This is a genomic window from Nitratireductor mangrovi, from assembly GCF_007922615.2.
Lineage (GTDB): Bacteria > Pseudomonadota > Alphaproteobacteria > Rhizobiales > Rhizobiaceae > Mangrovimarina > Mangrovimarina mangrovi.
The window spans coordinates 3,379,761-3,493,209 of record NZ_CP042301.2 but is presented as its reverse complement, the minus strand read 5'-3'; the positions used below and the strand labels follow the sequence as shown (position 1 = coordinate 3,493,209).

Genomic DNA, 113,449 nt, shown 5'->3' with positions numbered 1-113,449 from the left:
TGACCAGAGCACGCAGCGTCGCTGGCGGCACGGTGGCCACGTCGGCGCCGATCAGTGCGGCCTGCTTCACGTGGTTCACGGTGCGGATCGAGGCCGCGAGGATTTCGGTCTTGAAATCGTAATTGTCGTAGATCGTGCGGATCTCCGAGATCAGTTCCATGCCGTCGATGCCCATGTCGTCGATGCGGCCGATGAAGGGCGAGATGAAGGTTGCGCCCGCCTTGGCGGCCAGCAGCGCCTGGTTGGCGGCGAAGCACAGCGTCACATTGACCTTGCGGCCGTCCGAGGTGAGCGCCTTGCAGGCCTTCAGCCCGTCGAAGGTCAGTGGCACCTTGATGCAGATATTGTCGGCGATCTTCGAAAGAACCGCTGCCTCTTTCATCATGGCGTCGTATTCGGTGGCGGTCACTTCGGCGGAAACGGGACCGTCGACGATGTCGCAGATTTCCTTGGTCACCTCGATGATGTCGCGGCCCGCCTTCATGATCAGCGACGGGTTGGTGGTGACGCCGTCGAGCAGGCCGAGCGCGTTGAGCTCGCTGATCTCCTTGACGTCGGCGGTGTCGACAAAGAACTTCATTTCCGGTCTCCTCGGGCCTATTTCCTAGGGCGGCGGCTGGTCCCGCGCGTGTCGGACTTTGCTCTAGACCAAAGTCGAGGCAAGGTCACGACCGATGAAGCAAGATTCGCCGGTCCGGCGTGTCGTACCGGTGCTGGTGCCGGTGCCGACGGAAACGCCCTATTCCTACGCCGTGCCGGATGGCGAAAGCGTTCGCCCCGGCGCCATCGTGCGCGTGCCGCTTGGACCGCGCGAGGTGGCCGGCATCGTCGGCAGGGGGACCGGCGGCGATGTCGATCCGGCGAAGCTGCGATCGATCTCGGCCATCTTCGATTGCCCGCCTCTCGGCGACGACGCGTTGCGCTTCATCGAATGGATCGCCGCCTACACGCTGACGCCGCCCGGCCTGGTGGCGCGCATGTTCCTGCGCGCGCCGGCTGCACTCGATCCTGAACCGCTGATCGAGGGAATAGTCCGTACCGAGCTGCGGCCCGACCGCATGACGGCGGCCCGCCATCGCGTGCTCGAACTCGCCGAGCCCGGCGCGGCCTGGACGCGCCCGGGGCTGGCGCGTGCAGCGGGTGTTTCGTCCACGGTCATCGACGGGCTGAAGGCACAAGGGGTCTTCGAGGACGTGCTTCTGCCACCGCGTCCGGTGGTCGCCGAGCCCGATACCGGCTTTGCCGTTCCCGAACTCACCCCCGACCAGAGCGCGGCCGCGCGCACCATGCGGGAGCGCGTCGAGGCCGGCGGCTTTTCAGTGACGCTGATCGACGGTGTCACCGGCTCCGGCAAGACGGAAGCCTATTTCGAGGCGGTGGCGGCAGCGCTCGACAAGGGGCGGCAGGTGCTCATCCTCTTACCCGAGATCGCGCTCACCCACGCCTTCCTGGAGCGTTTCCAGGACCGGTTCGGAACCAAGCCGGCCGAATGGCACTCCGACGTCGCCCCGCGCATGCGCGAGCGTGTCTGGCGGCAGGTCGCCGAAAGGAGCGTCAAGGTGGTGGCCGGCGCCCGCTCGGCGCTGTTCCTGCCATTTGCCGATCTCGGCCTGATCGTCGTCGACGAGGAACACGATCCCTCCTACAAGCAGGAGGAACGCGTCTGCTACAATGCGCGCGACATGGCCGTGGTGCGCGGCCATATCGGCGGCTTCCCGGTGATTCTTGCTTCGGCGACCCCATCGCTTGAAAGCCGCGTCAACGCTCTTCAGGACCGCTATGGACGCGTGCTGCTGCCGGCGCGTTTCGCCGATGCCTCGCTGCCGGAACTCGCGACCATCGACATGCGCAAGGCGCCGCCGGTGCGTGGGGGGTTCCTGTCGCCGCTCCTGATCGAGGCGGTGGCAAAGACACTCGATCGTGGCGAGCAGGCGCTGCTCTTTCTCAACCGTCGCGGCTACGCGCCTTTGACCTTGTGCCGCGTCTGCGGCCACCGCTTCCAATGCCCGGACTGTTCGAGCTGGCTGGTCGAGCATCGGTTTCGCGGCCAGATTGTCTGCCATCAGTGCGGCCATGCCGAGCCGCGTCCCGAGGCCTGCCCCTCATGCGGCGCGCTCGACCATCTGGTCGCCTGCGGTCCAGGCGTGGAGCGCATCGCCGAGGAGGTGGTCGCGCATTTTCCCGACGCGCGTTCGATCGTGCTTTCCTCCGACCTGCTTGGCGGCGTGCGGCGGCTTAGGCTCGAGCTCGAAGCGATTGCCAAGGGCGAGGCCGACATCGTCATCGGCACGCAACTGGTCGCCAAGGGGCACAACTTTCCCAACATGACGCTCGTCGGCGTCGTCGATGCCGATCTGGGGCTCGCCAATGGCGATCCGCGCGCCGCCGAGCGCACCTTCCAGCTCCTGTCGCAGGTCACCGGCCGGGCCGGGCGGACCGGCAAGAAAAGCCGCGGCCTGCTGCAGACCTACCAGCCAGAGCACCCGGTGATGCGGGCGATCGTTTCCGGCGACGCGGAAGCCTTCTACGAGCGCGAAACCGCCGAGCGCGAACGCGCCGGCCTGCCGCCCTTCGGCCGGCTGGCCGGGATCATCGTCAGCGCAGTGTCACGCGGCGAGGCCGAAGGCCACGCCAGGGCGCTCCGCCGTGCAGCACCCGCCAATGCCGACATCCAGGTGTTGGGGCCCGCCGAGGCGCCACTGGCTTTGATCGGGGGGCGTTACCGGTTCCGGCTGCTTGTCCATGGTGGCAAGCGCGCCGATCTGCAGTCTTTTGCGCGCGCCATGCTTGCGGCCGCCCCCAGGCCGCGCGGCTCGGTGCGGGTGCAGGTCGACATCGATCCGCAGAGCTTTCTTTGAGTTCGAACGAGGAAGAGCCCATGCAACGGCTCGAGGTCGTGCCGCGACTGTTCCCGCTGGTCGAAAACGGCGACAAGCGCTCGACCATACGCTGGCGCGAGCCGCCGATCGTCCCTGGTTACATGTGCTACGTCTGCGCCGGCGATCCGGACCGAACGGTGGTCGTCTGGGTGACGCGCATCACCTCCATGCCGCTCCGCAACGCGGCCGCTTTCGTGGGACGGCAGGACGAATGGCCCGATCAGGTCATGCTCGCCGGCATGCGCGAACACTACCCCGGCATCGAACTCGATGACGAGGTGCAGGTGATCGAGCATCTGACACCGGCGGAGACACGGGCGCGGCCGGGCTTTCCGGCGGCGGATGACCGCTGAGGCCTGCGGAAATCGGTCCGGACGTCGCCGCTGCCGCGGGTGCGGCTTGAATTGCTCCCAGCTTCTGTCACGCTTGCCGATGTTTCGGGAGGGGATTTCATGACGCGTTTCCTTGCAACGTCGGCGGCCGCGTTGCTGACGACAATGTCCGCCATGGCGCAGCCCAGCGTGATCACCGACATTCACTGGCCCTATATCGACAGCTATTGCACCTTCTGGCGCCTGGGCCATCGCTTCGATTTCAACGATCCGGAAAGCTGGCGCTTTGTGTTCTTCACACAGAAGGACGGCTTGCACGAGCCTTATGCCGAAACCGGGTTCGCCGCGATCGGTCACCAGTTGCGCCAACTCGAGCTCGTCTCGCGCGAGGAAACGCCAGCGGGCGAGACACGGCACTACCGCAGCCTCGGCGAGGCGCCGCACGACGTTGTCGTCACCATGAAGGCGGGCGAGGAAGGGTACGAGTCAACCGGCTACGCCGGCTCCATCGCCGTCAGCGGACCTTACGGGGAGGAGACGGTGGCGTTCGAGGGCGATTGCGGCGCCTAAGAGCAATTCCAGGAAAAGTGGAAACCGGTTTTCCGTCCGGAATTGCGCAGAAACGAGCGGTCAGAGCCGTTCGACGATTCCGTGAAACGATGAACCGCTCTATGTGAGAGAACGCGATCGCACGCCGGGCCGATTCGCTTAGTCATCGGGTACCAGATCGGGATTGTAGACAGCCTCCCAGAGATGGCCGTCGGGGTCGGCGAAATAGCCGGCATAGCCGCCCCAGAAGGTTTCTTGTGCCGGCTTCACGATCCTGGCGCCGGCGGCCTCGGCCTGTTTCATGACCGCGTCGACCTCCGCTGCGCTGGCGGTATTGTGGCCCAGGGTGAATTCGGTCGGGCTCGCAGAGGAGATATCGATGCCCGCGTCATGCGCAATGCTCTTGCGCGGGAAGAGGGCGAGCCTGAGGCTCGGGCCGAGGTCGATGAACACCACCTCGCCATGCTCGAACTCGGCGCCAACGATGCCGTCAGTCTTCAATCCCATGCCGTCGCGATAGAAGCGCAGCGACTTCTCCAGATCGTCGACGCCGATGGTGATCACGTTCAGCCTCGGTTTCATGGATCGTCGTCCTCCGTTTGTGTTTTCAGTTGTCGCGACTGTTTGCCGGAACATAGGCAACGCGACAGCTTGCGACGCAGCGGCTATCCTCTCGCACGATTCGATGTGGAGGGGATGCCGTGGATTTCGCTTTTCCGATGCCGGTCAGCCAGGGTGAGTGGCTCGCCTGGAGTTCGGCGATCGTCACCGTCCTGATCGGGCTGGTGTTGCTGTTCGCGCCGCGCCTGTCGCTGCGGATCTTGCGTCTGGAGACGACCGCGGCACATCCCGAAGCCCTTTCGGAGCCACGCGCGACGATGTCCGGCTTCTATCTCGGCGTCGGCATCTGCGCGATCCTGCTGGCACAGCCGCTCATCTACATGACGCTCGGCGTTTCCTGGCTGCTGACCGCGTTCGGGCGGCTGATCTCGATCCTGTCCGACAAGGGCAATACGCTCTACAACTGGTTCAGCCTGATCGTCGAACTGGTGCTGGCCGGCCTGCCGCTGGCCTTCGTTTTCGGATTCGTGCCCTAGCCGGCGAGGCGCTGTCGCAAAGTGCGCACGGATGCGACAAAAGTGCCGGGAAGGCTGACGTTGCGGGTTGTTGCGAGTCCCGGAAGCGTGTGCTAGACGGCAAGCGACTTTCGGCCGGGGGATGCGGCGTGACCGCCTTCGTGGTTGGAATTAATCAATAAGGTCAAAGATTTAGCCGGCATCGTCCGCTTGCGCAGAAATCTTGCGGCCTTCCCAGGAAGAGAAGACCGTTCGTGGCACAGTCTACTTCACCCGTTTCCGATGTCGCCGAGCGCTATGCCGGATCGCTTTTCGACCTGGCGCTCGAGGCCAAGTCGGTCGAGCAGGTGGAGAACGACCTTACCGGTTTCGAGGCGATGCTCGCCGACAGCGACGATCTGCAGCGGCTGATCACCAGCCCGGTCTTTTCGGCGGACGACCAGTTCAAGGCGATGTCGGCCATCGTCGCCAAGGCCGGGCTGACGGGCCTCGTCGCCAATTTTCTGCGCGTCGTTGCCCGGAACCGCCGGCTCTTCGCCATCCCCGGCATCATCAAGGCCTTCCGCCGCATCGCTGCCGAGCAGCGCGGCGAGATCGCCGCCGAGGTAACGTCCGCGCACGACCTGACGGCCGCGCAGCGCAAGGAACTCGAAGCGACGCTCAAGGGTGTGGCCGGCAAGGATGTCGCCATCAACCTGACCGTCGATCCCTCCTTGCTCGGCGGTCTCATCGTCAGGATTGGTTCGCGCCAGATCGACACGTCGCTCAAGACAAAACTCAATTCGCTCAAGCTTGCACTGAAAGAGGTCGGCTGATGGATATCCGGGCCGCGGAAATCTCCGCAATTCTGAAGGACCAGATCAAGAATTTCGGCAAGGAAGCCGAAGTCTCAGAGGTTGGTCAGGTTCTCTCCGTCGGTGACGGCATTGCGCGCGTCTACGGCCTCGACAATGTCCAGGCTGGCGAGATGGTCGAGTTCCCCGGTGGCATCCGCGGCATGGCGCTGAACCTCGAAAGCGACAATGTCGGCGTCGTCATCTTCGGCAACGACCGCGACATCAAGGAAGGTGACACCGTCAAGCGGACCGGCGCCATCGTCGACGTGCCGGTCGGTCCCGGCCTGCTCGGCCGCGTCGTCGATGCACTCGGCAACCCGATCGACGGCAAGGGCCCGATCGAGGCTGCCGAACGCCGCCGCGTCGACGTCAAGGCGCCCGGCATCATTCCGCGCAAGTCGGTTCATGAGCCGATGTCGACCGGCCTCAAGGCGATCGACGCGCTGATCCCGATCGGCCGCGGCCAGCGTGAGCTGATCATCGGCGACCGCCAGACCGGCAAGACCGCGATCGTGCTCGACACCTTCCTCAACCAGAAGCCGCTCAATGACGGCGACGACGAAAGCCTCAAGCTCTATTGCGTCTACGTCGCTGTCGGCCAGAAGCGCTCGACCGTGGCGCAGTTCGTCAAGGTGCTCGAGGAGCGCGGTGCGCTCGAATATTCCGTGGTGATCGCGGCGACCGCCTCCGACCCGGCGCCGATGCAGTTCCTGGCGCCGTTCGCCGGCTGCGCCATGGGCGAATATTTCCGCGACAACGGCAAGCATGCCGTGATCGCCTATGACGATCTTTCCAAGCAGGCCGTCGCCTACCGCCAGATGTCGCTGCTCCTGCGCCGTCCGCCCGGCCGCGAAGCCTATCCGGGCGACGTCTTCTACCTGCATTCGCGCCTGCTCGAGCGCGCCGCCAAGATGAACGACGACAACGGTTCGGGTTCGCTCACCGCGCTGCCGGTCATCGAAACCCAGGCGAACGACGTTTCGGCCTACATCCCGACCAACGTGATCTCGATCACCGACGGCCAGATCTTCCTCGAGACCAACCTGTTCTTCCAGGGCATCCGCCCGGCCGTGAACGTCGGCCTGTCGGTGTCGCGTGTCGGATCGTCGGCGCAGGTCAAGGCGATGAAGCAGGTCGCCGGCTCGATCAAGGGCGAGCTTGCCCAGTATCGCGAAATGGCCGCCTTCGCACAGTTTGGCTCCGACCTCGACGCGGCGACGCAGCGCCTGCTCAATCGTGGTGCGCGCCTGACCGAGCTTCTGAAGCAGCCGCAGTTCTCGCCGCTCAAGACCGAGGAGCAGGTCGCGGTGATCTTCGCCGGCGTCAACGGCTATCTCGACAAGCTCGCCCTGGCGAATGTCGGCCGCTTCGAACAGGGGCTGCTCACGCATCTTCGCACCGAAGGCAAGAGCGTGCTGGAGGCGATCCGCAAGGAGAAGGCGCTGTCGGACGACCTGCGCGACAAGCTGAAAGCCGAGATCGACGCCTTCGCCAAGAACTTCGCCTGAGGCTGACGGAACAACGTCATGGCGTCACTCAAGGACCTCCGCAACCGCATCGCCTCGGTGAAGGCGACGCAGAAGATCACCAAGGCGATGCAGATGGTCGCCGCGGCGAAGCTGCGTCGCGCCCAGGAAGCTGCGGAAGCCGCGCGGCCCTATTCGGAGCGCATGGCCACCGTTCTCGCCAATATCTCCAATGCGGTGTCGGGCACCGATGCGCCGCCCCTGATGACCGGGACCGGCAAGGACGAGACGCATCTGCTCGTGGTTTGCACGGCCGAGCGCGGCCTGTGCGGCTCCTTCAACTCGCAGATATCGCGCCTGGCGCGCGAGCATGTGCGCAAGCTCCTCAACGAGGGCAAGACGGTCAAGATCATCTGCGTCGGCAAGAAGGGTTTCGATATCCTGCGCCGCGACTACGCGAAGCTGATCATCGACCGGGTTGACCTTCGCGAAGCCAAGAAGATCGGCTTCGAACACGCCGACGCGGTCGCCAGGAAGGTGATCGGCATGTTCGAGGCGGGCGAGTTCGACATCTGCACGCTGTTTTATTCGCAGTTCAAGTCGGTCATCAGCCAGATCCCGACCGCGCAGCAGATCATCCCGGCCAAGCCGGCGGCGGCAGCCGACGACAAGGCCGATGGTGGCGCCGTCTACGAATACGAGCCGGAGGCGGCCGAGCTTCTCGACGACCTCATCCCGCGCAACATCGCCGTTCAGATATTCTCGGCGCTGCTTGAGAACGCGGCCGGCGAGATGGGCGCCAAGATGAGCGCCATGGACAACGCGACGCGGAATGCCGGTGACATGATCAACAAGCTGACGATCACCTACAACCGTCAGCGCCAGGCGCAGATCACCAAGGAACTGATCGAGATCATTTCGGGCGCGGAAGCGCTCTAGGCCTCCGGAAAGCGGACAGCGCACCGGCGGCAGGAACACAAGGACGAAGAGGCACACGACGATGGCGAAAGCAGCGACCCCCAAGAAGACGACGGCCGCATCCGCCTCCAAGGCGGCGGCCAAGCCCGCCGCGGCGAAGAAGCCGGCGGCCAAGCCCGCCGCGGCCAGCAAGACGTCCGCGCCGCGCAAGGCGAGCGGTGCGACCGGTCAGGTGCGTCAGGTGATCGGCGCCGTCGTCGACGTTTCGTTCGAAGGCGATCTGCCGCCCATCCTCAACGCGCTCGAGGCCGACAATCAGGGCATGCGCCTGGTGCTCGAGGTCGCCCAGCATCTCGGCGAGAACACCGTGCGCTGCATCGCCATGGACACCACCGAGGGCCTGGTGCGCGGCCAGGAAGTGCGCGACACCGGCAACCCGATCGCGGTTCCGGTCGGCGACGCCACGCTCGGCCGCATCATGAACGTGGTCGGCGAGGCCATCGACGAGGCTGGCCCGGTCAAGGGCGAAGGCACCCGCGCCATCCACCAGCCGGCACCCGAATATGTCGACCAGTCGACGGAGGCCGAAATCCTGGTGACCGGCATCAAGGTCGTCGACCTTCTGGCGCCCTACGCCAAGGGCGGCAAGATCGGCCTGTTCGGCGGCGCCGGCGTCGGCAAGACCGTTCTGATCCAGGAACTCATCAACAACGTCGCCAAGGCGCATGGCGGCTATTCGGTGTTCGCCGGCGTCGGCGAGCGCACGCGCGAGGGCAACGACCTCTATCACGAGATGATCGAGTCCGGCGTGAACAAGGACCCGCACAAGAACAACGGTTCGACCGAAGGCTCCAAATGCGCCCTGGTGTTCGGCCAGATGAACGAGCCGCCCGGCGCCCGCGCCCGTGTCGGCCTGACCGGCCTCACCGTCGCCGAACATTTCCGCGACCAGGGCCAGGACGTGCTGTTCTTCGTCGACAACATCTTCCGCTTCACCCAGGCGGGCTCGGAAGTGTCGGCGCTGCTCGGCCGCATTCCTTCGGCCGTCGGCTATCAGCCGACGCTCGCCACCGACATGGGTGCCCTTCAGGAGCGCATCACCACCACCCAGAAGGGCTCGATCACGTCGGTTCAGGCGATCTACGTTCCGGCCGACGACCTGACCGACCCTGCGCCGGCGACGTCGTTCGCCCACCTCGACGCCACCACGGTGCTGTCGCGCGCGATTTCGGAAAAGGGTATCTACCCGGCCGTCGATCCGCTCGATTCGACCTCGCGCATGCTCGACCCGCGCATCGTCGGCGACGAGCATTACGAAGTCGCACGCCGGGTGCAGGAGATCCTCCAGCGCTACAAGTCGCTGCAGGACATCATCGCCATCCTGGGCATGGACGAGCTTTCGGAAGAGGACAAGCTGACGGTGGCCCGCGCCCGCAAGATCGAGCGCTTCCTGTCGCAGCCGTTCTTCGTGGCCGAAGTGTTCACCGGCAAGTCGGGCAAGTTCGTCGACCTCGCCGACACCATCAAGAGCTTCAAGGGTCTGTGCGACGGCGAATACGACCACCTGCCGGAAGCTGCCTTCTACATGGTCGGCTCGATCGAGGAAGCCGTCGAGCAGGGCAAGAAGCTGGCCGCCGAGGCCGCCTGACCCGTTGGTGCTTTGGGCGGAAGTCGCTAAACATTTCGCCTGGGATGGCGGGCTGCGCGACATTATTGTGCCGGGCAGCTCGGTTGTGGACTGGGACAGGTTCCTTCAGGCCATGGCCAACGGATCTTGGACGTATTGCTGCTACCGCAACGGCGAACTTGGTATCTTACCTGGGAGCACAGCGGAGGTTGACCACGACATCGCCCATGCGATGATTGTTGATGTCCTGGACAAGGGACTGAAATGTCATTTCTGGACCGATGGCGAGATCGAATTGGACTTCGTACCGACAGACATATCTGGCCAACCTGCTCTGGATCAGCTGAAGGAGTTCTGTTTCTGGTTGGCCGCAACGGTGGGGAAGCCGGTTCGAGTAACCGAAGAAAATGACCCGGACGCGCCCATTTTGGAGTTTCGGCCGGACAAGAGCGCAGAGTATCTGGGAAAAGAGCTTTAGCCATGGCTGAATCCTTCAAGTTCGAACTCGTCTCGCCCGAGCGGCTCCTTGTTTCCGAGGAGGTCGAATCGGTCATCGTGCCCGGTGCCGAGGGCGAGATGACGGTGATGGCGAAACACGCCCCGGTGATGACCACGGTCAAGCCGGGCGTGGTCACGGTGAAGACGGCGTCCGGCAAATCCGACCGCTATGTCGTTTTCGGCGGGTTTGCCGACATCCTGCCGGAATCCTGCACGCTGCTCGCCGAATCGGCGACCCGAGTCGACGAAATCGACCGCGAGGAACTCGCCCGCCGCATCCAGGACGCGCGCGAGGACGTCGCCGACGCCAAGGATGAGGCCGCGAAGACCAAGGCCGAAGCCTATCTGGGGCAACTCACCACGCTCGAAGGCGCGATCCTGCCGGCGTGAAGGAACGGTACGTTTCGGGAATGCGGAAGCCGGGCGCACAGCCCGGCTTTTTTGTTGACGGAACGATAGGCAGCCGAAGACCGTTGTCCGGTTGCAATCGGGACAAGGTTGGAACTCATGAAAATCGTCATCGGCGCGATACTTTTTGCCTCCGGAATGTCCGTGGCCCATGCCCAGGGTCCCACGGCGGCGGCAAACATGATCGATCCGGCCGAAGCCGAGGCCGGCACGGTCAGCTTCGAGACGACGCGTTCAGGAACGCTGCGCATCATTGTCGAGATGATCGGACTTCCGCCCGGTCCGCACGGGCTTCACCTTCACGAGACCGGACAATGCACCGTCGGGGACGGCTTCAAATCGGCGGGCGGGCACATCGCGGGCGACCGCGCGCATGGCATCAATGCCGAGCATGGCCCTCATCCCGGTGATCTGCCCAATGTCTATGTCGCTGAAAACGGCGTGCTCAAGGTCGAGTTCTTCACCGACCGTGTCTCGCTGGAAGACGGTGCGCATCCTTTGCTGGACGGCGACGGGACTGCCGTGATCGTGCACTCCGACCCCGACGACTACGCGAGCCAGCCTTCCGGCGACGCCGGCGACCGCATCGCCTGTGGGGTCGTCAGGCGGTAAGCCGGAGCCGGTTTCGACGCTCTAAAAAAAAGCTGTTGATCTTCCAGTGACTGGAAGGTCTATCTGTGTTTGGCCTGAAGAATTTTCTCTCCCGACGGAGCACGACCACAGATGGCCCACGACACCCACAGCCACCAACATACAGGGGCGGCGTGCTGCGCCGATCACACCGGGCCGGAAGCCGGAAAGGTGGTCCGCGACCCCGTTTGCGGCATGACCGTCGATCCCTCGGCCGGCAAGCCGAGCGTCGAGCATGACGGCCATGTTTTCCATTTCTGCAGCACCGGTTGCCAAGCGAAGTTCAAAAAGTCGCCCGAAGCCTTCGTCGAGGCAACCGACCCGGTCTGCGGCATGAAGGTCGACCGCGCGAGCGCGGAGCATTTTTGTCGCCATGCCGGCGAGGGTTTCTATTTCTGCTCCGCACGCTGCAAGCAGAAGTTCGAGGCCGATCCGGAAAGCTATCTCGGCGACCGGCCGGCGCCCGAGCCAATGCCTGCCGGTACGCAATACACCTGTCCGATGCATCCGGAGATCGTGCGTGACGCGCCCGGCTCCTGTCCCAAATGCGGCATGGCGCTGGAACCGATGGGCGTGCCCACCGGCGAGGAGGGACCGAACCCGGAACTGGTCGACTTCACGCGCAGGCTGTGGGTCAGCGCCGGACTGGCGCTGCCGCTGCTCGTCATCGCCATGGGACCGATGGTCGGCTTGCCGGTCCGCGACTGGCTTGGCGAGCGGGTTGCCGTCTGGGCCGAACTGGCGCTGGCGACGCCTGTGGTCCTGTGGGCGGCGATACCGTTCTTCGAGCGCGGCTGGCAGTCGATCGAGAACCGCAGCCCCAACATGTGGACGCTGATCGCGATCGGGGTCGGCACCGCCTATCTCCACAGTGTCGTCGCCACCCTTTTCCCCGGCATCTTTCCGCACCAGTTCCGCGGCCATGGCGGCGCGGTGCCGGTCTATTTCGAGGCCTCCGCGGTCATCGTCGCGCTGGTCTTCGTCGGCCAGGTGCTGGAACTCAAGGCGCGCGAACGCACGGGCTCGGCAATCCGCGCCCTGCTCGACCTGTCGCCGAAGACGGCGCGACGCATCGCAGACGATGGTACGGAAAGCGACGTGCCGCTCGACGAAGTGGTCGCAGGCGACCGGCTACGCGTACGGCCGGGCGACGGCGTGCCGGTCGACGGCACCGTGGCCGAGGGCCGCTCCTCGGTCGATGAATCGATGATCACCGGCGAGCCGGTACCGGTGGAGAAGGTGGAGGGCGACACGGTTACCGGCGGAACGCTCAACAAGAACGGCACCCTCGTGATCACTGCCGACAAGGTCGGCGCCGAAACCATGCTGTCGCGGATCGTCGAGATGGTCGCCAAGGCGCAGCGTTCGCGCGCGCCGATCCAGGGGCTGGCCGATCGCGTGTCGTTCTATTTCGTCCCCACGGTCGTGCTGGTCGCGATCGCGGCCTTTGTCGTCTGGGCCCTCTTTGGCCCTTCGCCCTCAATGATCTTCGCCATCGTCTCGGCGGTCTCGGTGCTGATCATCGCCTGCCCATGCGCCCTGGGGCTGGCAACGCCGATGTCGATCATGACGGCGACGGGCAGGGGCGCGCAGGCCGGCGTGCTGATCAGGGATGCGGAAGCGCTCGAGCGCTTCGCCAGCGTAGACACGCTGATCGTCGACAAGACCGGGACCCTGACCGAAGGCCGGCCGAAGCTCACCGACGTGGCCACTGCCGAAGGTTTTTCCGAGGACGATGTCCTCGTGCGTGCAGGAAGCCTGGAAAAAGGGTCGGAACATCCGTTGGCCGAAGCGATCGTGGCCGGCGCCACGGAGCGCAACATCGACCTGAAACAGGCAACCGATTTCGACGCGGTGACGGGCAAGGGCGTGCGCGGCAAGGTCGACGGTCGCGAGGTCGCGCTCGGCAACCGGGCGATGATGGACGACCTCGGGATCGACGTCGGTGCGCTGGCCGAAAAGGCCGATGCGCTCGCTGGCGAAGGCAAGACGGCGATGTTCGTTGCTATCAATGGTCGAGCGGCCGGCCTCCTCGCCGTCGCCGATCCGATCAAGGCGACCACGGCGGACGCCATTCGCGACCTGCATGAAAGCGGCCTCAGGATCATCATGGCGACCGGCGACAACGAACGCACGGCGCAAGCTGTAGCCGGGAAACTCGGCATCGATGACGTTCGGGCCGGAATGCTGCCCGAGGACAAGCAGCGGCTGGTCGAGGAACTGCGCGCCGGCGGCGCCAGAGTCGCGGTCGCCGGCGACGGCGTCAATGATGCGCCGGCGCTGGCCGCCGCCGATGTCGGCATTGCAATGGGCACGGGCGCCGACGTGGCGATGGAGAGTGCAGGCATCACGCTGGTCAAGGGCGATCTGACCGGCATCGTGCGCGCCCGTACCCTGGCGCAAGCCACCATCCGAAACATCCGCCAGAACCTTTTCTTCGCCTTCGCCTACAACGCGCTTGGCGTGCCGGTGGCGGCGGGCGTGCTCTACCCGGTCTTCGGCACGCTGTTGTCGCCGATGATCGCGGCCGCCGCCATGAGCCTCTCTTCGGTGTCCGTCATCGGCAACGCGCTGCGGCTAAGGACGCTCTCGTTGAAATGAACAGCACAGGTGTCTGGAAAGTTTCCGGCCAAACGGAAGGGTGATGACATGAACATCGGACATGCGGCCGAACGCTCGGGCCTGCCGGCGAAGACGATCCGCTACTACGAGGATATCGGGCTTCTGAAGCCGGACCGGTCCGGCAATGGCTATCGCGACTATTCGACGTCGGACGTGCACAGGCTGCGCTTTCTGCAAAGGGCACGCGGGCTCGGCTTCTCGGTCGCCGAATGTCGGCAATTGCTGTCGCTCTACAATGACCGCGAGCGCGAAAGCGCCGACGTCAAGACTATCGCGAAAGCCAAGCTCACCGAGATTGATCGCAAGATCGCAGAGCTGAAAGGGCTACGCGACGCGCTGAGCCATCTCGTCGCCCATTGCCATGGCGACGAGCGGCCGGAGTGCCCGATCATCGACGAACTGGCCGGCGCCTAGGCAACGGCCAGCATCCAGACGACGAAAAGCCGCACCGTCAGGCGAGGTGCGCGAAGGCGGCCAGCACCTCGTCGTAGACGCTGCGCTTGAACGGCACCACGAGGTTCGGCAGGTCGCGCATCGGCTTCCAGGCCCAGGCGTCGAACTCGGCCTCGTGGCCCCCGGGCGGCGGGTTGATGCGGATTTCGTCGTCGTCGCCCTCGAAGCGGAAGGCAAACCATTTCTGGGTTTGGCCGCGAAACTTGCCCTTGAGCGCGATGCCGACAAGGTGTGCCGGCAGGTCGTAGTTGATCCAGCGCGGCGCCTCGGCGACGAGCGAAACCGTCTTGATGCCGGTTTCTTCGTAGAGCTCGCGGCGGGCGGCTGGCAACGGTTCCTCGCCCTTGTCGATGCCGCCTTGCGGCATTTGCCAGAGCTTTTGCGAACCGCTCATCTCGCTGTCGGTTTCGTGGATGCGACGGCCGGCCCAGACCAGCCCGTCGCGGTTCAGCACCATGATGCCGACGCAAGGCCGGTATGGCAGGGTTTGAGGGTCCACCAGACGGGTCTTGTCGCCCAATGCGTCATTCCTTCTCGGGATCGTTGGCAAGGGCGGAGACCGGGACGATCTCGATGCCGCGCCTCTTGGCCTCGGCAACCCACGACGTCACCGCATCGATGGTGACATCGAAGGCCGAGCCGGTGCCGAGCGCAAAGCCGCGGGCGCGGGCGGTGCGCTCCAGCTCGTCGAGCTTTTCAAGGATCTTGCCACGCTCGCGCTCTTGGTCGATCGGCGTATCGCCTTGCGCGTAGGGAACCCTGCTTGCCGTGGCGAGGTCATTGGCCAGGCTGCGCGCCGAGGTGCCGTCGTCGAGATAAAGCAGGCCGCGTGCGCCGAGTTCGCGCATCACCGGCGCAAAGGAGTCGCGATCGGCCGTGAATCGCGCGCCCATATAATTCATCACCCCGACATAGTTGGTGGTGCGCGCCAGGACGAAGTGCAGATTGTCGATGTTCTGCCCGGCTGTCGCCTGCGTGGTGAGCGTGCTGCGGCCGGGATTGATGTTCGGGTAGTCGAAGGGTTCCAGCGGCAGTTGCATCAAGAGCTCGTGCCCTTGCCTGCGCGCCGCCTGCATCCAGCGGCCGATCGAGTTGCCTTGCGGCGAGAAGGCCAGCGTCACCTCTGGCGGCAGCTTGTCGATCGCGGCCTGGGTGCCGGTCTGCGACAGCGCCAGCCCGCCGATGACGATCGCGACCCGCGCGCCGCGCGCGCCGGACCAGGGACGCGCATAGACATCGACCGGGCGGCGCCCGTCGGCACCCCTGATCGGCAGCGGACCGTGCGCGGACTGTTCGAGCAGGGCGCGGTCGGGCAGGTGGGCCACCCGCAGGTCCTGGCCGAGCGCCGACGGATCGCGGATGACGATCACGTTCTGGCTCGAATCCTCGTCCGGCACGCGAATGATCGACGGCGCTGCCGGCGCAGTCCGTTCCGGCGGCTCCGTGTTCGTCGCTAGTTCCTTGGGCTGGGGCGCCGGCTGGTCTGCCGGCGTCGAGGCGACTTCAGGCTCGGGCTGGCGCCACGGGGCGGGCTGGAGTGCGATCACGCCGCCTGCGGCCAGCACGGCGCCGGCAAGCAGGACGCCGCCGACGCGCCCGGGGCCCGGCAACATACCCGCCGCCCGCGGCGCTACTTCGCGCGCGGGCCGGTCCTGTCCGAGCGGGCGTTCGATCTGCTTGTCGAGTGGCAAGCTGAGAGCCTCTCCAGAATGACATGCGATCCGGTCGAAACGCGAAACCGGGAGAGACGGCCCGCGCATCGAAATGCGCGGGCCCCTACTGGCTACTGGTTGAGGACGGCCTGGTCCGGATTGGGCGGGAAGGCCGGATCGGTCTTCACGCCGCGCAGCAGGTCGAGAGCATAGGCCAGCTGGACGTCGTCCTTGGGCTCCGGCGGCACATAGGCGGCCGAACCCGAACCCTCGTCGCTTTCCTCGTCGCCCTTGATGTGGCCACGCAGCTCCGATTCACCGCGGGTCACGTCGCGGCCCAGCAGTTCGTCGGGCAGCGGCTGCTCGACACGGATGTCGGGCGAAATGCCCTTGCCCTGGATCGACTTGCCTGCGGGCGTGTAATAAAGCGCCGTCGTCAGCCGCAGGGCGCCATTCTCGGCCAGCGGAATGATCGTCTGCACCGAGCCCTTGCCGAACGAGCGGGTGCCGAGGATCGTCGCCCGGCGATGATCCTGCAGCGCGCCGGCTACGATCTCGGACGCGCTGGCCGAACCGCCATTGACGAGCACGATCACCGGCTTGCCGCCGACCAGATCGCCGGGTCGGGCGTCGAAGCGGGTGACATCCTTGGGATCACGCCCGCGGGTCGACACGATCTCGCCGCGGTCGAGGAAGGAATCAGACACGCTGACCGCCTGATCGAGCAGGCCGCCAGGGTTGAGCCGCAGATCGAGCACGTAGCCCTTGAGCTTGTCGGCGGGCACCTCTTCCTGGATGCCGGTGATCGCCGACTGAAGGTCGTCGAAGGTCTTCTCGGTAAAGGAAGTGATCTTCAGGTAGCCGACGTCCTCCTCGACGCGCGACTTGACCGCCTTCACCTTGATGATGTCGCGGATGATGGTGATCTTGATCGGCTCGACGGCGCCCTCGCGCAGGATGGTCAATTCGATCGGGGTGTTGACGCCGCCGCGCATCCTGTCGACCGCATCCGCGAGCGAAAGGCCGCGCACGTCCTCGCCGTCGATTTCGGCGATCAGGTCGCCGGCCAGCACCCCGGCGCGCGAGGCGGGCGTGTCGTCGATCGGCGTGATGACCTTGACGAGTTCGTTCTCCATCGTGACCTCGATGCCGAGGCCGCCAAACTCGCCCTTGGTCTGGACGCGCATGTCCTTGGCGTCGTCCGGATTGAGATAGGAGGAATGCGGGTCAAGCGAGGCCAGCATGCCGTTGATGGCGCTCTCGACCAGGTTGCGATCTTCCGGCGGGGTCACGTACTGGGCCCGCACGCGCTCGAAGATATCGCCAAACACGGCGAGGTAGCGGTAGGTGTCCGACCCTGCCGCGATCGCGGAGGAGCCGGCGGGGCCGTATACGACGCTCATTGCGGAGGCGCCCATCAGGGCGCCGGCAAGAAGAAGCGACAACCTACGAATCATTTTCAGTCCTTCCAGAACGCCGCTTCGCCCACCATGGGGCGGGATCGACGGGTTTGCCATCTTTTCGGAACTCTATGTAGAGCTCCGGCCCGGAACCTGCACTGCCCAGCGCCGCAGCGCTTGCCACTCTGGCTTCGCCCATTGCTCCGACCGGTTCTCCGGCGAGGACCGACTGCCCGAGCGACACGCTGATCCTGCCCATGCCCGCAAGAACGATATGATAACCGTCGCCAACATCCAGTATCAAGAGTTGCCCATAGGATCGGAAGGGTCCCGCGTACAAAATCACGCCTTCGGCAGGCGCTGTGACGATAGAATTGGATTGTGTTTGAACCGTGTCTCCGGCCATGTGGCCGCCCAGCCCATCCTCCTCGCCAAAGCGCCTGACGACGGCTCCGGCGACCGGCAGCGAGACATTTCCTTCAAGGCTTTCAAAGGGTAGGCCGGCTTGCAGACGGTTGGCCTCCGGCACCGGACGCCCCGCCGCCTCCGCTTCGCGGCGAGCGCGCTCGGCTTCGGCCTGGCGGGCGGCCGTGGCCGCCTCGCGCACGCTCACGATCTCGGTCTCGATCGAGGCGATCAACTCTTTGAGACTGCCGGCGCGCGCGGCAAGCGCCGCGGCCTGTTCGCGTTCCTCGGCGAGCGATGATTCGGTCTTGCGCAGGAGGCGAGCCTTCTCTTCCAGAAGCAGCGCCAGGCGTTGCTTCTCCGCCGCCTGATCCTGGACGGTGGCAAACAGGCGTTCGCGCTCGGCCTGGATCGCGTCGCGCAGCGAGGCGAGTTCCCTGAGGTCGCCGAGCAGGATTTCCGTCTCGGCGCGCAATTCAGGCACCACCGCGCCCAGAACGATCGCGCTGCGCACCGAGGCCAGCGCATCTTCGGGACGCACGAGGATGGCCGGTGGCGGGTTCAGGCCCATGCGCTGCAACGCGCCGAGAACCTCGGCCAGGACGCCGCGGCGGGCATGGAGCGAAAGGCGGATCGCTTCTTCCTGATCCTTCAGCGCCGTCAGCCGCGCCTCGATCTCCGCGATGTCGTTGGTGAGCTTGCGCTCGGTCTTGGCGGCCTGGATCAGCGCAGCGGTGACGGCCGCATTGTCCTTGCGCATGGAGGCAACCTCGCCCTGCAGTTCGGCGAGGCGCTCATTGGACAAGGTCATCTGACGCAGGATCTGCTGATACTCGCTGTTGCGCTGCTCCTGCCGGCGCTCCAGGGCGCCGACGTCCTGGGCTGCGGCCGGCAGAGCCGGCAATCCGGCGGTCAGCGCGATCGCCAATGTGACGCAAAGCTGCGGCAGTCTCCGATCCGGCCGGCCCCCTCTTGGCGTCATCCTGCGATCTCGTTCGATCATTCGCGTACGGTCGTGCGAACAGAATCAGCACACCGCACTAGTCACTGCTATCTCAATCTGTGCAGCCAATTTGTCAAAAAAACGCGCGGCCGTGGGCTCATGCGCGGTGATAGGGGTGACCGGACAGGATGGTGGCGGCGCGATAGAGTTGCTCGGCGATCATGATGCGAACGAGCTGATGCGGCCAGGTCAGTGCGCCGAGCGACATCACCAGCGCAGCGTCACCCCTCAGTTCCGGCGCATGGCCGTCATGGCCGCCGATGGCGATCATCACCGAGCGCTGGCCGTCGTCGCGGTACCTGGCGAGCCAGCCGGCGAACTCTTGCGAGCCCGGGTTATTGCCGCGCTCATCGAGAAGCACCAGCGCGGTCCCGCCGCCGAGATGGGTGATCAGTCGCGCAGCCTCCTCGCGCCGCCGTTCGTCGGCGCTGCCGGCACGGCTTTCCGGCGCCTCGGTCACGCCGGCCCATTCGAGGCCGAGCGGCGGCCCGGCCTTGCTGAAGCGATCGAAGTAGCGGTCTGCAAGCTCCCGTTCGGGGCCGGCTTTCATCCGGCCCACCGCGTGAACGGCAATCCGCATCGCCCTGACGGCCGGCTAGTGGACCGTTTCGTCCTCGAGATCGGGAGCCTGCCACATCTTTTCGATGTTGTAGAACTCGCGTACCTCGGGGCGGAAGACGTGGACGATGATGTCCCCGGCGTCGATGAGCACCCAGTCGGCGCTGCCCAGGCCCTCGACGCGGGCATTGCCCAGGCCGGCATCCTTCAGCGCCTTGATCAGGTGATCGGAAACGGCCCCGACATGGCGGTTCGAGCGGCCCGACGCAACGACCATGTAGTCGCCGAGGCTCGATTTTCCCTGGATGTCGATGGAGACGATGTTTTCGGCCTTGGAGTCTTCCAGAGATTCAAGGACGGTTTTCAAGGCGTGGGATTGACCATCTCGGCTCATCCCAGCCGGCGAAGGCATGATCTCAGCCTTCTTGCCCAGTGCTGTTCTCAGTGTCTTTCCTTTCGCAACAAGAACAACCGCACCGCGTGAATCACGCGACATACCGAAGATAGGCATTAACCCTTAACACTTTCAAGACATGCCGGCGGGCCGTCCTTCACCGGCTTCCTGCTCCTCGGCGGAGGGATAGGCCAGTTCCGCCGCCGGCGGCGCCTGAGCGGAGAGCGGCGCGAAATCGCCGCTTTCGGCCGCCGGAACGGCCTGTGCCTGGGTCAGGCGCCAGACGACGAAGGCGCAATAGACCGCCGCAATCGCTATGGCGATGAAGATGAAGGCGCCGGTGCCGGTGAATGCGGTGAGCGCGGTTGCAACGCCCGGTATCACGAAGCCGGAAAGCGACCAGGCAAACAGCATGGTGCTCGACAGGAGCACGAGATCGTCCTTTTCGGCGCGGTCGTTGGCGTGCGCGCTGGCGATCGAGTAGATCGATTCCGTCGCGCCGCTCCATACCATGTAGACGGCTATCATCCACAACAGTACCGATCCGTCCGCGCCCGTCGCAAGCAGTCCGGCGCCGATCACGATCAGCGACGCGGCGACCAGCACGTAGCGGCGGTCGGTACGGTCCGAAATCCAGCCGAGCGGCAGCTGGAACAGCAAGGTGCCGAGCGGCATGGCGAACAGGAGCAGTGCGACCTGATCCTTGCCGAAGCCGATCGCCGTGGCGTGGATCGGCGCGAAGCCGGCGACCATCATCGACAGGCCGCCGACCGCGAGCATGCCGGCAAGGCCGACCGGCGAGATCTGCCAGGCGCGGCGCAGGGCGATCGTGGCGATGGGCGGCGGTGGCGGCGTGCGCAGCCGCGTCAGCCCCACCGGAATGATCGACAGGGCTCCGAAGGCGATCGCCACTACCGGCGCGGCGTTGGTCATGGCGTCGATATGGCTGAGCAGATAGGATCCGACGCCGAGGCCTACGACGTAAGCCACGTAGAAGAAGGCGGTCACCCGGCCGCGAATGTGGTTTTCGACAACGTCGTTGAGCCAGCTCTGGGCGACGATGAACAGGCCGGAGATGGCGAAGCCGTAGAGCGCCCGCGCCGGGATCCAGAGCCAGGGATCGACCCGAATGCTGACGACGACACAGGACAGGATGATCAGCGCCGAAAAGGTCATGAACACGCGTGCGTGGCCGACCCGGCTCACCATGCGCCCGGTGAGGAAACAGCCGGCCATGCCGCCTGCCGAAAGCCCGGTCAGGATCAGGCCGGCCCAGCTCGGCGGAAAGCCTTCGGCGCCCAGCCTGACCGGCACGAAGGCAAACATCAGCCCGTTGCCGATCGCCACCAGCGCCATCGACAGGATAATGCTGGCGATCGCGATCACTGGCGCGGATTGCACCGGTTCGACGATCGCGGCGGGTTCCGCTTCGGTCGGCGTGGCAAGCGTCATGACGTGATGAGAATGTCGCTTTTGCAGGCCGCGAAAGGCGACGAAAACGGCAGAAACTGTCCGGAAGTGGACGGCTCTTCGCCGGCATGCCGCTTGGATGCCGCCGCGCCTTTGGGTTGGCGGGCGCTTCAGTCTTCGTCGCGCCGTGCCTGCCTGAGCGCGGTCGAGGAAAGCGATGAGCGCGGACCGTGGATGAAGGTCCAGGCCGGCGGCCGCAGCCGGGCAAGCAGCGGTGCCTCGTCCTCGTCGACGCGGGCGCGGCTATAGGCCTTGGCCATTACCGACGACAGGAAGGACAGGGTCGAGCCCGGCCGGTCGACCACGGCGATCGGCATCAGTTCCATGATGTCGCGCCAGCGCTGCCAGCGATGGAAGCTTGCCAGGCTGTCGGCGCCCATGATCCAGACGAAGTCGACGCCGCGATTGCGCGAGGTGACCAGTTCGAGCGTGTCCGCGGTGTAGCGGATGCGATGCGCGGCCTCGAAGGCGGTGACCTTGATGCGCGGGTCCGGCGTGATCTTCTCCGACAAAGCAAGGCGCTGTGCGAGCGGGGCAAGTTCGCCTGCGTCCTTCAACGGGTTGCCGGGCGTGACCAGCCACCAGAGCTGGTCGAGCTGCAGCCGGCGAATGGTGATTTCGGCCACCAGCGCATGGCCGGCATGCGGGGGATTGAAGGAACCGCCGAAGATGCCGACCGCCATGCCGCGCTCGACATAGGGCATGCGCAGGTAGCGGGCATCGACGCCCGCGTACTGGCCTGCGGTGTCGGTCAAGGCCGGATCTGGCCGGTACCGCGCACGCGGTATTTGAACGAAGTGAGTTGCTCGACGCCGACCGGTCCGCGCGCGTGCATCTTGCCGGTGGCAATGCCGATCTCGGCTCCCATGCCGAACTCGCCGCCATCGGCGAACTGGGTCGAGGCGTTGTGGAGCAGGATCGCCGAATCGATCTCGTTGAAGAAGCGCTCGACGGCTTGCGCGTCCTCGGCCACGATCGCCTCGGTATGGTGGGAGGAATGCGTCTCGATGTGGTCGATCGCCGCTTCGATGCCATCGACCAGCTTCACCGAGATGATGGCGTCGAGATACTCGGTGGACCAGTCTTCCTCGCTTGCGGGCTGCGCCGCCAGGAAATGGGCCCGCGCGGCGCCGTCTGCGCGGATTTCGCAGCCGGCGTCGGCCAGCGCCTGCATGATCGGCACCAGATGGGTCTCGGCGGCGGCACGGTCGATCAACAGCGTCTCGGCTGCGCCGCAAATGCCGGTGCGGCGCATCTTGGCATTAACGGCTATGTCGCGCGCCATGTCGAGATCGGCGGAGCGATCGATGTAGAGGTGGCAGATGCCTTCCAGATGGGCGAAGACCGGTACGCGGGCCTCGGCCTGCACGCGGCCGACCAGGCCCTTGCCGCCGCGCGGCACGATCACGTCGATGGCACCATCGAGCCCGGCCAGCATCTCGCCGACGGCCGCGCGATCGGTCACCGGCACCAGCTGGATCGTCGTCTCGGGCAGGCCCGCGGACTTCAGCCCGCGCGCCAGGCAGGCATGGATCGCCGCCGAGGAATTGGCCGAATCCGAGCCGCCGCGCAGGATCACGGCGTTGCCGGCCTTGAGGCACAGGGCGCCGGCATCGGCCGTTACGTTGGGGCGGCTTTCGAAGATGACGCCGATGACGCCCAGGGGGGTGCGCACGCGCTCGATCTTGAGGCCGTTCGGCCGCTCCCAGGCGGCGATCACGTCGCCCACCGGGTCCTTCAGCGCCGCGATGGCGCGCAGCCCGTCGGCCATGGACCGTATCCGCCCCGGATCGAGGCGCAGCCGGTCCATGAAGGCGGCGGAAAGATTGTTCTGCTCACCATTGGCGATGTCGATGGCGTTGGCGGCAAGAATTCTGGCCTCGTCCCCGACAAGCGCGTCGGCCATGGCCTCGAGCGCAGCATCCTTCTGGGCAGTGCTCGCCAGGGCCAGCGGACGCGCCGCGGCGCGGGCGTCGCGGCCCATCTCCAGCATCAGGGCGTGAATATCGAGCGCGCTGGCGTCGTTGGTCTTGAGCATGGCTGCAGCCCTACCCGCGGGCCTCCTGTTGCGCCGGCGCCTCCGGGGTCACCACCAGATCGTCGCGGTGGATCATCGCCGCCCGCGCCTGGTAGCCGAGCACACCGGCAATGTCGGCACTTTTCAGTCCGGCGATCTTTACGGCATCGGCGGCGTCATAGGCAACCAGCCCGCGCGCGATCTCGCGTCCGTCGGGCGCGACGACGGCAACCGTGTCGCCGCGCGAAAATGCCCCTTCGACGCCACGCACGCCAGCCGGCAGCAGCGACTTGCCGCCACGCAGCGCACCGACCGCCCCTTCATCGACCGTCAGCCGGCCGGCCGGCTCGAGCTGGCCGGCGATCCAGGTCTTGTAGCCGCGCACCGGGCTGGCCGAGGGGCGAAAGAAGGTCGCGCGTTCGCCGCGGTCGATGGCGGCCAGCGGATTGAGGCGGGTGCCGGCGGCGATGACCATGGCAGTGCCGGCCCGGGTCGCGATCTTGCCGGCGTCGAGCTTGGTGCGCATGCCGCCCCGCGACAGCTCGGAAGCGGCGTCGCCGGCCATGCTCTCGATCTCCGGTGTGATCGCCTCAACGACCGGAATGAAGCGCGCTTCGGGATCGCGCGCCGGCGGCGCGGTGTAGAGCCCGTCAATGTCGGAAAGCAGCACCAGAAGATCGGCCTGCATCATGGTGGCCACGCGCGCCGCCAGCCGGTCGTTGTCGCCGTAGCGGATCTCCGACGTCGCCACCGTGTCGTTCTCGTTGATCACGGGGATCGATTTCAGCTTCAGGAGCGTGGACATCGTGGCGCGCGCATTGAGATAACGTCGGCGTTCTTCGGTGTCGCCAAGGGTCACCAGCACCTGGCCCGAGGTCAGGCCCAGCCGCCCGAGCGCCTCCGACCAGGCGCCGGCCAGCGCGATCTGGCCGACGGCGGCGGCGGCCTGGCTTTCCTCGAGCTTCAGCGCGCGACGGCCGAGCCCGAGCATCGAACGGCCGAGCGCGATGGCGCCGGAGGAAACGACACAGACCTCGACGTCCTTGCGCGCCAGCGTGGCGATGTCGTCGCAGAGCGAGGCGAGCCAGTCGCGTTTCAGGCCCTGCTGGCGATCGACCAGCAGCGCCGACCCCACCTTCACCGCAATGCGGCGATAGGCCGAAAGCGGGCCCAGGGCCATCACGCTTCTCCCGGTCGCCAGCGCGGATCGGGCGCCGTGTCCGCCCCGGCGTCAGCGGCTCGCGCCTGTTCGATGACGGCCATCAGGTCGCGCAGCACCCTTTCCACACCTTCCCTGGTCGCCGAGGAAAGCGTCAGCGGCTCGCGGCCGGCCGCTTCGCGCAGGGCGCCGAGCCTGGTCGTCCGCTCGTCGCCATCCACGACATCAGCCTGCGACAGCACCACGATCTCGGGTTTTTCCGCCAGGCCGTGGCCGTAGGCCTCGATCTCTCCGCGCACGGTCAGATAGGCGGCTGCGACGTCCTCCTCGCGTGCCGACACCAGGTGCAGGATGACGCGGGTGCGCTCGACATGGCCGAGGAAGCGGTCGCCGATGCCCGCGCCCTGATGCGCGCCCTCGATCAGGCCCGGAATGTCGGCAATGACGAATTCGCGGGCGTCGATCCGCGCCACACCGAGGCCCGGATGCAGCGTCGTGAACGGATAGTCGGCGATTTTCGGCTTGGCCGCGGTAACGGTCGCCAGGAATGTCGATTTGCCGGCATTCGGCAGGCCGACCAGCCCGGCATCGGCGATCAGCTTCAGCCTGAGCCAGATGGTCTTTTCCTCGCCGGGCAGGCCGGGGTTGGCGCGCCGCGGCGCCTGATTGGTCGAACTCTTGAAATGGGTGTTGCCGAAGCCGCCATTGCCGCCGCCTGCGAGCTTGAAGCGCTGGCCGGCCTCGGTCAGGTCGCAGATGAGCGTCTCATTGTCCTCTTCGAAGACCTGGGTCCCGACCGGCACCTTCAGGACGGCGTCGGCGCCGCCGGCTCCGGTGCGGTTGCGGCCCATGCCGTGCATGCCGGTCTTGGCCTTGAAATGCTGCTGGTAGCGGTAGTCGATCAGCGTGTTGAGGCCTTCCACCGCCTCGACCCACACATCGCCGCCCCGGCCGCCGTCGCCGCCGTCGGGGCCGCCGAATTCGAGATATTTCTCGCGGCGGAACGAGACCGATCCGGCGCCGCCGTCGCCCGATCTTATGTAGACCTTGGCCTGATCGAGGAATTTCATCGGATTGACAGCTTGCGGTTCTATCTGCTTGTGCGGTTTGCCCCGCCTTGTCGGGCGCGAGAGCGATATCGGAAATGAGGGTTCACCGCAATCTTCGCGGGCGGTGTGCCGGGCAGGGGAGGCGTCCGCGATGAAATGTGTCACCTACAACATTCAGTACGGCATCGGCCTCGACGGGCGTTACGACCTGGCGCGCATCGCGGAGGCGGTGCGCGGTGCCGACGTCATCGCGCTGCAGGAGGTCTCCCGCAACAATCCGGACAATTCTGGCCGTGACATGGTGGCCGAACTGGCGGAGTTGCTGCCGGAGTACTTTTCGGTTTTCGAGGCACCGTTCCAGGCTGACATAGGTTCGGCGGTCGAAGGCGGCCGTGCGGTCACCCGCATGTTCCAGTTTGGCAATATGGTGCTGTCGAAGACGCCGATCCTGGCCGTGCGCAACCACCTCCTGCCGCGCCAGCGCAGCTTCGACCGGCTCAATTTGCAGCGCGGGGCGCTGGAGGCGATGATCGCGACGCCGTTCGGCCCGGTGCGCTTCTATTCCGTGCATCTCGACCATACCAGCCCGGCCGAGCGCATCAGCCAGATACGATACCTCGTTGCCAGGGCACTCGCTTATGGCACCGAGGGCGGCGCGCTGTCCGGCACCTCCGAACGGGGCTTTCCCGAGCCGCCGCATCCCGAGGATTTTGTGCTGATGGGCGATTTCAACCTGATGCCGGGTTCGCCGGAATATCTGGAGATCACCGGCATTCCGGATGTCGAGTTCGGCATCACCCATCGCAGCGGCCTGCCGGTTGACGCGGCAATCATCGGCGATCCGGATCACGCTGCCCGCGTGACCTGGCTCGACCCGAAGCGGCTCGACGACCCGGTCGGACAGCGCTGCCTCGACTATGTCTTCGTCTATGCCGGGCTGGCTGCAAGGGTGAAACGCGCCTGGGTTGACACGGAGGCTGTGGGCTCCGACCACCGCCCGGTCTGGGTGGAGTTCGGTTGAGACCTCAGCCGAACGTCATCACCGAACAGATGACGATCCCGATCAGCGCAAACCGCATCGTGAGCCCAAAAATCCTCGGGTTGATCTGCTGTGGCTTGAGAATGAGGCCGAGAACCGTGGCCAGGAGGATCACCCCGATGAATGCGAGCTTTGCGATAAACCACGGCCCCAGCGCGACAATCTGGCCGTCATAACGCAGCCAGAGCATGGCGATGCCGGTGAGGACCAGCAGGGTCAATGCAATCTGGGCGTTGAGCTGAAGCTGCTTCGCGATCGGGCCCAGGCGGGCGAGCGTGTCGGGCGAAGCCCCCGCCATTCGGCGGCCGATCAGCGGCATGGCGACGTTGGTGGCGCCACCAACGACGAGCGACGCCAGATGAATCATGAGAAGAATGCTGAAGGCGATGTCCATGTGAGGCTCCGTTGACTGCGACTGCGAGCCTGCTACAACCTCAACATTAGTTGAGGTCAAGAAATGAAATCGCCTAGGCGCGAATTGTCGGTCGGTGAGGTCTCGGCACGCAGCGGCGTCGCGGTGTCGGCGCTGCACTTCTACGAAACGAAGGGCTTGATCGGCAGCTGGCGGACTTCCGGCAATCAGCGGCGCTATCCGCCGGGCACGCTGCGGCGGGTCGGAATCATCCAGTTCGGTCAGTCGCTCGGCATTCCGTTGGCGGAAATCCGCGACGCCCTCGACGCGTTGCCGAAGGACCGGGCGCCGCTTGCCGAAGATTGGGAACGGCTCTCGCGGCAATGAGCGAACAAGCTGGACGAGCGCATCGCGCGGCTGGCGCGGCTGCGCGATGCGCTGACCGATTGCATTGGATGCGGATGCCTGTCGACGGAACATTGCCCGCTGCGCAACCCGGAGGATCGGCTGTCGCAGACGGGCAAGGGCCCCCGCCGCCTGCTCGGCGATTGAGCGCGGCGGGCGCGTCGCACCCGGCGCGTCAGGACGTCGACTGCGCCCACGTTCTGAGGCTTACCCAGGTCTTGCGGTCGAGCTGATAGCGCTCGACCGGTACTTGGCCGGCGGCGATCGAGTTCAGCATGCCCTGGCCGCAATACTGGAAGCCGCATTTGTGGATTACCCGCCGCGATGCCGAATTGACGACGCGGCAGGAGGCGTGCAGCGTGTCGATGGCGGTGGCGCGAAAGGCTAAGTCGACCAGAGCGTGCGCGGCCTCGGTGGCATAACCCCGGCCCCAATAGGGCCCGCCGATCCAGTAGCCGATTTCGAGGCCACGCGGCGTGTCGTTGAGGCCGGCGCAGCCAATGAAGGCACCGTTGTCGGCGTTGGTGACGGCGTAGGTGCAGCCGTCGTTCCGACGCCGCGTGGTGGCTACGAAGGCGCGCGCCTCCATCTCGCCGTAGGGGTGCGGCATGCGGCCGAGCATCTCGGCGATGCGGCGCTCATTGGCGAGTTCCACCAGTTCCGGCACATCGTCCTGGTGCGGCGGACGCAGCACCAGCCGCTCGGTGACCAGCACCGGGCAGTCGATGGCCCTGCTGCGACTTTCCTGCTCTTCTTCGTCATCGATCATTGTTAGTCCTCCTTGCAGGGGCTGCGTCACGCGGCGGCCTTGCGTTCAGTTTCCATGGTTCTGGCGAAGGCCGTCGCGGTCAGCCGCGTCGTCCAGGTCGGCACCTGCGCCTGGCGTGAGCGCGACCACGTCTGGCGCGCGCCGCTCACGACGAAGCCGAGCTTTTCCTGCACCCGCATCGATGCTGGATTGTCGGCAAAGACCGAGGACGAAATGGCGTGGATGCCGCGCGTCGCGAAGGCGTGCGCGATCAGTGCTCCCGCCGCTTCCGTCATGAAGCCGTGGCCATGCCATGCTTCGCCGAGCCAGTAGCCGAGCCGAGGCTCGCCCGCGTCACCTTCCAGCGACACGACGCCGATCAGGCGCTCGCGGTGGATCGTGTAGACCAGGCCGTGGGGCCTGTCGGCGAGGCCGGCGATCCAGTCCTCGGCGTCGGCCGCCCAATAGGGAAACGGCACCGGACCGAGCATGCGGGCCACGTTCCAGTTGTTGAGCCAGAGGGCGATGTCTTCGGCATCGGGCAGCGCGGGCGGCCTGAGTGTCAGGCGGCTGGTGAGCAGGACGTGCATCTGGACCTCCGGGAAACGAAAAAGGGGAGATGGTGGCCCATCTCCCCTGATCTCATTTCTGGCTATCCAGACACCGGGACCCGAGATGGGCGCCGGTGTTTTGGTGCGGAACCGGCTACTCCGCGGCTTCCATGGTCGGGTTTACCGACACATAGGTGCGACCGTTGGCTTTCTTGCGGAACGCAACCGCACCGGCCTCGAGCGCAAACAGCGTGTGGTCCTTGCCCATGCCGACATTGTCGCCCGGATGCCACTTGGTGCCGCGCTGACGCGCGATGATGTTTCCGGCGAGAACCTGCTCGCCGCCGAACTTCTTCACGCCAAGGCGCTTGGATTCGGAATCGCGACCGTTGCGCGACGAACCGCCAGCTTTCTTGTGTGCCATCTCTCTAAACTCCTTTGCGCCGCGCGGGCGCCCGAAATCCTTATGGACGCATTCGCGTCCGTTTTCAAACCCCGATCAGGCTACTTGGCCAGTTCCTTGGCCTGATCGCGCCAGTCCTTGATCTGATCGGCGCTGAACGGCATCGCCTCGTCGATGCGCGCGACGTCGTCGTCCGACAGCGCCGCGATCTGGGCGAAGGTGGTGATGCCCTGCTCCTTCAGCTGGCCGGCGGCGACCGGGCCGATGCCCTTGATCGTGGTCAGGTCGTCGGCCTCGCCCTTCGGCGCGGTGAAGAGCGGCGCGGCCGATGCCGTCGTTTCGGCCTTGGCTTCGTCCTTCTTGGGCGCGGGCTGCTTCTTGGCGGCCGGCTTTTCCTCGGTCGCCTTCGGCTCGGCAGCCTTCTTCGGCGCCGCCTTCTTCGACGGCTTGGCACCGCCGGTCAGGATCTCCGAGATGCGCACCGTGGTCAGAAGCTGCCGGTGGCCGCGCTTGCGGCGCGAATTCTGCCGGCGGCGCTTCTTGAACGCGATCACCTTCTTGCCGCGGCCCTGCTCGACGACTTCGGCGGCAACCATGGCGCCATCCACGAACGGGGCGCCCAGGGTCACGTCTTCGCCTTCGCCGACGACGAGGACATGCGGGAATTCGACGATGTCACCGGCTTCGCCGGTTACCTTTTCGACCTTCAGAAGGTCGTCTGCGGCAACGCGGTACTGCTTGCCGCCGGTTTTGATGACTGCGAACATTTCTTGCCTTTCGCTGTTCGGACCGGCTCGTTGGACGAAACGGTTTTCCGCCCGGCCGTCTTCTTTTCAGTCTGTTTCGGGTTCAAACGACAAACGGCGCGGAGGTTTTCCACGCCGGAAGCCTCGCGTCGTTAACGGAAGGGGTTGGCCAAGTCAAGCCGGGAGCGTGTTTTTCGCCGCCGCGGGCCTTGTTTCCGCAATCGACCTTCGCTATCTGTGCGCCGCGCCGTCAAACGGCGGACCACGCCCCGCGGAGAGGTGGCAGAGTGGTTGAATGCACCGCACTCGAAATGCGGCATACTCGCAAGGGTATCGGGGGTTCGAATCCCCCCCTCTCCGCCAGGTTCTCTGTCATGTTATTGTTTTTTTAGTTTTTTATCTGAAGCTGCTCAGCCCATCTTTCAGCCCCACGATCGGCTCCGGCTGACCGCGTGATCCGCCCGGCCCATCATGACGTGCCGCCAACCTGAGGCTTGGTCGGGCATCATTCGCCTCTTTGCTCGGGAACAAAGTAAAAAGCGCTGGTTCGGGTTTCCTATTGGTAGAGGAGCCTGCCAATGAAGCCTTCTACCCTGGACCCCGACATGCCCGTCGACGAAATCATGCGGCGCTGGCCCGCCACAGTCGGGGTGATGATGCGTCACGGCATGCTGTGCGTCGGTTGCCCGATCGGCGGATTTCATACCGTCACCGAGGCGTGCGAGGAGCATGGACTCGAAGAGACGGCATTCGTCTCCGAACTTCTGACGGCGATGAACGGCTGAGCCTCAGTCGCCTTTTCGGCTCTCGGCAATCAGCATCAGACGGTGCGGGTCTGTTACCGTCACCTTCCGGCGACCGCTGCGGACGATGCCGTCGCCCTCCCATGCGCTCAGGACGCGGCTGACCGTATGGAGCGTGGTCCCGGTCATCTCGGCAATGTCCTGCCGGCTGATCGGGAAATCGATCTCGACCCCGTCGGTGACCTTGCGGCCCGACTGCCGGACAAGCCGCAAAATCGTGCGCGCGATGCGCTGCTCGACCTGTTCGGTGGTCATTTCCATGACCCGTGCTTGAGTATCCTGCAGCCTCGCGCCGATCGTCTGGTAGGCGACCGCGCCGAAGGCGGGAACCTTTGCCTGCAGGTCGGGCCAGGCGCTGTTGGGCCAGGTCAGGACGACACAATCGACAGCTGCCACGGCGCTGGCCGGATAGGTGGTCCTGCCCATCGCGATGGCAATGCCGAACAACTCGCCTTCATTGATATAGCGTGCAATGACCTGATGACCCTGCGCCGACGTCCGGACCACACGGATATGGCCCGACAGGAGCAGGAAGAACCGGTCTGCTTCCTCGTCCTGCGAGAATATCTCGCTGTCCCTGGCATGCCGTGCCGAACGAGCGCCTTCGAGGATAGCGTCAAGTTCGGGACCCGACAGCCCCGCAAATGCGGGCAAGCTCGCGATCAGTGTCCGGTCAAGCCTTGCCATGGAATTCCTTCACCCGGCGGATGCTCCGCGCGGCTTTCTAGCGCCAGTTTGAGCAAGCGCAAATCTTTTAGCGGCCCGTTGTCGTAGTGAACACATACCCTCCCGAGAACAAAGGAAAGATCGATGAAAAAGCTGATTTCAATGCTCGCGCTTGGCGCGGCGGTCACCTTCACCAGCGCCGCCAGCGCCGCCGAGCACGAGGTAAAGATGCTCAACAAGGGCGAGAAGGGAGCGATGGTCTTCGAGCCCGATTTCATCCGCGCCGCGCCGGGCGACACGGTCCGCTTCGTGCCCACCGACAAGGGACACAACGCGGAGGCGATCAAGGGCATGCTTCCGGAAGGGGTTACCTCTTTCAAGGGCAAGTTCAACGAGGAGATCGTTGTCACGCTCGACAAGGAAGGCATCTACGGCATCAAATGCGCGCCGCACTACGCCATGGGAATGGTTGCGCTGATTGCCGTCGGGGAGCCCGTCAATCTCGACGAAGCCAAGGCCGTCAAGCATGCTGGCAAGGCCAAGACGGTGTTCGGCGAACTGTTCGGGCTTTCCGTCGCTGCGAAATAGCCTGGCGTAGAGCCATGGGGGCGGCGCCTCGCCGCCCCCATTCTCTCAAGGCTCCGCGTCGCGCTGGCCGGTCGGCGAAGCGATCATCGTGGCTACCGGCAGGTAGGGATGAATGGCGCCGGCAACCCGCTCGAGGCGGCGGGCAACGTCTTCGCCCGGGTTTCCGGCCTGCAGTTCCGGCGGTACCTTCCAGCCCGGATCGACACCTTCCATGTTGGGCAGTTCATGTGCGATGCCCTTGTGGCAGTCGATGCAGGTCCTCTCACCCGAGAGCAGGTAGCGCGTGTGGATTTCCGCCGCGCGCTCGGTCTGCCGCGAGAGGTCCATGGCGACTTCCGAGTGGCAGTTGCGGCATTCCAGGCTGTCATTTGCCTTGAGCCGCGCCCATTCGTGCTGTGCCAACTCGAGACGGTGGTCGAGGAACTTGCGCCGGGTATTGATAGTGCCGAAGATCTTGCCCCAGACCTCCTTCGAGGCCTGCATCTTGCGGGCGATCTTGTCGGTCCACTCATGCGGCACGTGGCAGTCCGGACATGAGGCACGTACACCCGAGCGATTGGAGAAATGCACCGTTCGCGACAACTCCTCGTAGACATTGTTCTTCATCTCATGACACGAGATGCAAAACTGCTCGGTATTGGTGAGTTCCAGGGCAGTGTTGAAGGCACCCCAGAAGATGACTCCGCCAAGGAAGCCGCCCAGCGTCAGAAAGCCGAGGCTCAACGTTGCGGCCGGTGTCGAAACGATGCTCCAGGCCCGCCAAGCCGCGGCTTTGATCCCGGCCAACATTCACTCTTCCCCCGCATGGCCGACGCCGAGTTCACTCATGTCGATGAAGGTGTTCTCGACAAGCGGCGCCGTGTCGGCCTGGGGAACATGACAAGCGGTACAGAAATAGCGGCGTGGTGACACATCAGCCAGCATCTGCCCCTCGCGCGTCATGTAGTGCGTGACGCTGATCATGGGCGCGCCGGAGCCTTGTGTGAATTCGCGCTTGTGGCAGGAAAGGCAGCGATTGGCGTTCACCGACAGCTGATAGCCTTCGATCGAATGCGGGATCACCGGCGGCTGCTCGGGATAGGCGCGCATCTTGCGCACGTCGTCCACGATCCACTTGGGCAGGGGGTCGGCCGGAACCGGTTCGGCGAAGGGCACAGGCCCGGTCAGTGGCGGAACCATCTGGGCGAGTGCAGCCCCTGCCGTCAGCATCGCGGCAGCGAGGGCCAGAAAAAGCCTGCGCCTGCTTTTCAGGCGGAAACGATCTTGACCGCGCATTTCTTGAAATCCGTCTGTTTTGAGATCGGGTCGGTGGCATCCAGCGTGCATTTGTTGATGAGTTGCGAGGCGTCGAACCACGGCACGAAGACGACGCCGCTCGGCATCCGGTTGCGTCCGCGGGTCTCGACGCGGGACCGTATCTCGCCGCGCCGCGACACGATCCGCACCTCGGCACCCTGGTTTATGCCGCGATCGCGCGCATCGGCCGCGTTCATGAACACCTTGGCGCCCGGAAAGGCCTTGTAGAGTTCCGGCACGCGCATGGTCATCGAGCCAGAATGCCAGTGCTCCAGCACCCGTCCGGTCACCAGCCACATGTCGTATTCGTCATCCGGCGACTCGGCAGGCGGTTCATAGGGCACCGCCAGGATGACCGCGCGGCCATCGGGCCGTCCATAGAACTCGACGCCAGCACCGGGCTTCACATAGGGATCGTAACCCTCTCGGAACCGCCACTTGGTCTCCTCGCCGTTGACGACCGGCCAGCGCAGCCCGCGCACCTGGTGATAGGTGTCGTAGGGTGCGAGGTCGTGGCCGTGACCGCGGCCAAAGGCGGCATATTCCTCGAAAAGGCCCTTCTGGATGTAGAAACCGAAATCATTGGCTTCCCGGTTGGCGTATTCCGCGGCGGTGTCGGACAGCGGGTAGCGGTCGACCTGGCCGTTGGCGAAGACGACGTCGAACAGGGTCTTGCCGCGATAGTCGGGATTGGCGTCGAGGATTTCTGCGGGCCAGGTCTCGTCCGTGGTGAAGCGTTTCGAAAACTCCGCCAGTTGCCAAAGGTCGGAGCGCGCCTCGCCCGGCGCGTCGACAAGCTGGTGCCACGAATGGGTGCGGCGCTCGGCATTGCCGTAGACGCCCTCCTTTTCAACCCACATGGCCGCCGGCAGGATGATGTCGGCCGCCATCGCCGTCACTGTCGGATAGGCATCCGACACGACGATCATGTTTTCGGGGTTGCGGTAGCCCGGATAGGTCTCGTTGGAGGAGTTGGGCGCCGCCTGAAGGTTGTTGTTGACCTGGATCCAGTAGAAATTGATGACACCGTCCTTGAGCATCCGATCCTGCTGGACGGCGTGGAAGCCGGGCTTGGTGTTGAGCAGCCCGTGCGGCAGCTTCCACAACTCCTCCGCATGTTCGACATGTTGAGGATTCGTGACCACCATGTCTGCCGGCAAGCGATGGGCGAAGGTGCCGACCTCGCGCGCCGTGCCGCAGGCCGAAGGCTGGCCGGTCAGCGAGAACGGCGAATTGCCCGGCTCGGATATCTTCCCTGTTAGCAGGTGCAGATTGTAGACCATCTGGTTGGCCCAGACGCCGCGCACATGCTGGTTGAACCCCATGGTCCAGAGCGACATCACCTTCTTGTCGGGGTCGGCGTAAAGGGCTGCCAGTTCCTCGAGGAAACCGGGCTCGACACCCGACAGCTCGCTTACCCTGTCGAGTGTGTATTCCGCGACATGGGCCTTGAAGGCTTCGAAATCCGACGGCTCCATGAGCCCGGGATTGCCGGCGCCGGTCGCCGCCATTTCGATGGGATCGTCCGGCCTGAGGCCGTAGCCGATGTCCGTCGCACCTTTCATGAAGGTCGCGTGCCTGGCGACGAAATCCTCGTTCACGGCGCCCGACTGGATGATGTGGTTGGCGATGTAGTTGAGAATGGCGAGGTCGGTGCCCGGCTTGAAGACGATCGGGATGTCGGCGAGGTCCATCGAACGATGCGTGAAGGTCGACAGCACCGCGCATCGCACGTGGGGATGGCCGAGCCGGCGATCGGCAAGTCGTGTCCACAGGATCGGATGCATCTCGGCCATGTTCGAGCCCCAGAGCACGAAGGCGTCGGCGTGCTCGAAATCGTCATAGCAGCCCATGGGTTCGTCGATGCCGAAGCTGCGCATGAAGGCGACCGCCGCCGAGGCCATGCAGTGACGTGCATTGGGTTCCAGATTGTTGGAGCGGAAGCCGGCGCGCATAAGCTTCGAGGCCGCATAGCCCTCCATCACCGTCCACTGGCCCGAGCCAAACATTCCGATGCCTTCCGGCCCCTTGGCGGCAAGCACCTGCTTGACCTTCGCCGCCATCGTGTCGAACGCCTCGTCCCACGACACCGGTTCGAAGTCGCCGTCCTTGGCAAAGACGCCGTTGCGCTTGCGCATCAGCGGCGTGGTCAACCGGTCGGCCCCATACATGATCTTGGACAGGAAATAGCCCTTCACGCAGTTGAGGCCGCGATTGACTTCATGCTGCATGTCGCCATGGGTAGCGACGACCTTGCCGTCCTTCACCCCGACCATGACGCCGCAGCCAGTGCCGCAGAAGCGGCAAGGTGCCTTGGACCATTTGATCGCAAGCGCTTCGACGCCGCCGGGCACCGGCTGGGCCGCAGCCGGAAGCGTGATGCCTGCGCTCGCCGCTGCCACCGCGGCGGCGTGGGCCTTCAGAAGTTCACGGCGATTGAGGTTGGTCATGGGATAGCGGCCTCCACTTCCTCCGCATGCTCGAAAACCATGTTCGCGGCGATGACGCCGTCAAGGAGCGCGATCGCAGTCAGGCGGTCGCCGAGTTCTCCCGTGCTCCGGCCCTCCATGACCACGACGATCCGACCGGCTTCATGCGCTGCGATCTCGGTGTTCGGCAGCGCGGCGATCGCCGTCATGACCTCAGCGACGACCTCCTGCCGCGCTGAAACAACCGCGCTGGAGACATGGTAGCGGCCGGTCTTCTCAGGCATCGACATCCTCTCGCGAGGTCTCGCCCGGCACCAGGGCTTCTGCCGGGCAGGCGCTCAAGCAGTCACCGCAGCGGGTGCAGGCGACGGCATCGATTTCAGGCACGAAGAGGCCGCCCAGGCGCGGGCGGAACCGGATCGCATCCTCAGGGCAGGCGTCGCGGCATACCATGCAGGTTACGCCCTGCAGGGCCAGGCAGTCGGCGGAGACGGCTGGCAGTCGGGCTGCGGTCGGCGACGATGAGCGCGGGTCCGGCAATGTTCCGCCAGTCAGGAACGCTCTGCGCGTCATGGAGGCAGCAGCGGCCAACGCTTCAACCTCCAGGAGGTCCCGGCGGACCGAAGACGATCTGCCACATCCAGACCAGAAAGCCGTAGCCACCGACCACGCCGACGGCGACGATCGGCCAGATCCCGAACGCAAGGATCAGGAAGGCAAGCAATTCTTTCCGACGTGACGGAGAGTGCGGCTCCCGCGCCGCGTTGCCACTGTCCTGGGTCATGTCCTCCTCATGGGCCTTGGACAGATGGAAGCGGGAATTCCACCAATGCGACCATGGTGCATTGGCGAACGCTAAATTTCAACAGCCAATACGGACTAACCGGCGCATTTTCAGCCAACCAGTCGCGGCCGCCACAGCATCGGGCCGTAGGTGGCTGCGAAGGTGAGGAAGGCGAGGCTCCACAGCGCGCCGCCGATCGCCAGCGTTGGCAAGTAATGCGTACCGGCCAATGGTGCGGCGACGCGGGCAAGCGCGCCGAGTGTCACCAGAACGTAGATCGCGACGGTCCAGCCGTCGGAGCGGATCACCCTGCCGGTGTGGCCGAGGCTTGCACGTGTCATGACCGCCAGCGTCATGATGCCGATCGCGCCCGCCGTCAGCGCATGAACCGCCGCACTTTGCGGAATGCCGTCCCACAAGATCGCCGCGCCCAGCAGCAGCATCGACGCGGCAAGCCAGCCATAGCCGGCATGCAGAACGAAAACAATCGGGCTGGCGATCGCGGCAAGGCCGCGCCAGCGGGCAAGACGCAGCATGAGCAAGCCTCCCGATGACACCAGCACGATTCCGGTGGCCGCCGCATGCGGCCGGGCGATCCAGAACACGAGCGCGGTTCCGGTCACAATCAGCGCCAGCTTGTCCAGACCACCGAGACTAGCGGGAAGGCGCGTTTGCCCGTTCCGGGCAAGCCAGTTTCGGGTGAAGCTCGGTACGATCCTGCCGCCGATCAGGGCGATCAGCATCGCAACCGCGCCAAGCGCCAAGCGGATGCCGAGATCGTCGGGCGCGATCGCCAGGTTTTCCCCATGGTGGAGCGCGTTGGCGATAGCGAACAGGGTGAGCATCACCGCGACCGGCGCATTGCGCCAGTTCCTGCCGGCAAGCACCTCGCGCCAGATCGCGGCAGCGAGCGCCACCGGGAACATCAGGTCGATCACCATCGCCATGACCGGATCAGGCTGGAGCAAGCAGGCAAGCCGCCCCGCGAGCCACAGCCCGGCAAGCACTGCGAGCCGACCGCCGCTCAACGGCAGGCGCCCCGTCCAGTTGGGCACGGCGGTGAGGATGAAGCCCGCGATCACCGCGGCCAGATAGCCGAACAGCATCTCGTGCACATGCCATTCAAGGCCAGCGAACGGCCCGTACGGTTCAGTTCCGGAATAGAACAGCCAAAGCCAGGCCGGGATCGCGAGCCCGGCGTGGAGCGAGGCCAGGAAAAAGAACGGGCGAAAGCCGTATTGCAGGATCGGTGGAACCGAAAGGACGCGCCCGCGGCCGTCGCGACTCGCGTCGCCTGCCGCGCGGGCACGCCGCGGGACGGAACGGTCGGTCATGATGCGGGAACCGGTCATTGCCCACCTGCCTACCCTACCGATGCGGCCCGGCCGCGCGGGCCGCCAGCCGCGCCGCGGCGGCGCCGTGCGCAGCAAAACCCTCCAGATCGTCGAACAGCCCGGCGATCTCGGCAAAGACACTCGTGTCCGGCTCGTCGGCCGAGACCTCGTCGAGTTCGCCCAACAGGGCCGTGACGATGACGATCGCGTCGCGCATCTTGCGCGCATCGTCGAGACCGGTCGCTCGCATCCGGCGCGTCTCGTCGGCACCCGCGCGGGCAAGCAGCGCATCGGCCCTGTCACGGCAAAGGCAGTCGAGGCCGGCTTCGCTGAGTTCGCGCCGCAGTCGCTCGACGACCGATGCTTCGCCTTGCAGCGACGCGCTGGCGTTTCTGCTGCGAGGCGACCAGTCCTGCCTCCTTACCGGCATGTTCCGTCTCCTGATTGAAGTGGCGTCAGATGCGTTGGGCGCTCAGCGCCCGGACGATACGGACAAGACGCGCCGGCAGCGTTTCCGGATCGTCGAGAACCAGCCGGATTCCGAGATTGTCGGGCGGCGTTCCGACCGCACAACCGCCGCTCTTGCCGTCGCGGATGAAGTCGGACATGAAGGCGCGGTGGCTGCCCTCGGCGACATGCACGCCGCAGTTTTCGGTCCGATGCAGAACGCTCTTCCGATCATCGGCGAGCGTCACACGAACGTAGCAGGTCGAAGTCCACTCCCAGACATTGCCCGAAAGGTCCTCGACGCCATTGGTGTTCGGCCCGAAATGACCGCGCGGCTTTGGGCGGGGGTCCGGCTGGCGACGATAGGCAGCCTCCTCGCGATAACGCCGGATCCAGGCGATCGCGGGATTGTCGGGATCGTCGGCCTCCGAAAACTCCTCGCCGACGAACCGCTCGCCGGCGGCGAAGGCCCATTCGGCGGCGGTCGGCAGCCGCCAGCGCTGGCCGGTCGTGGCCGCATACCAGTCGGCATAGGCAATGGCGTCGAGGAAATTCACACCGGTCACCGGGACCGAGTCTGCGTTCCCGGCAGGTCGTGCGTCCGCCGGCTTGCAGGCACCGGCATCGACGCAGCGCTGGTAGTCCGTGAGGCTGACCTGGTGACGCATGACCCTCAGGCCATCGGGGAAGGTCGCCGTTTCGACGGTGGCCGAAACCGGCCTGCCGCCAACCAGGAACTCGCCAGGCAATTGGTAGTCGATGGCTCCCGGCGCGATCATCACCGTCTCGGCGGCCGTGATCGCCGGTCCACCTTGGGACGCAGACCAGTCGGCAAGCCCAAACGCGACAGGCGCGGCCACCGCGATTGCACCGCAGATTACCTCGAGGAGATGGGACGGCATGGCGTGTCCTCCGGAGACGATGGCCCGGCAGTTGCCGGGCCATCATGGCGAGGCGAGGTCCCCTCAGTTGGTGGGGATGGGACCGGGCGCCTCGACCTGTTTCATCAGGTCGTCGCTCCATTCGCCCTCGACCACGAAGTGGGCCGTCGCGCCGAGTTCCACCGCCTCTATGAGATTGTGGTTCACATAGGCGTAGATGCCGGGCTGCAGGAAGGTGTACAGCGCCGCGCCGGCCGATCCGCCGCGGATGAACCATGTTTCAAGATCCTTGGCTGGCGGATTGGCGAACTTGCCTTCTTCCCAGACATAGTCGCCATGGCCTCCGATCAGATGAGGCCGGGTATCACGATTGGCCTGCGAATGAACGATCAACACGGTGTCGCCGACCTTCGCCTTCATCGCGTTGTCGCCGGTCAGGGCTCCCTTGGCGCCGTTGAAGACGACATGGCTCGGGATCAGGCCGCGCATGACCTCAACCGTATCGGCGTAGGAGTCGCCCGCCGATTCATAGGACTTGAAGCTGCCGTTCTCGTCCTTGGGAACGTAGAAGTCGTTTTCGCCGATGTAGAACACCTTGTCGTAGCTGACCGGCTCGCCCCTGTCGTTCTTCAAGCCTTCCCGCGGCAGGACCATGATGGTGCCGCTCATGCCGGACACGACGTGCCACGGGATCATCGCTCCCTCCGGCGCACAGTGATAGACGAACGTGCCGGTGCGGGTTGCCTTGAAGCGCAGCTTCACCTGCTCGCCAGGCATGATCAGCGTCAGGGCTCCACCACCGAGCGCGCCGGTTGCCGCGTGGAAATCGATGTTGTGCGGCATGGAGTTCGTCTCGGGGTTGACGAGCGTCAATTCGACATAGTCGCCCTCGTGGACGACCATCATCGGCCCGGGGATCGAACCGTTGAAGGTCATGCCCTGCAGCGTCGTGCCCTCGTCGTCGATGACGACGGCCTTTTCCTCGATCGGCAACACAAACTCGACGACCTTGGGACCGCCCTTGGCGACCTGGTCATGCGCATGGACGAAAGGCGGCGCGACCAGCGTCACCTTCTCGCGCGGTAGCGCCGCGATCTCGGTTTCGCCGGCGGCAGAAGCCAATGTCGGCATCGCGGCCAGCATCGCGGCCGCCGCCGCCCCCATCAGTGCCTGGCGTCGCGTGAACATCTCGGTTCTCCTTCTCGATCCGTCATTGTTGATGAACTGAACCTACGACCTGAAGGCCGAGGGCTCTTTGCTACAGAACAAACAACGAGCGGATTCAGGTGGAAGCCCGTCTCGCGATCAAAGGGGAGTTCATGCAAAGCAACGCGGGCAGATGGAGGGACGGCGTTGGGAGGGCGTCCCACCACCCCCCCCAATGGAAGCCATGATGGCCTCTTGCCCCCTCGGCGGGACTCCCGGCAAGACAATGGAGTGACGGCCAGGGCCCCTGGACCCACCCCGTCAGCCAGTCAAATGTCAGTCAGGCTCGTCGCCGTCGAGCAATATCCGCTCCGCCGCGCCATCGAGATCGTCGTACTGGCCGCTGTTGAGAGACCAAAGGAAGGCGACCAGGCCGATCGCCCCGAGAAAGAGCGCGATCGGGATGAGGATGACGAGATTGGTCATGACGCTGACCCACCTGAAGTCGCAGGCACGTGGGGCAAAGCCTCGCTGTGGAGCTGAATCCTATCGCGCGGAGCCGCAAGCCGCATGGCGTTGCCGATCACCAGCAGCGAGGAGACCGACATGGCGACAGCCGCGATCAGCGGCGTGACAAGGCCGGCAATGGCAACAGGAACGGCCAGCAGGTTGTAGACGATCGCCAGCGCAAAGTTCTGGCGGATCAGCCGGCCCGCCTTGCGCGAAATGTCGATCGCCAGCGGCACGGCCGCAAGGCTTTCACGCAGGAACACGAAATCCGCCGCGTTGCGGCCGATGTCGGCGGCCGTCGCCGGCGCCATCGAGACATGGGCGGCGGCAAGCGCTGGCGCGTCGTTAAGCCCGTCACCAACCATCAGCGTCTTTCGGCCTTCCGCGGCAAGTGCGGCGAGCCTGGCGGCCTTGTCCCCGGGCAGCACCCCTGCATCGAAACTGGAGATGGCGAGCCGATCGGCAACCGCCGCCACGGCCGCGGGTCGATCACCGGAAATCAGGCCGACATCAAGCCCGCGCGACCGGAGATCATCGACAGCGTCTTCCGCGCCTGGCCGCAGCCGCTCTTCGAAGCGGAAGACGACTCTCGCGATACCGTTGTGCGACAGAACCGTGCCCTCGTGGCCGGCGGCTTTGTCAGCCGGTCCGGCAACCGCCCAATCGGCGCGGCCGAGCCGCCAGATATCCCCCCGGCACGCTGCCTCGATCCCCCGGCCCGCCACCTCGTCAACGCTGTCGAACGCAATCGCCGCACCGTTGGAACCGGCCGCAACGATGGCCTTCGAATAAGGATGCCGCGAATGCCCGGCCATTGTCGCAGCGATCGCGAGGTCCGCGGCGTCGATGTCGGCTGTGTCGGCCAACCGCGGAACGCCGGTCGTCAGCGTGCCGGTCTTGTCGAAGACGACCGTATCGACTTCGGCCAATCGCTCCATCGCCGAGCCATCCTTGACCATCATGCCGTTCTCGAAAAGCCGGCGGGCAGCGACAACCTGCACGATCGGAACGGCGAGTCCGAGGGCGCAAGGACAGGTGATGATCAGGACCGCTATGGCGATGGTGATCGCACGGTGCCAGTCGCCGGTTGCCGCCAGCCAGCCCAGGAAAGTGACCAGAGCGGTCAGGTGGACGACCGGCGAATAGAGCGCGGAGGCGCGATCGGCGATCCGCCGGTAACGGGCGCGCCCGCCCTCGGCGGCCTCCATCATGTCCACCATTTCGGCAAGGAAGGAGTCACGTGCCGCAGCAGTCGCCTCGATGGTGAGCGGCCGCGCCAGGTTTAGCGTGCCGGCGCGTACGACGGTTCCGTGGAAAGCAGGCGACGGAGTGCTCTCCCCGGTGATGAGCGAGCAGTCGAGATCGGACTGGCCACGGAAGACGAAGCCATCGACCGGAATGCGCTCGCCTGCGGCGATCATCAGCCGCATGCCGGGCTCGATTTCCTCAAGGGGCAGATAGTCGCGCGCACCATCGTGGCGCTCGACCCTGGCGCCGCGCGGGGCGAGCTTCGCCAGCCCCGCGACCGTAGCGCGGGTGCGTTCGCGCATCACGTGGTCGAGCGTGCGACCGATGAGGAGGAAGAAGAGCAACGATACCGAGGCATCGAAATAGGCGTGCTGGCCGTGATTGATCGTCTCATAGAGGCTCATGCCGTAGGCGAGCGACACGCCGAGCGCGATCGGCACATCCATGTTCATGCGCCCGTGCGACAGGGCGTTCCAGGCGGACCGATAGAAGATGCGCCCAGCATAGGCGAGCGCGGGAATGGCGATCAGTGCCGAAAGCCAGTGGAAAAGGTCGCGCGTCGCCTCTTGCGCTCCAGACCACACCGAGACCGACAGGAGCATGATGTTGCCGGCGGCAAATCCGGCAACGCCGACCGCGCGGATCATTTCGCGCAGCGTTTCATCGCGCGCGGCCTCACCGGTGTCGAAGAGGTGGGCGGCGTAGCCGAGCCGGTTCAATGCGGCGACGATCGGCGGCTCGGCATTTTCGCGCCAGCGCACCGACACACGCTTGGTGGAAAGGTTGACGCGCGCCGCCTCAACGCCGCGCAAACGCCCGAGTTCGGTCTCGATCGCATGGATGCAGGCGCCGCAATGAACCCCCGGCACCGAAAGATCCGATTGGCGAATGCCCTCGCCGACCGGCCGGCTGGCAAGGCGCAGTTCCTCGGGCGACGGGCCTGCCCGCTCGACCTCGTCAAGACTTGCCTCGGTGCCGGGCGCGCAGCAGCTCATCTCAGTGCCCCGCTGCGGACGAAAATCCGGCTGGTGTGACGAAAGGTTTGCCCCGCTTGCGTAATGGCGCTGACCTCGACGATCCAAACCCCGTCCTCCAGGTCGACGGTAGCTTCGGTGCTGCCGGCGCCCGCCGGCGCCAGTTCGAGCGTGATGTCATCGGCCGCTGAAACCGGGCGATAGAGCGAAGCCTTCGCGCCGTGAAGCGTGATCGCCTCCCCCTCGGCGCCGGCGAGCGAGAAAGTCAGCCGCCCCTCGCCGAGCGTGAGTTGGGGCCGCCAGCCCAGTGCTGCCTGGCGTCGGGCCGCCTGCGCCTTCTCATTGAACTCTTGGCTGGCGATGTAGGAATTCCTCACGACGAACCCACTCCAGCTGCCGGCGGCGAAAGTCGCCATGGTCATGTTCACGGCGATGATGATGCCGAAGAAGGCCAGCATGATGAACAGCATGTGGCGCCCGGTGAATTCCTTGTTCATTGCGAAGCCTCCGGCGCGTTGAAGGTGGCGACATAGGTGTCGGTCTCGAAGCTCGCCTTGTCCTCGACCACGAAGCGGAAGGACTGAGCGGTGCCTTCGACATGCGCAGCGGGCTGGCGCACGAAGACCTTGAGCGTACGTAGCCGGTCGGGTTCGACGGGCACCGCCAGCGAACGGCCTTCGGGCTGGTCGATCCCGTTGGCCGACATCAGGCCACCGGGCAGGCCCTCGAGTGACAGGAAGATCACGCGCGGCTCGGGGATCATGTTCAAGAGCTTGACGGTAAAGCCGTTGCGGATCGAACCGTCCGACAGCGTCACGAATTGCGGGTTGCGGTCATGCAGCACGTTGACCTCGAGCCGGTCCCGGCTGAGTAGTGCGTAGAGCATGATCAGGCCGGCTAGCGCCCAGGCACCGAAATAGATGAAGGTGCGTGCGCGGAAGATCTTCGCAGGATGGAAATGGGCAAGTCCGTCGACAAGCCTGCCGCCTTCCTCATCGCGCACACGCCGCGGGTCGAGCGCCGAGGTGCCACCTGCTGTCGCGATGCTCATATTGGCGTTGTAGTCGCTCAGCGTCGCATAGGAGATCAGGCCCCGTTCCTTGCCGATCTTGTCCATCACCGAGTCGCAGGCATCGATGCATAGCGCGCAGGTGATGCACTCGAGCTGCTGGCCGTCGCGGATGTCGATGCCCATCGGGCAGACGGCCACGCAGGCGTTGCAGTCGACGCAGTCGCCGACTACCTCGCCAGCGGCAGCGGCCTTCTTGGCATGGCGCGAACGCGGCTCGCCGCGCCAGTCGTTGTAGGTGACGGTGAGCGAATTCTCGTCGAGCATCGCGGCCTGGATGCGCGGCCAGGGGCACATATATGTGCAGACCTGCTCGCGCATCAGGCCACCGAAGACATAGGTCGTCGCCGTCAGCACCGCGACGGTGATGTAGGCGACCGGCGCGGCACGTCCGGTGACGACATCGACCAGCAGGGTCGGCGCGTCCGCAAAATAGAAAATCCAGGCGCCGCCAGTCAGAACCGCGATAAGGAGCCATATCACGTGCTTGGCGGTGCGCCTGGTGACCTTATTCAAGGTCCAAGGGGATTTGTCGAGCTTGATGCGGGCATTGCGTTCACCCTCGGCCCAGCGCTCGACCACAAGGAAGAGGTCGACCCAGACCGTCTGCGGGCATGCGTAGCCGCACCATGCGCGACCGACGGTCGAGGTGATGAGAAACAGACCAATGCCGGCCATCACGAGGAGGCCGGCGACAAAGAAGAACTCCTGCGGCCAGATCTCGATGAAGAAGAAATAGAAGCGCCGGTTGGCGAGGTCGACGAGGACGGCCTGGTCCGGCGCATGCGGCCCGCGGTCCCAGCGCAGCCAAGGTGTGAGGTAGTAGATACCGAGTGTGACCAGCATCACCAGCCACTTGAAGCGACGGAAGGTGCCCGAGGCGCGCTTGGGAAAGATCTTCTTGCGCGGCGCGTAGAGCGGTTGCCGGACCTTGGCCGAATTGACGGCCTCGGCATCCAGTCGCTCGACTTCGGAGGTGTTCAGCATGTCTCGTCTCCGGGCGGACGCTTCAGGGGACCGCGCCTCGCAAGGCGGGAGCGCGACTGTGACGCGGACCGCAGCATGACGCATGCCCTATGCGGCGCGTCGAAACCTTGATGCAGGTCAAGGGCGGCGGATGCCGACAGAAAAAGGGCCCGGCACGAAGCCGGGCCCCCTTCGCCTGGACGGGCCCAGGGCAAACAGGGAGGTTCCCGCCAATCCCTACTCGCCACCGCCAAGCGAATGCACGTAGACCGCCAATTCCTTCACCGTGACCGGGCCCAGCCTTTCGCCCCAGGCCGGCATGACGCCGTTCTGCGGGCGGCGGACCTGAGCGGCGATATCAGCGGCGCTATCGCCGTAGAGCCAGATCGCATCGGTCAGGTCGGGTGCGCCGAGTTCGGTCATGCCTTTGCCGCGGTCACCGTGACATGCGGCGCAATTGTCGGCGAAGACCGTGGCGCCGGCCTCCACCGAAGCCGCGTCCGCCGTCCCTCCGGCGAGAGACACGACGTAGTTCGCCACATCCTTGATCTGCGTCGGCTCGAGGAAATCGAAGGCGGGCATCTCCGACAGCCGCGTCTCGTCGTCGCCGGCAAAGCGGATGCCGTGCGCGATCGTCGTCTGGATATCTTCGATCGCGCCACCCCACAGCCACTCATCGTCGTTGAGGTTCGGATAGCCGGGGGACCCTTGCGCACCGGAACCGTGGCACTGGACGCAATTGACCTTGAAGGCGGCCGCGCCAGCAGCCGCTGCGAACTGGCGCAGTTGGTCGTTGGCAAGCACCGCCGCGACATCCGTTTCCGCTATCGCGCTTACATACTCGCCTTTGGCGGCTTCCGCCGCCTGCAGCTCCTGCCGGACCTCCTTCCGGCTCGAATAGCCGAGCAAGCCTTCGGTTGCCGTCGAGATCAGCGGCCAGGCCGGATAGGCGATCATGTAGGCGAGCGACCACGCGATGGTGGCATAGAAGGTCCACACCCACCATCGCGGCAAGGGATTGTTGAGCTCGCGAATGCCATCCCACTCGTGACCGGTGGTCGCGACGCCGGTCGCCTCGTCGATATGCTGCTGTTCGCTCATGATCAGTCGTCCTTGAGGGGGATCTGCGCGGCGCGGTCGGCGGCCTGGCGGCTGCCGGGGCGGAAGGCGAAGACGATGACGCCGACGAAGAAGACGGCCATGGCGAGCAGCGCCCAGCTGTCGGCGAACTCGCGCATCGTGTCGTAGTCCATTGCGCTCTCCTCAGCGGTAGCCGGCGGCTTCGTCATAGGTGGAAAAATCCACCAGGGTGCCGAGCATCTGCAGATAGGCGACGAGTGCGTCCATCTCGGTCAGCGCCGCCGGGTCGCCGTCGAAGTCTCCCAGCTTGGCCTTCGGATAGCGGGCCTCGACGCCAGACGTGTCGGCGTTGGGATCGGCCTGGGCGACGAGGTCCGCCGCTGCTTCGGCCATCATTTCGTCGGTGTAGGGTACGCCGACGGCGCGATTGGCCCGGAGGTGATAGGCGATATCGTCGACCGCCAGCGGCGTGTCCTTCAGGAAGGCGTAGCTGGGCATGATCGATTCCGGCACCACCGAGCGTGGCTCGATCAAGTGCTGGACATGCCATTCGTCGGAATAGCGGTCACCAACGCGGGCAAGGTCCGGTCCCGTCCGCTTCGAACCCCACTGGAACGGATGGTCGTACATCGACTCGGCGGCGAGGCTGTAATGCCCGTAGCGTTCGACCTCGTCGCGGAAGGGCCGGATCATCTGCGAGTGGCAGACATAGCAGCCCTCGCGGATGTAGATGTTGCGGCCGGCGAGTTCGAGCGGCGAATAAGGACGCATGCCTTCCACCTTCTCGATCGTGTTCTCGAGGTAGAAGAGCGGCGCGATTTCGACGATGCCGCCGACGGTGACCACCAGGAAGGAACCCGCGAGCAGAAGCGTCGCGTTCTTCTCCAGGATTGCGTGCTTGTCCATCAAGGCCATGGAAACGGCTCCTTACTGGGCGGGCTGAAGGGAAGGCGCGGGAACGGCGCCGCCGATGGGTTCTTCCTGCCGCTCGTGGCCAAGGATGGTCATGACGATGTTCCACGCCATGACAAGCGCTCCGGCCAGATAGAGAACGCCGCCAAGCGCGCGCAGCACGTAGTAGGGGAACATGGCCGCCACCGATTCCGCGAAGGAGTAGACCAGGAAACCCTGCTCGTCGTATTCGCGCCACATCAGGCCCTGCTGGATGCCCGACACCCACATCACCGCCGCGTAGACAACGATGCCGAGGGTGGCGAGCCAGAAGTGCCAGGTAACCAGCCGCAGCGAGTAGAGCCGTTCGCGGTTCCAAAGCTTGGGCACCATGTAGTAGACCGCGCCGAACGAAATCATGCCGACCCAGCCGAGCGCACCCGAATGGACATGACCGATCGTCCAGTCCGTGTAGTGGCTCAGCGAGTTGACCGCCTTGATGGACATCATCGGCCCTTCGAAGGTCGACATGCCGTAGAAGGCGATGGCCATCACCATCATGCGGACTATCGGGTCGGTCCTGAGCTTGTCCCACGCCCCCGAGAGCGTCATCAGGCCGTTGATCATGCCGCCCCAGGACGGCATCCACAGCATCACCGAGAACACCATGCCGAGCGTCTGCGCCCAGTCGGGCAGAGCCGTGTAATGAAGGTGATGCGGGCCGGCCCAGATATAGAGGAAGATCAGCGCCCAGAAATGGATGATCGACAGCCGGTAGGAATAGACCGGGCGGTTCACCTGCTTGGGCACGAAGTAGTACATCATGCCCAGGAAACCCGCGGTCAGGAAGAAGCCGACGGCGTTGTGGCCGTACCACCACTGCGTCAGCGCGTCCTGCACCCCGGCGAAGGCCGAGTAACTCTTGGAGCCAAGCAACGACACCGGGATCGCCAGATTGTTCACCACATGCAGCATCGCGATGGTCACGATGAAGGAGAGGTAGAACCAGTTGGCGACGTAGATGTGTGGTTCCTTGCGCTTCAGGATGGTACCGAGGAACACGACGAGATAAGCGACCCAGACCAGCGTCAGCCACAGATCGACGTACCACTCCGGTTCGGCGTATTCGCGGCTTTGGGTGATGCCGAGCAGATAGCCGGTGGCCGCCATGACGATGAAGAGCTGGTAGCCCCAGAACACGAACCACGCCAGGTCGCCGCCGAAGAGGCGCGCACGCGAGGTCCGCTGCACGACGTAGAACGACGTCGCGATCAGCGCATTGCCGCCGAAGGCGAAGATCACCGCGGAGGTATGCAGCGGCCGCACGCGGCCGAAGTTGAACCACGGCTCGATATTGAGGTCGGGGAAGGCAAGTTGAAGCGCAGCCACGACGCCCACCAGGAAGCCGACGATTCCCCAAACGAGCGTTGCGATCGCCCCGTATTGGACCGGGCCGTCCATATAGGCTGAGGGGTCGACCGGTCTGGCCGGCGCGAAGCTGGTTTTGCGCATCAGCACGATGCCGGAAGCCAGCATGACGAAGAAAAGAACCCACATATGAGCGCCGAACTGCGCGTCGCGCGCAAACGCCGCGCCGACCAGCGCCAGGAAGGTCATCAAGCCGATCCCCGCGATCGCGGTGCCATGTCTCATCGCGTACCCTCGAAAATGTCTCGTGCGGTCGGATCGCCGCGCTTCCGGTGATCCGCAACGTCTCTGACCACGCTTCGCCGGTCGCTCGCCTTGATCTGTGTCAAGGTCGGTCGTGCCGCCCACCGCCAGTCTTCGTACAAGACAACGCTGGGGAGCAGTCGCTTGGCGACCAGGATCAAACAGGCTCGAAGGGCGCAGCGGACTGACGGCTTAGTCGAGGCAAAGATCCGTTTCGTTCAGGATCCAAGCGCGTCGCCGGGCGATCTGCTGCGTCGGGCCCATGAGGTGAAACGCGACCTTTGCTCGGCACTCGAACAGATCGCGGATGCGCTGCCCGATGGAGTCGACAGGATGCGGTGTCTGCGACTTGCCAACGTGTTGGCGCCGGCGTTGCGCGACATTCATGTCTGCGAGGAAATGAAGGTTTTTCCTGCCTATGTCGTGGCGTCTGGCGAAGAGCGCGACTCACAAACGCTGCGGCGTCTGCGCGCTGAGCATGTCGAAGATCAATGCTTCGCCGATGAGGTGACTGAAGTCCTGATGGCGATCGGACACGGTGACCACATCAGGAATGCCGAGGCCACCGGGTTCATGCTGCGCGGACTGTTCGAGACGATGCGCCGCCACATGGCTTTCGAAAGCGAGCACCTCTTGCCGCGTATCGAAGCCTGGCACGGATGAGCCGAGCACAAGTCTGGCTCAGTTGCCGCAGCGCGTCTCCAGCCGCCGCTGATCGTTGACGATTACACGTCTGTTGTTCTCGATGCTGATGACGCCTTCGGTGCGCAGCTTCGTCAACTGGCGGCTCACGGTTTCGATCGTCAGGCCAAGAAAGTCGGCGATGTCGGACCGGGTGAGCGGCAAGTCGAAGGTGACCGATCCGGTTTGCGAGGCCAAGGTCGGATCAATGTTGCGGGCGATCAGCAGCAGGAGGCTCGCTACTTTTTCTGCTGCCGTCTTGCGGCCGAGCGTAACCATCCAGTCGCGGGCCTCGTCCAGTTCCTTCAGCGTCTGCTCTAGAAGCCGGCGCTCGAGACCGGGCGATTCCCGCATCATGCGCTCAACCGCGGCCTTGGGAAACGTGCACAGCGTCACGTCGGTCGCTGCCTCGGCACTGATGGCACTTTCGGGACGGAACGGCCGTCCGAGAAAATCGGGCGCGAACTGCAGCCCGACGATCTGCTGGCGGCCGTCCGAAAGCATCTTGGAAAGCTTCACGACGCCTGACAGCACATTGGAATAGGTTTCGACCGGCTCACTATCGCCGATCAATTCCGCTCCGCTATCCGCCTTGTGCTTGCGGGAAACCTTCGAGAGTGCGACGAGCTGTGCGGAGTCCAGTGCACCGCAGACGCCGCGGTGGCGCGCCTCGCAGGAGGCGCAGAGCGCCGGGGTTCCGTCGGTATGTACGTCTTTGCGCAAATGCAGCCACCAGTCTGAAACGCCGATAGCATCATAGCGCCTGACCAGCGCTGCGTCAGTTTGTCTTGCAAAGGCGCGATTGATCGGGGTCAAAGCGAAAGGCGACAGATTTCGAGATGACACTCCGGTTTGCGCAGGAGAGTCGCCCGAAATGACTGATTCACGTCGCGCCGGTGAAACGGCGCCACGCTATACAAGCTACCCTACCGCGCCGCACTTTCATGCCGGTGTCCGCGGCCGGCAGGTACGCACGTGGATGCAGACGATACCGGCTGGCGAAGCGATGTCGCTTTATGTCCACATCCCGTTCTGCGACCGCCTGTGCTGGTTCTGCGCATGCCATACCAAGCACACACTCCGCTACGAACCGGTCACCGAATATCTCGACGTGTTGTTCGACGAGATTCGCCTTGCCGGCAGCCACGTGCCCGCCGGTGTTGTGGTTCGTGCACTCCATTTCGGTGGCGGCTCGCCGACGATGCTGAAGCCTGCCGACCTGACGCAGCTTTCACGTCTGCTGCGCGACACCTTCGCCTTCGCCGACGATGCCGAGATCAGCGTCGAGATCGACCCGAACGACATAAGCGAAGAAACGCTGGACGCCCTTGCCGCGATCCGCATGACGCGGGCGAGCCTCGGCATCCAGGACTTCGATCCCAGGGTTCAGAGGGCGATCAACCGGGAGCAGAGTTTTGAGACGACCAGCACGGTGATCAAAGGGTTGCGGCGGCGCGGCGTCGGGTCGGTGAACCTGGACCTCGTCTACGGCCTGCCGCATCAGACCGTCGCGGGCATCGCGGCAACCGTCGCGCAGGTCCTGACACTGGCACCCGACCGGATCGCGCTTTTCGGCTATGCGCACGTGCCCTGGTTCAAGAAGCACCAGACGATGATCAAGGAAGCCTGGCTGCCGGACACGGAGCAAAGGATCGCGCAATCGCGCCGTGCTGCCGAACTCATCCTCGAAGCTGGTTACACCCCAATCGGGCTCGACCACTTCGCTCGACCTGACGACAGCCTCGCCAAGGCGGCGACGACCGGGCGCCTCAGACGCAACTTCCAGGGATACACCGACGACAACTGCGAAACGCTGATCGGCTTCGGTCCTTCCTCGATCAGCCGCTACCGCCAGGGCTATGCGCAAAACACACCGGCCATGGGCGAATATCAGCGGTTGGTGGCCGGGGGTACACTGCCGGTGTCGCGCGGATTCGTGCTCTCGAACGAAGACAGGGCACGGGCCTGGGTGATCGAGCGCCTGATGTGCGACTTTTCCTTCTCTGGTCGCGAGGCGGTGCGGCTCTTCGGCGACGTGGGCCATCGTATCGTCGAGGAAGCGCGCGGGGTCGCCGGAACCGAACCCGACCTGCTCGAGCAGGTCGGCGACCTGTTTTCGATCCGTGCCGACTCGCGGCCGCTTGCCAGGATCGCGGCGTCGAAATTCGATCCTTACCTGTCGCGCGGCGAGGCTCGCCATTCCGTCGCCGTGTAGGCGGTCGACAGACAAAAAAGCCGGCGAATCGAAATTCGCCGGCAATTCGCGAGGATAGGAGACGTATCTCGCGCTGGATCAGACACACATATCCAACAGCGCCTCTGGCTTCAGGATGTCGACGCTTCGAGAACCGCTGAGGCGGATGTAGCCCTTGGCCCGAAACTTCGAGAAGACCCGTGACACGGTCTCGATCGTAAGGCCGAGATAGTCGCCAATGTCAGCACGCGACATCGCCAGTTCAATGCTTGGCAACTCGCCCTGGCGATCCATCATGTCGAGCAGGAAAGCGGCGACGCGTTCGCATGCATGCTGGCGACCGACCACCATGAGGTGCTCCTGGGCGCGGACCAACGCCGCAAGCGCGAGCGGCAGGATCTCGCGCGAAACGTCGGCACCGACCGGCAGCGTGTAGATACGGACGGCCGAGCCGCATATCGCTTCGGCGAAGAAGTGGTGATGGCCATCGGACTCGAAACCGAACACCTCGCCGGCGACGTGGAAAGCACTGATCTGTCGGCGACCGTCGGCCATGAGGCGGTAGACACGCACTGCACCGAACTCGACCTGGTAAAGTGCACGGGCCTTTTCGCCCTGTCCGTAGATCTCTGCATTGGCTGAGTAGAACTGCACCTGGTGCGGCTGCGCGGCGGCAAGGGCAGCCGGACCCTGGGCACCGTTGTGGCCGCGCAGGTGGATGCTTTGAGGGCGGGAGGCTGGGGCAGTCATGGCTGGTCTCCAAACTGGCTGTCGGAGCAATCAATGCCGTAAAGCGGAATCGGTCGAAATTCGGTTATGTCCCTAGGGGAAACTACGTACGCCGGGCGACCGCTCAGCGCCGCGCAAGGGCGCTGCCTACGGCTTCGATGACCGAACGTCCGAGAAGCGGCTTCTCGACGAATCGGATTACCTCCGGGATCGAAAAGTCCTTCCTCTGGTCGACCAGAAGCACCACCGGCCGCGCCAGCGCTGCCAGTTCACCTAACCGCAGCGGCGACTTGCCGATCAGTTTGTGATCAACGATCACGCAGTCATAGTCTGTAAGTTCGGCGGCATCCCTCAACGCATCGACGACGCGCACGGTATGCCCTTCGGCTTCGAGCATGAAGCACAACGACGTCTGCACGGCCGGCTCCGGACAGACGATGATGATTCGCGCCTTTTGCGGCAAGGCCGTTCGACTCCCTGGCACGCTGGCGTAAGCCACGTGAGCGGCGAGAATGGCTACCGACAGGGCAATTGGCTTTGCGCTGGATCAATCCGAGGTCGGCTCTGCGCCCGCGCCAAGGACCATGCGCACCAGTTCGGGCAGGTTCTTGGCCTGCATTTTGGCCATGACATTGGCGCGGTGAACCTCGACCGTGCGCGGACTGATGTCGAGGTCGTAGGCGATCGTCTTGTTCGGCAGACCGGCGACCACGGCGCGCATGACCTGTCGTTCGCGATCGGTCAGATCGGCCAGCCGGCTGCGTACGGCCTCATCGTCCTCGGCCCTCGGTCGCTGAACAAGCTCGGCGACGGCGCGATCCACCGCCTCCAGAAGCACCTCGTCGGCGAACGGCTTTTCGATGAAGTCGAGTGCGCCGGCCTTCATCGCTTCGACAGCCATCGGAACATCGCCGTGGCCGGTAATGACGATGGTCGGCAACATCGCCCCGTCGTCACGCAGCCGGCGAAGCAGGTCGACGCCGCTCATGTCCGGCATCCTGAGATCCGTGATCAGGCAAGCGTTCCGCAGTTCCCTGGCTATCGACAGAAAGGCCGTGGCCGATTCATGGGCGCGCGCCGCATGACCCGAGACCGACAACAGGAAGGCTAGCGACTTCCTGACGGGCTCCTCATCATCGACGATGTGAATGATGACGTCACTGCTCATCCGGAGCGTCCTGATCCTCGATTGCCGGCAAGGTAAAGCTGAACGTAGCCCCGCCCCGCTCGTTAGGCCGCATGGTCAGCTCGCCTCCGTGCGCCTCGACTATGCGCTTCGAAATCGAAAGTCCAATGCCCATTCCGCCCGGTTTGCTGGTGGTAAACGGCTTGAAGAGCTGATCGACGACTTCGTCGGACACGCCGCCTCCGGTATCGGCAATCTCGACCAGAATGCCGCCACCTGCGCTGGCGCCCACATGTACCGAAAGTTCGCGCCGCTCGCTGTCCTTCATCGCTTCGAGGGCGTTGCGTATCAGGTTGATGAGCACTTGCTGGATCTGCACGCGATCGATCATGACGGACACCGGTCCGTCTTGGAAGTCGAACAGGGTACGCACGCCGAGTTCTCGCGAGCCGACCAGCGCCAGGGCGCCAGCCTCCTCCACCAGCTTGCGGATGTCCTCAGGCTGTTTCTCGGTTTCGCCGCGGGTCACGAACTCGCGCAGATGCCGAATGATCTGTCCGGCGCGCAGGGACTGGCTCGCCGTCTCCTCGAGCGCGTCGCGCATGCGTTCGGCGACCGGATCGTCCATGTTCTTCAGGAGCCGATTGCAGCCCTGGACGTAGTTGGCGATCGCCGACAGCGGCTGGTTGAGTTCGTGGGCCAGGGTCGAAGCCATCTCGCCGAGCTCGTTGAGGCGCGCAAGCCGCGCAAGCTCGCCTTGGATCTCCTCCAGCCTGGCTTCCGATTCGGCGCGCTCGGTCAGATCGCGGATGAAACCGGTAAAGAACCGTTGGCCGCCACTTTGCATCTCACCGACCGCCAGCTTCATCGGAAAGGTCGAGCCATCCTTGCGCCGCCCCACGACCACGCGATCGATGCCGATGATCCGGCGCTCGCCGGTGCTCAGATAGCGGCCGATATAGCCGTCATGCTGGCCACGGTAGGGTTCCGGCATCAATATGCGGACGTTCTTCCCGACGGCTTCCTGTTCCGAATAGCCGAACTGGCGCACCGCGGCGCGATTGAACGAGATCATCTTCCCGGTCTCGTCGATGACGACCGTAGCGTCTGGGACCGTGTCGAGGATGGAATGCAAGTGCGCTTCGCGCGCACTCAGCCGCTGCACCGCTGCAGCCGCGGCGCCGCGTGCCCGCCGGTATGCCGCGCCGGCACCCACAAGGGCCGCGCCGACCGCGATCGACAGAACCGCGGCCACGGGATCCGGTCCGACAAGAGGCCAAAAGCTTGCTGCCGCCATCAAGGCTGCCGCGCTGAGCGTTATTGCAGCCGTTCCGGCAATCCAGCCGCCCAATGCACCGGCGAGCAGGGCAAGCGGCAACAACAGCGGCAGTAGCCAATCACCGCGCAACGGTTCGCCGATCACGCCAAGGGTCGCGAGAATCAGCAGCGGCCCCCCGAGAGCCGCCACATAGCCGTAGAATTCGCGTCCGGTTCCCCGGCCCTGAAACGTGCGCAAACCTCGGTCCCGTCAGGCGCAAAAACTGAAGTGCCGTTGAGGCTCTCGTACAAGATGTCCATCACCATGACAACGTTGGCGATTTACTCTCTCGCGGGAAGACCCGGCGACAGCGCGACGGCGACTGAACTGCCTTCTGCCTAATAAGAGATGGCGCGGCGATAGAGGTGCCAGGTCGCGTGCCCCAACACCGGCAAAACCACCATGAGACCGACAAAAAGCGGCAAACAGGCCACCACGACAGCAAGCGTGACGAAAACGCCCCACGCTACCATCACGACTGGACTGGCCAGCACCGTGCGGACACTCGTGATCATGGCCGTGATGAAGTCGACATCGCGGTCGAGCAGCAACGGTATCGCAATGACCGTAATGGAAAACAGGAAGAGCGACAGGAACGCCCCTACCACGTGACCCACCGCAAGGAAAAGCCAGCCCTGCGAGGTGGTCAGGACGAGGTCCGCGAACCGCTCCAGCGTCGCAAAGGACATGCGACCGAGGATGAGCGCTACCAGAAGGCGCACCTGGTACATCCACATCCAGAACACGAAAAGCATGACAAACGCCATCCATGACACTTCGCGCCGTCGCTGTGCCCATATCACGGCAAACACGGTGCTCCAGGTGACTTCCCGTCCAGCCTCCAGCCTGCGACTGACCTCGTAGAGCCCGACCGCGGCGAAGGGGCCTATGAGTGGGAAACCGATGGCGAAAGGATAAATGAGCCACGGCACCCCCCAGACCGCAAGGGCGAGAGTGATGGCGATGCCGATCAACGAGAAGACGCCACCAATCGCAAGGCCGATCACCGGGGCCTGTGCGAAATCCCATGCGCCGGCGACCAGGCACGCGCGCAGATCGTCGATTTCGATTCGACGAATGGAAGGTTGAACGCTACGCCCGCCCGATCCGTCCTGCACCTTGCCCATGACTCCTTCCCTTCATCGATCTGGAAACCAAGCACCATCAGCGCCAGGATGCCTTGACGGAAATCAAACTGGCGTGCTGCAGCGTATGCAGGTCGCAATAGGCCCTGCCGCGGCCTTTCCTCGCCTCGAAATGCGGCCGTAGGGCTACAGGCGGCAGAGGTGCTTTCCGAAACCTCCAACACCACTGGCCTCGGGAAGACCATTCGATGGTAGGCCGCTTACGTCGCGTTCCTTATCGTGTGGGCAAGGGCGCGCTCGGCAAGATCGCGGGAGTAGCCGTTCTCGGACGCCCAGCCCCGAAAGGCCGAGCGAACCCATGCGCGGTCGCGGTCCTGTCCGGCGTATCGCCGGGTGGCCGCGCATCTCTCAGCAACTTGGCCAGGATCATGTCGCTGTAAGGTGTTCCCCGCCGCGACGTGAACACGAGCTGGTCTTCATTCCCATGGACAAGGCGAGCTTCAAGCAGAGCGAACGCGCAAGGTGGTTTCGGGCTTGGCAAGCCAGAAGCGCCAACCAACGCGTTCTTCCTTGAAGTCTGCAGCTTGAGGTCTGCAAGGTCATGGTTGGCAGGCGATCGATTTAGTGGCTCCTCATCGTCCCCGCTGGGCGCTGATGAGATATTCCTTCATCTTCTGCGCGACCGGGGAAAGGGCCCGCTGGCGGTGCTGGAGCACCGACACTTCGCGGGCAATCGCAGGCTCCACGAGTTCCATCACCTTGACGTCGACCATGGGCGCGAGCAGGCGCGCATTCTCCGGCAGCACCGAAACGCCGAGCCCGGCCGCGATCATCGAGATCGCCGTGGTCGAAAAGCGGACCTCGTAGGCGGGGCGCAGCTCCGGCACCGCTTGCAGGAGCGCGCGGTCGACGAGGTCGCGCAGCGGGTTCTCCTTGGCGAGCGCGATCAGGTTTTCGCCGGCAAGGTCGGCCCAGCGTACCTTTTGCCGAGCCGCCAGCCGGTGATCGGAGCGGCACACCAGCACCAACCGGTCGCTCATCACGCGGGTCGAGACGATCTCAAGGTCCTCGTCGGCCACCGTGCCGATGGCGAGATCGACCTGGTTCTGCTTCAGAGCCGCCCTGATCTCTTCTTCAGGCATGTCGCGTACCTGGACGCTGATGTCGGGATAACGTTCACGGAAACGGGCGATCACGGGTGGCAGGAAGGTCGCGGCCAGAACAATGGCCGAGGCAATCAGCACGCGGCCGCGCTTGAGCGAAGCGAGTTCGTGGACGCTGTCGACGGCGATCTCCAGATCTTCGAGCACCTTGCGTGCCTGGGGCAGGAACTCGCGGCCGGCCCCGGTCAGGCTGACCATGCGCGTGTGGCGATCGAACAAACGCTGCCTGAGTTCGTTCTCGAGTTCCTTGACCAGAATGCTGACCGCCGACTGCGTAAGGCTGAGCTTGCCGGCGGCAAGGTGGAAGCGGCCGAGTTCGGCGACGGCGACAAAGGCCTGTATCTGTCGAAGCGTGATGTTCAAGCCGCCGGTCTGCTCCTCTCCACTGGCAGTCCGCGAGGGTCCGCCAAGTAGAGATTGAGCCGTCAGCGATTGTTTTTCAATCCGCAAGAAAAGGCGAAATTGTTTTCAGTACGGCATGAAAATATCGCGCGCCATCAATGCGCGACAGCGCGCGCAGCGGCCTCGCCGACATGACCGGCCATCAGCAGCCCCATCTCCTCCAGCCGCGACCGGTCGGGCGGCAGTTCGCCGACGAGTTCGCCGTGATACATGACGAGGATGCGGTCGCAGATCGCGAAAAGCTCTTCGAGCTCGGTCGAGATCAGAAGGATGGCGCGGCCGGCCTCGCGCTGGCGCAGCACCTCCTGCATGACCATTTCCATGGCGCCGATGTCGATGCCGCGGGTCAACTGGTTGATGAGCAGGAAGTCGGGATCGCGTGCGAGTTCGCGCGCGACGACAAGCTTCTGCTGGTTGCCGCCGGAAAGGTTCTGGATGCGTTCGTTCTCACTGGAGGTCTTGACCCGGAAGCGGCGGATCAGGTCGCGCGTATGGTCGGTGATCGCCCCGAAGTCGAGCAGGCCGCGCGAGGAGAATGGCGCCCGGTCGTAGCGCTGAAGCAATACGTTCTCCGTCAGCGGCAGCGGCAGAACGATGCCCATCTTGTGCCGGTCCTCGGGAATGTGGGCGATCGGGCGGCGGTTGACCTCGCTTGGGGGCAGACCCGTGATCTCCTCGCCATCGAGCCGCACCGAGCCGCCCTTGACCGGCAGCAGGCCGGTAAGCGCCAGTGCCAGCTCCGACTGGCCGTTGCCGGAAACGCCGGCGATCCCGACGATCTCCTTCTCTCTGACCTCGAACGAGACGCCGCGCACCGCCGGCAGGCCGATCTCGCTGTCGCAGGAAAGCTTGTCGACCGACAGCACGACGCGGCCGGGCTCGACCGCTGCGCGCGGCAGCTCCATCAGAACGTCACGGCCGACCATCATGCGCGCCAGTTCGCGCGGATTGGTCTCCGACGCCGCGGTGGTGAACACGATCCTGGCGTCGCGCATGACGCTGATGCGATCGCTGACCCGCATCACCTCGTCGAGCTTGTGCGAGATGAAGATGACGGTCTTGCCGTCCGCGACCAGTTCGCGCAGCAAAAGCAGCAGCCGGTCGGTCTCCTGCGGCGTCAGCACCGCGGTCGGCTCGTCGAGGATGAGAAGGTCGATGCCGTGGAACAGCACCTTGAGGATCTCGACGCGCTGCTGTTCGCCGACCGAAAGGTCCTGGATCAGCGCGTCCGGCCTGACATCGAGGCCGTAGCGGTCGCTCAACGCGCGGATGCGCCGGTGCACCTCCTCCCTGTCGTTGATGACCCGCGTCGGGGTGCCCTGGCCCAGCACGTAGTTTTCCGCCACGGTCAGGTTGGGCACGAGCATGAAATGCTGATGCACCATGCCGATGCCGTGGCGGATCGCCTCGCGCGGCGAACCGAGGCGCAGCGGCTCGCCCTTGTAGACGATCTGGCCCTCGTTCGGCGCCAGCACGCCGCACAGGATGTTCATCAGCACGCTCTTGCCGGCACCGTTCTCGCCGAGCAGCGTGTGGATCTCGTTCTTCTCGACCTCGAGAGTAACGCCGCCGCTGGCGACGAGGTCGCCGAAGCGCTTGTGGATGTTTTCCATGCGCAGGAAGGGCTTGTCGGTCATCGTCCCGTCCTCAGGCCTTGTTGTAGGGGACGCCGAGGGTCTTCGGCGTGTCGCCCTTGTTGCGCACCATCACCAGCGCCACGATGGTCATGACGTAGGGCAGGGCCTGCAGCGCCTGGTAGGGGATGGCGAGCGCCGGCTGCGCCTGGAGTTGAAGCTGCAAGGCGTAGAAGAGCCCGAACAGCAGCGACACGAGGAAGGCGCCGATCGGCGACCAGCGCGCGAACACCACGACGGCGAGTGCGATGAAGCCGCGGCCGGAGGTGATGCCCTCGACGAACTGGTTGGAGTGGCCGAGGGTCAGGAAACCGCCGCCGAGGCCGGCAAGCCCGGTGCCGATCAGCACCGCGCCGTAGCGGTAGGCAGCAACGCTGCGGCCGACCACGTCGACCGCCTTGGGATGCTCGCCAACGGCGCGCAGGGTGAGCCCGAAGGAGGTCTTGTAGAGCACGAACACGGCGACGAGAACGACCAGCAGCGTGCTGTAGACGATCGCGTTCTGGCGGAACAGCGCCTCGCCCAGGAAAGGCAGGTCACTCAGCCCCGGAAGGTCGAGCGGCTGCGCGATCTCGACGCCCCTGCCGGTGCCGACATAATAGGTGCGGAACAGGAAGGCTGTGAGCCCCATGCCGAGCAGGTTGATCGCCGCGCCGACGACGATCTGGTCGGCCTTGACGGTGATGGTGAAGAAGGCGAAGACCAGCCCGACGGCCATGCCGCCGAGCACGGCCGACAGAAGGCCGAGCGGCAGGCTGCCGGTGGCGAAGACAGCGGCGAAGCCGACGAAGGCGCCCATCAGCATCACGCCTTCGAGCCCGATATTGAGCACGCCGGCGCGTTCGGAAAACACTTCGCCGATGGAGGCGAAGATGAGCGGGGTCGCCAGCCGCCAGGTGGCGCCGATGGTGGTGGCGATAAAGCCGAGTGTCGCGACGTCTTCCATCTTGCACCTATTTCGGATGGATGGCCGAGCGGAACCGGTAGACGCCGAAGGCGACCACCGACAGGATCACCATTCCCTGGATCACCGAGACCAGAACCTGCGGCACCTGCGCCGTGATCTGCATGAGCTCGGAGCCGGAGCGCAGCACCGCAAAAAGGATGCCGGAAAAGATCGCCCCGAACGGGTTGTTGTTGGCCAGAAGCGCGACCGCGATGCCCTCGAAGCCGTAACCCGGCGAGATGTTCTGATAGAGCCGGTGAGTGACGCCCGCGACCTCGAAAGCGCCGGCAAGGCCGGCCATGGCGCCGCTGATGCAGATCGCGAGAAGGACATTGCGCCCGACATTCATGCCCGCGTAACGCGCGGCATGCTGGTTGGTGCCGACGACGCGCACCGCAAAGCCGGCGCTGCTGCGGAACAGGAAGACATAGAAGGCAATCGCTAGCGCGATGGCGACGAGGATGCCGATATGGAGCCGCGTTGGCGGCAGGATACGCGGCATCCACGCTTCCTTGAAAAGGCGTGCGGACTGCGGATAGGCGGCCGCTGCGTCCTTGAGCGGCCCGGTGACCAGATAGCTGGTCGAAATCAGCGCGATATAGTTGAGCATGATCGTGGTGACGATCTCGCTCGCCCGGAAATAGACCTTCAGCAGCCCGGCAATGCCGGCCCAGGCCGCACCGGCGAGCGCGCCGGCGATCATCACCAGAGGAACGTAGAGCCATGGCGTCAGCCCCTCGAAGCTGACCCCGACGACCGTAGCGGCGACGGCACCGGCATAGAGCTGGCCCTCGGCGCCGATGTTCCAGATCGAGCAGCGGAAGGCCACGCACAGGCCGACCCCGATCAGGATCAGCGGGATCGCCTTGAGCAGGATCTCGGCGACCGAGCGCGTGTCGCTGAAGACGCCGACCAGCATGACGTCGAAAACGTCCCAGCCGTTGAAGCCGCTGAGCGCCAGAAGCACTGCGCCGCTGGCGAGTGCCACCAGCACGGCAGCTGCTGGCATGGCGATCGCCTGCGCGGTGCGGATCAGGAAACGTGTCATCGTGGCGAGGAAATCGGTATCCGCGGCGCGGGGCCGCTCGTTTTCGATATTGGCCATTGATTTTCAGTGGCAGGGCAGGGATGGGCGGGAGGCCGCCCTGCGTCAGCCTCCCCGCCGCTCTTTCGACCCCTAGCGGTTGCGGGTCTTGATCTCGCCTGCGGCGATCTTCGCCTTCACGTCCTCGACCTCCTCGCGGATGTCGGCAGGCACGCCGTTTTCGACGTCGTCGCGGAAGGAGAACTTGATGACGTCCGCGTCCTTGAGGCCGAACTCGATGTTCCAGCTCGGCACCTCGCCGTCCTGGATCGACTTCACGACACGGACCACGCCCTGGGCGTAGTCGGCGACATAGAGGCCGAGGATGTTGTTCGGGGCAACCTCGGTGAAGTCCGAGAAGATGCTGAAGGTCTTCACGTCACCGCCGGATTCGGCGATCGCCTGATAGCCGCCGACCGTGGCACCCGAGGCGTTGGGCACCAGGAAGTCGGCGCCTTGCGAGATCATGCTGAGGCTCGCTTCCTTGGCCGCGGTGGTGTCGGTGAAGTTGCCGATATAGGCCTCGCTGATCGGGAAGTCGGGATCGACGCTGCGGGCGCCGTTCTTGAAGCCTTCGAAGGCCTGCTGGATCGGCGGGATTTCCATGCCGCCGACGAGCCCGGCCTTCTTGCCCATGCGCGCGGCGACATAACCCATCAGGTAGAAGGGCTGGCTGGTATCGGTGTTGAGGCCGATCACATTGCCCTCGTGGATGTAGCTCGACGAGATCAGGAACACGGTATCGGGATAGTCGGCCGCAACGTCGAGCGCGGCGTCCTGGAATTCGAAGCCGTGGCCGAGGATCACGTTGAAGCCCTGGCTGGCATAGTCGCGGAAGGCCTTTTCGAACGAGGCCGGGTTCTGCTGCAGCTCGACGTAGGAGACCTGCGCGCCGAGCTCCTTTTCCACGCCCTTGAGCGCGTTGTAGCCGATGCGGTTCCAGCCCTCTTCGGAGACGCTGCCGGGCACAAGCAGGCCCATCTTGAAGGTGTCGGCGAAGGCCGGTGTGGTAAACGCAAGGGTTCCTGCGGCCACGGCCGCGAGCCCGGCGAGATATGCTCTTCTGGTGATCGTCATGATGCTCCTCCCAGCGGTTCTTTCATCAACGTTGCGGCGGTATCTGCCGCCGCTCAGCACTCCGCCTTGTGCCGGCGCGCCTCCTTCGCGGCCGCCATGGCGGATGTCTCGAAAACCGGCCGGCCGCCGGCGAAGACGGTCATCGCGTCGGCCCCGCCGGCAACCAGCGTGTCGACGTCCGGACAGTCGGTGACGAGGAAATCGGCGCGCGCGCCTTCGCGCAGCCCGTAGCCGCCCCCGAGCCCCATCAGGCGCGCCGGGATCGTGGTCATCATCGTGTGGACGGCCTTCAGTTCGTCGCCCTTCAGATGCCCGGCAAGCAGCGTCCAGCGTCCGATCTCGAGCATGTCGCCGGAGCCGGTCGGCACGAACGGGTCCTGGATGTTGTCGGAGGCGGTCGCGATCGGCACGCCGGAGCGCACAAGGTCGGCAACGCGCGTCAGGCCGCGCGGCGGCAGCGTGTCGGCGTCACGGCCCTGCAGGTAGAGATTGGCCGCCGGCAGGGTGACCACCCCGATGTCGAGCTCGAGAATCTGGTCGCGGATACGCTCATAGGCATCGCGCGGCAGGGCGCTCAGCACCGAGGCGTGGCTGAGCACGGTGCGGCCCTGCATGTTGAACTTGCGCACCCGGTCGAAAACGGCGTCGAACAGCGGCCGCCGCGTGTCGAGATGCTCATCGAGATGCAGATCGACCGGCTTGCCGTGCTTTTCGGCGGCGCCGAACAGGATGTCCATGTAGCGGAACGGGTCTTCGCTGACTGCCGGCGTGCCGCCGACCGCGTCGGCCTTTTGCACCGCGCGGTCGATATTTTGCATCAGCCAGTCGAGGTCCTGACCCGGATGCGGGGTCATGAAGGCGACAAGCTGCAGCGTCAGCCGGTCGGTCCACTCGGAACGCAACTGTGCCAGCGACTCGATGCCGTTGAAGCCGGCATCCTTGTCGACATTGATGTGGCTGCGGATCGCGGTGGTGCCGCGCGACAGGCAGCGCGCCATGGTGCGCGCCGCACGGCGCAGGATGTCTTCAGGCCCGGCGGTGCGGGCGTATCTGGCGAAGGCTTCACGCGCGCCCTGCAGGGTGCCGGACGGGTTGGGCGTGAAGCGCAACACGCCGGTCTTGTCGAGATGCTGGTGCATGTCGACAAGGCCGGGGGTGACCAGCCGTCCGGAGATGTCGATGCGGTCGAGATCGCCGCCTGTGTTGGCGGCGCCGCCGACCTGTGCGATGCGCCCGTCGACGCCGACGATGATGTCGGCACGACGCTCCCTACCGTCCGGCAACAGGGCCAGGCCGCCTGTGAGAACGTATGGTTTGCCTTGACGAGGGCGCGGGACGGTCCCGTTTGCCAGCATCGAGTACTCCCGTGGGGAATTCCAACGCCGAAACGCTAGCAACCGGCCAATTGATTAGGCAATTTCATTATCCAGATAAATTATTTCGATCTTCTCATGGATGGCCGAAAAATCGGCGATCCGGATGCTGATCGGGGCGACTTCAGGGCCGATCTCCTAGCAATGAAAGTCATGAAGAAAGCATCTTTATGGCGTTCGTATCCCATTTTTCAATTTATACAATTTGTACCTCTGAGCGGTGCCATTTTATTTGTCCGCACCAGCGATTGATATGATTAACCAATTGATATCGCTCGCAATTTGTACAAGAAAAACCTGATTGTTGACAATCAGTACTGATAGAATAGATTGTCGACAATCCATCGGGAGGCACCATGAGCGAGTCCCCATTCCGCGTCAACGGCAGCCGGCCGCCGGCTGTCCCCGGCGCCGCAATGAGCGGCCCGGAAGCCGAGGAACGCGTCGTCAGCGCGGTGGTTGAGGCCATCCTCGGACACAGGATCGCCCCGGGCACGCGCCTCATCGAGCGCGAGCTGGCGCAATATGCCGGCGCCAGCCGCTCGGCGATCCGCAACGGCCTTCTGACGCTTGCCCATGCCGGTCTCGTCGAACTCAGCCCCAACCGCGGCGCAACGATCGCGATGTGTTCGCCGGAGGAAGCGCGCCATATCTTCGAGGCGCGCATCGTCATCGAGGAATCGGTGATCCGGATTCTCGCCGCCAAGATGAATGCAGCCGACCGCGCGCGCCTGTTCGATTTCGTCGAACAGGAACATGCCGCCTATGAAGCCGGCCACATGGAGGAAGCGCGGCATCTTTCGCGGCGCTTCCATCTGCTGATCTGCGAACTGGCCGGCAACGACGTCCTGACCGGCATCGTCCGCGACCTGATCAACCGGCAGCCGTTGCTTTCCTGGACGCGCGAAAGCCGCAAGCCGCGTTTTTGCGGCAACCAGGCGCATCGCGAGATCGCTGGGGCACTGGCGCGAGGCGACGGCGGCGAGGCGGCGAGGCTCAACAGCGAACACCTGCGCGAACTCGAGCGCGAACTGGGAACGGACCGCGAAGCGGCGCTGCAGGCCGCGACCGATGGAAACGAAACCGACAATGCCAACGGGCCAGCCCGGCAGCCCTGAGCCGCCGGACCTCCCGAGAACCAAAAAGACCGAACCACGGGAAGAAACGCTATGAAACGCTTCGAATATCACCAGCCGCAAAGTCTCGACGAGGCTTCGGCGCTCCTGGCCGAACTCGGCACGCAAGCCAGCATCATCGCTGGCGGAACCGATCTTCTGGTCGAGATCAAGGAAGAGCTGCGCAAGCCGCTTCACGTGGTCGACATCAAGAAGCTGCCGGGGCTGGGCGATCTGAGCTTCGACGCGAGCGAGGGGCTCCGCTTCGGCGCCCTTGTGACGGCGCGCCAGATCGAGACCTGGGCGCCGGTGATCGAGCATTACCCGAACCTGCGCACCGCCGTCAGCCTGCTCGGCTCGATCCAGGTGCGCAACCGGGCGACGGTGGTCGGCAATGTCTGCCGCGCCTCACCTTCGGCCGACACCATCCCGCCGCTGGTCGCCGACGGCGCGTCGCTCGAGGTCTACAACCGCACCGGTGAGCGCACGATCGCGATCGAGGAGTTCTTCACCGGGCCGGGCCGTACCGTGCTTGCGCCCGGCGATATCGTCACCGGTATTTCGGTACCGCCGCCGCAGCCGGCGAGCGGCCGTGCCTACATCAAGCACGGCCGCCGCAAGGCGATGGAGCTCGCCACCGTCGGCGTCGCCGTCAGCCTCGATAGCGACGGCGATACCTGCCGCGAAATCCGCATCGCGCTCGGCGCGGTGGCGCCGACGCCGATCCGCGCCCGCAACGCCGAGGCGCTGTCGCGCGGCCGCGCCCTCGACCTGTCCGCCATCGCGGCGATCGCCGACGCGGCGATGGCCGAATCCACCCCGATCAGCAATGTGCGCGCCAGCGCCGACTACCGCCGCGAGATGGTCGGCGTGTTGACGCGCCGCGCCATCGGCCAGGCCATGGGAGGCATTCAGTGACCCGTATCGTATCGATGACCGTCAACGGCGAGGAGTGCGAACTCGCCGCGCCCGACTTTCGCACGCTGCTCGATGTGCTGCGCAACGAGGGCGGGCTCACCGGCACCAAGAAAGGCTGCGACGTCGGCGATTGCGGCGCCTGCACCGTGATCATGGACGGCAAGCCGGTGAACGCCTGCCTGGTGCTGGCCGTGGAGGCCGAGGGTGCCGACATCCAGACCATCGAAGGGCTGCAGCATGCGCCCGACCGGCCACATCTCCTGCAGGAAAAGTTCATGGAGCACGGCGGCGCCCAATGCGGCTTCTGCACGCCCGGCATCGTCATGATGGCCAAGGCGCTGCTCGACGAGAACCCGGAGCCGAGCGAGGACGAGATCCGTTTCGCGCTCGCCGGCAACATCTGCCGCTGCACCGGCTACACCAAGATCATCGAAGCCGTTCAGGGCGCGGCAGAGGACATGAAGAAAGCGAGGGCGATATGACCATCCACGACCACCCCGCCGCCGCGAAGCAGTCCTTCTCGGTCGTCGGCAAGAGCGTCAAGCGCTCCGATACACTGGAGAAGGTGACCGGGACCGCGCTTTATGCCGGCGACATCATCCTGCCCGGCATGCTGCACGGCAAGATCAAGCGCAGCGATATCGCCCATGCCCGCATCAAGTCGATCGACACCTCGAAGGCGCTGGCGCTGAAGGGCGTCAAGGCGGTGCTCACGCATGAGAACGTGCCGCGCGTGCTGCATTACGGTTCGCCGCACCCGCGCTCGGCCTCGGTGACCAAGGACCAGTACATTCTCGACGACCGGGTCCGCTACTGGGGCGAGGGCGTTGCCGCTGTCGCCGCCATCAGCGAGGAGATCGCCGAGGAGGCGCTCGGCCTGATCGAGATCGAATATGAGCCGCTGCCGGCCGTCTTCACCGTCGAGGATGCGCTGAAGCCGGATGCGCCGGCAATCCACGACAACGGCCTGGAAAAGAACAACGTGCTCGCCCCTGTCGTGGTCGAGCGCGGCGACGTCGAGAAGGGCTTCGCCGAGGCCGACCTGGTGCTCGAGGGCGAATACGAGCTCGGCCGGCCGACACCGGCCTACATGGAGCCGAATGTCTGCGTCACCCAGTGGGACGGCAACGGCAAGCTCACCATCTGGAGCTCGACCCAGACCGCCTTCATGGTCCGCGGCGCGCTCGCCGAGGTGCTCGGCGTGCCGCTCAACAAGGTGCGCGTCATCGTCGACCATATGGGCGGCGGTTTCGGCGCCAAGCAGGACCTGTTCCAGCACGAGTTCCTGTCGGCCCTGCTGGCGAGGGAAACGGCGCGGCCGGTGCGCATGGAGTTCACGCGCAAGGAAACCTTCCTCGGCGGCCGCTCGCGTCATCCCGGCAAGATCTGGCTCAAGCAGGGCTTCACCAAGGACGGGCGCATCACCGCGCGGCAGGCGCGCATCGTCTTCAATTCCGGTGCCTATGGCTCCCACGGACCGGGCGTGACCAATGTCGGCACCGCGGCGATGACGTCGCTCTACCGCTGCGAGAACGTGCATCTCGAAGGTCGCTGCATCTACACCAACACGCCGATCGCCGGCGCCTTCCGCGGCTACGGCGTGGTGCAGACCTATTTCGCCATCGATCTGCAGGTCGACGAGGCGGCCGAACGGCTGGGTTTCGACCCGGCCGAGTTCAAGCTGAAGAATGCCGTCCGCGAAGGCGACATCGCCCCGTCGGGTCACCCGATCGTCGGCCACGGGCTCGAGGACTGCATCCGCCGCGGCATGGAGGAGAGCGACTGGGCCGCGGTTCGGAAGGCCCCCAAGGGCAATGGCGTCAAGCGCCGCGGCTGGGGCATCGGCTGCGAGATGCACGGCTCCAGCGCCTACCCCGGCATCAAGGAGCAGGGCAACGCCATCGTGAAGATGAACGAGGACGGCACCGTCACGCTGCTGACCGGCACCGCTGGCCTCGGCACCGGAGCCCACACCGCGCTGTCGCAGATCGTTGCCGAGGAACTCGGCGTGCCGTTCGAGGACATCTCGGTAGTGCAGGGCGACACCGACGTCGTGCCCTGGGACATCGGCGCCTTTGCCAGCCACACCACCTACATGGGCGGGCGCGCCGCGCAATTCGCGGCCGCCGACGTGCGGCGCCAGATCCTGGCGCATGCGGCGCCCATGCTCGACTCCTCGCTCGAGGAGCTGACCATCGTCGACGGCGTCATCCTGCGTCTTGACGGCTCCAACCGGTCGATGTCGCTCAGGGAGGCGGTCGCGCCGCAACGCGGCATGCCGGCGATCCAGCTCGTCGGCGTCGGCACCTATACGCCGACCAAGTCCTATTCCTTCGGGGCGCATTTCACCGAGGTCGAGGTCGATACCGAGACCGGCGAGGTCGCGGTCCTGCAGGTGATCCCCGTGCACGAGATCGGCAAGGTGATCCACCCGGTGGCGGCCGCCGGCCAGATCGAGGGCGGTATCCAGCAGGGCATCGGCCACACGCTGAGCGAGGACTATGTCATCGATCTCACCAACGGCCGATCGCTCAATCCGAGTTTCGTCGACTACAAGATGCCGCTGTCGATGGACATGCCGCCGATCCGCACCATCATCCTGGAGACCGCGCCCGATCCGGGCGGTCCCTGGGGCGCCAAGGGTGTCGGCGAAGACCCGATCATCGCCATCGGGCCGGCGATCGCCAACGCCATCCACGACGCGATCGGGGTGCGCTTCCGCCACTATCCGATCACGCCAGAAAACATCCTCGACGCGCTGCGCGCGCAAAAGAAGGAGGCCTGAGCATGGCCGATATCCAGACCAGCGGCGACGGCAAGGTGCCCGTCACCATCCTCACCGGCTTCCTCGGCGCCGGCAAGACGACGCTGCTCAACTACATCCTGACCGAGCGCCACGGTCACCGCATCGCGGTGATCGAGAACGAGTTCGGCGAGATCGACGTCGATTCCGACCTGGTGATCGCCTCGGAGGAGGAGATCTTCCAGATGCAGAACGGCTGCATCTGCTGCTTCGTCGACGTGCGCAACGATCTCGTCGAAGTGCTGCAGAAGCTTCTGGCGCGCAAGGACAAGTTCGACCACATCCTGGTCGAGACCAGCGGGCTTGCCGACCCGACGCCGGTGGCGACCAGCTTCTTCATCGACAACGAGGTGGCCGGCAAGGTCGAACTCGACGCGATCGTCACCATGGTCGATGCCAAGCATATCGCCCAGCATGTCGATGACCCGCTGCTGGACGGTCGCGACAACCAGGCCGTCGACCAGATCGTTGCCGCCGACCGTATCGTCATCAACAAGGTCGACCTCGTCGGTGAGGACGATGTGGCGGTGCTGGAGACCAATCTGCGCAAGCTCAACGAGACCGCCGATATCCTGCGGTCGAGCTACGGCAAGGTCGACCTCTCCAACATCCTCGGCATCAGCGGCTTCCAGCCTTCCTACGTCGCGGAGCGCGCCAAGCTGCTGAATCTCGACGAGCACGACCACCACCACCATCATCACCACCACTCCCATGATGCCACGGTGACGTCGGAATCCTTCGTCTTCGAGAGGCCCTTCGACCGTGCCAGGCTGGAGACGACGCTCGCCGACTATCTGGCGAAGAACGGCGACGACATCTTCCGCACCAAGGGCATCCTTGCGATCGAGGACGACAGCCGCTTCTTCGTTCTGCAGGCCGTGCACAAGCTGATGGATTTCCGTGCCGACCATCCGTGGGGCAAGGACCGGCCCTATTCGAAGCTGGTCTTCATCGGCCGCAACATCGATCGCGCGGCGATCGAGACGATGCTCGAGGGCTGCCTCGCGCACGGCTGACCCGCGCAAGTGCTCCTGGTTTCGGCGAAGGTCACGATCAAGAAGTGACAGGCGCCATCCTCCCAAGGCACCCCGCCTCGCCGGCCTTCGGGCCGGCGTTTTTTTCTGCAATGATCGGAAGGTCAGTTCAAGCCGGCGCTCGCGCCTATCCCTCGGCGGCCTGCTTCGCGGCGCCCTTGAGCCCGCCCCAGCGCCTGACCAGGCCGGCGTCGATGTCGAACAGGTCGAGCACGCGGCCGACCGTGTGGTCGACCATGTCTTCGAGCGTTTCCGGCCTGGCGTAGAAGGCCGGCACCGGCGGACAGATGATGGCGCCGGCCTCCGTTGCCTGCGCCATGGCGCGGATATGACCGAGATGCAGTGGCGTCTCGCGCAGCATCAAGACCAGGCGGCGGCGCTCCTTGAGCGTCACGTCGGCGGCGCGCGACAACAGGCTCGAAGTCACGCCTGAAGCGATTTCCGACAGGGTCTTCACCGAGCAGGGCGCAACGATCATGCCGAGGGTGCGGAAAGAGCCGCTCGAACAGGCCGCGCCGATGTCCTTGTTGGAATGCACGACGGTCGCCAGCGCCTCGACGTCGGCGATCTTCATGTCGGTTTCCATGGCGAGCGTGATCTGCGCGGCGCGCGAGACGACGAGGTGGGTTTCGATGTCGAGTTCGCGCAGGATCTTGAGCAGGCGCACCCCGTAGATCGCGCCGGAAGCGCCGCTGATGCCGATGATCAGGCGCTTCCTCTGCTGATCGAGCGGTCGCATCGCCACCTCCTGTCCGATTAGCCCACTCGGCCAAGGATGGCGCGGGCGCGCGCGAAGGCCTCGTCGCTGATTTTGGCCAGCGTACCGTGGAAATCGGGACCGCGCGTGGCGTCGAGCCCCATGCGCGACGTGGTGCCGATGCCCGAGGCCGAGGGATCGAGGGCGTTGCCCGGCAGGCCCTCGATGATGACGACGTCGCGGTGCGGCTGGAAATGGGTCGACAGCGCCCACAAGACGTCGGAATCGCGCGTGACATCGACATCGGCGTCGACCGCGATCACGGTCTTCAGATAGGCGTCCCAGCCGAGCAGGCCGAGCATGACCTGGCGCGCCTCGCCGGGCCGCATCTGGTTGAGCGCCACATAGGCGTGGAAATGGGTGCCCGAGGCCGGATAGTGGACCGCTGTCACGCTCGGGAAACGCTGCTTGAGCTTTTCCACCATCTCGGCCTCGCGCGGCACGCGGCCTAGATTGAGATGCTCGGCGGAATTGCCGCCGGCGACGGAGACCAGCATGGCATCGCTGCGCCGCATGACGGTCTCGACGCGGAACAGATTGTTGGTCGAGCGGTCGGACGAATAGCCGGTGAACTCGCCAAACGGCCCCTCCTCGACATGTGCCTCGGGATCGATCACGCCCTCGAGCACGATCTCGGCGAAGGCGGGCACGCGGATGCCGTGCTTCGGCGTGCGCACGACCTTGAGCGGTTCGCCGAGCAGACCGCCGGCCACGTCGCGCTCGTCGGCGCCAAAGGCCAGCCGTGCCGAGGCGGCGATCATGAACAGCGGGTGGGCGCCGATGACCATGGCGACCTTGAGCGGCTCGCCGCGTTCCTTGGCCATGTTCAGAAGCCGCCACAGATGCCCCCGCGAATGCAGGCTGGTGGCGAGCTCGTTCTTCGAATGAATCATTGCCCGGTGGTAGCTGAGATTGCCGCCGCCGGTCTCGGGGTGCTCGGCGATGATGACGCCGCTGGTGATGTATTTGGTCCGGTCGGTCTCGAAATGCTTGAGCATCGGCAGGGTCGAGAGGTCGATGCCGTCCTGGGTGACCAGTTCGGTCACCGGGCCGTCGCGTAGCTCGACCGGTTTCACTTCCTCCCTGGACCGTGCCTGGTAAGCCTCGTGCAGCTGCCCTTCCTCGACCCCGAACATGCGTGCGATGCGCTGGCGCGACCCGAAGATGTTGGAGACGACTTCGACGCCGATGCCGCCGACCTTGCGGAAATGCAGCAGCGGCGATCGGTTCTGTTCCTTCAGAGCCCAGATGAACGCTGACACGTCCTGGTCGTCGGAGACCGGCTCCTCGACGGTCAGCACGTCCTCGGGATGGGCGGCCGCATAGGCCGCGAGGAAATGGCGCACATCCTGGCTGTCGTGAGGGGCCCGCTTGTCCATGGCAGTCTCGTTGTTCTTCTCGTTTTGCGTTTCTTCGCTCCCGAAGGAGAGCGGCGGTCCGGCGAGGCCGGACCGCCGCATCGGGCATCAGGCGGGAACAGCCTGGCCCGCGCCGCCCTTGACACCGGCATAGGTGTCCGTCAGGCGGGCCTTCGCCTCATCCATGGTGCGAGGCGGAGGGGTGGGGTCGATGCCGACCAGCTTGGCGATGTTGTTGCCGAGGTAACCTTCGAGGTCGTCTTCCGACAGGCCGAGGCCCTGTGGCGGTTCGTGGCACAGGACTTCGAGTTCGCGCAGCCACATGCCCGGCTCGTTCGGCGGCGAGTCGGTGCCGAAGACGATCTTGTCCTTCGGCAGTTCCTTGGCGAACTCGACGATGCGCGACTGGAAGCACCAGCCGCTCTCGCAATAGACGTTGGGCGTGTCCATCGCCATCCAGAAGGATTCGAAGGAATAGTTGCCGCCGGTCTGGATGCCGAAATGGCCGATGATGAAGTTGACCATCGGGAACTCCCGGATGATCGGATAGAACATGGTCGGGATCGTGTAGGGCCCGTCGCCGGTGTGGATGAGCACGACCACGCCGAGCTCGGCGCATTTCTTCATCGCCGGGCGCAGCCACTCCAAGGCCCGGTCGGGCCGGTAGCCATGCATGTTGGCATGCAGCTTCAGCATCTTGAAGCCGTATTCCTTGACGTGGAATTCCAGCTCCGCGGCGCCGTTTTCCGGACCCCAGCGCGGGTTGTAGTTGAAGTTGCCGATGAAGCGGTCCGGATATTTCTGGCACAGCTCGGCGATGTAGGCCATGTAGTCGCGAATGCCCTCGCGGCCCATGCGGTTGCCGTCGCGGTAGCCGGTGTTGCCGGGCGGCGGCTGGATGAAGCCCATGTCGATGCGGCGCGGCTTGCCGTTGATCCAGTACGGGCCGTCCATGAGCTTGAGCATGCGCTCGCCGGTGAACGGCGTGCCGGTGTGCCGCCAGGCCTCGTCGACCAGGTTGGTCGGATGCAGGTGGGTGTCGATAATCATCGTTGATCTCCGGAATTCGGTAGAGAGATCGCCTGACGGCCTCAGGCCGTTGCGAGTGCGGGGCTGTCGCCCGTAAGGCGGGCCTTGGCTTCCTCGACGGTGCGCGGCGGCGGCGTCGGATCGAGGCCGATCATGCGCGCGACATTGTTGCCGAAATAGTCTTCCAGCGTGTCCTCATCGAGGTTCAGACCCTGAGGCGGCTCGTGGCACAGAACCTCGAGCAGGCGCAGCCACATGCCGGGCTCGTTGGGCGGCGTGTCGGTACCGAACAGGATCTTCTCCTTCGGCAGTTCCTTGGCGAACTCGACGATGCGCGACTGCAGGCACCAGCCCGACTCGGCGTAGACGTTGGGTGCGTCGAGTGCCATCTGGAACGGCTCGAAGCAGTAGACACCGCCTGTCTGCACGCCGAAGTGGCCGAGGATGAAATTGACCTCGGGAAACTCGCGGATGATCGGATAGAACTCGGTGGGGATCGAGTATGGTCCGTCGCCGGTATGCACCTTCACCAGCAGGCCCAACTCGGCGCATTTCCGCATGGCCGGCCGCAGCCAGTCGAGCGCCCGGTCCGGCCGGTAGGCGTGCATGTTGGCCTGCAGCTGCACCATCTTGAAGCCGTATTCCTTGGCGTGGTGCTCGATCTCCTCGGCGCCGTTCTGGGTGCCGTAGCGGGGATTGTAGACGAAGCAGCCGAGGAACCGGTCGGGGTACTTCTGGACCAGTTCGACGGTGTAGGCCATGTAGTCGCGGATGGCTTCCTTGCCTTCCAGGTCGCCGTGGCCATGCGTGTAGATGGTGTTGCCCTGCGGCGGCTGGATGAAGGCCTTGTCGATGCGGCGCGGCTTGCCGTTCACCCAGAACGGCCCGTCCATCATCTTCAAAAGACGCTCGCCGGTGAACGGATCGCCATCATGCCGCCATGCCAGGTCGACCAGCTTGGTGGGGTAGCAGCTAATGTCGATAATCATCGTTGTCTCCAAAATTGGCAATGTTCCGCCAACACGGGAAACCGTGCGCGGCGAAACCACCACGCCCGACAACAACTCTGCCGAAGACTCTGTCAGATATTACCGTCGGGCGCAGATCGCGTGATCGCATGCCAGCAATTCCCGACCGGATTTTTCGCGCCGAACGCGACCGAAATACGGTTGCTGCTTCTACTGACAATGGAAGGGAGTGTAGCGCAAAACTTGCGGCCTGGAAAGAAAAAAATCGGAAAAAATCGAAAGATTTCAAATATTTAAATGACAAACAGGCATATCGCGGACGTTGCCTCCGGTTCCCCCGGAGGCCCCGCCGGGCTGCGCGGCGTGCATCACCGTCTGCAACGCTTCCGCGCGCCATGCGCGGAAGCGTTGCCCCCCGTCCGCCTAGCTTTTCGTTCCGATCTGCGGCGTGTCGGCGCGCGCCTCGGCGATCTTCTCTCTCAACTCGTGAACGACGTCGTTGAACTCGCCCGTGTAGGTCAGGTCGATCGGGCGCGGACGTTCGAAGTCGATCTTGCGTTCCAGCACGACCTTGCCGGGCCGGGCGCTCATGACGAAGACGCGGTCGGCCAGGTAGACAGCCTCGCGCAGATCGTGGGTAACGAGCACCACGGTGAACTTCTTCTTCTGGTGCAGGTCGCGGATGACGCCCCACAGCTCCTCGCGCGTGAACGCGTCAAGCGCGCCGAAGGGCTCGTCGAGCATCAAGAGGCCCGGCTCGTGGATCAGCGCACGGCACAGATTGGCGCGCTGCTGCATGCCGCCGGAAAGCTGCCATGGATATCGCGGGCCGAAGCCGCCAAGCCCGACCAGTTCGAGCATCGCCTCGGCGCGCGCGACATATTCCGCCTTGTTCTTCCTCAGCCTCTCGGCATGCGGCGAGACGATCTCGAGCGGCAGCATGATGTTCTGCAAGGTGCGCCGCCAGGGAAGCAGCGAAGGGTTCTGGAAGGCCATGCCGACAATATCGAGCGGACCCTTGACCCGGTTCCCGTCGACCGTGATCCGGCCTTTCTGCGGCACCACGAGACCGGTGGTGAGTTTCATCAGGGTCGACTTGCCGCAGCCCGAAGGTCCCACCACGGCGGCGAATTCGCCCTCGCGGACCGACATCGTCAGATCCTCGACGGCCAGCACGCCTCCTCCCTCGCCGCCATAGGAAAGCGTGACGTCGGAGATATCGACGAAGTTTCTTGCCGCCGACTGTTCGGCCGGCGCCATCTGCGACCGGTCGAGCGAGACGGGCCGCTTGGCTTTCTTGCCGTCGGATTCGCTGATCATGCCTTCATTCCACAGAACGGTCATTGCCGTCTCCCATCATCCCATAAGCCGCGCCGGGCGGCCGGCATATTGCTTGTCAATGGTTCTGCGAGCGGTGCGCCCAGCCGGTAAACCGCTGTTCGATCATCGCCGTGACCGCGTAAAGCAGAATGCCGAGCACCGAGAGCACCAGCAGCGCGGCAAACACGATCGGCACCTGGAAGGCGGCCTGCGCGTCGAGCATCAGCTTTCCGAGCCCGCGGCTGGCACCGGCCGTCTCCGCGACGACCGCGCCGATGAAGGCAAGGGTGATGGCGACCTTGAGCGAGCCGAAGAAATGCGGCAGCGAGCGCGGGATACCGACCTTGGTCATGACGACCAGCTTCTTGGCGCCGAGCGCGCGCAGCACATCCTCCAGCTCCGGCTCGACGGTTGCCAGTCCTGTCGCCACGTTCACCACGATCGGGAAGAACGAGATCAGGAAGGCGGTGAGGATCGCCGGAACCGTGCCCAGGCCGAACCACAGGATCAGGATCGGAACGACGGCGACCTTGGGTATCGAGTTGAACGCGATCAGCGCCGGATAGACCGCGGAATAGACCGCGCGGTGCCAGCCGACGGCAACGCCGAGCAGCAGGCCGATGATGATGGCGAGCGCGAAGCCGACCAGCGTCGTCCACAGCGTCACGATGGTGTTGTCGAGGATCACCGCGCGGAATTCCCACAGCGCGTAGAGCGTCGAGGATGCCTTCGGCAGGATCGTCTCGGGAATGTCGAACAACCGGCACGCCACTTCCCAGATCAGGAACAGGCCGACGGTGAAAAGTACGGGCGAGGCGATGTTTTCGGCATGCCATGCCCAGTTGGTCCATCTCCGGTCAACGGCCGGCGCCATTTCGATTTGTGCCATGGTTGGTACCTTTTCGCGCGAACGGACCGGGAGCGGCATTGCCGCTCCCGGCGGCTCAGGTCAGGGGAGCATGCGCTCTTCACGCGGCGGCAGGAAGGCGTCGGTGTAGACGTCGTCGGCCGCCGGCTTGTTGGTGAAGTCGAAGGTGGTGGCGAGCTGGTCGATGGAACTTGCTAGGCGCTCCATCTCGACCGTGCCGAAGCCGTTTTCCTTCACATGGTCGGTGAAGTAGCATTGCGAGGCGACCACCTGCAGCCGTTCGAGCTCGATGTCGCGCTTGGCGATCGGGTTGAACTTCATCAGGCTGTCCATCGCGCCTTCGGGATCCCTGTAGGCTTCCTGGAAACCGCGAATGGTGGCGCGAACGAAGCCCTTCACCGCCTCCGGGTTCTCCTCGAGGAATTTCGGGCTCGCCATGACCGCACTGCCATAGAGATCGACCCCGTAGTCCGCCATCATCAGGCCAACCGCCTCGTCGTCGGAGATGCCCATGGCCTTGAGCGCCAGGATATTGCTGATGAAGGCCGTGACAGCGTCGACCTGCCCTTGCACGAGAAGTGTTTCACGAACCGGGAAGCCGACATTCTCGAAGTTGATGGTCGAGGAGTCGACATCGTTGATCTTGGCGAAGATCGGCCAGTGCGAATAGGCCGCGTCCGCCGCCGGCGCGCCGATCGTCTTGCCCTCGAGATCCTTGGGCGCGGCGATGCCGTTCTTTTTCAGGGTCAGCACGGCGAAGGGCGGCTTGTTGTAGGTGACCAGCACCGCCTTGATCTTGGCGGCATCGGCGGAGTCGCGATACTTGATCAGGGCATTGAGGTCCATCTGGCCGATGTCGTAGGAGCCGGAGGCGATACGGTTGATGCCGTCAAGGCTTCCGGTGCCCGGGTCGATGGTGACGTCGAGCCCCTCTTCCTCATAGAAGCCCTTGTCGAGGGCGACGAGGAACGGCGCCACATGGCCTTCGAAACGCCATTCATGGATGAACCGCACCTTGGTGAGTTCCTGGGCAACGACGGGCCCCGCCAGGGCGACGAACAGGATTGCAGTCAGAATTCGAGTCAGTTTGCGCATCTTCTCCTCCCAGCACCCGGCCGTGGTGACGACCGGTTGAACAAGCGCCAACAAGAAGCCATCGCCCGGACGATGTGCGTGCACATTCCCTTAGGGCCATGGTCGCCGGGGGCCGAAAGCCCCGGTTGAAATCCAGCGGATTGGGAAGTCCGTTTCGAGAGCGCAGCCCAACCCGTTGGTGTTCCAACAAGTGAGCAATTATCTCCCCCGCTCAAGGAGCGGCAAGGATTGGTGCGCTTCTACTCACGCGGCCCGATTACGCTACATCGGGCGTCATCGCCTGTCAAAGCGAAACACTTGTTAGCAGGAGAGGGGCAATGCGTCGCCGCATCGTCGGTCTGCGAACGGGCGTCGGCGGGGCCCGCGACGAGCCCGCGGGCGAGATGAGGCGCCGGCCTCAGGCGCCCCAGATCACCGCTTCCTCGTGCCGCTTGATGAGGTGGCGCAGGCTCTTGAACGCCTCGGTGACATGGCCGGCAAAGGCGTCGACCGCGGGCGCGCGGGGCGCATTGGCGAGCCTCAGAAGCCCCAGCGCCCGCTGCGGATGCGGCACGTTGACGGGCAAGGCGGTGATCGCGTTCTCCTTTCGGAAGGCGAAGACGACACCGTGCGGCAGCACGGTGAGGGCGTCGGTTCCCTTCAGGTAGATCATGGCGCTGGTCAGCGATCCGCCGGAATAGCGCACATTGATTTCGGTGGCGCCGAGCGACAGCAGCAGGCTGTGCAGGTCGGCCAGCAGCGGACTGCCGGGAGGCGGCGCGATCCAGGGAAAGTCGAGCAACTCGCTCGTGCTGAGCTTGCGCCGCAAGAGCAGCGGATGTGTCGAACGGCAGGCGACGACGTTGCGCCCGGGCAGAATTTCCGTGAACACCAGCCCGGAACCCTCGTCGAGGATGGCCATCGGGCAGATGGCCAGGTCGAGCCGGTCGGCGTGGATGCCGGCCTGCAGTTCGGGCAGATAGCCGTAGCTCTGCTCGACGCGGACGTCCGGGTAGGCGTTCTGGAATTCGGCGATGATGCCGGAGATCAGCGCATCCATGAAGAACGGCGTGCCGCCGATGCGCACCGTGCCCGTGCGCCCGTAGCGGAAGCTGTCGACGACTTCGGATGCCTTGCGGGAGGCCAGCAGCATCGTCTGGCCATGTTCGGCAAGCGCCCGCCCGAGCGGCGTCGGCTGCAGCGGCCGCCTTCCCTTCAGGAACAGAGGTTCACCGAGCCGCTTCTCGAGCATGGCGAGTGTGCGTGAGACTGCCGGCTGCGACATGCCGATGGACGCCGCCCCTTCGGTCACGCTGCCCGCCCGCACCACGGCGGCCAGCTGCAGCAGATGCCTTTCATCGAGCTTCATAGCGATATGCTATATTAATTGGCCGGAAAATCATCAACCGCGCGTCAAGCGCCTGCTAGCCTTTGTCGAGGTCAAGCTCGGGGAGAGGCATGCCGGCGTCCGGAAGCCCGCAAACGCTGAATGCGCGCAACGCGTCCGACATCGTCGGGCGGCGGCTTTCGCGCGCGGGCGACGGAGCCTTGCCACAGGCGCTGGCGAGCGTGGTTCGACACCTGCATGAGGTAATCCTCGAAGTCCGCCCGACGGCCGCGCAATGGCGCGATGCGGTGACCTTCCTGACCGAGGTCGGGCATGCGAGTGACGAACGCCGTCAGGAATGGGTGCTTTTGTCCGACCTGCTCGGCATCACCGCCCTGATCGAGGAAATCAATTCGCAGCGTCCGCGCGGCGCGACACCGAACACGCCGCGTGGGCCGTTCTATCGGGCCGACGCTCCCCGGCTGCCGCTCGGCGCCGACATCTGCCTTGACGGTCGCGGCGAGCCGCTCGAGGTCAGCGGCCGGGTGGTCGACCTCGACGGCAAACCGGTCGCGGGTGCCATCGTCGAAACCTGGCAGGCCAACGGCCAGGGCCTTTACGAAAACCAGCAGCCCGATCTCCAGCCCGAATTCAATCTGCGCGGCAGCTTCCGCACCGACGCGGCCGGGCGCTTTTACTACCGGACAGTGAAGCCTGCGGGGTACAAGGTGCCCGACGATGGACCCGCCGGGCAACTGCTCGACAGCATCGGCTATCCGCTTCGCCGGCCGGCTCACCTGCATTTTCTGGTCCGCGCCGGCGGGTTCGAGACGATCACGACGCAGATATTCGACCGCGCCGATCCTGCCTTGAACGAGGATGCGACGTTTTGCGTCAAACCGGAGTTGGTCGCCAGTTTCGGTTGCGCCAGTGGCGATGACGGGCTGCGCTGGACGCTCGAACTCGATCTCGTCATGGCGCGTGACCGCAATGCGAGGGCCGCGTCATGACGCTGCCCGACTTCACCTATGTGGGCCACCCCGTGACCGTTGTTTTCGGCCGTGGAGCAAGTCGCGCGGTCGGCGAATGGATCGAACGGATTGGCTGCCGCCGCGCGCTCGTCCTTTCGACGCCGCAGCAGGCGGCCGATGCCGAAGCCATGGCCGCCTCGCTGGGCGATCGCGGCGCGGGCGTCTTCGCCGGTGCGGCGATGCACACGCCGGTTGCTGTTACGGAACAGGCGCTCGTCCGGCTTCGCGAAAGCGGCGCCGACTGCCTCGTCGCGCTGGGCGGTGGATCGACCACGGGGCTGGGCAAGGCCATCGCGCTGCGTACCGACCTGCCGCAGATCGTCATTCCGACCACCTATGCCGGTTCGGAGGTCACCGACATTCTCGGCCAGACCGAAGGCGGAACAAAGACTACGCTTCGCGACCCGAGGGTGCGGCCGGAAGTCGTCATCTACGATCCCGACCTGACGTTTGGCCTGCCGGTGGCGATGAGTGTCACCAGCGGCCTCAACGCCATGGCACACGCGGCCGAGGCGCTTTACGCCCGTGACCGCAATCCGATCTCCACCCTGATGGCGGTCGAAGGCCTGCGCGCGATGCGTCAGGCCCTTCCTGTCATTACCGGCAGCCCAAGCGATGCCGAGGCTCGCACGTCGGCGCTTTATGGCGCCTGGCTGTGCGGCACGGTGCTGGGAACGGTCGGAATGGCGCTTCATCACAAGATCTGCCACACGCTCGGCGGCACTTTCGACACGCCGCACGCGGAAACGCATGCGATCATGCTGCCTTATTCGATTGCCTACAATGCCGGCGCTGTGCCCGACCTGCTCGCGCCGATCGCCGATATTTTCGGCGCGCCGGCAGGCGTGGGCCTGTGGGACTTTGCCCGCATGGTCGACGCGCCGGCCTCGTTGCGCGAACTCGGGCTGTCGGCTGCCGATCTCGATCGGGCCGCGGAGATCGCGACCGCCAACCCTTACTGGAACCCGCGCCCGGTGGAACGGGATGCGATCGGCGCGATGCTGCACGCTGCCTGGCGCGGCGACCGTCCGCAAGACTGAACGACAAAGGGAGGAAACGACAATGATCAGCAGACGAACACTCTTGAAGTCCGCCGCCGCAAGCGGCGCCGCGGCCGGCCTTGCCGGCCTGCCGATGCCGGCGATCGGGCAGGCGTCGGCCGTCCGCCTCGGCTATGTCAGCCCGCAGACGGGACCGCTGGCCGCCTTCGCCGAGGCCGACAATTTCATCATCGAAGGTTTCAAGGCGGCGGCCAGCGCGGCCGGCCTCGAAGCCGAGGTGATCGTCAAGGACAGCCAGTCCAATCCCAACCGCGCGGCGGAGGTCGCCGGCGAACTGATCGTCGATGACGAGATCAACCTGATGCTTGTCGCCTCGACGCCGGAGACCACCAATCCGGTGACGACCACCTGCGAGGCGGAGGAGATCCCCTGCATCTCGACCGTGGCGCCGTGGCAGCCCTGGTTCATCGGCCAGCAGGCCAATCCCGGCGATCCGGGCTCATGGCAGCCTTTCAACAGCGCCTTCCACTTCTTCTGGGGACTGGAGGACGTGATCGCGGTCTTCACCAACATGTGGGCGCAGGTCGAGACCAACAAGTCGGTCGGCGGGCTGTTTCCCAATGATGGCGACGGCAATGCCTGGGGCGATCCCAATGTCGGCTTCCCGCCGGTCCTCGCCGATCAGGGCTACACCCTGACCGATCCCGGCCGCTACCAGAACCTGACCGACGACTTTTCGGCCCAGATCAACGCCTTCAAGCAGGCCAACTGCGAGGTGATCACCGGGGTGATGATCCCGCCGGACTTCACCACCTTCTGGAACCAGGCCAAGCAGCAGGGCTTCACGCCGAAGGTCGCCTCGATCGGCAAGGCGATCCTTTTCCCGCAGGCCGTCGAAGCGCTGGGAGACGCCGGCCACAACCTCTCCTCGGAGGTCTGGTGGTCGCCGAGCCATCCCTTCAAGTCGTCGCTGACCGGCGCAAGCGCGGCCGATCTCGCCGCCGGCTTCACGGAGGCGACAGGACGGCCGTGGACCCAGCCGATCGGCTTCGTGCACGCCCTGTTCGAGGTCGCCGCCGACGTCATGAAGCGGGTCTCCGATCCGACCGATTCGGCAGCCGTCGTCGAGGCGATCGCGGCGACGAAGCTCGACACCATCGTCGGGCCGCTTGCCTGGGACGGCGCCAACCTGCCGCCCTTCGCGCAGAAAAACGTCGCCAAGACACCGCTTGTCGGCGGACAATGGCGATTGAAGGAGGGTGGAGGTTACGACCTCGTCATCACCGACAACAAGACGGCGCCGAACATTCCGACCGGCGGCGCCATGGAAGCCATCGCCTGAAGCGGCAAGGCGGACGGGGATTCCCGTCCGCCTGCCTCATCGAGGAGTGGATACGCGTGACATCGGTTCTCAAGCTGGAACAGGTGAACAAGAGCTTCGGCGCCCTCAGGGTGGCCGACGACGTCTCGTTCGACGTTCCGGCGGGTCAGGCACTGGGCATCATCGGCCCGAACGGCGCCGGCAAGTCGACGCTGTTCAACCTGATCACCGGCAACGTCGCCGTCGACGGCGGCCGCATCGCCTTTTCGGGCCGGGACATCACCCGGACGCACCCGATGCAGCGCTGTCTGATGGGGATCGGCCGTACGTTCCAGATCCCTCAGCCCTTCGAGAAGCTGACGGTGTTCGAGAACCTGCTCGTCGCGGCGATGTTCGGTTCGGGGGCGAGCGAGGCCGAGGCCGCCGATGCCTGCGCGGATATCCTGGCCGAGACCGGTCTCGTGCGGCGGGCCAACGTGCCTGCCGGCGGTCTGTCGCTGCTCGAACGCAAAAGGCTGGAACTGGCCCGCGCGCTGGCGACGCAGCCGACGCTGCTTCTGCTCGACGAGATCGCCGGCGGGCTGACGGAAGCCGAATGCGGTCAGCTCGTGGAGACGATCCGGCGCGTCCATGGCGGCGGCGTCACCATCGTCTGGATCGAGCATGTGCTCCACGCGCTGACCTCCGTGGTCGACCGCCTCCTCGTGCTCGACTTCGGCAAGGTGATCGGCATCGGCGATCCGGCGGAGATCATGGAGTCGCGCGCGGTCCGCGAGATCTATCTGGGCATCGAAGTATGAAACACGCGCTGGTCATCGGTGGCGGGATCGGCGGTCTGGCTGCCGCATTGGCGCTTCACGCGAACGGAATTCGCGCGACCGTGTTCGAGGCCGTGGCCGCGTTGCGGCCGCTCGGTGTCGGTATCAACCTTCTGCCGCATGGCGCGCGCGTGCTCTACGGGCTCGGCCTGGGCGATGCACTCGACCGCAGCGGGATTCGCACCCGCGCCATCGAATACCGGACCCGCTACGGCCACCTGATCGCGTCGGATCCGCGTGGCATCGAGGCCGGCTTCGAGCACCCGCAATATTCGATCCATCGCGGCCACCTCCAGATGCTCCTGCTCGACGCGGTCCGCGAAAGGCTCGGCGAAGAAGCGGTGCAAACGGGGATGCGGCTCGAGACCTTCGAGCAGACCTGCGGCGGGGTGACCGCCCGCTTCCGTACGCCGTCGGGCGAAACGATCAAAGTCGGCGGCGACCTGCTGGTCGGCGCGGACGGGTTTCACTCGCGCGTTCGTTCCATCCTCCATCCCGACGAAGGGCCGGCCCATGCCGAGGGAATGATGATGTTTCGCGGCGCCGTCGAGCGCGAACCCTTCGGCGACGGCCGCACCATGTTCATCGCCGGCAACCATGATGTGAAGTTCGTCTGCTACCCGATTTCGGAGAAAGCGCGCCGGCGCGGGCGCTCGCTCGTCAACTGGGTCGCCGAGGTGCGCCACGACCGGCCGAGGCCGGCGACGGAGGCCGGCTGGGCGGACCGCGGCGATCGGGACTTCATCTCGGCGTTCAGCGAATTCCGCATGCCCGATATCGACATCGTCGAACTGATGAGTTCGACCGAGACCGTGCTCGAATATCCGATGATCGATCGCGATCCGCTCGGGCACTGGGGGCGGGGCCGGGCGACGCTGCTCGGCGACGCCGCCCATCCGATGTACCCGATCGGCGCGAATGGTGCTTCCCAGGCGATCATCGATGCCGGCGCTCTGGCCGCCCATCTCGGCGAAGCGGTGTCGGTCGATGAGGGGCTGGCGACTTATGAGGCGGATCGGCTGCCCAGGACGTCCGGCGTCGTGCTTGCCAATCGCCAGGCCGGACCGGAACAGGTTCTCGACATCGCCGACGCCCGCCTCACCGGTCCTGATGACGCCCTCGAGGATCTCATCGCCCCGCATGAAGTCGAGGCGGTGGCGAGCCGCTATCGCCAGGTCGCGGGCTTTACGCGGAGGGCCGAGTGAGCATGCTGCTGGAAACGAGGCGCCTTTCGGCCCGCTACGGCGACTTCCAGGCCCTGTTCGGCGTCGACATCGCACTAGGGCCCGGTGAGACCGTCGCCGTCATAGGAGCAAATGGCGCCGGCAAGACCACCTTGCTGCGCTCGATCGCTGGCGTGCTTGCCAACGCCGCCGACGAGATCGTCTTTAATGGTGAGCCGATCGGCGCACTTTCGGCGCCGAAGGTCATGGCACGCGGCATCGCGATGGTGCCGGAGGGCCGCCGCCTGTTTCCGTCGCTGTCGGTCGAGGAGAACCTTCTGATCGGCCGCCACGGCCGCGCGGTCGACGGCGTATGGTCGCTGGAAACCATCTACGAGCTGTTTCCGGTCCTGCGCGAACGCCGCGACAATCCGGGCACCGCGCTCTCGGGCGGCCAGCAGCAGATGGTGGCGATCGGGCGCGCGCTGATGTCCAATCCGCGCGTGCTCCTTTGCGACGAAATCAGCCTCGGCCTCGCTCCGGTCGTCATCCGCGACATCTACGCGGCCTTTCCGCGCATCCTGGCAAGCGGGGCATCCGTGATCGTCGTGGAGCAGAATATCGGTCAGGCGCTCAAGGTCGCCGACCGCGTCTATTGCCTCATGGAAGGTCGGGTGACGCTGACCGGCACACCGGCGTCGCTGACCCGCGACGACATCCACGCCGCCTATTTCGGGGTGGCGGCATGAACTGGCTCGACACCATCGTGCAAGGCATCCTGCTGGGCGGGCTCTACGCGCTGTTTGCGGCCGGCCTCAGCCTCGTCTTCGGCATCATGCGGCTGGTCAATCTCGCCCATGGCGACCTGATCGTGCTGGCTGCCTTCCTGATCCTCCTCCTGGTCACAGCGCTCGGGCTCAATGCCTTCGTCGCCGCGCTGGTGGCGGCGCCGCTGATGTTCGCGGTCGGCTGGTTTCTCCAGTACCACGTTCTCAACCGGACGCTCGGCGACGACATCCTGCCGCCGCTGCTGGTCACGTTCGGCCTTTCGATCGTGATCCAGAACGCCCTGCTGGAAGGCTTTTCCGCCGACAGCCGCCGCATCCCGGCGGGCGGCGCGCTCGAAACGGCATCGCTCGATCTTGGCGCGGTCAGTGTTGGGGTGATGCCGTTGCTCACCTTCGTCTCGGCGGTCGCGGTTATCGTCATTCTCAACCGTGTCTTCTACGGCACCGCCCTCGGGCGCGCGTTCCGGGCGACATCGGACGACCCGGTGACGGCCGGCCTCATGGGCGTCGAGCCCCGGCGCGTCTTCGCCACCGCCACCGGTATCGCGATGGTCGTCGTCACCATTGCCGCGCTCTATCTCGGCACCCGCGCCAATTTCGACCCGACCATCGGTCCTGCGCGGCTGATCTACGCTTTCGAGGCGGTCATCATCGGCGGCCTCGGCTCGCTGTGGGGCACGCTTGCCGGCGGCATCATCATCGGCGTCGCCCAGACGGTCGGCGCCGCGGTCAATCCGGAGTGGCAGATCCTCGCGGGCCATGTCGCCTTCCTGGTCGTGCTCATCGTCAGGCCGCGCGGCCTCTTCCCGCGCGCCGCCGACTAGGAGCACGCCATGGACGCAACCGTTCGCAACTGGAAGGTCGAGACACGCACCCGCGCGTCGACCGGCTTCGCCGTCGTTGCCCTGGTGTTGGTCGTTGTCGGCCTGCTGGCGCCGTTCTTCATCGGGCGCAGCATGCTGCGCGATCTCTTTTCCATCCTGACCATGCTGGTGCTGGCGCAGAGCTGGAACCTGCTCGCCGGCTATGCCGGGCTCGTCTCGGTCGGGCAGCAGGCCTTTGTCGGCTTTGGCGCCTATGCCATGTTCGCCTGCGTCAGCCTGTGGGGGATCGATCCCGTCACCGCGATCCTCGCCGGCGGTGTCGCGGCGGCGCTGCTTTCCATCCCGACCGGGTTCTTCGCCTTCCGCCTGCATGGCGCCTATTTCGCGATCGGCACCTGGGTCGTCGCCGAGGTGGTCCGCCTCCTGCTCGCGCAATGGAAGGCGCTTGGCGGGGGCACAGGAACGTCGCTTCCTTCCGGAGCCACCCGCGACATGGCGGTGGTTGAGGCGATCGCCGAATGGTTCGGCGTGCGCTCCTCGCACGCTTCAGACATCCTGACCTACTGGCTCGCGCTGCTGCTTGCCGCGCTCACCATCGGGGCCGTCTACAAGCTGCTGCGCACCCGCCAGGGGCTAGGGCTCGCGGCGGTGAGGGACAACCACCAGGCAGCCGCCGCCCTCGGCGTCGACGGGGCGCGGCTGCGATGGGTAATCTATGTCGGTTCCGCCTTCGTCACCGGCCTTGCCGGGGCGCTGATCTATGTCCAGACGGCCCGCATCTCGCCGGACGCCGCCTTCTCGGTGGTCGACTGGACCGCCTATGTCATCTTCATCGTGGTCATCGGCGGCATCGGCACCATCGAGGGACCGATCGTCGGCGTCCTTGTCTTTTTTGTTCTGCAGAACCTGCTGGCCGACTACGGCTCCTGGTACCTGCTCGTGCTTGGCCTGATCGGCATCCTGGTAATGCTGTTCGCGCCGCGCGGCCTTTGGGGCCTGTTCTCGGATCGTACCGGCATCCAGTTCTTTCCGGTTCGCCGCATCCTGACCGGCGGCCCGGCCATCACCGAAAGTTCGCATCAAGGGGGAGAGCCGCATGGCTGACATCACTACCGACGTTCTCGTCATCGGCACCGGGCCCGCGGGTTCGGCGACTGCTGCGCTGTTGTCCACCTATGGCGTGGAGAACATGGTGATCAACCGCTACCGCTGGCTTGCCAACACGCCGCGTGCGCACATCACCAACCAGCGCACGATGGAGGTGCTGCGCGACCTCGGTACGGAGGTGGAGAAGGAGGCCTACCTCTTTGCCACCGAACAGGATCTGATGGGCGAGAACATCTTCTGCACGTCGCTTGCCGGCGAGGAGATCGGCAGGCTGAAGACCTGGGGCAAGCATCCGCTCTCCCGCGCCGAGCACCAGCTTTCGTCGCCGTCCTTCATGAACGATCTGCCGCAGACCTTCATGGAGCCGCTGCTCTTCAAGACGGCGTGCTCGCGCGGCACCCAGGCGCGCATGTCGACGGAGTATCTCTCCCACGAGCAGGACGCCGAGGGCGTCACCACGACCTGTCGCGACCGGCTGACCGGCAGGAACATCACCATCCGCTCGAAATATCTGGTCGGCGCCGACGGCGGCAACTCCAGGGTCGCCGAACATGCGGGCCTCGAGTTCGAAGGCAAGATGGGCGTCGGCGGCTCGATGAACATCCTGTTCAAGGCCGACCTGTCGAAATATGTCGCCCACCGCCCTTCCGTGCTCTACTGGGTGCTGCAGCCGGGCTCCAATGTCGGCGGCATCGGCATGGGCCTGGTGCGCATGGTGCGGCCCTGGAACGAGTGGCTGATCGTCTGGGGCTACGACATCAACGAACCGGAGCCCGAGGTCGACGAGGCCTTCGCCACCAAGGTCGCGCGCGACCTCGTCGGCGATCCCGAGCTGGAAATCGACCTGCAATCGGTCTCCACCTGGACCGTCAACAACATGTACGCGACCACCATGTCCAATGGCCGCGTCTTCTGCATGGGCGACGCCACGCACCGCCATCCGCCCTCCAACGGGCTCGGCTCGAACACCTCGATCCAGGACGGCTTCAACCTCGCCTGGAAGCTTTCCATGGTGCTCAAGGGGCAGGCGGGGCCGAAGCTGCTCGCCAGCTATCAGGACGAGCGCGCGCCCGTCGCCAAGCAGATCGTGACGCGCGCCAACCAGTCGATCGAGGAGTTCGGCCCGATCTTCGAGGCCCTGGGTCTGCTGGAATCGATCGACCCGGTCAAGATGCAGCAGAACATGGACGCCCGCTGCGACGACACGCCGGAAGCCGAAAGACAACGCGAGGCGGTGCGCAAGGCGATCGCCTCCAAGGTCTACGAGTTCGACGCACACGGCGTCGAGATGAACCACCGCTACAAGTCCGACGCGGTGCTCATGGACGGCCAGTCCGAGCCGCCCTTCGACAAGGACCCGGAGTTGCACTACCAGCCGACGACCTTTCCCGGCGCCAGGCTGCCGCATGCCTGGGTTTTCGCCGATGACGGATCGAAGGTCTCCACGCTCGACCTGGCAGGCAAGGGAAGCTTCGCCGTTCTGACCGGCATCGGCGGTCAGGGCTGGGTCGACGCCGCCGCCGAGGTCGGCGAGGAGTTCGGTATCGAGATCGCCGCGCATGTGATCGGGCCACGCCAGCAATGGCACGATTTCACCGGCGACTGGGCGCGCGCCCGCGAAGTGCGCGATTCGGGCGTCATTCTGACCCGGCCCGACCAGCACGTCGCCTGGCGCCGCGACACGATTGCCGAAGATCCTGCCGCCGAGCTCCGCCGCGTCCTCAAAACCGTCCTCGACAGGTGAACGCCATGACCGCAGCGCACGAGAAGGGTTTCTTCACGGAGGAGAACTCCGTCGAGGTGGTCACGGGCCGCAACGTCGGGGCGAAAGACGAACGGCTGAAGGTCGTCATGGAGGTCATTACCCGCAAGCTGCACGAAGCCGTCAAGGAGATAGAGCCGACCCAGGAGGAATGGTTCGAGGCGATCATGTTCCTCACCCGGACCGGGCACATGTGCAACGACTGGCGCCAGGAATTCATCCTTCTCTCCGATGTGCTCGGCGTTTCGATGCTGGTCGACGCGATCAACAACCGCAAGCCGTCCGGCGCTTCGGAATCGACGGTGCTCGGCCCGTTCCACGTCGCCAATGCGCCCGAACTGCCCATGGGCGCCAACATCTGCCTCGACGCCAAGGGCGAGGACATGGCGGTGTCGGGCCGCATCCTCGACACCGAGGGCAATCCACTGGCCGGCGCCGTCATCGACGTCTGGCAGGCCAATGACGAGGGTTTCTACGACGTCCAGCAGAAGGGCATCCAGCCGGATTTCAATCTGCGCGGCGTGTTCAGGACCGGCCCTGACGGCCGCTACTGGTTTCGCGCCGTAAAGCCGAAATTCTACCCGATCCCCGACGACGGGCCGGTTGGCAAGCTGCTCGGATCGCTCGGGCGTCACCCCTTCAGGCCGGCGCATCTGCACTACATCATCAAGGCCGACGGGTTCGAAACGCTGACCACCCACATCTTCGACCCGGACGATCCCTATATCAATTCCGACGCGGTGTTCGGGGTGAAGGAAAGCCTGCTCGCCGAATTCCGGAAGGTGGACGATGCGGCGGCGGCAAAGGAGCTGCAACTCACGGCGCCGTTCTGGCAGGTCGAGCACGATTTCGTCCTCGCGCGACAGAAGCGGTAAAGGCCGCCAGCCCGACCTCTGCGGAAAGGTCGGTAGGGCTCGCCGATTTGCGGAACCCCCTCCGTCTGTCCTACGTTGTTCCTGCACAGCCGCCGAAGGATCGGCGCGCAGAACGACGGCCACACGGAGGGAACTTGGCAAGAAAACCCGCCGGAAACCCGAAGAGCCCGGCCAGCCGCCGGACAAACCCCCGCCAGGCGCAGACGGCGGCTTCGACCAGATCGGCGACGCGCAGCAGGGCTGGCCGTGCCGTTTATCTCGTTGACGGCGCGCGCACGCCATTCCTGCGCGCCCGGGCCAAGCCGGGGCCGTTCACGCCGGTCGATCTGGCAGTGCAGTGCGGGCGTCCGCTTCTGCTGCGCCAGCCTTTTTCGCCCGACAGTTTCGATCTTGTCATCATCGGTTGCGTCAACGTCATCGCCGACGAGATGAACCCGGCCCGCGTCGCGGCGCTGCGGCTCGGCATGGGCGATGCGATGGTGGCCTTCACCGTGCAGATCAATTGCGGCTCCGGCATGCAGTCGATCGACACCGCCTTCCGCATGATCGAGGACGGCAACGCCGATCTCGTTCTGGCCGGCGGCGCCGAGGCGCTTTCGCACGCGCCGCTGGTCCTGCGTCAGGAGGCAGTGGAATGGTTCGGCGAATTCGCCACCGCGAAATCGGCCTGGGCCAAGACCACGGCGCTCACCGGTCTCCGGCCCGAGATGGCCAAGCCGGTCATCGGCCTGGAACGCGGCCTCACCGATCCGATCACCGACCTCAACATGGGCCAGACCGCAGAGCTGGTCGGGCACCTGTTCGGCATTTCCCGCGAGGCGGCGGATGCCTATGCGCTTGAAAGCCACCGGCGGCTATCGCGGGCCCAGCAGGAAGGCTTTCTGAGCGGCGAGTTGATCCCGGCGGTCGACCAAGACGGCACCGTCTACGACCACGATGACGGGGTCCGGCCGGACACGTCGATGGAAAAGCTCGCCGGCCTGAAGCCGGTCTTCGAGAAGCCCTACGGCAAGGTCACGGCCGGCAACTCCTCGCAGATCACCGACGGGGCGTCCTGGGTGGTGCTGGCCTCGGAGGCCGCGGTTGAAAAGCACGAGCTCGAGCCGATGGCCAAGATCGTCGACAGCGAGTGGTCGGCGCTCGATCCTTCCATCATGGGGCTGGGGCCGACGCTGTGCTCGACCGCGCTGCTTTCGCGCAACCGGCTCGGCGCTGCCGACGTCGATCTGTGGGAACTCAACGAGGCTTTCGCCGCGCAGGTGCTCGGTTGCCTGGCGGCCTGGGAAGACGAGACCTACTGCCGCGAGGTGCTGGGGCTGAAAAAGCCGTTCGGGGCAATCGACCGCGGACGCCTCAATGTCGACGGCGGCGCGATCAGCCTCGGCCATCCGGTCGGCACCAGCGGCAACCGCATCGTGCTGCATCTCGTCAACGCCATGCGCCGCTTGAAGCTGAAGCGCGGCGTGGCCACCGAATGCATCGGCGGCGGGCAGGGCGGCGCCATGCTGATGGAGATGGTCTGATGGGCTTCGTGCGCAACGTGCTCGCCGACCGTGAGATGACGCTCGGGCCGCGCGCGGCCGACTGGAAGCGGCTTACCCATTGGCGCCTTGCCACCGACGCCGAAGGTGTTGCCTGGCTTGTCCTCGACCGTGCGTTGGAAAGCGCCAACACGCTGTCGGAAGAGGTCATGCTCGAACTGGCCGAGATGCTCGGCGAGATCGAGCGGGCCGGACCGAAGGGCGTCGTCATCCGCTCGGCCAAGCGCGGCGGCTTCATCGCCGGCGCCGACATCCGCGATTTCCGTGGCGTGACGGCCGCGTCGGAGATCGTGGAGCGAATGACCCGCGCCCACGGGATCGTCGACCGGCTTGCCGCGCTTCCCATGCCGGCCATCGCCGTCATCCACGGCCACTGCCTCGGCGGCGGCCTGGAACTGGCGCTTGCCTGCCGCTACCGCATCGCGGTCGATGGCGCTTCGTTCGGCTTCCCCGAAGTCATGCTCGGCCTGCATCCGGGCCTCGGCGGGACGTTCCGCCTGCCGGCGCAGATCGACCCGGTCGAGGCGATGACGATGATGCTGACCGGAAAGACCGCCTACACCAAGAAGGCGCGTTCGCTCGGTCTTGTCGACGCGGTCGTCGAGGAACGCCATGTCGAAAACGCGGTCAGGGCGGCGGTTGCCGGCTCGATCAAGCGCGAACGCGGCAACTGGAAGACCAGCGTGCTCGGTCTCGGACCGGCGCGTCAGCTTGCCGCCAAACGCATGCGCGCGGCGACGGAGGAAAAGGCGCGGCCCGAGCACTATCCCGCCCCGTTCCGGCTGATCGACATCTGGGAGGAACATGGCGACGACGCCGAGGCCATGCAGAAGGCGGAGATACGCTCCTTCGCCGAGCTGCTCGCCGGCCCGACGGCGCAGAACCTGATCCGACTGTTCTTCCTGCGCGAGAAGCTCAAAGGGCTGGGCAAGGGCGAAGCCGGTATCTCGCATGTCCATGTCATCGGCGCCGGCACCATGGGCGGCGACATCGCCGCATGGTGCGCCTCGCGCGGGCTGAGAGTGACGCTCGCCGACCTCGACCCGCAGGCGATCGGCCGCGCGGTCGGCCGCGCCGGCAAATTCTTCGACAAGAAGCTTCATTCGTCGCTGGATCGCCGTGACGCCTTCGACCGGCTGATCCCCGATTTCGACGGCAGCGGCGTTGCGGCCGCCGATCTCGTCATCGAGACCGTCGCGGAGCGGGAGGATGTCAAGAAGAAGGTCTTCGCTGCGGCCGAAAAGCAGATGCGGCCGGGTGCCATCCTCGCCACCAACACCTCCAGCATCCCGCTCGAGACGCTGCGCGCCGGCCTCAAGGACCCGACCCGTCTGGTCGGGTTGCATTTCTTCAACCCGGTGACGCGCATGGAACTGGTCGAGGTCGTCTCCCACGACAAGGCCGGCGAGGAAACGCTTGCAAGGGCGCGCGCCTTTTGCGGCGCGATCGACCGTTTGCCCGCGCCGGTCGCCAGCGCGCCGGGTTTCCTGGTCAACCGGGTGCTGGCGCCTTATCTGGCGGAAGCCTTCCTGATGGTCGACGAGGGCGTGGCCAAGGAGACCGTCGACAAGGCGGCGGAGGATTTCGGCATGCCGATGGGGCCGATCGAGCTTGCCGACCGGGTCGGGCTCGACATCTGCCTGGAGGTCGCCCGCATGCTAGGCGAGCGGCTCGACGAGCCCATGCCCGACATTCCGCAATGGCTGGTCGAAAAGGTCGATAAGGGCGAGACCGGCCGCAAGGCCGGCCGCGGCTTCTACGATTACGACGGCGACGGCGAACCGAAGAAGGCGAAGGAGGCGCCGTCGCCCGCGGAAGGCATGGCGGATCGCCTGATCCTGCCGCTGCTCAACACCTGCGTGCGCTGCCTGCGTGAAAAGATCGTCGCCGACGCCGACACGCTCGACGGTGCGGTGGTGTTCGCGACCGGCTTCGCGCCCTTCCGCGGCGGGCCGCTGCGCTACGCGCACGATCGTGGCAAGAAGGAGGTTGTCGACCGCCTCGCCGCACTCGAAAAGGAACACGGACCGCGCTTCAAGCCCGACAAGGGCTGGGACAAACTCGGCGAGGCCGGGTGAGCGGGCTGCCGGTCGAGCATTCCGACGCTGCAAGCGTCGCCGACGCCGTCATCGACGCCCTCGACGGGCACATCGTCATGGCACTGCCGCTCGGCCTCGGCAAGGCCGTTTCGATCGCCAATGCGATCTTCGCGCGGGCGATCGCCGATCCGGGCATCGATCTCACCATCTTTACCGCGCTGACGCTTGAGAAGCCGCGCGGCTCCAGCGACATGGAAAGGCGCTTCGTCGAACCGCTCGCCGAACGGCTCTTCCCCGATTATCCCGGCCTTGCCTATGCGGAGGCGCTTCGCGAAGGCGAACTGCCGCCCAACATCCGGGTCAGCGAGTTTTTCCTGCTCGCCGGGCAATGGCTCGGTGTCGACGCGGTTCAGCGCGGTTACGTATCGGCCAACTACACCCACGCGGCGCGCTATATCCTTGACCGCGGCATCAACCTCATCGCCCAGCTGGTGGCCCAGCGCGGCACCGGGCCCGATGCGCGCTACAGCCTGTCCTGCAACACCGACATCACCCTCGACATCCTGCCGGCGCTGAAAGCGCGCGGCGAGCGCTGCCTGCTCGTCGGCGAGGTCAGCTCCGAGCTGCCCTACATGACGGGCGAAGCCGAATTGCCGGCAACGGCGTTCGATCACATGCTTGATGGTCCTTCGCGCGACGACCGGCTGTTCGTCGTGCCGAGGCAACCGGTTTCCGATGCCGATCACGCCGTCGGCCTCCACGCAGCAAGCCTGGTCAAGGACGGCGGCACGCTGCAGATCGGCATCGGCTCGCTCGGTGACGCACTCACCGCCGGGCTGGTGCTGCGGCATCGCGATCCGGCGCTCTACCGCGAGACGCTGGCGGCACTCGGCGGTGGCTTTGCCGGCGCCGAGACCGGCCCTTTCGAGACAGGGCTCTATGCGGCCAGCGAGATGTTCGTCGACGGTTTCATGGACCTCTACCGGGAAGGGATACTGAAGCGTCCGGCCGCGGACGGTGCGCTGCTGCATTCCGGCTTTTTCGTCGGCTCCGAAGAATTCTACCGGTTCCTGCGGGAACTGCCGGACGAGGACCGTGCGCTGTTTTCCATGCGCGCCATTTCCTTCGTCAACGACCTCTATGGCAACGAGCAACAGAAGCGCGCCGACCGCAAGGATGCCCGCTTCGTCAACAATGCGATGATGGCGACGCTGCTCGGCGCCGTCGTTTCCGATGCGCTCGATGACGGGCGCGTCGTTTCAGGCGTCGGCGGCCAGTACAACTTCGTCGCCCAGGCCTTCGCGCTCGAGGATGCGCGCTCGCTGATCACGCTCAACGCGACCCGCACCAAAGGCGCCGAACGCCAGTCGCGTCTGGTCTGGTCCTACGGCCACAACACCATTCCGCGCCATCTGCGCGACATCGTGGTGACCGAATACGGCGTCGCCGATCTTCGCGGCAAATCCGATCGCGATTGTGTCGTGACCATGCTCGCCATCGCCGACGCCGCCTTCCAGGGTGAATTGCTGGAGCAGGCGAAGTCGGCCGGCAAGATCGAGAAGGATTATGTGCTGCCGGCCACCGCACGCGACAACACGCCCGCGCGGGTAAAGGAGGCGCTGGCAAAGGCCAAGGCAGCCGGCTGGTGCGCGACCTTCCCGTTCGGCAGCGTGTTCACCGACGAGGAGAAGGCGCTGCTGCCGGCGCTGGAACTGCTGAAGCGTGTCAGCGCGTCGAAGCTGTCGCTCGCCTCCGCGTTTGCGGGAACGCTCGGTGCTAAGGCGCCCGACGCGGACGAACGCCTGCTCCTGGCCCGCATGGCGCTCGACGAGCCCGGCGATTTCAGTGAGCGCCTCTATGCGCGCCTGCTCTTGTGGGCGCTGCGCCAGTCCGGCTGATCGCCGCTCCTGCTACTCCGCCGCTTCGCGCGTCGTCGTCTTGCGGGTCGTGCGGCGGCGCGGTTTTGCCTTGGCCGGGCCCGAAGCGGCGCGTTTCGGGCGCTGCGGCTTCGGCTTGTCGTGCTGGCCGGCGATCGGGGAAACCTCCTTCATCGGGAAGGCGTCGACCTTCACCACCTTGCGCACGGCCTCGGCCGCTTCGGTCAGCCGCGCATGTTCGGCGCCGGTGAGCACGCCGCGCCGTACTGCCTCGTCCGCATCGTCGATGTCGGCCTCGCGCATCTTCTTCGATATCGGCTCGGCCTCGGTCACCAGCCGGAAGGCGAGTTCCAGATCCTTGAAGGGATGCTCGGCATGGCCGTCGCCGAGATAAAGGTCCGGCGAAAGCCGGTCGCGCTGCGGCGTGTTCTTCAGCAGCTTCGCCGCCACAGCACTCGCCAGTTCGTCCGACGGCATCGTTTCCGGCACGCCGAACGGGAACGCGATCAGCCGCGTCAGCCACGCCGCCCAGCGGGCGGGCAGATTGTCGAGCACGCCGCGGAAGGCGATGCCGATGCGCTGCGTTCCCTGCTGCATGACGAAGTCTACGATCGGGCGGTCCTCGTTCTGGCGCCCCTCGGCCTCGAAGCGCTTCAGAACTGCGCCGAGCAGGTAAATCTCCGACATGATGTCGCCGAGCCGCGCCGACAGCATCTCCTTGCGCTTCAGCGCGCCGCCGAGCGTCAGCAGGGAAAGGTCGGCGAGAAGCGCGAAGGCGGCCGAGAAGCGCGACAGCTGGCGCCAGTGGCCGGGCATGGCGCAATCGGCCGGCGCCGGCCCGACCCAGCCGCCGGTCCAGCCGCGCAGGAAGGCGCGGCCGGCATTGGCGAAGGCGTGCCCGACATGGCCCCAGAACGCCTTGTCGAAGGCGTCGAGCCCCTTCTCCTTGTCCGCGTCGGAAAGCGCCAGCAATTCTTCCAGCATGTAGGGATGCGAGCGGATCGCGCCCTGGCCGAAGATCATCAGGTTGCGGGTCAGGATGTTGGCGCCCTCGACAGTGATGCCGATCGGCACCGAGCGGTACTGGCCGCCCATATAGTTGCGCGGCCCATCGATGATCGCCTTGCCGCCGTGGATGTCCATCGCCTTTTCGATGGAGTTACGCATGCGTTCGGTGGCGTGGTATTTCATCGTCGCCGAGATGACCGACGGCTTGTGGCCCTCGTCCAGCGCGGCGATCGTCAGCCGCCGGCCGGCGTCGATCAGATAGGCGTTGGCGGCCAGGTCGGCGAGATGTTTCTGGATGCCCTCGAACAGGCCGATCGGAATGCCGAACTGTTCGCGGACGCGGGCATAGGCGCCGGTAGCGCGGGCGGCCATGGCCGCTGCGGCGGCCGACTGCGAAGGCAGCGAGATCGAGCGCCCGGCGGCCAGCGCCGTCATCAGCATGGTCCAGCCCTGACCGATCTGGTCCTCGCCGCCGAGGATGTGGTCCAGCGGCACGAAAACGTCCTTGCCGTAGAGCGGCCCGTTCTGGAAATGGGTGAATTGCGGGATGTGGCGCTCGCCGTGACTGACGCCGGGCGTCGATGTCGGCAGCAGCGCGACGGTAATGCCGAGTTCGGTGCCGCGGCCGAGATGGTTCTCGGGATCGAGCATCTTGAAGGCGAGCCCCATGACGGTCGCCACCGGGCCCAGCGTGATGTAGCGCTTGTGGAAGTTCAGCCTGAGGCCGAGCACCTTCTTGCCGTTCCATTCGCCATGCTCGACGACGCCGGTGTCGGTCATGGCGGCGGCGTCCGAACCCGCATCCTCGGAGGTCAGGCCGAAGCAGGGGATTTCGCGTCCGTCGGCGAGCCTTGGCAGCCAGTATTTGCGTTGTTCGTCGGTGCCGAAATGCATCAGCAATTCACCCGGGCCGAGCGAATTGGGCACCATGACGGTGACGCCGGCGACGACGCTCGCCGAGGAAACGGTGCGCACCACTTCCGAGTGCGCCGTGTTGGAGAAGCCGAGGCCGCCGTACTCCTTGGGGATGATCATGCCGAAGAATTTCTTCTCGCGCATGAAGTCCCAGACCTCTTGCGGCAGGTCGCGGTCCTGCCAGGTGATGCGCCAGTCGTCGACCATGGCGCAGAGCTCTCGCACCGGGCCGTCCATGAAGGTCTGTTCCTCTTGCGACAGGCGCGCCGGCGGCATCTTCAGAAGCTTGTCCCAGTCCGGATTGCCGCCGAAAATCTCGCCATCCCACCAGACCGTGCCGGCGTCGATCGCCTCACGCTCGGTGTCGGAGATCGGCGGCATGATCTTTGATGCCCAGCGGTAGATCGGCTTGGTGATGTTGTCGCGGCGAAAGCCCATCGAAGCCTCCTGCTTCTCTTACGGGAGAATGGCTTGCGGGCGCATGAGTTCCCGTTGCCTGGAAGATCGGCGCTCAGCCGGGCGCGGCAATCCGCGGTCACCCGGTCCCGCATGCGGGCATTAGACCGCAAGGCAGGCGAGATTCCAATGGTCGCGCGAGCCGACAGAAACGGATTTTCAAGTTTGCGCTGGGACGGCTGCCGCCGGAAGGCGGGGCAGGCGTCTAGTTGAGCGTTTGCTGCAGCTTGCCGGCAGGGTCGCCGAAGAGGGCCTGAAGGCTGTCGGCCACAGTGGCGACGGCTGCGACGATGACCAGCGACAGCGCCACGACGATGATACCGTATTCGACGACGGTGGCGCCCGATTCATCGTTCCAGAAGCGCGTGAGCATGGACCGGCAGCCTTCCTCTTTGGCCGGAGTCTAGGGGCAAAGCCGTGAGAAAGGCTTAAGGAAAGCGGTTAACGGCGCGTTTCGTTTCGTCGACGCAATCAACACAGGTTCAGCAATCGCCGACCCGCCGGCCGTCGTCGCGGATGATGCAGACAGCGCCCGGATATTGCTGCAGTACGCTCTTGCGCACCGTATAGGTGCCGGACGAGCGCACCGAGCCGGTGCTGGTCATGTCGAGATCGCGGAACGCCCCGGCGGCCATGCCGACATCGCTGCGCAGCCGGCTTTCGGCAAAAGGCGCGACGATCAGGCCGACGGCGATCGCCGCCGAGCCGAAGAGCAGCGCCAGCTTGATCGTGCCCATGCCGGTGTCGCCCGCGGACGGCAGACCGCCGCCGAATCCGTTCCATTCCCGCTCTGGCCGCATGCCGCCGTTCCCTTCCGCCATATGCCTAAGATTCGCATGGCCGGATAAACGATCTGTTAACGCTGCGAAGGCCGTCCGCGGTGGCTAGAGGAGATCGATAAGGAAGGGGATCAGGGGTTCGTCCGCCGCGGGCATTGGATAGTCGCGCAGGGCGCGCGGGCGGACCCATTTGACGGCCTGGCCTTCCAGCCCGCGTGCCGTGCCGTCGAAGCGGCGGCAGACATAGAGTGGCATGAAGAGGTGGAAATCGTCGTAGGAATGGCTGGCGAAGGTCAGCGGCGCCAGGCACGAGGCCCAGGTTGTCACGCCGAGCTCCTCGGCAAGCTCGCGGATGATCGTTGCCTCGGGCGTCTCGCCGGGCTCGACCTTGCCGCCCGGAAACTCCCACAGACCGGCCATCTGCTTGCCCTCGGGACGCTGGGCAATCAGCACCCGCCCGTCGGCGTCGACTAGGGCGCAGGCTGCGACCAGCACCAGCGGCAGGCGGGACGTCTCGGCGCTCATGAGCCGGGCGGCCGGCGATAGTGGTAGCGGTAGACCTCGGCAAAGCCGAGCGAGCGGTAGAGCGCCAGTGCCGGCACGTTGTCGGCCTCGACCTGCAGCCAGGCCTCTTCGGCGCCGCGCAGCCGCGCCCATTTCAGCGCCGAAAGCACGATCTGCCGGCCATGCCCCTTGCCGCGGCCGTCATCGCGGGTGGCAACCTCGAAAAGCCCGGCCAGCGCGCCGTCATGCACGCAGATCGCCGTCGAGACCGGTACCGCCTCGCTGTCCAGCACGAACAGCCCGGCCTGCGGTTCGATCGAGCCGATCACTTCCGACAGTCCTGGTCGCATGGCGGGATCGAGCGCGTGCACGGTGAGCGCCGCACCGACGAAGCGGCCGACATCCTTCAGCGGGATGTGGTCCATCGCATTTTCGAGCATGTCATTGCCGAGCAGGCAGCGCATGACCACCGACTCGCCAAAGGCCGGCCAGCCTTCCCTGTCGAGGTGATGCACGAGGTCGCGGCCGGCAAGCGGCGTCAGGCGGAAGGTCAGCGGGCGGCCATAACCCTCGAAGCGCCGCCGCGCCTTGGCGATGCGCTCGACGAGGCGGTCGCCATCGCCGGGGTCGAGCGGGTTCACGGAATTCAGCCGCTTGGCGGGCAGGCCGGCCGTGAGCCGCACCAGCCAGGTACCGTCATAGACGACGAAACTCGCCGGCCAGGCCCGGAAGCCTGCCGCCTCCAGGCGCCTGACCCTGGCTAGGTCAGCAGCGCTTTCCGCCTTCATCCGCAAAAGCCGCCCCGCTCAACTGCGATAGTCGCCATTGATGGCAACATATTCCTTGGTGAGGTCGCATGTCCAAACCGTCGCCCGGCCGCGCCCGATGCCGAGGTCGACACCGATGCGGATTTTGTCGCCCTTCATGTAGGCCGAGACCGCCTGCTCGGAATAGCCGGGGTCGCGCTCGCCCTCATGCGCGACGCGGAAGTCGCCGAAATGGATCGCCAGCCGGTCGCGGTCGGCCGGTTCGCCGGCCTTGCCCACAGCCATGACGACACGGCCCCAATTGGCGTCCTCGCCGGCGACCGCGGTCTTGACCAGCGGCGAATTGGCGATCGAAAGGGCAATGCGCTTGGCCGAACGGGCGGACTTGGCGCCGCTGACGGTGATCTCGACCTCCTTGCGCGCGCCTTCGCCGTCACGCACCACCTGCAGCGCGAGGTTCTTGAGAACGCGGTTGAGCGCGCGCCGGAACGGCGTCAGCCGGGGATCGCTGGCCTCGGTGATGCGAGCAATGCCGCGCTTCTCGGCGGCGCCGGTGGCAAAGATCAGCAGCGTGTCGCTGGTCGAGGTGTCGCTGTCCACCGTGATGGCGTTGAAGGTCTTCTTCGTGCCCGCCGACAGCAACTGGCGCAGCACGGCCGCGTCGACCGGCGCGTCGGTTGCCAGGAAGGAGAGCATCGTCGCCATGTCCGGCGCGATCATGCCGGCGCCCTTGGCAATGCCGTTGATGGTCACTTCGCCATCACCCATCGCCACCGTGGCGGTGGCATATTTGGGGTAGGTGTCGGTGGTCATGATCGCCTTGCCGGCGGCCTCCCAGCGATCAGCCTCGGCGTCCCTGGCGAGCTGTTCCAGAAGATGCGCGAAGCGTCCCGCTTCGAGCGGTTCGCCGATCACCCCGGTCGAAGCGACATAGACCTCGCCGGTGTCGCAGCCGGCGGCCTTCGCCGCCGCCGCCGCCGTGAGGTTGACCGACTCGCGGCCCTTGCGGCCGGTGAAGGCATTCGCGTTTCCGGAATTGACCACCAGGATGCCGGCCTTGCCGCCCGGCAGGTTCTCGCGGCAGAAATCGACCGGCGCGGAGGGGCATTTCGAGCGGGTCAGCACGCCAGCGACCTGCGTTCCAGGCGCGAACGCCATCACCATCAGGTCGGTGCGTCCCTTGTATTTGATGCCGGCTTCCGCGGTCGCGATGCGCACGCCGTCGATCGGCGGCAGGACCGGCTGCTTCTTCGGCGCCAGCGGCGAGATGGAGGCTGTCATCGGCGCGACCTCGCGTGACGAAACTATTCGCGGTCGAGCTTGCCGACGGCCTCCTTCAGGGCCTCGTCCGGAATGTCGATCTCGGCCTTCTCGCGCAGGCCCTTGACCGCGTCGAAATAATGCTCGCGCAGCAGGATCGAGCGAACCTGGTCCTTCACCTTGTCGAATGCCGGCGGCTGCTGGACGCGCTTGTCCTCGACCTTGATCACGTGGAAGCCGAACTGGGTCTCGACCGGTTCCTTGGAGAAAGCGCCGACCTCGAGCGCGAAGGCGGCCTTCTCGAACTCCGGAACCATCTGGCCGGGGCCGAAATAGCCGAGATCGCCGCCCTGCGCGGCGGCGCCGTCGGTCGATTTTTCCTTGGCGATTTCCTCGAAATCGCCCCCGTCCTCCAGCGCCTTGATCACCGCGTCGGCTTCTTCCCTGGTTTTCACCAGAATGTGACGGGCGCGGATTTCGTTGACCGGCGGCGTATTGGCGATTTCCTGGTCGTAGCGGGCGCGGATGGTCTCGTCATTGACCTGCGAGGCGACGTTCTCGTCGACGAAGGCGCTGTGCAGCGCGCGGTCGCGCAGGAAAGCCATGCGGCGCTGGAAATCCTCATTGTCGCCGAGGCCGGCTTCTTCGGCGGCGCCCGCCAGAAGCCGGATTTCGATGATCGCCGACAGAGCAGCGGCGCGCCGCTGCTCGGCCGGAAGCTGGCTGAATTGCGGGTCGAGATCGTTTTCGGCGATCGCCAGATCGCCTTCCGTGATCGGCGTACCGTTGACGGTTGCGACCACATCCGCCGCCGCGCCGAGGGAAAGGCTCGGCGCCGTCATTGCGAGGCCCAGGGCGATTCCGCAGGCGATCAGCGGGCGGAAGGCGAAGGGAACGGGCATGAAACGTCTCCAGAAAGGTTGCGCGGCCAGTAACGGCTCTTGCGCTGGAATGAGGCGAAAATCCGCGTGTCAGAGGGCGCTCGCATCAAGTTGACATCACGGGAGCCCCCTCTTATCTGTCCTTCGTCTTTGCGTCCAGAACCCTTTTCCGGGCGCTTTTTTGATATAGATGATCCGCCCAAATCGCGATCGTAAGCACGTTCCGGCCCCCGCGTCGGAAAAGAATTGATCGAAAGGACCATTTGATGGTCAGCCTCGGTGTCTTCGCCCGAAAGATATTCGGTTCCGCCAACGACCGCCGCATCAAGGCGCTGCGTCCGCGCGTCGAAGCCATCAACGCGCTCGAAGCCGAGATGCAGGCGCTGACCGACGACCAGCTGCGCGCCCGCACCGACGAACTGCGCGAGAAGGTGGCCGCCGGCACTTCGCTCGATGACCTTCTGGTGCCGGCCTTCGCGACCGTGCGCGAGGCGGCGAAGCGCGCGCTCGGGCTGCGCCCGTTCGACGTGCAGCTGATCGGCGGCATGGTGCTCCATGAGGGCTCGATCGCCGAGATGAAGACCGGCGAGGGCAAGACGCTCGTCGCGACCCTGCCGGTCTATCTCAACGCGCTTTCAGGCAAGGGCGTCCACGTCGTCACCGTGAACGACTACCTCGCCCGGCGCGATGCGGAGTGGATGGGCAAGGTCTACGCTTTCCTCGGCCTGACCACCGGGGTCATCGTCCATGGCCTCTCCGACGAGGAGCGCCGCGCCGCCTATCAGTGCGACGTCACCTACGGCACCAACAACGAGCTCGGCTTCGACTATCTGCGCGACAACATGAAATACGAGCGTGGACAGATGGTGCAGCGCGGCCACAATTACGCGATCGTCGACGAGGTCGACTCGATCCTGATCGACGAGGCGCGCACGCCGCTGATCATTTCCGGCCCTCTCGACGACCGCTCCGATCTCTACAACCAGATCGACGGCTTCATCCCCAGGCTCGAGGCAGACGATTACGAGATCGACGAGAAGCAGCGCACCGCGACCTTTACCGAGCAGGGTACCGAGAAGGTCGAAAGCCTCTTGCGCGATGCCGGCATGCTGAAGGGCGATTCCCTCTACGACGTCGAGAACGTCGCCGTCGTCCATCACATCAACAACGCCCTCAAGGCACACCGCCTGTTCGCCAGGGACAAGGATTACATCGTCCGCAACGACGAGATCGTCATCATCGACGAATTCACCGGCCGCATGATGCCGGGCCGCCGCTATTCGGAAGGCCTGCACCAGGCGCTCGAGGCCAAGGAGCACGTGACGGTCCAGCCCGAGAACCAGACGCTCGCCTCGGTCACGTTCCAGAACTACTTCCGCATGTACGGCAAGCTTGCCGGCATGACCGGCACGGCGGCGACCGAGGCCGAGGAGTTCGGCAACATCTACGGGCTCGGCGTGTCCGAGATCCCGACCAACCTGCCGGTGGCGCGCGCCGACGAGGATGACGAGGTGTACCGCACGGCCGAGGAGAAGTTCCGCGCGATCGTGCGCGAGATCAAGGAGGCGCACGGGCGCGGCCAGCCGATCCTGGTCGGCACGACATCGATCGAGAAATCCGAGCAATTGGCCGACGTCCTGCGCAAGGAGGGGATCGGGCAGTTCGAGGTCCTGAACGCCCGCCACCACGAACGCGAGGCGCAGATCATCGCCCAGGCCGGCAAGCCCGGCGCCATCACCATCGCCACCAACATGGCCGGCCGCGGCACCGACATCCAGCTCGGCGGCAATGCCGACATGCGCATTCAGCAGGAACTGGGCGACATGCCCGAGGGTGCCGAGCGCGAGGCGGCGGAAAAGGCGATCCGCGACGATATTCTCAAGCTCAAGGGCGAGGCGCTGGCCGCCGGCGGCCTCTACGTGCTGGCCACCGAGCGCCACGAAAGCCGCCGCATCGACAACCAGCTGCGCGGCCGCTCGGGCCGCCAGGGCGACCCCGGCCGGTCGAAGTTCTTCCTGTCGCTGCAGGACGACCTGATGCGCATCTTCGGCTCCGACCGCATGGATGGCATGCTGCAGAAGCTCGGCCTCAAGGAAGACGAGGCCATCATCCATCCCTGGATCAACAAGGCGCTGGAAAAGGCGCAGAAGAAGGTCGAGGCGCGCAACTTCGACATCCGCAAGAACCTCTTGAAGTTCGACGACGTCATGAACGACCAGCGCAAGGTGGTGTTCGAGCAGCGGATCGAACTCATGGACGGCGAGAACATGTCGGAGACCGTCGCCGAGATGCGCCAGGACGTCGTCGACGATCTGGTTGCGCGCAACATCCCCGAAAACGCCTACGCCGAACAGTGGGATGTCGACGCGCTGAAACAGGGCGTCTCCGCCTATCTCAACCTGGATTTGCCGGTCGACGAGTGGGCCAAGGAAGAAGGCATCGACGAAGAAGCGCTCCGCGAGCGCATCACCGAGGCGGCCGAAAAGGCCGCCAGGGAACGCGCCGAGCGCTTCGGCCCCGAGATCATGGCCTATGTCGAGAAGTCGATCCTGCTTCAGACGCTCGACCATCTCTGGCGCGAACATCTGGTCAACCTCGACCATCTGCGCTCGGTGATCGGGTTCCGCGGCTATGCGCAGCGCGATCCGCTCAACGAATACAAGTCCGAGGCGTTCGAACTGTTCCAGGCCATGCTCGGCAATCTGCGCCAGGCGGTAACGGCGCAGCTGATGCGGGTTGAACTGGTGAAGGAGGCCGCCGACGCCCCGCCGCCGGAGGTGCCGCAGGGCGAGGGCCATCACCTCGACGCTACCACCGGCGAGGACGATTTTGGCGGCGACGATGGCGGCGTGCTGGCGACCCTGCAGGCGTCGCGCAACGTCGCGCCGGAAGACCGCGATCCGGAAAATCCGGAGAGCTGGGGCAAGGTCGGCCGCAACGAGGCCTGTCCTTGCGGTTCCGGCAAGAAGTTCAAGCACTGCCACGGCGCTTTCGTCTAGGCGCCGCGCCCCGCCGCAATCGCCCGCTGGCGAGAATCCGTTAAGGTTAGCCGAACGTTAAGGCTTGTCGCGCATCCTTCGCTCGCTCAACGGGGGTCGAAAGGGCGCTACGGGTGGAGAACGGCAGGGACAGGGCGCGCGACGAGCCGCCGGGCGGCGCGGTTCCCAGGGGATGGGACAAGGCGTCGCTTGCCGGCATGGTTGGTGCTGCGGCGGACTGGGTGTGGGAAACCGACGCCCGGCATTGCTATACCCATGTCAGTGAAGGCTGCCAGGCTGCAACCGGCATCAAGCGTTCGTCGATCATCGGCCGCTCGCGGCTTGATACGCTCGATCGCGAGGCGTCCTCGCCTGAGGCGGCTGCCGCGCACCGGGCGGACCTTGCGGCGCACCGGCCATTTGGCGATTTCCTGGTCACGCTTGGCGCCGCGCGTGCCGAATGTCGGCACGTCCTCCTCTCCGGCGTTCCCCGTTTCGATCGCAAGGGGCGGTTTGCCGGTTATCGCGGTTTGGCCCGCAATGTCACGCCGCTTTTGCGACAGGTTCATCGCGAGCCCGAACGGCGTGCTGTCGAGAATGATCCTGCCGGCACGGATCTGGAGGAGACGAACGCCGAACGGCTGATGGCGGCGCTCAACGTCATGGAAGACGCCTTTGTCTACTATGACCGGGACGATCGCATCGTGCTCTACAACGAGGCGCTCGTCACCATGTATGCCGGCCTTGAGGACGTCATCCGCACCGGGCTTCACGTCAGCGAGTTCGTCGATGCCGGCCTCGATCGTGGTTTGTGGAGCACCGGCGAGTACAGCCCGGCCGAATGGCGCGACGCCTATCTCGCCGGACGCGGAGAGGCCGGGCATGGGCCGACGATGCTGCAATTCGCCGATGGCCGCTGGGTGCTGCACCGGGAGCTGCGCACCGACGACGGCGGCCGCATGGGCATCTGCACCGACGTCACCGAACTCAAGCGGCGCGAGGAAGCCGCCGAGGGCGCCCGCGCAGAGGCGGAGGCGGCGAAGGCGAGGCTGCAGGCGGCGATCGATGCCCTGCGCGACGGCTTCGTGCTCTGGGACGCGGACGACCGGCTCGTCGCCTGCAACGATGCGTTCCGCGGCCAGTTCGCGTTCCTGCCCAACCTTGCCGTCGGCAGAACCTTCGAGGAGATGCTGTACGAATTCGCGCAGACCGGTGTCGTGAAGGATGCGGTCGGTCGCGAAGAGGAGTGGGCGCGCGAACACGCCGCGAGCCGAGTCCGGGAACTCGGCCAGGAGATCGTGTTCGAGACCCATGACGGGCGCTGGATGATGCGTCGCGACCAGATCACCGGCACCGGCGACCGGGTCGGCATCCGCACCGACATCACCGATCTCAAGAAGCGTGAGACCGAGCTAGCGGCGGCGACCGAGCGTTCCGGCGAATTGCTGTCCGATCTGGAGCGCACGATCGACACCATGCGCATGGGCGTGGTGCTGCTTGATTCCGACCTGAAGGCCGAGATCGTCAACCGCGCCTTCTACGACATCTGGCGCCTTGAGCGCGGGGATGTCGGCGTCGGCTGCTCGTTCCGCGACCTGATGGACATCAACCGTCACAACGGCATCTACGATGTCGCCGACGCCGACTGGGAGGACTATGTCGCCCATCGCCTGGCCGAGATACGCGACGGCAACATCCCGCCCCGCGAATTCCAGCGCCGTGACGGCTCGACGCTGATCTATTCGGTGACCTCGCTTTCCGGCGGCAAGCGCCTGGTCTGCTACTACGATGTCACGCAGATCAAAGAGCGCGAGGCGGAGCTCGCCGAGGCCCTTGAGCGGGCGCACCTTGCCGACGCCGTGATCAACGGTGTTAAGGATCCGGTCTTCGTCAAGGATGCGGAACTGCGCTTCGTCTTTGTCAATGAGGCCTTCGCCGACCTCTTTGGCACCAACCCGGGTGCAATGCTCGGCCGTCGCGCGAGCGACTATGTCGATGCGGAGGAAGCCGCGGACTTCGAGGCCAGCGAAAGCGTGGTGCTCGAGACCGGCAACGACTATCGGGTCGAGGAGGATTTCGAGTTCGAGGGCATCGGCTGGTCACGGGTGGTCCGCAAGAACCGGCTCGAGACCGAGACAGGCACGAAGTATGTAGCCGGCTTTATTTTTGACATCACCGACATCAAGCGCCGCGAGCGTGAGGCGGAAGAGGCGCGCGAACTGCTCGCCAAGGTGCTGGAGACCCTGCCGGCCGGCGTCATCATCTACGACAAGAACGACCGGTTGGTGCTTTCCAACCGGATCATCAAGGAAAACCTGCCGGCGCTGGCGGCGTTCAGCGAGCCGGGCCAGGAATTGCGCACGGCGATCGAGGCCGCGCACGATGCCGGCTATTTCCGGGTCAGCGGCGACGATGCGCTCGACGCGCTTTATGACACCGACCGCGAAGCCTGGGTCGAAGGCACGCTGCGACGTTACTACATGGCCCGGGGCGTCTCGGAGCGACGCAACCCGGACGGGCGCTGGTATCAGGTCTACGATACACGTACGGATGACGGGCTGTTCGTCGGTGTGCGGGTCGACATCACCGAACTGAAGGAGCGCGAAGCAGCGCTGCGCGAGACGACACGCGAGAATGAGCTCTTCCGCAGCCTGATCGACAACGTACCGGTCGCCATCTACGCCAAGAAGCCTGACCTCAAGCTCGTCTACGTCAACCAGGGTTGGTGCGACCTGACCGGCCTCGACAAGGTCGACGCGATCGGCCGCACCGACGCCGAGGTCTTCGGGCACGAGGGCGTGGCCTATATGGACGCCGATCGCGCGGTCCTGGAATCGGGCGAGATGAAGGAGATCGAGGAGACGGCGACGTCGTCGGACGGCACGCCGTGTCACCGCATCGCTCGCAAGAGCACGATGATTGCCTCTGACGGAACGCTCTATCTCATCGGCACGACGACCGACGTTTCCGAGTTGAAGAGGCGCGAGGAGGAGCTGCGCGCCGCCGAGCAGCGCGCCGTGCTGGCGGATCGGGCCAAGTCGGAATTCCTCGCCAATATGAGCCATGAAATCCGCACGCCGATGAACGGTGTGCTCGGCATGGCCGAACTGCTGGCCAAAAGCGAACTCGACCAGAAGCAGCGCACCTTCACCGACATCATCGTCAAGTCGGGCAACGCGCTCCTCACCATCATCAACGACATTCTCGATTTCTCCAAGATCGACGCCGGCCAGCTGGTGCTCGACCCGGCGCCGCTCAACCTTGCCGAGTCGGTAGAGGACGTCGCCACACTGATGTCGACACGCGCCAAGGAAAAGGATCTCGAGCTGATCGTGCGCGTTGCGCCCGGCCTCCCGCGCATGGTGGTGGGCGATGTAGGGCGCCTGCGCCAGATCGTTACCAATCTCGTCGGCAATGCGGTCAAGTTCACCGATTCCGGTCATGTCCTCGTCGATGTCTCCGGCAAGGAGCGGGACGGACACGCTACGCTGACCTTCAAGGTCACCGATACGGGTATCGGTATTCCGGACGACAAGCTGGCGCTTGTCTTCGAAAAGTTCAGCCAGGTCGATTCGAGCTCGACCCGCCGCCACGAGGGCACCGGGCTGGGGCTTGCCATCACCTCGCGGCTTGTCGAACTGATGGGCGGCAAGATCGGCGCCGTGAGCAGCCTCGGTAGAGGATCGACGTTCTGGTTCACGGTTTCATTGCCTGTCGCCGAGGAGTCAGGACGGATAAAGCAGATGCCGATCGATGTGAGCGGCGCGCGGGTGCTGGTCGTCGATGACAACGAGGTCAATCGCTCGATCCTGATCGAGCAGATGAATTCGTGGGGTTTCGACGCCTGCGCGGCGCGCAACGGACCGGAAGCACTGGCGGTGCTGAAGGAGACTGCGCGGCTCGGCATGCGGGTCGACTGCGTGGTGCTCGACTACCAGATGCCCGGCATGACCGGTGCTGAGGTGGCAGCGGCGATCCGAGCCAATCCGCTGATCGCGGCGACCCCGATCGTCATGCTGACCTCGGTTGACCAGACCATGAACAACGCCCAATTCGCCAAGCTCGACATCAGTGCGCAGCTCATCAAGCCGGCGCGTTCGTCGGCGCTCCTGGAAGTGCTCGTCGGCGAGATGCAGAAGGGGCGCGCCGCCTCACACGAAGGCGAGGACGTTGTCGACGCCGCGCCGGTGTCTGAACCGGTGCCGAGCGAGCCGCAGCCAGTCGTCGCGGCGCCGCCCACGGCAGACCGGCCGCAGCGGGTGTCGGCCCGGCGCCTCGACATCCTCGTCGCCGAGGACAACGAGGTGAACCAGCTGGTCTTCGCCCAGATCCTCGGCGAAACGCCCTACACCTTCGAGATCGTGCGCAACGGGGCGCTGGCGGTTGCCGCGCATATCGAGATGGAGCCGGGCATGATCCTCATGGACGTCTCGATGCCGGAGATGAACGGGCTTGAGGCGACCCAGGCCATCCGCGCCGCCGAAGCCGAGTGGGGCGAATACCGCGTGCCTATCGTCGGGGTTACCGCGCATGCGCTGAAGGGCGACCGCGAACGCTGCCTGTCGGCCGGCATGGACGACTACCTGCCCAAGCCGATCAGTCCCAACGCTCTGCTCGACAAGGTCCGCAAATGGCTTGAAGAAGATGCGGAACTGCGCAGCGACGCTGGCTGAGGCCGCTTGGGCCGATTTATGCTCAGCAGGCCAAGCATGGTGCGATCGCGGAATAGCCAGTCCTGCCCCCACCCATAGTACGGTTGGCCACCTTCATTCACCCCTTCCGGGCAGGATGAGCGGCGGCGGATCGGACTTGGCGATCGCAAGCTCCAACCGATCCAGTTCCTCAAAGGTCCGCCGGCAGTGCCCCAAGCACCGTGTCGCTCTCCTGCCCGGCTTTTTTTCGCCATCCCGACCGCCTTGTCGACCAGAGGTTTCGCGATGGGCGGGAGCCTCAAGGCGCTGATTCGCAGGCGCGAATCCAGTGCCGGCTCAGCGTTGCCGGTTGACCGGAGCGGGTGGCTGTCCGCCCGCGTTACAGGGGCGACACAAAACTGTCATCGAACTGTAACATGCGAGCTTTAAGCGGGCCGTGTCGTCGTTGGAAAACGGCGCCCAGGAATTCCGAACAGGAGTAGGCCCAATGAAGAAATTCGTCCTTTCGGCGTCGGCTGCGGCCCTCGCCCTGGCCGCATCCGCCGGCGTTGCCGCGGCGCGGGACCAGATCCAGATCGTCGGTTCGTCGACCGTCTTCCCCTTCACCACCGCCGTTGCCGAAAAGCTCGGCCAGACCGGCAAGTTCCAGACCCCGGTGGTCGAATCGACCGGCACGGGCGGCGGCATGAAGCTGTTCTGCGCCGGCGTCGGCGAAAGCACCCCGGACTTCACCAACGCCTCGCGCGCCATCAAGGACTCCGAGCTGGAGACCTGCAAGGGCAATGGCGTAACCCCGGTTCAGATCAAGGTCGGCTTCGACGGCATCGTCATCGCCAACTCGAAGGCTGGTGCGGCGCTCGAGCTGACCAAGGAGCAGATTTTCAAGGCGCTCGCCAAGAACGTCGAAGTTGATGGCAAGGTCGTCGCCAACCCGTACATGACCTGGGCTGACGTCGATTCGTCGCTGCCGGCCGACAAGATCGAAGTGCTTGGCCCGCCGCCCACCTCCGGCACGCGCGACGCCTTTGTCGAGCTCGTCATGGAAGAGGCCTGCCAGGAGGCCGTCGAGGCCGCCAACGAAAAGGCCTGCACGGAAATCCGTGAAGATGGCGGCTATGTCGAGGCCGGCGAGAACGACAATCTGATCGTCCAGAAGCTCGAGGCCAATCCGAAGGCCTTCGGCATCTTCGGCTTCTCCTTCCTCGACCAGAACGCCGACAAGCTGCAGGGTTCGAAGATCGGCGGTATCGAGCCGACCTTCGACAACATCGCTTCCGGCGATTATGGCGTGTCGCGTTCGCTCTACATCTACGCCAAGAAGGAACATGTCGGCGTCATCCCCGGCATGGCTGAGTTCATTACCGAATACACCTCCGACGCCGCCTGGGGCCCTGAGGGCTACCTGGCCGACAAGGGCCTGATCCCGCTGCCGGACGCCGAGCGCGCCACGCAGGCCGAGGACGCGCAGGCTCTCAAGGGCATGGGCTCCTAAGCCGCTGTTTCCGGCCCGGGCGGCCTTGCCGTCCGGGTCGTTTCCTTTCGATTTGCCGGCGCCGCTGAGGGGTGGCGCCGGGCAGTTCATTGCCGAGGGGGCTGCGTCGAGATGATCAGCTATCTGGTTCTGTTTCTCATCGTCCTCGCCATCGCCTCATATTTCGCGGGGCGCTCCCGCGCCGTGACGGTTGTGGGCGGCGAGGTCGCGCAACTCCACTCGCTCCCGGCTCAGCATGGTGTCTTCCTGGCGCTGTTCGCCGCCGCACCGGCGCTGTTCGCCATCATCGTATGGCGCATCGCCACCCCGGGTATCGAGGACTCGATCGTCATGTCCCGCTTCGCCGCGGAACTTGCCGATATGGGCCTCCCGCAGGTGCAGGCGTTCCTGCGCGATTCGCGCGCCATGGCCTTCGGCGGCATCGTTTCGTTCCCCGACGAGACCAAGGAGGCCGCCGCCGCGGTCTACCAATCGATCCACGCCACCAGCGTCTGGATCATCGTGGCGATCGCCCTCGTGCTCGCGGCCGCCGGCACCTACCTCGCCTACAACAGGATCGCGCCGCGCTTCCGCGCCCGTCACGTCGTCGAGCGTGTCGTGCGCTGGTTCCTGATCCTGTGTTCGCTGATCGCGATCCTGACCACGATCGGCATCGTCTTTTCGCTGATCTTCGAGTCGATCCTGTTCTTCTCGGAGATCCCGATCTTCAACTTCCTGTTCGGCCTGCACTGGTCGCCGCAGAGCGCCTTTACCGGCGCCGGCGGGGACGCCGGCGACGTGAATACCGAAATCTTCGGCGCCATACCGCTTCTGGCCGGCACGCTGCTGATCACCTTCATCGCCATGGTCATCGCCGCGCCGATCGGGCTGATGGCGGCGATCTATCTTTCCGACTACGCGACGCAGACCGTCCGCGCCGTCGCCAAGCCGATCCTGGAGATCCTTGCCGGCATCCCGACCGTGGTCTACGGCTTCTTCGCCGCGCTGACGATGGCGCCGTTCTTCCGCAATCTGGGCGAAGCGCTCGGCCTCGATGTGGCGTCGGAATCGGCCCTGGCGGCCGGCGTGGTCATGGGCATCATGATCATCCCCTTCGTGTCGTCGCTCTCCGACGACGTCATCAACGCCGTGCCGCAATCGCTGCGCGACGGCTCGGCGGGTCTCGGCGCCACACGCTCCGAAACCATCCGCCGCGTCGTCCTCCCGGCAGCCTTGCCGGGCATCGTGTCCGCGCTTCTGCTGGCGGTCAGCCGCGCCGTCGGCGAGACCATGATCGTGGTCATGGCGGCCGGCCTCGCCGCCAATCTGACGCTCAATCCGCTCGAGGCGGTGACCACCGTGACGGTGCAGATCGTCACGCTTCTGGTAGGCGACCAGGAATTCGACAGCGCCAAGACCCGCGCCGCGTTCGCGCTCGGGCTGCTGCTCTTCATCATCACGCTCACCCTCAACGTGATCGCGCTCCGTGTGGTCCAGAAGTATCGTGAACAGTATGACTGATACCGCTGCTACCGTATCGACCGGACTCCACACCGACGCCGCCGCCAAGGCGCGTCTGAAGGGCCGCTACGCCGCCGAGATGCGTTTCAAGCTGCTCGGCGCCGGCGCCGTCGCACTGGCCGCGTTTTTCCTGCTGCTGCTGTTATCGACCATCGTCACCAAGGCGCTGCCGGCCTTTCACCAGCATTACGTCACGCTGCCGGTCAATCTTTCGGCGGAGAACGTGAACCCCGAGGATCCGTCTTCGGCCAATCATCTCGGTATCATTCACGACGCCCTGTCGAACGAGTTTCCGACCGCAACGGGGCGCCAGGAAAGGCGTCTGCTGCGCGGCCTGATCTCGACCGGCGCCGGCGTGATCCTGCGCGAGGAGATCGAAGCCGATCCCGCTCTACTGGGCCAGACGCCAGGCATCAGCGTCCCGCTCGATGATTTTGCCGATCTCTATCTGAAAGGCCTTCTGGCCAAGTCCGGTGAGTCACGGGAGCTGTCGGGCGTCACCGTGTCGGCGCAGGAGGGCGATGTCGACCTCGGCTTTGCCGACAGCACCATCCTCGAACTCGCCCGCGGTGCGCGTGCCGTGGAGGGAGACGGCGGGGTGCTGCGCATGACCAGCGGTTCCGATTCGTTCCTGCTCGACATCGCCGGCGGCGTAGTGAAGTTGACCGAACTTGCGGCGGCCGACGGAGGCGGCGCCTCGGGCAAGGGCATCGTCTACGAACCGCTGACCGAGGCTGCGACATCGCCGGTGGCGGCGACGCTGCGCACCATCGTGACGGCGGAGGCCAACCGCAAGATCACCGACCGCGAGATCGTGTGGCTCGACCGGCTCAACGCGCGCGACCTCATCGAGAGCCGCTGGGCGACGCTGTTCTTCTTCACCGGCGCCAGCCGCGAACCGGAACTGGCCGGCATCTGGGGCGCGGTGATCGGCTCGGCGCTGACCATGCTGGTGACCCTGGCGCTGTCCTTCCCGATCGGCGTTTCGGCGGCGATCTACCTGGAGGAGTTCGCGCCCAAGAACCGGATCACCAACCTGATCGAGGTCAACATCAACAATCTGGCGGCGGTGCCGTCGATTGTCTTCGGTCTGCTCGGCCTTGCCGTGTTCCTCAACTGGTTCAACCTGCCGCGTTCGGCGCCGCTGGTCGGCGGCATGGTGCTGGCGCTGATGACGCTGCCGACCATCATCATCGCCGCGCGCGCCGCCCTGCGCGCCGTGCCGCCGTCGATCCGCGAAGCCGCGCTCGGCATCGGTGCGTCGAAGGTGCAGACGATCTTCCACCATGTGCTGCCGCTCGCCATGCCCGGCATCATGACCGGCACCATTATCGGTATGGCGCAGGCGCTGGGCGAGACTGCGCCGCTGCTGATGATCGGCATGGTGGCCTTCATCGTCGACATTCCCGGCGGGTTCACCGACGCGGCGACGGTGCTGCCGGTGCAGATCTACATGTGGTCGGATTTCCCGGAGCCGGGTTTCCAGCAGAAGACCTCGGCGGCGATTTTGATTCTGCTCGGATTTCTGGTGATCATGAACGCCATCGCTGTTGTGCTGCGCAAGCGCTTCGAGCGTCGCTGGTAACGGAGTGAGGAAATGAACATGCTGACCGAAGCCGGAGTCGAGAAGAAGCTGACCGAGATGGCCGACGAGAACGCGATCAAGATGCGTGGCAGGAACGTCACCGTCCACTACGGCGAGAAGCAGGCGCTTTTCGACGTCAATCTCGACGTGCCGGAAAAGCAGGTCATGGCGCTGATCGGCCCGTCCGGTTGCGGCAAGTCAACCTTCCTGCGTTGCCTCAACCGCATGAACGATACCATCCCGATCTGCAAGGTCGGCGGCGACATAACGCTCGACGCCGAGGACATCTACGATCCCAGGATCGACGTGGTCGAGCTCAGGGCGCGTGTCGGCATGGTGTTCCAGAAGCCGAACCCGTTTCCGAAGTCGATCTACGAGAACATTGCCTACGGGCCGCGCATCCATGGTCTGACCAAGGCGAAGTCGGACCTCGACGGCATCGTGGAATCGAGCCTGCAGAAGGCGGCGCTGTGGAACGAGGTCAAGGACCGGCTGCACGAGCCGGGCACCGGGCTTTCCGGCGGCCAGCAGCAGCGCCTGTGCATCGCGCGCGCCATCGCGGTGTCGCCGGAGGTGATCCTCATGGACGAGCCCTGCTCGGCGCTCGACCCGATCGCCACCGCCAAGGTCGAGGAACTGATCGACGAGCTTCGGCAGAACTACACCATCGTCATCGTCACCCACTCCATGCAGCAGGCGGCCCGCGTCTCGCAG

The 113,449-nt window shown here is 65.2% G+C and carries 106 protein-coding genes, 1 tRNA gene and 1 pseudogene (2 of these 108 only partly in view); 44 read left to right on the top strand and 64 right to left on the bottom strand.

Annotated elements, in window-relative coordinates; genetic code table 11:
• Nucleotides 1–580, bottom strand: partial view of a fructose-6-phosphate aldolase gene (gene fsa, locus FQ775_RS17010; RefSeq protein WP_146298574.1) — the 5' portion only. Its footprint begins 74 nt before the window's first position; the window shows 580 of its 654 coding nt (coding positions 1–580); its start codon is at nucleotides 578–580; its stop codon lies off the left edge, out of view.
• Between the two features lie 94 nt (nucleotides 581–674).
• On the opposite strand from fsa, the gene FQ775_RS17005 reads away from it, so the two are divergent.
• The 3 genes from FQ775_RS17005 to FQ775_RS16995 all read left to right on the top strand — a co-directional run bounded on the left by FQ775_RS17005 (nucleotide 675) and on the right by FQ775_RS16995 (nucleotide 3,781).
• Nucleotides 675–2,858 (top strand): primosomal protein N', encoded by a 2,184-nt coding sequence (locus tag FQ775_RS17005; protein WP_146298573.1) that lies wholly within the window; start codon nucleotides 675–677, stop codon nucleotides 2,856–2,858.
• Between the two features lie 20 nt (nucleotides 2,859–2,878).
• Nucleotides 2,879–3,232: an ASCH domain-containing protein gene (locus tag FQ775_RS17000; RefSeq protein WP_146298572.1), complete on the top strand. Its 354-nt coding sequence runs from the start codon at nucleotides 2,879–2,881 to the stop codon at nucleotides 3,230–3,232.
• A gap of 99 nt (nucleotides 3,233–3,331) precedes the next feature.
• On the top strand, nucleotides 3,332–3,781 hold the full coding sequence (locus FQ775_RS16995) for a hypothetical protein (RefSeq protein ID WP_146298571.1): 450 nt from the start codon (nucleotides 3,332–3,334) through the stop codon (nucleotides 3,779–3,781).
• Nucleotides 3,782–3,919: 138 nt separating this feature from the next.
• On the opposite strand, the gene FQ775_RS16990 is transcribed toward FQ775_RS16995, so the two are convergent.
• On the bottom strand, nucleotides 3,920–4,342 hold the full coding sequence (locus FQ775_RS16990; protein WP_146298570.1) for a VOC family protein: 423 nt from the start codon (nucleotides 4,340–4,342) through the stop codon (nucleotides 3,920–3,922).
• A gap of 119 nt (nucleotides 4,343–4,461) precedes the next feature.
• Here FQ775_RS16990 and FQ775_RS16985 point away from each other — a divergent pair, with 119 nt between their 5' ends.
• From FQ775_RS16985 to cueR, 10 genes are all read left to right on the top strand, one after another.
• Nucleotides 4,462–4,857, top strand: a complete 396-nt coding sequence (locus FQ775_RS16985) for an AGROH133_08824 family phage infection protein (RefSeq protein WP_146298569.1) — start codon at nucleotides 4,462–4,464, stop codon at nucleotides 4,855–4,857.
• A 233-nt stretch (nucleotides 4,858–5,090) separates the two neighbouring features.
• Nucleotides 5,091–5,651, top strand: coding sequence for a F0F1 ATP synthase subunit delta (locus tag FQ775_RS16980; protein ID WP_146298568.1), 561 nt, complete (start codon nucleotides 5,091–5,093; stop codon nucleotides 5,649–5,651).
• A complete protein-coding gene (gene atpA / locus FQ775_RS16975; RefSeq protein ID WP_146298567.1) occupies nucleotides 5,651–7,180 on the top strand; it encodes a F0F1 ATP synthase subunit alpha in 1,530 nt (509 codons plus the stop codon). The genes FQ775_RS16980 and atpA overlap by 1 nt, the downstream gene beginning before the upstream one ends.
• A gap of 18 nt (nucleotides 7,181–7,198) precedes the next feature.
• Nucleotides 7,199–8,077, top strand: coding sequence for a F0F1 ATP synthase subunit gamma (locus FQ775_RS16970; RefSeq protein ID WP_146298566.1), 879 nt, complete (start codon nucleotides 7,199–7,201; stop codon nucleotides 8,075–8,077).
• A gap of 61 nt (nucleotides 8,078–8,138) precedes the next feature.
• Complete coding sequence (atpD, locus tag FQ775_RS16965; protein WP_146298565.1) at nucleotides 8,139–9,704, top strand: F0F1 ATP synthase subunit beta; 1,566 nt, start codon at nucleotides 8,139–8,141, stop codon at nucleotides 9,702–9,704.
• Nucleotides 9,705–9,711: 7 nt separating this feature from the next.
• Complete coding sequence (locus FQ775_RS16960; RefSeq protein ID WP_146298564.1) at nucleotides 9,712–10,161, top strand: hypothetical protein; 450 nt, start codon at nucleotides 9,712–9,714, stop codon at nucleotides 10,159–10,161.
• Nucleotides 10,162–10,163: 2 nt separating this feature from the next.
• A complete protein-coding gene (locus FQ775_RS16955) occupies nucleotides 10,164–10,571 on the top strand; it encodes a F0F1 ATP synthase subunit epsilon (protein ID WP_146298563.1) in 408 nt (135 codons plus the stop codon).
• A gap of 117 nt (nucleotides 10,572–10,688) precedes the next feature.
• On the top strand, nucleotides 10,689–11,201 hold the full coding sequence (locus FQ775_RS16950) for a superoxide dismutase family protein (protein ID WP_206064773.1): 513 nt from the start codon (nucleotides 10,689–10,691) through the stop codon (nucleotides 11,199–11,201).
• A 111-nt stretch (nucleotides 11,202–11,312) separates the two neighbouring features.
• A complete protein-coding gene (locus FQ775_RS16945; protein ID WP_146298562.1) occupies nucleotides 11,313–13,820 on the top strand; it encodes a heavy metal translocating P-type ATPase in 2,508 nt (835 codons plus the stop codon).
• A 48-nt stretch (nucleotides 13,821–13,868) separates the two neighbouring features.
• The gene (cueR, locus tag FQ775_RS16940; protein WP_146298561.1) at nucleotides 13,869–14,255 is read left to right on the top strand and encodes a Cu(I)-responsive transcriptional regulator; all 387 of its coding nucleotides are present in this window, start codon (nucleotides 13,869–13,871) and stop codon (nucleotides 14,253–14,255) included.
• A gap of 37 nt (nucleotides 14,256–14,292) precedes the next feature.
• Here cueR and FQ775_RS16935 read toward each other — a convergent pair whose 3' ends face one another.
• From FQ775_RS16935 to obgE, 11 genes are all read right to left on the bottom strand, one after another.
• Nucleotides 14,293–14,814, bottom strand: a complete 522-nt coding sequence (locus FQ775_RS16935; protein ID WP_256378193.1) for an RNA pyrophosphohydrolase — start codon at nucleotides 14,812–14,814, stop codon at nucleotides 14,293–14,295.
• Nucleotides 14,815–14,818: 4 nt separating this feature from the next.
• On the bottom strand, nucleotides 14,819–15,985 hold the full coding sequence (locus FQ775_RS16930) for a divergent polysaccharide deacetylase family protein (RefSeq protein ID WP_246730159.1): 1,167 nt from the start codon (nucleotides 15,983–15,985) through the stop codon (nucleotides 14,819–14,821).
• Nucleotides 15,986–16,077: 92 nt separating this feature from the next.
• Nucleotides 16,078–17,403 carry a S41 family peptidase gene (locus FQ775_RS16925; protein ID WP_146298559.1) on the bottom strand — a complete coding sequence of 442 codons (1,326 nt, stop codon included), beginning with the start codon at nucleotides 17,401–17,403 and terminating at the stop codon, nucleotides 16,078–16,080.
• Nucleotides 17,393–18,733, bottom strand: coding sequence for a murein hydrolase activator EnvC family protein (locus FQ775_RS16920; protein ID WP_146298558.1), 1,341 nt, complete (start codon nucleotides 18,731–18,733; stop codon nucleotides 17,393–17,395). Before FQ775_RS16920 ends, FQ775_RS16925 begins: the two co-directional genes overlap by 11 nt.
• Nucleotides 18,734–18,851: 118 nt before the next feature.
• Nucleotides 18,852–19,334 carry a 23S rRNA (pseudouridine(1915)-N(3))-methyltransferase RlmH gene (gene rlmH, locus FQ775_RS16915; protein ID WP_146298557.1) on the bottom strand — a complete coding sequence of 161 codons (483 nt, stop codon included), beginning with the start codon at nucleotides 19,332–19,334 and terminating at the stop codon, nucleotides 18,852–18,854.
• A gap of 15 nt (nucleotides 19,335–19,349) precedes the next feature.
• The gene (rsfS, locus tag FQ775_RS16910; RefSeq protein WP_146298556.1) at nucleotides 19,350–19,724 is read right to left on the bottom strand and encodes a ribosome silencing factor; all 375 of its coding nucleotides are present in this window, start codon (nucleotides 19,722–19,724) and stop codon (nucleotides 19,350–19,352) included.
• Nucleotides 19,725–19,838: 114 nt separating this feature from the next.
• Nucleotides 19,839–21,158 (bottom strand): MFS transporter, encoded by a 1,320-nt coding sequence (locus tag FQ775_RS16905; protein WP_146298555.1) that lies wholly within the window; start codon nucleotides 21,156–21,158, stop codon nucleotides 19,839–19,841.
• Nucleotides 21,159–21,286: 128 nt separating this feature from the next.
• The gene (locus FQ775_RS16900) at nucleotides 21,287–21,880 is read right to left on the bottom strand and encodes a nicotinate-nucleotide adenylyltransferase (RefSeq protein WP_146301850.1); all 594 of its coding nucleotides are present in this window, start codon (nucleotides 21,878–21,880) and stop codon (nucleotides 21,287–21,289) included.
• 47 nt (nucleotides 21,881–21,927) lie between these two features.
• On the bottom strand, nucleotides 21,928–23,214 hold the full coding sequence (locus tag FQ775_RS16895; protein ID WP_146298554.1) for a glutamate-5-semialdehyde dehydrogenase: 1,287 nt from the start codon (nucleotides 23,212–23,214) through the stop codon (nucleotides 21,928–21,930).
• A 10-nt stretch (nucleotides 23,215–23,224) separates the two neighbouring features.
• Nucleotides 23,225–24,373 carry a glutamate 5-kinase gene (proB, locus tag FQ775_RS16890; RefSeq protein ID WP_146298553.1) on the bottom strand — a complete coding sequence of 383 codons (1,149 nt, stop codon included), beginning with the start codon at nucleotides 24,371–24,373 and terminating at the stop codon, nucleotides 23,225–23,227.
• Complete coding sequence (gene obgE, locus FQ775_RS16885; RefSeq protein WP_146298552.1) at nucleotides 24,373–25,422, bottom strand: GTPase ObgE; 1,050 nt, start codon at nucleotides 25,420–25,422, stop codon at nucleotides 24,373–24,375. Before obgE ends, proB begins: the two co-directional genes overlap by 1 nt.
• A gap of 130 nt (nucleotides 25,423–25,552) precedes the next feature.
• Here obgE and FQ775_RS16880 point away from each other — a divergent pair, with 130 nt between their 5' ends.
• The gene (locus FQ775_RS16880) at nucleotides 25,553–26,422 is read left to right on the top strand and encodes an endonuclease/exonuclease/phosphatase family protein (RefSeq protein WP_146298551.1); all 870 of its coding nucleotides are present in this window, start codon (nucleotides 25,553–25,555) and stop codon (nucleotides 26,420–26,422) included.
• A gap of 4 nt (nucleotides 26,423–26,426) precedes the next feature.
• Here the strand turns inward: FQ775_RS16880 and FQ775_RS16875 are convergent, their stop codons facing one another.
• Entirely contained in the window at nucleotides 26,427–26,834 is a 408-nt protein-coding gene (locus FQ775_RS16875) for a hypothetical protein (RefSeq protein WP_146298550.1), read from the bottom strand.
• A 63-nt stretch (nucleotides 26,835–26,897) separates the two neighbouring features.
• Between FQ775_RS16875 and soxR the strand changes: the two are divergent.
• Nucleotides 26,898–27,344: pseudogene (soxR, locus tag FQ775_RS16870) on the top strand (redox-sensitive transcriptional activator SoxR).
• A gap of 28 nt (nucleotides 27,345–27,372) precedes the next feature.
• On the opposite strand, the gene FQ775_RS16865 reads toward soxR, so the two are convergent.
• The 4 genes from FQ775_RS16865 to FQ775_RS16850 all read right to left on the bottom strand — a co-directional run bounded on the left by FQ775_RS16865 (nucleotide 27,373) and on the right by FQ775_RS16850 (nucleotide 29,666).
• Nucleotides 27,373–27,966, bottom strand: coding sequence for a GNAT family N-acetyltransferase (locus FQ775_RS16865; RefSeq protein WP_146298549.1), 594 nt, complete (start codon nucleotides 27,964–27,966; stop codon nucleotides 27,373–27,375).
• A gap of 26 nt (nucleotides 27,967–27,992) precedes the next feature.
• On the bottom strand, nucleotides 27,993–28,535 hold the full coding sequence (locus FQ775_RS16860; RefSeq protein WP_146298548.1) for a GNAT family N-acetyltransferase: 543 nt from the start codon (nucleotides 28,533–28,535) through the stop codon (nucleotides 27,993–27,995).
• Between the two features lie 115 nt (nucleotides 28,536–28,650).
• Nucleotides 28,651–28,920, bottom strand: coding sequence for a 50S ribosomal protein L27 (gene rpmA, locus FQ775_RS16855; protein ID WP_146298547.1), 270 nt, complete (start codon nucleotides 28,918–28,920; stop codon nucleotides 28,651–28,653).
• An 80-nt stretch (nucleotides 28,921–29,000) separates the two neighbouring features.
• Nucleotides 29,001–29,666 carry a 50S ribosomal protein L21 gene (locus FQ775_RS16850; RefSeq protein ID WP_146298546.1) on the bottom strand — a complete coding sequence of 222 codons (666 nt, stop codon included), beginning with the start codon at nucleotides 29,664–29,666 and terminating at the stop codon, nucleotides 29,001–29,003.
• A 252-nt stretch (nucleotides 29,667–29,918) separates the two neighbouring features.
• On the opposite strand from FQ775_RS16850, the gene FQ775_RS16845 reads away from it, so the two are divergent.
• Together FQ775_RS16845 and FQ775_RS16840 are read left to right on the top strand one after the other, a co-directional pair.
• A tRNA-Ser gene (locus FQ775_RS16845) sits at nucleotides 29,919–30,008 on the top strand.
• A 215-nt stretch (nucleotides 30,009–30,223) separates the two neighbouring features.
• On the top strand, nucleotides 30,224–30,430 hold the full coding sequence (locus tag FQ775_RS16840; RefSeq protein WP_146298545.1) for a DUF1858 domain-containing protein: 207 nt from the start codon (nucleotides 30,224–30,226) through the stop codon (nucleotides 30,428–30,430).
• Between the two features lie 3 nt (nucleotides 30,431–30,433).
• On the opposite strand, the gene FQ775_RS16835 is transcribed toward FQ775_RS16840, so the two are convergent.
• Entirely contained in the window at nucleotides 30,434–31,135 is a 702-nt protein-coding gene (locus FQ775_RS16835; RefSeq protein WP_146298544.1) for a Crp/Fnr family transcriptional regulator, read from the bottom strand.
• 123 nt (nucleotides 31,136–31,258) lie between these two features.
• Between FQ775_RS16835 and FQ775_RS16830 the strand changes: the two genes are divergently transcribed.
• Nucleotides 31,259–31,702 (top strand): pseudoazurin, encoded by a 444-nt coding sequence (locus FQ775_RS16830; protein ID WP_146298543.1) that lies wholly within the window; start codon nucleotides 31,259–31,261, stop codon nucleotides 31,700–31,702.
• A gap of 45 nt (nucleotides 31,703–31,747) precedes the next feature.
• Here the strand turns inward: FQ775_RS16830 and FQ775_RS16825 are convergent, their stop codons facing one another.
• From FQ775_RS16825 to ccoN, 18 genes are all read right to left on the bottom strand, one after another.
• Nucleotides 31,748–32,491 (bottom strand): cytochrome c3 family protein, encoded by a 744-nt coding sequence (locus tag FQ775_RS16825; RefSeq protein WP_146298542.1) that lies wholly within the window; start codon nucleotides 32,489–32,491, stop codon nucleotides 31,748–31,750.
• On the bottom strand, nucleotides 32,492–32,977 hold the full coding sequence (locus FQ775_RS16820; protein ID WP_146298541.1) for a nitrate reductase cytochrome c-type subunit: 486 nt from the start codon (nucleotides 32,975–32,977) through the stop codon (nucleotides 32,492–32,494). It abuts the gene before it with no gap.
• Nucleotides 32,950–35,448, bottom strand: coding sequence for a periplasmic nitrate reductase subunit alpha (gene napA / locus FQ775_RS16815; RefSeq protein WP_146298540.1), 2,499 nt, complete (start codon nucleotides 35,446–35,448; stop codon nucleotides 32,950–32,952). The genes FQ775_RS16820 and napA overlap by 28 nt, the downstream gene beginning before the upstream one ends.
• Complete coding sequence (locus FQ775_RS16810) at nucleotides 35,445–35,711, bottom strand: chaperone NapD (RefSeq protein WP_146298539.1); 267 nt, start codon at nucleotides 35,709–35,711, stop codon at nucleotides 35,445–35,447. The genes napA and FQ775_RS16810 overlap by 4 nt, the downstream gene beginning before the upstream one ends.
• On the bottom strand, nucleotides 35,704–36,000 hold the full coding sequence (locus FQ775_RS24190; RefSeq protein ID WP_146298538.1) for a 4Fe-4S dicluster domain-containing protein: 297 nt from the start codon (nucleotides 35,998–36,000) through the stop codon (nucleotides 35,704–35,706). The genes FQ775_RS16810 and FQ775_RS24190 overlap by 8 nt, the downstream gene beginning before the upstream one ends.
• Nucleotides 36,001–36,022: 22 nt before the next feature.
• Nucleotides 36,023–36,211, bottom strand: coding sequence for a periplasmic nitrate reductase, NapE protein (gene napE / locus FQ775_RS16800; protein WP_146298537.1), 189 nt, complete (start codon nucleotides 36,209–36,211; stop codon nucleotides 36,023–36,025).
• A gap of 110 nt (nucleotides 36,212–36,321) precedes the next feature.
• Nucleotides 36,322–37,563 carry an NnrS family protein gene (locus FQ775_RS16795; RefSeq protein WP_146298536.1) on the bottom strand — a complete coding sequence of 414 codons (1,242 nt, stop codon included), beginning with the start codon at nucleotides 37,561–37,563 and terminating at the stop codon, nucleotides 36,322–36,324.
• Nucleotides 37,564–37,579: 16 nt separating this feature from the next.
• Nucleotides 37,580–37,975 (bottom strand): hypothetical protein, encoded by a 396-nt coding sequence (locus FQ775_RS16790; RefSeq protein WP_146298535.1) that lies wholly within the window; start codon nucleotides 37,973–37,975, stop codon nucleotides 37,580–37,582.
• Between the two features lie 25 nt (nucleotides 37,976–38,000).
• Nucleotides 38,001–38,894, bottom strand: a complete 894-nt coding sequence (locus FQ775_RS16785; protein WP_146298534.1) for an SUMF1/EgtB/PvdO family nonheme iron enzyme — start codon at nucleotides 38,892–38,894, stop codon at nucleotides 38,001–38,003.
• 63 nt (nucleotides 38,895–38,957) lie between these two features.
• Nucleotides 38,958–40,061, bottom strand: coding sequence for a copper-containing nitrite reductase (nirK, locus tag FQ775_RS16780; RefSeq protein WP_146298533.1), 1,104 nt, complete (start codon nucleotides 40,059–40,061; stop codon nucleotides 38,958–38,960).
• Between the two features lie 294 nt (nucleotides 40,062–40,355).
• A complete protein-coding gene (ccoS, locus tag FQ775_RS16775) occupies nucleotides 40,356–40,505 on the bottom strand; it encodes a cbb3-type cytochrome oxidase assembly protein CcoS (protein WP_146298532.1) in 150 nt (49 codons plus the stop codon).
• The gene (locus tag FQ775_RS16770) at nucleotides 40,502–42,772 is read right to left on the bottom strand and encodes a cation-translocating P-type ATPase (protein WP_146298531.1); all 2,271 of its coding nucleotides are present in this window, start codon (nucleotides 42,770–42,772) and stop codon (nucleotides 40,502–40,504) included. Before FQ775_RS16770 ends, ccoS begins: the two co-directional genes overlap by 4 nt.
• Nucleotides 42,769–43,248 carry a FixH family protein gene (locus tag FQ775_RS16765; RefSeq protein ID WP_146298530.1) on the bottom strand — a complete coding sequence of 160 codons (480 nt, stop codon included), beginning with the start codon at nucleotides 43,246–43,248 and terminating at the stop codon, nucleotides 42,769–42,771. The genes FQ775_RS16770 and FQ775_RS16765 overlap by 4 nt, the downstream gene beginning before the upstream one ends.
• Nucleotides 43,245–44,807 carry a cytochrome c oxidase accessory protein CcoG gene (gene ccoG, locus FQ775_RS16760; protein WP_146298529.1) on the bottom strand — a complete coding sequence of 521 codons (1,563 nt, stop codon included), beginning with the start codon at nucleotides 44,805–44,807 and terminating at the stop codon, nucleotides 43,245–43,247. Before ccoG ends, FQ775_RS16765 begins: the two co-directional genes overlap by 4 nt.
• Nucleotides 44,808–45,023: 216 nt before the next feature.
• Nucleotides 45,024–45,887 (bottom strand): cytochrome-c oxidase, cbb3-type subunit III, encoded by an 864-nt coding sequence (gene ccoP, locus FQ775_RS16755; protein WP_146298528.1) that lies wholly within the window; start codon nucleotides 45,885–45,887, stop codon nucleotides 45,024–45,026.
• A gap of 2 nt (nucleotides 45,888–45,889) precedes the next feature.
• Nucleotides 45,890–46,039 carry a cbb3-type cytochrome c oxidase subunit 3 gene (locus FQ775_RS16750; RefSeq protein WP_146298527.1) on the bottom strand — a complete coding sequence of 50 codons (150 nt, stop codon included), beginning with the start codon at nucleotides 46,037–46,039 and terminating at the stop codon, nucleotides 45,890–45,892.
• 10 nt (nucleotides 46,040–46,049) lie between these two features.
• A complete protein-coding gene (gene ccoO, locus FQ775_RS16745) occupies nucleotides 46,050–46,781 on the bottom strand; it encodes a cytochrome-c oxidase, cbb3-type subunit II (protein WP_146298526.1) in 732 nt (243 codons plus the stop codon).
• 12 nt (nucleotides 46,782–46,793) lie between these two features.
• Nucleotides 46,794–48,410, bottom strand: a complete 1,617-nt coding sequence (gene ccoN, locus FQ775_RS16740) for a cytochrome-c oxidase, cbb3-type subunit I (protein ID WP_146298525.1) — start codon at nucleotides 48,408–48,410, stop codon at nucleotides 46,794–46,796.
• Nucleotides 48,411–48,572: 162 nt separating this feature from the next.
• Here ccoN and FQ775_RS16735 point away from each other — a divergent pair, with 162 nt between their 5' ends.
• Nucleotides 48,573–49,091 (top strand): hemerythrin domain-containing protein, encoded by a 519-nt coding sequence (locus FQ775_RS16735; protein WP_349291485.1) that lies wholly within the window; start codon nucleotides 48,573–48,575, stop codon nucleotides 49,089–49,091.
• An 18-nt stretch (nucleotides 49,092–49,109) separates the two neighbouring features.
• On the opposite strand, the gene FQ775_RS16730 is transcribed toward FQ775_RS16735, so the two are convergent.
• Nucleotides 49,110–49,838 (bottom strand): helix-turn-helix domain-containing protein, encoded by a 729-nt coding sequence (locus FQ775_RS16730; RefSeq protein ID WP_146301848.1) that lies wholly within the window; start codon nucleotides 49,836–49,838, stop codon nucleotides 49,110–49,112.
• Nucleotides 49,839–49,983: 145 nt separating this feature from the next.
• Here FQ775_RS16730 and hemN point away from each other — a divergent pair, with 145 nt between their 5' ends.
• Nucleotides 49,984–51,324 (top strand): oxygen-independent coproporphyrinogen III oxidase, encoded by a 1,341-nt coding sequence (hemN, locus tag FQ775_RS16725; protein WP_146298524.1) that lies wholly within the window; start codon nucleotides 49,984–49,986, stop codon nucleotides 51,322–51,324.
• A 78-nt stretch (nucleotides 51,325–51,402) separates the two neighbouring features.
• Here the strand turns inward: hemN and FQ775_RS16720 are convergent, their stop codons facing one another.
• The 11 genes from FQ775_RS16720 to FQ775_RS16670 all read right to left on the bottom strand — a co-directional run bounded on the left by FQ775_RS16720 (nucleotide 51,403) and on the right by FQ775_RS16670 (nucleotide 63,150).
• A complete protein-coding gene (locus tag FQ775_RS16720) occupies nucleotides 51,403–52,053 on the bottom strand; it encodes a helix-turn-helix domain-containing protein (RefSeq protein ID WP_146298523.1) in 651 nt (216 codons plus the stop codon).
• Between the two features lie 103 nt (nucleotides 52,054–52,156).
• On the bottom strand, nucleotides 52,157–52,450 hold the full coding sequence (locus tag FQ775_RS16715) for a response regulator transcription factor (protein ID WP_146298522.1): 294 nt from the start codon (nucleotides 52,448–52,450) through the stop codon (nucleotides 52,157–52,159).
• 129 nt (nucleotides 52,451–52,579) lie between these two features.
• Complete coding sequence (fixJ, locus tag FQ775_RS16710) at nucleotides 52,580–53,200, bottom strand: response regulator FixJ (protein WP_146298521.1); 621 nt, start codon at nucleotides 53,198–53,200, stop codon at nucleotides 52,580–52,582.
• Entirely contained in the window at nucleotides 53,190–54,674 is a 1,485-nt protein-coding gene (locus tag FQ775_RS16705) for a PAS domain-containing sensor histidine kinase (RefSeq protein WP_432420032.1), read from the bottom strand. Before FQ775_RS16705 ends, fixJ begins: the two co-directional genes overlap by 11 nt.
• A 140-nt stretch (nucleotides 54,675–54,814) precedes the next feature.
• A complete protein-coding gene (locus FQ775_RS16700; RefSeq protein WP_146298520.1) occupies nucleotides 54,815–55,603 on the bottom strand; it encodes a DUF2189 domain-containing protein in 789 nt (262 codons plus the stop codon).
• 590 nt (nucleotides 55,604–56,193) lie between these two features.
• Complete coding sequence (locus FQ775_RS16695) at nucleotides 56,194–57,087, bottom strand: LysR family transcriptional regulator (protein WP_146298519.1); 894 nt, start codon at nucleotides 57,085–57,087, stop codon at nucleotides 56,194–56,196.
• A gap of 134 nt (nucleotides 57,088–57,221) precedes the next feature.
• Nucleotides 57,222–58,763 (bottom strand): ABC transporter ATP-binding protein, encoded by a 1,542-nt coding sequence (locus tag FQ775_RS16690; RefSeq protein ID WP_146298518.1) that lies wholly within the window; start codon nucleotides 58,761–58,763, stop codon nucleotides 57,222–57,224.
• A 10-nt stretch (nucleotides 58,764–58,773) separates the two neighbouring features.
• Nucleotides 58,774–59,706, bottom strand: coding sequence for an ABC transporter permease (locus FQ775_RS16685; protein WP_146298517.1), 933 nt, complete (start codon nucleotides 59,704–59,706; stop codon nucleotides 58,774–58,776).
• A gap of 7 nt (nucleotides 59,707–59,713) precedes the next feature.
• Nucleotides 59,714–60,754, bottom strand: a complete 1,041-nt coding sequence (locus tag FQ775_RS16680) for an ABC transporter permease (protein WP_432420073.1) — start codon at nucleotides 60,752–60,754, stop codon at nucleotides 59,714–59,716.
• Between the two features lie 129 nt (nucleotides 60,755–60,883).
• Nucleotides 60,884–61,867: a BMP family lipoprotein gene (locus FQ775_RS16675; RefSeq protein ID WP_146298515.1), complete on the bottom strand. Its 984-nt coding sequence runs from the start codon at nucleotides 61,865–61,867 to the stop codon at nucleotides 60,884–60,886.
• A gap of 53 nt (nucleotides 61,868–61,920) precedes the next feature.
• Nucleotides 61,921–63,150 carry an amidohydrolase family protein gene (locus FQ775_RS16670; RefSeq protein ID WP_246730158.1) on the bottom strand — a complete coding sequence of 410 codons (1,230 nt, stop codon included), beginning with the start codon at nucleotides 63,148–63,150 and terminating at the stop codon, nucleotides 61,921–61,923.
• Between the two features lie 446 nt (nucleotides 63,151–63,596).
• Here FQ775_RS16670 and FQ775_RS16665 point away from each other — a divergent pair, with 446 nt between their 5' ends.
• Genes FQ775_RS16665 through FQ775_RS16645 form a run of 5 tightly spaced genes read left to right on the top strand, consistent with a single transcriptional unit; the run spans nucleotide 63,597 to nucleotide 69,092 of the window.
• Nucleotides 63,597–64,358: a GntR family transcriptional regulator gene (locus FQ775_RS16665; protein WP_146298513.1), complete on the top strand. Its 762-nt coding sequence runs from the start codon at nucleotides 63,597–63,599 to the stop codon at nucleotides 64,356–64,358.
• A gap of 51 nt (nucleotides 64,359–64,409) precedes the next feature.
• Nucleotides 64,410–65,273: an FAD binding domain-containing protein gene (locus FQ775_RS16660; protein ID WP_146298512.1), complete on the top strand. Its 864-nt coding sequence runs from the start codon at nucleotides 64,410–64,412 to the stop codon at nucleotides 65,271–65,273.
• The gene (locus tag FQ775_RS16655) at nucleotides 65,270–65,755 is read left to right on the top strand and encodes a (2Fe-2S)-binding protein (RefSeq protein ID WP_146298511.1); all 486 of its coding nucleotides are present in this window, start codon (nucleotides 65,270–65,272) and stop codon (nucleotides 65,753–65,755) included. Before FQ775_RS16660 ends, FQ775_RS16655 begins: the two co-directional genes overlap by 4 nt.
• Entirely contained in the window at nucleotides 65,752–68,058 is a 2,307-nt protein-coding gene (locus FQ775_RS16650) for a xanthine dehydrogenase family protein molybdopterin-binding subunit (protein ID WP_146298510.1), read from the top strand. Before FQ775_RS16655 ends, FQ775_RS16650 begins: the two co-directional genes overlap by 4 nt.
• Nucleotides 68,059–68,060: 2 nt before the next feature.
• Nucleotides 68,061–69,092 (top strand): CobW family GTP-binding protein, encoded by a 1,032-nt coding sequence (locus FQ775_RS16645; protein ID WP_432420030.1) that lies wholly within the window; start codon nucleotides 68,061–68,063, stop codon nucleotides 69,090–69,092.
• A gap of 145 nt (nucleotides 69,093–69,237) precedes the next feature.
• Here FQ775_RS16645 and FQ775_RS16640 read toward each other — a convergent pair whose 3' ends face one another.
• The 8 genes from FQ775_RS16640 to FQ775_RS16605 all read right to left on the bottom strand — a co-directional run bounded on the left by FQ775_RS16640 (nucleotide 69,238) and on the right by FQ775_RS16605 (nucleotide 77,853).
• Nucleotides 69,238–69,849: a UbiX family flavin prenyltransferase gene (locus tag FQ775_RS16640; protein ID WP_146298509.1), complete on the bottom strand. Its 612-nt coding sequence runs from the start codon at nucleotides 69,847–69,849 to the stop codon at nucleotides 69,238–69,240.
• Between the two features lie 17 nt (nucleotides 69,850–69,866).
• Nucleotides 69,867–71,246, bottom strand: coding sequence for a UbiD family decarboxylase (locus FQ775_RS16635; RefSeq protein WP_146298508.1), 1,380 nt, complete (start codon nucleotides 71,244–71,246; stop codon nucleotides 69,867–69,869).
• A gap of 87 nt (nucleotides 71,247–71,333) precedes the next feature.
• Nucleotides 71,334–72,275 carry an amidohydrolase family protein gene (locus FQ775_RS16630; RefSeq protein WP_146298507.1) on the bottom strand — a complete coding sequence of 314 codons (942 nt, stop codon included), beginning with the start codon at nucleotides 72,273–72,275 and terminating at the stop codon, nucleotides 71,334–71,336.
• A 41-nt stretch (nucleotides 72,276–72,316) separates the two neighbouring features.
• Nucleotides 72,317–73,243, bottom strand: a complete 927-nt coding sequence (locus FQ775_RS16625) for an amidohydrolase family protein (protein ID WP_146298506.1) — start codon at nucleotides 73,241–73,243, stop codon at nucleotides 72,317–72,319.
• 402 nt (nucleotides 73,244–73,645) lie between these two features.
• A complete protein-coding gene (locus FQ775_RS16620) occupies nucleotides 73,646–74,482 on the bottom strand; it encodes an ABC transporter ATP-binding protein (RefSeq protein WP_146301845.1) in 837 nt (278 codons plus the stop codon).
• A 136-nt stretch (nucleotides 74,483–74,618) separates the two neighbouring features.
• Nucleotides 74,619–75,431, bottom strand: coding sequence for an ABC transporter permease (locus FQ775_RS16615; RefSeq protein ID WP_246730157.1), 813 nt, complete (start codon nucleotides 75,429–75,431; stop codon nucleotides 74,619–74,621).
• A gap of 60 nt (nucleotides 75,432–75,491) precedes the next feature.
• A complete protein-coding gene (locus FQ775_RS16610; protein ID WP_146298505.1) occupies nucleotides 75,492–76,505 on the bottom strand; it encodes an ABC transporter substrate-binding protein in 1,014 nt (337 codons plus the stop codon).
• A gap of 397 nt (nucleotides 76,506–76,902) precedes the next feature.
• Entirely contained in the window at nucleotides 76,903–77,853 is a 951-nt protein-coding gene (locus FQ775_RS16605; RefSeq protein ID WP_146298504.1) for a LysR family transcriptional regulator, read from the bottom strand.
• An 89-nt stretch (nucleotides 77,854–77,942) separates the two neighbouring features.
• Here FQ775_RS16605 and FQ775_RS16600 point away from each other — a divergent pair, with 89 nt between their 5' ends.
• From FQ775_RS16600 to FQ775_RS16540, 13 genes are all read left to right on the top strand, one after another.
• Entirely contained in the window at nucleotides 77,943–78,821 is an 879-nt protein-coding gene (locus FQ775_RS16600; protein ID WP_146298503.1) for a dioxygenase family protein, read from the top strand.
• Nucleotides 78,818–79,882 (top strand): maleylacetate reductase, encoded by a 1,065-nt coding sequence (locus FQ775_RS16595; protein WP_146298502.1) that lies wholly within the window; start codon nucleotides 78,818–78,820, stop codon nucleotides 79,880–79,882. Before FQ775_RS16600 ends, FQ775_RS16595 begins: the two co-directional genes overlap by 4 nt.
• A 22-nt stretch (nucleotides 79,883–79,904) precedes the next feature.
• Entirely contained in the window at nucleotides 79,905–81,185 is a 1,281-nt protein-coding gene (locus tag FQ775_RS16590) for an ABC transporter substrate-binding protein (protein ID WP_146298501.1), read from the top strand.
• Nucleotides 81,186–81,241: 56 nt separating this feature from the next.
• Nucleotides 81,242–81,964 carry an ABC transporter ATP-binding protein gene (locus FQ775_RS16585; RefSeq protein WP_246730156.1) on the top strand — a complete coding sequence of 241 codons (723 nt, stop codon included), beginning with the start codon at nucleotides 81,242–81,244 and terminating at the stop codon, nucleotides 81,962–81,964.
• The gene (locus FQ775_RS16580) at nucleotides 81,961–83,187 is read left to right on the top strand and encodes a flavin-dependent oxidoreductase (protein ID WP_146298499.1); all 1,227 of its coding nucleotides are present in this window, start codon (nucleotides 81,961–81,963) and stop codon (nucleotides 83,185–83,187) included. Before FQ775_RS16585 ends, FQ775_RS16580 begins: the two co-directional genes overlap by 4 nt.
• A 2-nt stretch (nucleotides 83,188–83,189) precedes the next feature.
• Nucleotides 83,190–83,894, top strand: coding sequence for an ABC transporter ATP-binding protein (locus FQ775_RS16575; RefSeq protein WP_146301843.1), 705 nt, complete (start codon nucleotides 83,190–83,192; stop codon nucleotides 83,892–83,894).
• Nucleotides 83,891–84,757 (top strand): branched-chain amino acid ABC transporter permease, encoded by an 867-nt coding sequence (locus FQ775_RS16570; RefSeq protein WP_146298498.1) that lies wholly within the window; start codon nucleotides 83,891–83,893, stop codon nucleotides 84,755–84,757. Before FQ775_RS16575 ends, FQ775_RS16570 begins: the two co-directional genes overlap by 4 nt.
• A 9-nt stretch (nucleotides 84,758–84,766) precedes the next feature.
• Nucleotides 84,767–85,861 (top strand): branched-chain amino acid ABC transporter permease, encoded by a 1,095-nt coding sequence (locus tag FQ775_RS16565; protein WP_146298497.1) that lies wholly within the window; start codon nucleotides 84,767–84,769, stop codon nucleotides 85,859–85,861.
• Complete coding sequence (locus FQ775_RS16560; RefSeq protein ID WP_146298496.1) at nucleotides 85,854–87,608, top strand: FAD-dependent oxidoreductase; 1,755 nt, start codon at nucleotides 85,854–85,856, stop codon at nucleotides 87,606–87,608. Before FQ775_RS16565 ends, FQ775_RS16560 begins: the two co-directional genes overlap by 8 nt.
• Nucleotides 87,609–87,613: 5 nt before the next feature.
• Nucleotides 87,614–88,501 carry an intradiol ring-cleavage dioxygenase gene (locus tag FQ775_RS16555; RefSeq protein WP_146298495.1) on the top strand — a complete coding sequence of 296 codons (888 nt, stop codon included), beginning with the start codon at nucleotides 87,614–87,616 and terminating at the stop codon, nucleotides 88,499–88,501.
• Between the two features lie 134 nt (nucleotides 88,502–88,635).
• The gene (locus tag FQ775_RS16550) at nucleotides 88,636–90,024 is read left to right on the top strand and encodes an acetyl-CoA C-acetyltransferase (RefSeq protein ID WP_146298494.1); all 1,389 of its coding nucleotides are present in this window, start codon (nucleotides 88,636–88,638) and stop codon (nucleotides 90,022–90,024) included.
• The gene (locus tag FQ775_RS16545) at nucleotides 90,024–92,120 is read left to right on the top strand and encodes a 3-hydroxyacyl-CoA dehydrogenase NAD-binding domain-containing protein (RefSeq protein WP_246730155.1); all 2,097 of its coding nucleotides are present in this window, start codon (nucleotides 90,024–90,026) and stop codon (nucleotides 92,118–92,120) included. Before FQ775_RS16550 ends, FQ775_RS16545 begins: the two co-directional genes overlap by 1 nt.
• Nucleotides 92,117–93,979 (top strand): acetyl-CoA hydrolase/transferase C-terminal domain-containing protein, encoded by a 1,863-nt coding sequence (locus tag FQ775_RS16540; protein ID WP_349291484.1) that lies wholly within the window; start codon nucleotides 92,117–92,119, stop codon nucleotides 93,977–93,979. Before FQ775_RS16545 ends, FQ775_RS16540 begins: the two co-directional genes overlap by 4 nt.
• Before the next feature lie 12 nt (nucleotides 93,980–93,991).
• On the opposite strand, the gene FQ775_RS16535 is transcribed toward FQ775_RS16540, so the two are convergent.
• The 7 genes from FQ775_RS16535 to FQ775_RS16505 all read right to left on the bottom strand — a co-directional run bounded on the left by FQ775_RS16535 (nucleotide 93,992) and on the right by FQ775_RS16505 (nucleotide 100,549).
• Entirely contained in the window at nucleotides 93,992–96,319 is a 2,328-nt protein-coding gene (locus FQ775_RS16535; protein ID WP_146298493.1) for an acyl-CoA dehydrogenase, read from the bottom strand.
• A 223-nt stretch (nucleotides 96,320–96,542) separates the two neighbouring features.
• Complete coding sequence (locus FQ775_RS16530; RefSeq protein WP_146298492.1) at nucleotides 96,543–96,710, bottom strand: Flp family type IVb pilin; 168 nt, start codon at nucleotides 96,708–96,710, stop codon at nucleotides 96,543–96,545.
• A 109-nt stretch (nucleotides 96,711–96,819) separates the two neighbouring features.
• Nucleotides 96,820–97,137: a hypothetical protein gene (locus tag FQ775_RS16525; protein WP_146298491.1), complete on the bottom strand. Its 318-nt coding sequence runs from the start codon at nucleotides 97,135–97,137 to the stop codon at nucleotides 96,820–96,822.
• An 84-nt stretch (nucleotides 97,138–97,221) separates the two neighbouring features.
• The gene (locus FQ775_RS16520; protein WP_146298490.1) at nucleotides 97,222–97,641 is read right to left on the bottom strand and encodes a (deoxy)nucleoside triphosphate pyrophosphohydrolase; all 420 of its coding nucleotides are present in this window, start codon (nucleotides 97,639–97,641) and stop codon (nucleotides 97,222–97,224) included.
• Nucleotides 97,638–98,408: a GNAT family N-acetyltransferase gene (locus FQ775_RS16515; protein WP_146298489.1), complete on the bottom strand. Its 771-nt coding sequence runs from the start codon at nucleotides 98,406–98,408 to the stop codon at nucleotides 97,638–97,640. Before FQ775_RS16515 ends, FQ775_RS16520 begins: the two co-directional genes overlap by 4 nt.
• 18 nt (nucleotides 98,409–98,426) lie before the next feature.
• A complete protein-coding gene (argJ, locus tag FQ775_RS16510; RefSeq protein WP_146298488.1) occupies nucleotides 98,427–99,668 on the bottom strand; it encodes a bifunctional glutamate N-acetyltransferase/amino-acid acetyltransferase ArgJ in 1,242 nt (413 codons plus the stop codon).
• Between the two features lie 23 nt (nucleotides 99,669–99,691).
• The gene (locus FQ775_RS16505) at nucleotides 99,692–100,549 is read right to left on the bottom strand and encodes a peptidylprolyl isomerase (protein ID WP_146298487.1); all 858 of its coding nucleotides are present in this window, start codon (nucleotides 100,547–100,549) and stop codon (nucleotides 99,692–99,694) included.
• A 245-nt stretch (nucleotides 100,550–100,794) separates the two neighbouring features.
• Between FQ775_RS16505 and secA the strand changes: the two genes are divergently transcribed.
• The 6 genes from secA to pstB all read left to right on the top strand — a co-directional run.
• Nucleotides 100,795–103,527: a preprotein translocase subunit SecA gene (gene secA, locus FQ775_RS16500; protein ID WP_146298486.1), complete on the top strand. Its 2,733-nt coding sequence runs from the start codon at nucleotides 100,795–100,797 to the stop codon at nucleotides 103,525–103,527.
• Nucleotides 103,528–103,640: 113 nt separating this feature from the next.
• Nucleotides 103,641–108,179: a PAS-domain containing protein gene (locus tag FQ775_RS16495; RefSeq protein WP_146298485.1), complete on the top strand. Its 4,539-nt coding sequence runs from the start codon at nucleotides 103,641–103,643 to the stop codon at nucleotides 108,177–108,179.
• Nucleotides 108,180–108,645: 466 nt separating this feature from the next.
• A complete protein-coding gene (locus FQ775_RS16490) occupies nucleotides 108,646–109,650 on the top strand; it encodes a substrate-binding domain-containing protein (RefSeq protein ID WP_146298484.1) in 1,005 nt (334 codons plus the stop codon).
• A gap of 111 nt (nucleotides 109,651–109,761) precedes the next feature.
• Nucleotides 109,762–111,150, top strand: coding sequence for a phosphate ABC transporter permease subunit PstC (pstC, locus tag FQ775_RS16485; RefSeq protein WP_146298483.1), 1,389 nt, complete (start codon nucleotides 109,762–109,764; stop codon nucleotides 111,148–111,150).
• The gene (gene pstA, locus FQ775_RS16480; RefSeq protein WP_146298482.1) at nucleotides 111,143–112,735 is read left to right on the top strand and encodes a phosphate ABC transporter permease PstA; all 1,593 of its coding nucleotides are present in this window, start codon (nucleotides 111,143–111,145) and stop codon (nucleotides 112,733–112,735) included. Before pstC ends, pstA begins: the two co-directional genes overlap by 8 nt.
• Nucleotides 112,736–112,747: 12 nt before the next feature.
• Nucleotides 112,748–113,449, top strand: partial view of a phosphate ABC transporter ATP-binding protein PstB gene (gene pstB / locus FQ775_RS16475; RefSeq protein ID WP_146298481.1) — the 5' portion only. Its footprint extends 114 nt past the window's final position; only the first 702 of its 816 coding nucleotides appear in the window; the start codon lies at nucleotides 112,748–112,750; the stop codon falls past the right edge of the window.

Coding starts and splice junctions, on each gene's coding strand:
- FQ775_RS16770 (WP_146298531.1), bottom strand. CDS start 42,772: ATGAGCTGCTGCGCGCCCGGCACCGAGGCAAGTCTTGACGAGGTCGAG.
- FQ775_RS16690 (WP_146298518.1), bottom strand. CDS start 58,763: ATGACCGACAAGCCCTTCCTGCGCATGGAAAACATCCACAAGCGCTTC.
- FQ775_RS16660 (WP_146298512.1), top strand. CDS start 64,410: ATGAAACGCTTCGAATATCACCAGCCGCAAAGTCTCGACGAGGCTTCG.
- atpD (WP_146298565.1), top strand. CDS start 8,139: ATGGCGAAAGCAGCGACCCCCAAGAAGACGACGGCCGCATCCGCCTCC.
- FQ775_RS17000 (WP_146298572.1), top strand. CDS start 2,879: ATGCAACGGCTCGAGGTCGTGCCGCGACTGTTCCCGCTGGTCGAAAAC.
- FQ775_RS16970 (WP_146298566.1), top strand. CDS start 7,199: ATGGCGTCACTCAAGGACCTCCGCAACCGCATCGCCTCGGTGAAGGCG.
- FQ775_RS16640 (WP_146298509.1), bottom strand. CDS start 69,849: ATGCGACCGCTCGATCAGCAGAGGAAGCGCCTGATCATCGGCATCAGC.
- FQ775_RS16905 (WP_146298555.1), bottom strand. CDS start 21,158: ATGACGCTTGCCACGCCGACCGAAGCGGAACCCGCCGCGATCGTCGAA.
- FQ775_RS16830 (WP_146298543.1), top strand. CDS start 31,259: ATGAAAAAGCTGATTTCAATGCTCGCGCTTGGCGCGGCGGTCACCTTC.
- FQ775_RS16630 (WP_146298507.1), bottom strand. CDS start 72,275: ATGATTATCGACACCCACCTGCATCCGACCAACCTGGTCGACGAGGCC.
- FQ775_RS16625 (WP_146298506.1), bottom strand. CDS start 73,243: ATGATTATCGACATTAGCTGCTACCCCACCAAGCTGGTCGACCTGGCA.
- FQ775_RS24190 (WP_146298538.1), bottom strand. CDS start 36,000: ATGACGCGCAGAGCGTTCCTGACTGGCGGAACATTGCCGGACCCGCGC.
- FQ775_RS16610 (WP_146298505.1), bottom strand. CDS start 76,505: ATGCGCAAACTGACTCGAATTCTGACTGCAATCCTGTTCGTCGCCCTG.
- obgE (WP_146298552.1), bottom strand. CDS start 25,422: ATGAAATTCCTCGATCAGGCCAAGGTCTACATAAGATCGGGCGACGGC.
- pstA (WP_146298482.1), top strand. CDS start 111,143: ATGACTGATACCGCTGCTACCGTATCGACCGGACTCCACACCGACGCC.
- FQ775_RS16635 (WP_146298508.1), bottom strand. CDS start 71,246: ATGGACAAGCGGGCCCCTCACGACAGCCAGGATGTGCGCCATTTCCTC.
- FQ775_RS16765 (WP_146298530.1), bottom strand. CDS start 43,248: ATGAACAAGGAATTCACCGGGCGCCACATGCTGTTCATCATGCTGGCC.
- FQ775_RS17005 (WP_146298573.1), top strand. CDS start 675: ATGAAGCAAGATTCGCCGGTCCGGCGTGTCGTACCGGTGCTGGTGCCG.
- FQ775_RS16530 (WP_146298492.1), bottom strand. CDS start 96,710: ATGCTCACGCGCTTCTGGAACGATGAATCGGGCGCCACCGTCGTCGAA.
- secA (WP_146298486.1), top strand. CDS start 100,795: ATGGTCAGCCTCGGTGTCTTCGCCCGAAAGATATTCGGTTCCGCCAAC.
- FQ775_RS16680 (WP_432420073.1), bottom strand. CDS start 60,754: ATGACACGTTTCCTGATCCGCACCGCGCAGGCGATCGCCATGCCAGCA.
- FQ775_RS16600 (WP_146298503.1), top strand. CDS start 77,943: ATGCCGGCGTCCGGAAGCCCGCAAACGCTGAATGCGCGCAACGCGTCC.
- rpmA (WP_146298547.1), bottom strand. CDS start 28,920: ATGGCACACAAGAAAGCTGGCGGTTCGTCGCGCAACGGTCGCGATTCC.
- nirK (WP_146298533.1), bottom strand. CDS start 40,061: ATGTTCACGCGACGCCAGGCACTGATGGGGGCGGCGGCGGCCGCGATG.
- FQ775_RS16590 (WP_146298501.1), top strand. CDS start 79,905: ATGATCAGCAGACGAACACTCTTGAAGTCCGCCGCCGCAAGCGGCGCC.
- napE (WP_146298537.1), bottom strand. CDS start 36,211: ATGACCCAGGACAGTGGCAACGCGGCGCGGGAGCCGCACTCTCCGTCA.
- FQ775_RS16650 (WP_146298510.1), top strand. CDS start 65,752: ATGACCATCCACGACCACCCCGCCGCCGCGAAGCAGTCCTTCTCGGTC.
- FQ775_RS16795 (WP_146298536.1), bottom strand. CDS start 37,563: ATGACCGGTTCCCGCATCATGACCGACCGTTCCGTCCCGCGGCGTGCC.
- FQ775_RS16790 (WP_146298535.1), bottom strand. CDS start 37,975: ATGCCGGTAAGGAGGCAGGACTGGTCGCCTCGCAGCAGAAACGCCAGC.
- rlmH (WP_146298557.1), bottom strand. CDS start 19,334: ATGCGGATTGCCGTTCACGCGGTGGGCCGGATGAAAGCCGGCCCCGAA.
- FQ775_RS16595 (WP_146298502.1), top strand. CDS start 78,818: ATGACGCTGCCCGACTTCACCTATGTGGGCCACCCCGTGACCGTTGTT.
- FQ775_RS16810 (WP_146298539.1), bottom strand. CDS start 35,711: ATGCCTGAGAAGACCGGCCGCTACCATGTCTCCAGCGCGGTTGTTTCA.
- FQ775_RS16675 (WP_146298515.1), bottom strand. CDS start 61,867: ATGACGATCACCAGAAGAGCATATCTCGCCGGGCTCGCGGCCGTGGCC.
- FQ775_RS16520 (WP_146298490.1), bottom strand. CDS start 97,641: ATGAGCGCCGAGACGTCCCGCCTGCCGCTGGTGCTGGTCGCAGCCTGC.
- FQ775_RS16560 (WP_146298496.1), top strand. CDS start 85,854: ATGGCTGACATCACTACCGACGTTCTCGTCATCGGCACCGGGCCCGCG.
- FQ775_RS16835 (WP_146298544.1), bottom strand. CDS start 31,135: ATGGCAAGGCTTGACCGGACACTGATCGCGAGCTTGCCCGCATTTGCG.
- FQ775_RS16840 (WP_146298545.1), top strand. CDS start 30,224: ATGAAGCCTTCTACCCTGGACCCCGACATGCCCGTCGACGAAATCATG.
- FQ775_RS16490 (WP_146298484.1), top strand. CDS start 108,646: ATGAAGAAATTCGTCCTTTCGGCGTCGGCTGCGGCCCTCGCCCTGGCC.
- ccoP (WP_146298528.1), bottom strand. CDS start 45,887: ATGAGCGAACAGCAGCATATCGACGAGGCGACCGGCGTCGCGACCACC.
- FQ775_RS16900 (WP_146301850.1), bottom strand. CDS start 21,880: ATGCCCTATGTCGAGCGCGGCATGGCGGTCGGCATCTTCGGCGGTTCC.
- cueR (WP_146298561.1), top strand. CDS start 13,869: ATGAACATCGGACATGCGGCCGAACGCTCGGGCCTGCCGGCGAAGACG.
- FQ775_RS16575 (WP_146301843.1), top strand. CDS start 83,190: ATGCTGCTGGAAACGAGGCGCCTTTCGGCCCGCTACGGCGACTTCCAG.
- FQ775_RS16950 (WP_206064773.1), top strand. CDS start 10,689: ATGAAAATCGTCATCGGCGCGATACTTTTTGCCTCCGGAATGTCCGTG.
- FQ775_RS16620 (WP_146301845.1), bottom strand. CDS start 74,482: ATGGCGCCGGCCGAACAGTCGGCGGCAAGAAACTTCGTCGATATCTCC.
- FQ775_RS16720 (WP_146298523.1), bottom strand. CDS start 52,053: ATGACTGCCCCAGCCTCCCGCCCTCAAAGCATCCACCTGCGCGGCCAC.
- FQ775_RS16955 (WP_146298563.1), top strand. CDS start 10,164: ATGGCTGAATCCTTCAAGTTCGAACTCGTCTCGCCCGAGCGGCTCCTT.
- FQ775_RS16700 (WP_146298520.1), bottom strand. CDS start 55,603: ATGGGCAAGGTGCAGGACGGATCGGGCGGGCGTAGCGTTCAACCTTCC.
- FQ775_RS16555 (WP_146298495.1), top strand. CDS start 87,614: ATGACCGCAGCGCACGAGAAGGGTTTCTTCACGGAGGAGAACTCCGTC.
- FQ775_RS16895 (WP_146298554.1), bottom strand. CDS start 23,214: ATGCTCAAGACCAACGACGCCAGCGCGCTCGATATTCACGCCCTGATG.
- FQ775_RS16535 (WP_146298493.1), bottom strand. CDS start 96,319: ATGGGCTTTCGCCGCGACAACATCACCAAGCCGATCTACCGCTGGGCA.
- FQ775_RS16515 (WP_146298489.1), bottom strand. CDS start 98,408: ATGAAGGCGGAAAGCGCTGCTGACCTAGCCAGGGTCAGGCGCCTGGAG.
- FQ775_RS16505 (WP_146298487.1), bottom strand. CDS start 100,549: ATGCCCGTTCCCTTCGCCTTCCGCCCGCTGATCGCCTGCGGAATCGCC.
- FQ775_RS16605 (WP_146298504.1), bottom strand. CDS start 77,853: ATGAAGCTCGATGAAAGGCATCTGCTGCAGCTGGCCGCCGTGGTGCGG.
- fixJ (WP_146298521.1), bottom strand. CDS start 53,200: ATGAGCAGTGACGTCATCATTCACATCGTCGATGATGAGGAGCCCGTC.
- argJ (WP_146298488.1), bottom strand. CDS start 99,668: ATGACAGCCTCCATCTCGCCGCTGGCGCCGAAGAAGCAGCCGGTCCTG.
- ccoS (WP_146298532.1), bottom strand. CDS start 40,505: ATGACCAATCTCGTCATCCTCATCCCGATCGCGCTCTTTCTCGGGGCG.
- FQ775_RS16615 (WP_246730157.1), bottom strand. CDS start 75,431: ATGGCACAAATCGAAATGGCGCCGGCCGTTGACCGGAGATGGACCAAC.
- FQ775_RS16850 (WP_146298546.1), bottom strand. CDS start 29,666: ATGTTCGCAGTCATCAAAACCGGCGGCAAGCAGTACCGCGTTGCCGCA.
- FQ775_RS16925 (WP_146298559.1), bottom strand. CDS start 17,403: ATGATTCGTAGGTTGTCGCTTCTTCTTGCCGGCGCCCTGATGGGCGCC.
- FQ775_RS16860 (WP_146298548.1), bottom strand. CDS start 28,535: ATGCACGTCCTGCTCACCAGCCGCCTGACACTCAGGCCGCCCGCGCTG.
- FQ775_RS16580 (WP_146298499.1), top strand. CDS start 81,961: ATGAAACACGCGCTGGTCATCGGTGGCGGGATCGGCGGTCTGGCTGCC.
- pstC (WP_146298483.1), top strand. CDS start 109,762: ATGATCAGCTATCTGGTTCTGTTTCTCATCGTCCTCGCCATCGCCTCA.
- atpA (WP_146298567.1), top strand. CDS start 5,651: ATGGATATCCGGGCCGCGGAAATCTCCGCAATTCTGAAGGACCAGATC.
- ccoN (WP_146298525.1), bottom strand. CDS start 48,410: ATGAGACATGGCACCGCGATCGCGGGGATCGGCTTGATGACCTTCCTG.
- FQ775_RS16875 (WP_146298550.1), bottom strand. CDS start 26,834: ATGGACATCGCCTTCAGCATTCTTCTCATGATTCATCTGGCGTCGCTC.
- FQ775_RS16545 (WP_246730155.1), top strand. CDS start 90,024: ATGGGCTTCGTGCGCAACGTGCTCGCCGACCGTGAGATGACGCTCGGG.
- FQ775_RS16825 (WP_146298542.1), bottom strand. CDS start 32,491: ATGTTGGCCGGGATCAAAGCCGCGGCTTGGCGGGCCTGGAGCATCGTT.
- FQ775_RS16920 (WP_146298558.1), bottom strand. CDS start 18,733: ATGACGCCAAGAGGGGGCCGGCCGGATCGGAGACTGCCGCAGCTTTGC.
- FQ775_RS16665 (WP_146298513.1), top strand. CDS start 63,597: ATGAGCGAGTCCCCATTCCGCGTCAACGGCAGCCGGCCGCCGGCTGTC.
- FQ775_RS16785 (WP_146298534.1), bottom strand. CDS start 38,894: ATGCCGTCCCATCTCCTCGAGGTAATCTGCGGTGCAATCGCGGTGGCC.
- FQ775_RS16570 (WP_146298498.1), top strand. CDS start 83,891: ATGAACTGGCTCGACACCATCGTGCAAGGCATCCTGCTGGGCGGGCTC.
- FQ775_RS16820 (WP_146298541.1), bottom strand. CDS start 32,977: ATGCGCGGTCAAGATCGTTTCCGCCTGAAAAGCAGGCGCAGGCTTTTT.
- napA (WP_146298540.1), bottom strand. CDS start 35,448: ATGACCAACCTCAATCGCCGTGAACTTCTGAAGGCCCACGCCGCCGCG.
- FQ775_RS16880 (WP_146298551.1), top strand. CDS start 25,553: ATGAAATGTGTCACCTACAACATTCAGTACGGCATCGGCCTCGACGGG.
- FQ775_RS16565 (WP_146298497.1), top strand. CDS start 84,767: ATGGACGCAACCGTTCGCAACTGGAAGGTCGAGACACGCACCCGCGCG.
- FQ775_RS16990 (WP_146298570.1), bottom strand. CDS start 4,342: ATGAAACCGAGGCTGAACGTGATCACCATCGGCGTCGACGATCTGGAG.
- ccoO (WP_146298526.1), bottom strand. CDS start 46,781: ATGGCCTTGATGGACAAGCACGCAATCCTGGAGAAGAACGCGACGCTT.
- FQ775_RS16685 (WP_146298517.1), bottom strand. CDS start 59,706: ATGGAAGACGTCGCGACACTCGGCTTTATCGCCACCACCATCGGCGCC.
- rsfS (WP_146298556.1), bottom strand. CDS start 19,724: ATGCCTTCGCCGGCTGGGATGAGCCGAGATGGTCAATCCCACGCCTTG.
- FQ775_RS16645 (WP_432420030.1), top strand. CDS start 68,061: ATGGCCGATATCCAGACCAGCGGCGACGGCAAGGTGCCCGTCACCATC.
- FQ775_RS16750 (WP_146298527.1), bottom strand. CDS start 46,039: ATGGACTACGACACGATGCGCGAGTTCGCCGACAGCTGGGCGCTGCTC.
- FQ775_RS16525 (WP_146298491.1), bottom strand. CDS start 97,137: ATGCGGCCAGAGCGGGAATGGAACGGATTCGGCGGCGGTCTGCCGTCC.
- FQ775_RS16865 (WP_146298549.1), bottom strand. CDS start 27,966: ATGATCGATGACGAAGAAGAGCAGGAAAGTCGCAGCAGGGCCATCGAC.
- ccoG (WP_146298529.1), bottom strand. CDS start 44,807: ATGCTGAACACCTCCGAAGTCGAGCGACTGGATGCCGAGGCCGTCAAT.
- FQ775_RS16945 (WP_146298562.1), top strand. CDS start 11,313: ATGGCCCACGACACCCACAGCCACCAACATACAGGGGCGGCGTGCTGC.
- FQ775_RS16995 (WP_146298571.1), top strand. CDS start 3,332: ATGACGCGTTTCCTTGCAACGTCGGCGGCCGCGTTGCTGACGACAATG.
- hemN (WP_146298524.1), top strand. CDS start 49,984: ATGACTGATTCACGTCGCGCCGGTGAAACGGCGCCACGCTATACAAGC.
- proB (WP_146298553.1), bottom strand. CDS start 24,373: ATGGCCCTGGGCCCGCTTTCGGCCTATCGCCGCATTGCGGTGAAGGTG.